The organism is Methylobacterium sp. WL69, from assembly GCF_008039485.1.
Classification (GTDB): Bacteria; Pseudomonadota; Alphaproteobacteria; order Rhizobiales; family Beijerinckiaceae; genus Methylobacterium.
The window spans coordinates 1-111,165 of record NZ_VRUZ01000004.1; the positions used below are offsets into that span (position 1 = coordinate 1).

Sequence of the window (111,165 nt, forward strand, 5' to 3'; positions counted from 1 at the left end):
CCCTTGGGCCCCTTCCGCCCGTCAGGCCGGCTCGGCCCCGACCTCGTCGCGGTGATTGTGCGGCAGGTAGGCGATGAGCATCTCGCGCACGAGGGACGAGCTCTTCGAGTCGCGGATGAGCAGGATGCCGTCGATGATGAGCGAGCGCGACACGTCCTCCTCCTCCAGCTTGACGTGGAGTTTGTCGGCGAGCGGCAGGGCGACCATGTTGGCGATGAGCGCGCCGTAGAGGGTGGCGAGCAGCGCGGTTGCCATGGCGGGCCCGAGCTTCGACGGGTCGGACATGTTGGCGAACATGGTTACCATGCCGAGAATCGTGCCGATCATGCCCCAGGCCGGCGCGCAATCCCCGAAGGCGCGGTAGATCTTCGAGCCCTCGTCGAGGTGCATGAGGAAATTGTCGCGGTCGCGTTCCATGGTGTCGCGGATGAAGTCACGGTCGTAGCCGTCGGCGATGTAGCGTGCGCCCTGCGCCAGGAACGGATCGGAGATCTCCATGCTCTCGAGGGCCATCGGGCCGGATTTCCGCACCACGTCGGCGATCCGGGTGATCTCCTCGATGAGTTCGCGCGGCTTGATCGCCCGCATGGAGAACGCGTAGCGCAGACCCATGGGCAGGCCGTGCAGCATGGTCGAGAATGGGAAGCGCATCGTCGTCGCCGCGGTGGCGCCGCCGAAGATCACGATGACCGCATGCTTGTCGAAATAGGCGGCGAAGTTGCCACCGTCGATCATGATCAGGGTGAAGACGACACCCATGCCGCCGACGAGCCCGATACCGGTTGCGAGGTCCATGATCACCGAGCCTGGGTGGCCGCCGGAGGCCGCGAAAGCGCCACAGGACGAGGCGCCGTCCCCATGTTGGCGGATTCAGCGTGAACGAACCGTAAAAGCCCTCGCACAGCGTGGCCGATCGTGTCATTCGCCGTTCAGGGAGCGAACGCCATAAGCGCGTCACGTCAAGGATTTGGCCGACCCCGCACGATGCGGGAAGGAGGCCGAACCGGCGACGCGTCACGGCGCATCCGCCCCATGCGGGGCCGCGCCAGGATCGGCACTCGGAGCGAACGGTATCATGTCGTTGATTCGTCTCTATGCCCGGGTCATGGGTCTGCTCGGGGCGGACAAGCGCCTCGCGATGGTCCTGGCCACGGCGAATGTCGCGCTCGCCGTCGCGGCCTTCGCCGAGCCCCTGTTGATGGGCCGGATCATCGACCAGCTCACGCACCTGAACGCGAAATCCAACGCCTTCACGACTCTGGCGCCCCTCATCGGCGCATGGGTGGCCTTCGGTCTGTTCACCATTGCGGCGGGCGTCACCATCGCGCTTCACGCCGAGCGCCTGTCCCATCGCAGCCGCCTCTCCTCCATGGCGAAGTACTTCGAGCACGTCCTCGAACTGCCGCTCGCCTTCCATTCCACGAACCATTCCGGCCGCGTCCTCAAGGCGATGCTGGAGGGTTCGAACGGCATGTTCTGGCTGTGGCTCGGCTTCTTCCGCGACCATTTCGTCGCCTTCGTTTCGCTTGCCGTCCTCCTGCCCATGACCCTGTTCGTGAATTGGCAGCTCGGCTCGATCCTGGTCGTCCTGGTGCTCGCCTTCACGGTGCTCACCACCCTGGTCATGCGCCGCACGGAGACTCTGCAGGGTCGGGTCGAGGAATATCAGTCGGGCTTGGCCGAGCACGCCTCGGACGCGCTGGGCAACGTCGCCGTCATCCAGTCCTTCACCCGCGCCAAGGCGGAGAAGGACGCCATGCACGGCATCATCCGCAACCTGCTCGCCGCGCAGATCCCGGTCCTGTCGTGGTGGGCGCTCGCCAACGTCGCCACCCGCGCCTCGGCGACGCTCACCATGACCGCCATCTTCATCACCGGCATCTTCCTGCACCAGCACGGCCAGGCCACCGTCGGCGAGGTTGTGGCGTTCATGAGTCTCGCCACCATGCTGGTCTCGCGCCTCGAGCAGGTGTCGAGCTGCATCAACGGCCTGTTTCAGCAGATGCCCAAGATCGCCGAGTATTTCGAGATTCTCGACACCACGCCGGCGGTGCACGACCGTCCCGGCGCGGCGCAGGTCGCCCGCTTCGACGGCGCGGTCTCGTTCGATGGCGTCGGCTTCTCATACAATTCCCGCCGCAAGGCCCTGGAGGACGTGTCCTTCACGGCCGAGGCCGGCGAGACCATCGCGCTGGTCGGTACCACCGGTTCCGGCAAGTCGACGACGCTGGGCCTGCTGCACCGCGCCTTCGATCCCGACCACGGCGCCATCCGCATCGACGGCACCGACATCCGCGACATCGGCCTGTCCAGCCTCCGCCACAACATCGGCGTGGTGTTCCAGGAGCCGATGCTGTTCGCCCGTTCCATCCGCGAGAACCTCCTCGTCGGCCGTCCGGACGCGACGGATGCCGAGATGATCGACGCCCTGGATCGGGCCCAGGCCACGGAGTTCATGGCACGCCAGGCCGACGGCCTCGATACGGTCATCGGCGAGCGTGGACGCTCCCTGTCGGGTGGTGAGCGCCAGCGCCTGTCCATCGCCCGGGCGCTCCTCAAGAATCCGCCCGTTCTCATCCTCGACGAGGCGACCTCGGCCCTCGATGCCACCACCGAGCGCAAGCTCCAGGGTGCCCTGGAAGCCGTGATGGAAGGCCGCACCACCTTCGTCATCGCCCATCGTCTCGCGACGATCCGCAACGCCGACCGCATCCTCGTCTTCCACGAGGGCCGGATCGTCGAATCGGGCAGCTTCGACAGCCTCGTGGCCCAGAACGGCCGCTTCGCGGATCTGGCCCGGGCTCAGTTCATGGCGGCGGAAGAGCCGGTGGAAATGCAGCTCGCGGCGTGAGGTTTCGTATCCTCCCCCCTCTGCGGGGAAGGGCGATCGCGAATGGCGTTCGGGGACCGTTGGACGTCCCACAACCCCGTGTCATCCCGGGGCCGCGCAGCGGAACCCGGGCCCCAGAAACACCGGTTTCGCAGAGTTTTGCACTGTCAGCGGCTCCGGATTGCACGCCTCCGGCGCGGCCCTCCGGGTCCGGGTTCGCCTGCGGCGCCCCGGAATGACATCGGTGGTCTTATGCGATCGCCCTGCCTAAAAGGAGAGGGGCCCCAGCAGCGCGCACGATGTGCGAATATGGCAGCCAGAACGGGCGGGAAGGGATCGTAAAATCGATCCGATCAATCCCGATGCGGCAGCGCCGCGTCCTCCGCCCAGACCCGGAACTTCGTCAGCCGGTTTCCCCCGAACGTATGTGTCAGCGGCACGTCCGCCGCGTCCCGCCCCCGGGCGACGAGAATGCGGCCCCGGCGCGGGGCGTTGTTGCGCGGATCGAAGACGTGCCAGCTGCCGCCGAGGTAGCATTCCGTCCAGGCGGCGAAGTCCCCCGGTCCGTGCGGTTCGGGTTCGCCGATGAAGCTGAGATAGCCGGTGCAGTAGCGCGTCGGGATATTGAGGGCCCGGCACAACGCCACGAACAGGTGGGCGTAGTCCCGACACACGCCGCGCCCACCCGCCAGGGCATCGGTTGCCGTGCGGTCGACATGGGAGTAGGCGTAGCCGAAGGTGATGTGGTGGTGGACGAAGTCGCACACAGCCTGCGCCCGCGACCAACCCGATCCCAGATGCCCGAACCGGTCCCAGGCTTCGTCCGAAAGGAGGTCGGATTCGCAGTAGCGGCTCGCCACGAGGAAGGGCAGGGCCTCTTCCGGAAGATCCTCGACGGGGTGTTCGATGGCGTCCGCCGCGATCGGATCGAGGCCCCCGTCATCGGGTATTTCGGCATGAACGCTCAAGGTCACGGCACCGGCGGGCGCGAGGAAGCGCACGGTCCGGTTGCCGAAGACATCGCGAAAGGTCTTGACCGGCACCGGCGGGTCGACCTGCAGCACATCGGGCGGAACGGCGGCGAGGCCCTTGACCGGGTAGCTGTTGAGGCGGGCGATCAGCGGGGTCGGATGGGGAAAGTCGTAGCCCATCTCGCAACCGAACCTGATCCGCATCGAAGTCCCCCCGGGCCGGCCGGCGCGCCGACCCTGGCCCTATGCCCGGCCCCGGTTGGGACGAATAGGCCGCCGAGGTCACACGCCCACGTCAATGCACACCCTGTGCGCAGATGAATCGGCCGGGTCAGGCACCAGGGTCCTACACACCATGGGCCCTGGCCTGTTTCTCCCGCATCCGCGCCTGGAGGCGCACCCGTCGCGCTGCAATGACGGTGCCATTGATCTCGCCGCCGAACAGGAACATCGCCGCGAGCCAGTACAGGAACACCAGGGCCACCATGGCGGTGGCGAGACTGCCGTAGGTCGAGACGTAGGCGTTGGAGAACCGGTCGAGATAGTAGCCGAAGCCGAGGCCGGCGAGGAACCACAGCAGCAGGGTCACCGCGACGCCCGGGATCACCGCGAGGAACGAGCGCCGCCCGGTGGCGACGAATTTGTGGGCGATGACGAGGACGCCCACCAGTAGGAAGGCCGTGATGCCGATGCGCCCGATGGCCACCGTCAGGCTCAAGGGCTCCAGACCGGGGGCGACGTTGAGGACGTTGCGCCAGATCAGCGGCCCGAGCACCACCAGGAGGGCGAAGGCCAGCATCGCGAGGGCGCCGCAGATCACGTAGGCGATGGATTCCAGCCGCGTGAGCCACCACGGCCGCTGCTCGCGCAGGCCATAGGCGCGGTTGAGCCCGACCCGCAGGCTCTCGACGCCGGCCGAGGAGAAGTACAGGGCCAGCACAGCGCCGACGGTGAGCACCCCACCGCGCTGCTCGGTCAGCACCCTGTGCATCTCGTTGACCACGGGCTTCGCGATCTCGCGCGGCCACGCATCGAAAATCAGCACGCCGGCCTCATCGGCGAGCGACTTGGTACCGAAAAGGCCGGCGAGCGCGGCCAGGAGGATGAGAAACGGGAACAGCGCGATGAGGATCGAGAGCGCGATGTGGCTGGCGATGGCCCAGCCGTCATGGGCGATGAAGCGCCGGGCTGCGACGTTCGCAATCTCGATGGGCTTGCTGAGGCGGCTCACGGGGGCAGGCTTTTCCTCGCGCGATGGATCGGCTGCCTTCTAAACGCGAGGGCGGGTTCCGGCGCAACGCGGAAGGGTGCCCGCGCGGAGGCCTCCCCCGATGTGGGTTGTGTTCCGTGCCGCACTGTGGTGCCTGCGCCACCAGCATGACCACCCCATCCCCCACCGCGCCGACCGCCGCCGTGCCGGCCATCTTCGTGCTCATCTGGGCGACGGGCTTCGTCGCGGCGCGCTTCGTGGCGCCGCACGCCGACGCGGTGACCTTCGTGGCCCTGCGCGTCGTCTGCGTCGCCGGAGTGCTGGCGGCGCTGGCCTGGGCGCTCGGTGCGCGCTGGCCGCGCGGCGGCCGGGAATGGACCGATGCCCTCGTCGCCGGCATCCTGATGCAGGGCATCTACGTCATCGGCGTGTTCTGGTCGGTCCAGCACGGCTTACCCGCCGGCATCGCCGCCCTCGTCGGCAGCTTGCAGCCCCTGCTCACGGCTCTGCTTGCCGGCCCGGTGCTGGGCGAGCGGGTCAGCCCACGCCGCTGGGCCGGGATCGGCCTCGGATTCGCCGGAGCCGGCCTCGTGCTCGCCCCCAAGGTCGGGGCGAGCGACGCCTCGGGCATCCCTCTGGCGGCGCTGGCCGCGTGCCTCGCCGCCATGGTCGCCATGACCACCGGGACCCTGTGGCAGAAAAGCCGGGGCGGTGCGGCCGACCTCCTGTCCAACGCCACGATCCAGTTCGTCGGGGCCGCCGCCCTGGCGATCCCGGTGGCCCTGCTCATCGGCACCGGCCGGTTCGACGCCAGCCTCCCGGCCTGGTTCGGCCTCGCCTGGTCGGTCCTCGTCAATTCCGTGGCGGGAATCCTGCTGCTCTTGGTCCTCATCAGGCGCGGAGCGGTGGCAGGGGTCGCGTCACTGCTGTTCCTCGTACCGCCGGTTTCGGCCCTGATGGCCTACGGCCTGTTCGGCGAGGCCCTGGCGCCGGTACAGCTCGCCGGCATGGCGCTCGCGGCCGCCGGGGTCGCGTTGGCGAGCCGGGGCTGATGTTTTTCTTTTCAGGGGTCTGCAATTAAATTAGTGACCGCGTCCTTCATCAGGGACAACGGGGGATTTTCTCTCGAAGAATAATGAATTCAGGCGGGAAAGTGCCACTCTGCGGCGAGACGCCTCTACAGGCCAGACGAACCTGTCTATAATGAGCGGCAACCCATTCTCTTTTTTGGAAAGAGTTGCCGCATGTCCGCTTCTCCCGTCGCGACCATCGAACCGCAGGATCTCCTGACCCTCGCCCGTGACGCCGGCGAAGCCGCCAAGAGCCTGGTTGCCGAAGCCACACGCCGGGTCCGCACCCGCGTGCTCTCGCCCGAGGGCAAGATTTCGGCGGAGAAGATGGAGCTCGAGCAGCACGCCACCCACGGGCTCGCCTGGATCGCCACCTACGCGGAGGGCGTGCGCGAGCTCGGCGCTTACGCCGCCCGGCTCACGGAAACGGGTGAGTTCGGCGAGACCGAAGCGCTCCTGGTGAAGATCGGTCTCGGCGAATACCTCGACCAGATGTTCTCGGGAATCCCCATGAGCCAGGGCGAGATGGTCCGCCCGACGGGCTCGCTCGGCCTCGGCGCCCGCGAGGTCGCGCAGTTCCGCAACGATGCCGTCGAGACGCTGATCGCCGAGGGCAACACGGCGGAGAACCGCGCGGCTTTGGTCGCCCGCATCCGCGACAACGGCGGCTCGGCCACCATCGGCAAGTCCGGCCTCGACGAGGACATGGAGGCGATCCGCTCCGAGATGCGCCGCTTCGGCCTCGCCGAGGTGGTTCCGCACGCCCACGAGTGGCACAGCCAGAACGCCTACATCCCCATGGAGATCGTGACGAAGATGGCCGAGCTCGGCGTCTTCGGCCTGACCATCCCGGAGGAGTACGGCGGCATGGGCCTGCCGAAGATCTCCATGTGCGTGGTCTCCGAGGAGCTGTCGCGCGCCTATATCGGCGTCGGTTCGCTCGGCACCCGCTCGGAGATCGCCGCCGAACTCATCCTGTGCGGCGGCACCGAGGAGCAGAAGCACCGCTTCCTGCCGGGCATCGCGTCGGGCGACACGCTCCCCACCGCCGTCTTCACCGAGCCGAACACCGGCTCGGATCTGGCCTCGCTCCGCACCAAGGCGGTCAAGGACGGCGACACCTGGAAGATCTCGGGCAACAAGACCTGGATCACCCACCCCGTGCGCGCCGACATCATGACCTGCCTCGTGCGCACCAAGCCCGAGGAGAAGGGTCACAAGGGCCTGTCGCTGCTCATCGCCGAGAAGCCGCGCGGCACCGACGCCGACCCGTTCCCCGTCGCCGGCCTGTCCGGCGGCGAGATCCACGTGCTCGGCTATCGCGGAATGAAGGAATACGAGCTCGCCTTCGACGGGTTCGAGGTTCCGGCCGCGAATCTCCTCGGTGAGGTCGAGGGCAAGGGCTTCACCCAGCTCATGCAGACCTTCGAATCCGCGCGCATCCAGACCGCCGCCCGCGCCATCGGCGTGGCGCAGAACGCCCTCGACCTCGGCCTGCGCTACGCCGAGGATCGGGTGCAGTTCGGCAAGGCGCTGATCAACTTCCCCCGCGTGGCCGACAAAATCGCCATGATGGCGGTGGAGATCAACATTGCCCGCCAGCTCACCTACTTCTCGGCCCGCGAGAAGGACGAGGGCAAGCGCTGCGACCTCGAAGCCGGCATGGCCAAGCTGCTCGGCGCCCGCGTCGCCTGGGCGGCGGCCGACAACGCCCTGCAGATCCACGGCGGCAACGGCTTCGCCCTCGAATACGCCGTGAGCCGCGTCCTGTGCGACGCGCGCATCCTCTCGATCTTCGAGGGCGCGGCCGAGATCCAGGCCCAGGTCATCGCCCGCCGCCTGCTCGAAGCCGCCTGAACACCGTGCGTGTCGCTCCCCCACGGGAGCGGTATCGCCTGAAACGAACAACGCCGGGGCCATGGGCTCCGGCGTTGTTCGTTTCAGGCCGGCAAAAGCGCTACTTGGTGATCTTCACCGAGACCGGATCGCTCGACGGAAAGGTCTCTTCCAAGGCCTCGTCGAGGCGCTCGCTGAGTTCGCCTTGGCTGTTCTCGGGTCGGCTCTTGTCGGACCCCTTCGGTGCGGGTTGGCCCGTGGTGGAGATCGTGTCGGCGTCCGACGTCTTGGTATCCTCGGCCATGGCGGCGTTGCTCCGATTTCCGTCGCCCGCCGCGTCGGGCGAGCCTCGCGGGATCAACGCGGGTGACCCGCCCCCGTATCCACCGTCGCGCGGCCACGGGGCAGGGCAGCGACGGTTGGCCGTCCGGCCGCGCGGCCGGGAACCGGCACCTTGGACGCGGCCTCGCGCAGAACCGTTTCATAGACCTGCGTCACCCGGTCGAGATGCGCATCGAGAGTGAGGGGGGCGGCCCAGTAGCGTGCGTGCGCCGCCTGGCTCATCCTGGCTGCGAGACCGTCATCCTTGAGCCGGACGAGGTGCGCGGCCAGGGCCTCGGGATCGCCCGAGCGGAACCAGAACCCGGTCTCGCCGTCCTCCACCGCCTCGCGACCCGCACAGGCGTCGCTGACGATGACGGGCGCGCCGCAGGCAAGGGCCTCGTAGACCGTCAGGGGCTGACCCTCGTACCAGACGCTCGGGAACACAAGGGCGCGCGCGTCGCGCATGAGGGCGTGGACGGCGGCCTCGTCCTTCCAGCCGAGCATCAGCGCCTCGGGGTAGCGCGCGGCGAGATCCGCGGCGGCGGGACCGTCGCCGACGAAGACCGGCCGCACCCCGGCCCGGCGCGCGGCCTCGGCGAAGACCGGCGCACCCTTCTCGGTGGAGATGCGCCCAACGAACAGGAACTCCCCCGGCGGGCCGGAGCGCGGCGGCGCCTTCGTCACGGCGATGGGGTTGTCGACCCGGTGGAACACGGTCGAGGCCGGCAGGTGCGGCCTGATCACCGTCTCCTGCAGGGCGCTGATGGTGACGATGTGGGGAAACAGGCGGCGCATCCCGGCGACATGATCGAGGGCGGCATGGCGCACCACCCGCAGGAGCTTGCGGGGGTAGCTCCGCGCGTCGCAATTCGTCGTCAGGCAATCCCGCGACATCGGCGTGCGATGGCAGATGCTCTGCGCCGGGTACTCGTAGAAGCCGCCGTTGGGACAGACGAGGAAGAACTCATGCATGGTGTAGAGCAGGGGCAGACCCGAGGCCCGCAGGCTCACGCCGATGGACGGCGACAGGGCCTTGGCGAAGGCGTGGACGTGGACCACCGTGTGGTGCGGGTCGAGCCCAGACAATTCCTCGGCGAGGCGCCGGGCGGCCTTCGCGTTCCAGATCGCCTGGACCGCGAAGGCGAGCTTGTTCGTGGTCGAGGCGATGTCATCCTGACCGAGGCAGACCACGCGGATACCGGCGGCTTCCAGGCGCGGATCGGCCGGACCGACTGCGGCGAACACGGTGACGTCGTGGCCCCGCGCCCGCAGACCCAAGGCGGAATCCAGCGCCACCTTGGCCTGTCCGCCGTTGATGAAGGCGTGATCGACGACGAGAACGACGTGCATGGCGGGCGCTTTCGTCGAGGGCGATGAGCAGTCCACGTTTACCGCTCGTGCGTTGATCGCCGGTAAATTGATCCCGCTTCGGATCTCCGCTCGGGAGGTGGCGCGGGGGACCGGCATGAACATCGTCATCCTCGCCGAATTCGCCGTGGCGAGCGGAGGGGCCGAGAAGGTGGCGGTGGAATCCGCCCGTGGCCTCGCCGAGGCCGGACATGCCGTCACCTACATCCAGGCCATCGACGGGCCGGCCGACCCCCTACTCGATCATCCGAGCATCGCCCGGATCGGCCTTCACAACGCCGATATCTGGAACCGGCCGGCGCACCGTGCCGCGATCTCGGGCGTCTGGGACGGGCCGTCCGCCGCCCGCCTCGGCGCCGCCCTCGACGGCCTGCCGGCGCGGCCGGACCTCGTCCACATCCACCAATGGACGCGCAGCCTGTCGCCGAGCGTGTTCCCCGCCCTGTTTTCCCGTGACCTGCCCGTGGTCGTGACCCTGCACGACTACTTCATGGCCTGCCCGAACGGGGTCTACTACCGCTTCGACACAGAGGCGCCCTGCACCCTCACGCCCCTGTCGCCGAGTTGTCTCGCCGCGCCCTGCGATGGGAAGAGCCGCCTGCACAAGCTCGTCCGGGTCGGGCGCAACGCGGTCCTGCGCACGACCCTGCGTCGCCACCCCCTCGACGTGATCCACGTCTGCGACGCCAGCGTCGCGCGGATGGGGGACCTGCTGGGCCACCTCGACCTCACCCATCACCGGGTCGACAACCCCGTGCGTGCGGCGCGCGCCGAGCCCGGCGATCCGGCGCGCGCCGATTCCGTGGCGTTTGTCGGCCGGCTCACCCGGGAGAAGGGCGCCGACCTCGTCGCGGCCGCCGCCGCCCGCGCCGGCCTGCCGGCCCTGTTCATCGGCGCCGGTCCCTTGGAGGCGGAACTGCGCGCCTATCCCAACGTCGAGATCCTGGGCTGGCAAAGTCCCGAAATGGTCTGGGAGTCGATCCGCACCCGGGCCCGCGCCCTCATCGCCCCGTCGCGCTGGTACGAGACCGGTCCGCTCACGGTCTACGAGGCCCTGGCGCATGGCGTGCCGGTCATCACCTCGACCCGGGCGGGTGCCGGCGAAAAGGTCGTCGATGGCGTGAACGGGTTCGTCGTGGAGCCGAACGTCGAGGCTTTGGCGGGGGCCATGCGCCGTCTCTTCGACGATTCGAGCCTGTGCGCCCTCGGCCAGGCCGCGAGCGCCCGATACTGGGCGGCGCCGATGACCCTCGCCGCCCACGCCACCGCCCTCGGGGCGGTCTACGCACGCATCCTCGCGGGCCGGACCGGCCGGAACCGGGCGGCTTGAGGGCGACGGAGGATCGATGCGGAATGCCCCGCCGGACCGGAATTTTCTTTCTTCTCCAGGCTTGACGTTCATGTTGCACCGCAACATAAAGCTCTCGCGGCGCGACGATTCGTAGCGCTCCCTCAGATAGAGAGATACATCATGAGCGGCCAGACCTTCGAGATCCCGACCGAGATGCGCGCCTTCGCCGAGAAGAGCGTCGATCAGGCCCGCAGCGCCGTCGGCAACCTGATCGGGACCGCGATGAAGACCGCCGAGCAGATGCAGACCTCGTCGAAGACCGTGCAGGATTCGATGCAGACGGCCATCGCCAAGAGTTTCGACCACGCCCAGGAGAACGCCAGCGCCACGTTCGACTTCGCTCAGAAGCTCGTCCGTACCCGCGACCTGCGCGAGGCCTTCGAGCTCCAGTCCGAGTTCGTGCGCAGCCAGATCGCCAGCCTGCAGACCCAGGCCAAGGATCTCGGCGCCCTCGCCCAGAACACCCTGCGCCCGTCGGCCTGAGTCCGACCCGGCGATTCGCCCGCCAGGACGGATCGCTTCGCCCTTCGGCGCACCCCCGCGACACCGGCCGGAGGCCGGATTTCGGCAGGGGGCGCCGGTTCGGGTAGGATGCATCCGAACGGATCGAGGAGAAGATGGCCATGGTGAAACGGCGTAAGGGGCCGCCCGCGCGATCGAGCGCGGTGCGGCGCAATCCGGAGAGGGCTGAGATGGTCACCGAGTCCCGCCCTCCTGAGAACGTCTCCGAGCCGGAGAATGACGTGCCGGCCCTGGAGACGGAGGTCCACACGGCGTCGGTTCACGATGTCCTCCTGGAGACGGTGTCGACCGAAGCCCTCGAGGCTGGCACAGGGCTGCACGCCACCGAGGACTCGCCTCCGCAGGGTGCCCCCGCGCAGGACGCTGCCGTACACGAGCCGGTCGAAGCGGCCGAGACCGTGGAAGTCATCACCGATGAGGCCGAGCCGGCAGCCGTGATGCAGCCGCCCGAAGCCCTGGACGCCACGCCGGACGCGATCGCGATCCCGGACGTCACGCCCGAGCCCGAAGCCGTTCCGGCGGCCGGGACGATTCCCGAGGCGGTCGCCGTCGCGGCGATCGAGACCATTCCGGCCTCCGTCGCCCTGCCCGTCGCCGTGACCCCGGACGCGGTCCTGCGTCCGACCACGGCGTCCTTCGATGTGATCGGCGAGATCACCGAGGTGAACGCCACGATCCTCGCGTTCCTGCGCAACGAAGGCAGCGCCGCCATGGCGCATTGGCAGAGCCTGTCGGGCGCCAAGACGCCGGCCGACGCCATCCGCATCCAGGTCGACGAGATGCAGCGGGCGGCCGATGCGTCGCTGACCTGCTTCAACGTGCTGGCCCGCCGCGCCGGGCGCCTGGCTGCGGGGATGGGCCGGGCCTGACACGGCCCTCGCGCGGAACCCCATGGGCGTCTAGATAACCCGATATCCCCGCATCGCCCCCACCACCCTCTGCCGGTGGGGGCAATGCGGTTTGCACTTTCGGGAGTCCTCGATGCCGCGCTCGCCCCTGATGATCGTCCCCCTCGCGGTGGCCTGGCTCGCCGCCGGGCCGGCCGTCGCGCAGATGGCGCAGACGCCGGACAAAGCCGCCTCGGACAAGGCCACCCCCGACAAGGCGCCGGACATCGTCGAAAAGACGGTGCCGCAGGCCAAGGGTCAGGTGCAGCTTTCCTTCGCCCCCGTGGTGAAGCGGGCGGCCCCCTCCGTGGTCAACGTCTACGCCTCCCACGTCGAGACGCGGGGAGCGAGCCGCAGCGCCATGGACGAGTTCATGCGCCGTTTCTTCGGTGAGAACGGCAGCGGTCGCGGCCGAGGCGGCGCACCGGGCGAACGGGCGCAGAAATCCCTGGGTTCGGGCGTGATCCTCGACGAATCCGGCCTCGTCATCACCAACAACCACGTCATCGAGAACATGAACGAGGTCCGCATCGCGCTGGCCGACCGGCGCGAGTTCGAGGCGACCATCGTGTTGCGCGATCCCCGAACCGATCTGGCCGTGGTCAAGATCAAGAGCCCGACGGGGGGCCTCGTGGCGATGCCGTTCGGCGATTCCGAAGCCCTGGAAGTCGGCGACTTCGTCATGGCCATCGGCAATCCGTTCGGCGTCGGCCAGACGGTGACGCAGGGCATCGTCTCGGCCCTGGCCCGCACCCAGGTCGGCTCCTCGGACTATCAGTTCTTCATCCAGACCGACGCGGCGATCAATCCGGGCAATTCGGGCGGGGCGCTCGTCGACCTCAAGGGGCACCTCGTCGGGATCAACACCGCCATCTACTCGCAGTCGGGCGGCAGCCACGGCATCGGCTTCGCGATTCCGGCCAGCATGGTCCGCGCCGTGGTGGAGACCGCCAAGGGCGGTGCGACTTCCGTGCGCCGGCCCTGGCTCGGTGCCCGGGTCCAGAGCGTGACGCCGGACATCGCCGAGAGCATGGGCCTCGACCACCCCACCGGCGTCCTCGTGGCGAGCCTGCAGCCCAAGAGCCCCGCCGAGGAGGCCGGGCTGAAGCGCGGCGACCTCATCCTCACCGTCGACGGCAAGACCGTCGACGATCCGGAGGCCTTCGGCTACCGCTTCGCCCTGAAGGGGCTCACCGGCACCACCAAGTTCGGCATCCTGCGCGGCACCAGCCGCACCACCGTGGCGGTGAAGCTCAACCCCGCGCCGGAGACGCGCCCACGCGACACCCTCAAGGTCCGCACCCGCTCGCCGTTCATGGGCGCCACCCTGGTCAACACTTCGCCGGCCGTGGCCGAGGAGATCCAGCTCGATCTCCCCGCCGAGGGCGTGGCGGTGGCGGGCGTCGACGAGAATTCCATCGCGGCCCGGGCCGGCCTGCAGAAGGGCGACATCATCGTCGCCATCAACGGCGCGCCGATCTCCACCACCAAGGACCTGGAGCGGATCACCCGCAACAGCCTCAACATGTGGGAGGTCTCCATCAACCGCGGCGGCGAGGTGCTGACCTCGGTGTTCGGGGGATAAGGGTCAGCGCGAATCCCCGGTTCGGGGTTCGCGCGCGGTTCCGGGTTGCGAAGCCGCGTGCCCCGCGTCTTGATGCGCCCATGTCCGACCTCTTCGCCTCCGCCGGCCTCCAGAACGCCGCGCCGCGCCCCCTCGCCGACCGGCTCCGGCCCCAGACCCTGGCCGAGGTGGTGGGGCAGGAGCACCTCACCGGGCCGGACGGGGCGCTGACCCGGCTGCTCGCCGGAAAATCCTTCGGCTCCCTCGTCTTCTGGGGGCCGCCCGGGACCGGCAAGACCACCGTCGCGCGGCTTCTGGCCCACGAGACCGATCTGCACTTCGAGCAGATCTCGGCGATCTTCTCCGGCATCGCCGACCTGAAGAAGGTGTTCGAGGCCGCCCGCCAGCGCCGGACCCTGGGGCAGGGGACCCTGCTGTTCGTGGACGAGATCCACCGCTTCAACCGCTCGCAGCTCGACGCTTTCCTCCCGGTGATGGAGGACGGTACCGTGACGCTGGTCGGCGCCACCACGGAAAACCCGTCCTTCGAGCTCAATGCCGCGCTCCTGTCGCGCGCCCGCGTCCTGCTGTTCCGGGCCCTCGACGACGCGGCCATCGCCAAGCTGATGGTTCGCGCGGAGGCCCTGACCGGGCGGCCCCTGCCCCTCGACGAAGAGGCGCGCGGCGTCCTCGTCCGCATGGCGGATGGCGACGGACGCGCTTCCCTGACCCTGGCGGAGGAGGTCTGGCGCTCGGCGAAAGCCGGCGAAGTCTTCGATGCCGAGGACCTGCAAAGGATCATCCAGCGCCGGGCGCCGATCTACGACAAGTCCCAGGAGGGCCACTACAATCTCATCAGCGCGCTGCACAAGACCGTGCGCGGCTCCGACCCGGACGCGGCCCTGTACTACCTCTGCCGGATGCTTGACGGGGGCGAGGACCGACTGTTCATCGCCCGCCGCCTCGTGCGCATGGCGGTGGAGGATATCGGCCTCGCCGACCCGCAGGCCCTGGTGGTCGCCACCGCCGCCAAGGACGCCTTCGATTTCCTCGGTTCGCCGGAGGGCGAACTCGCGCTCGCCCAGGTCACGGTCTATCTCGCCTGCGCACCGAAATCGAACGCGGTCTACAGCGCCTACAAGGCCGCGACCCGCGTCGCCAAGGAGCACGGCTCCCTGCCGCCGCCGCGCACGATCCTCAACGGCTCCACCAAGCTCATGCGCAAGATCGGCTACGGCGAGGGCTATCGCTACGACCACGACGAGCCGGATGCGTTCTCGGGCCAGGACTATTGGCCGGAAAAGCTCGGCCGGCAGCATTTCTACACGCCGACCGACCGGGGCATGGAGCAGCGCTACGCGGACCGCCTCGCGCACTGGGAGGCGTTGCGCCGGCAGCGGCAGGATGAAGGGTAGGACGACCCCTCGACATGCCGTCCCGTTGTGAGGCGCCGGCGGTCGCTCAGGCGGCCATCACCCTGCGGGATGCGGCGGCACGATTGAGTTCGTCGATGATCGGAACGTCGCGGGCCGACGGGGCCGGGCGGCCGAGGAGGTAGCCCTGGACCTCCGTGCAGCCCTCGGCCTTGACCAGATCGAGATGCGCCTGCGTTTCGACGCCCTCCGCCACCGTCGTCACCCCGAGCCGCCTGCCGAGATCGGCCACGACCCCGACGATGGCCGCGCAATCCGCCCGCCGCACGGCGTCCTGCACGAACGACCCGTCGATCTTGATCTTATCGAAGGGAAACGAGCGCACGTGCGCCAGCGACGAGAATCCGGTCCCGAAATCGTCCAGCGCCACGCGCACCCCGAGGTCGCGGACGCGCCGCAGATCGGCGAGGCAATCGAGTTCGTCGGCCAACAGGGCGCTCTCGGTGATCTCGATCTCCAGACGGCTCGGCTCGAGCCCGGCGCTGACCAGCGCATGAAGGACGTTCGTCGCGAGCGTCCCCTTCCCGAGTTGCTTGGCGGAGACGTTGACGGCGACTCGGGCATCGTCGTCCCAGGACGCGGCATCCTGGCAGGCGCGATTCAGGACCCAGATGCCGAGTTCGTCGATCAGGCCGCTATCCTCGGCGACGCCGATGAACTCGCCGGGCGGAATCCACCCCCGGATATGGTGGTGCCAGCGGATCAGCCCTTCGCGGGCCGTGACGCGGCCGGTCGCGAGGTCGATGATCGGCTGGTAGAACAGGAACAGGCTGTCCTTGTTGCCGAGCGCCTGGCGCAGCTTGAGCTCGAGGCGCACGCGCTCGTGCAGCCGTGTCTCCAGTTCGGGCGTGAAGACCCGGAACGTCTTCTTGCCGGCGGCCTTGGCGGCATAGAGCGCCATGTCGGCACGCGACAGCAGCAGTTCCGAGTCGCTCCCATGCTCCGGCGCCGCCACGACTCCGATGGAAGCACCGATCTCGAGGCGACGCTCGGCCTCGATCTGGTAGGGGGCGACGATTTCGAGGACCAGCGCTTCGGCGAGCTCGGTCGCCTCGGTGATGCCCGCGTTCGTGATCAGGATGGCGAACTCATCCCCGCCGAGGCGGGCGACCATGATGTCGGGATGGGCGCAGCGTGTCCGCAACCGATCCGCCACCCGGGTGAGAAGCAAGTCACCGACGAGGTGGCCATTCGAGTCATTGATGAACTTGAAACCGTCGAGATCGATGAACAGCAATCCCAGTCGGGGATCCGGACGCGACAGGCTGGCTTTGAGGTGTTCGCGGAAGGTATTGCGGTTGGCGAGGGTCGTCAGCGTGTCGTAATGTGCGAGCTGCTGGATTCGTGCTTCGGCCGCGACCTGCTTGGTGATCACCGACCAGGTCAGCATTGGACCGAGATAAGTTCCGTCGGTGCCCGTCACCGCCGAGACCTGAAGGTCCAGGACCTCGGCACCGAGCTTGATCCGTGCGTGGTGCGGAAGATTGGCCGGATCGGACAGAAGTCGGCGCTGGTGTTCCGGGTGGCGATGGAACACGTCGATGGAGGCGCCGAGGAGTTCGGATGGCTTGATGGGCAGGAGATCCTTGATCTCGCCGAGGGTCTGCTTCGAAGTCTCGTTGAGATAGGTGATGTTGAAGGTGACGGGGTCGACCGTCATCACCGCAACCGGCATGTCGTCGATCATGCGCAGCAGGCGATACTCTTCCTGTTCCTTGGCCACCTCCGCGGTGGCGATGGCCCAGACCAGGAGGGCGCGGCTGATCCGGCCCGTGGAATCCGGCAGGGGGTGAATGTGCAGATCGAGCCATTCCTTCCCGAAGCAGATGCGGGCCTTGTGCGGCAGCCGGGCACGGTCCGACAGCAGGGTGCGCTGATGGAGCGGGTCCTTATGAAAGACGTCGATGGACGTGCCGACGATCTCGTTCGGGTCGAAGCCGAGTGTTTCACGGATCGACTGCAACAGCTCGATCGAGCACGGATTGGCATAGTCGATCACGAACGTATCGAGACTGCAGGTCATCGCCCCGACCGGAAGCGCATCGAACATGCGTTCGAAGGACAGTGGCTCGATCGGGCCGAAAGAGCCGGGCGGTGCCTTCCTGAGCGACGGACAACCCGACATCGACTTCCATCCTGTCCAGAGCGATATGCCCGATCACCGACCAATCGGGCTGCCGGCAGCTGTCGCTCCACAAGGCGAGCGACCTCGTCCGGGCGAACGCCGTATGAACCCGCGACACCGATCTACATATGGGCCGAGAAAACTAAATTTAAGTGAAAATCAGAATCGAGGACCAGAAGCAGAGGGTTAGGTTCTTGCTTAGACTGACTTATGACAAAATATTCTATTTTGAAATTTGCCATTGATTGAATAGTATTACCCTTTGTCTATTGGAAAATTTCTGGCTTTTGACGAGAAACGTCCTGGATGCGATTTCAGCAAACCGTAGTAATGTCGATCCTCGACCACAAGATTCATGCGTCGGCGTTTTGGCGAAGATCTGATGTGGCGTTTCGCTTTCTCATCGACCGGATGCTTCGATCCATTGGGTGGGCGCCATCGAGACGCGATTCACCTGGGACGCGTATGGCAATCATGGCGCAACTGAAGTTTGCAGCTGCGAGCCGTTCCGTTTCAAGGAGCACGACCGCACCGCACAAAAGCCGGTGGACCTCGCGGAAGCGAGCCTGTAGGTGAGCCGGCCCAATCATCCAGCGCTGATGCCGGAGACCCATCATGGCGGCCTGCGGCCTCGACTTCGGCACGTCGAACACCACCCTCGGCCTCGTCACGGAGCATGCGCCGGCCCTGGTCCCCCTGGAGGGCCGCCACGTCACGATTCCGAGCGCGATCTTCTTCCCGCCGGGGCAGGCCGCCTATGTCGGCCGGGCCGCCATGATGGAATACGTCGAAGGCACGCCGGGGCGGCTGATGCGCAGCCTCAAGTCGGTGCTCGGCTCCTCGCTGCTCGAGGAAACCACCCCCGTCGGCCGCGAGCGCATCAAATTCCGCGATGTCATCGGACGCTACCTCTCCGCCGTGAAGGCCCGCGCGGAGGCGGAGACGGGTGCGAGCCTCGACACGGTGGTGCATGGCCGCCCGGTGCACTTCGTCGACGGCGACCCCGAGGGTGATGCCCGGGCCGAGGACGCCCTGCGGGAAATCGCGAACAGCATCGGCTTCCGGCACGTCTCCTTCCAGTTCGAGCCCATCGCGGCCGCCCTCGACTACGAGCAACAGGTGCGCTCGGAAGAAATCGCCCTCATCGCCGATATCGGCGGCGGCACCTCGGACTTTTCCATCGTGCGCCTGTCGCCCGAGCGCCATGCCAAGGCGGATCGGGCCGAGGACATCCTGGCCAATGACGGCGTGCGCATCGGCGGTACCGATTTCGACCGGCGCCTCAGCCTCGGCACGGTGATGCCGCTGCTCGGCCTCGGCAGCCCGATGAACCGCGGCGACATCGACGTGCCCAACGCCTACTTCCACGACCTCGCCACGTGGTCGAGCATCAACCGCCTCTACAATGCCCGGACCCTCCGGGAGATCGAGGAGGTCCGCCGCGACGCCCGCCGCCCCGAACTGATCGACCGGCTCTACAAGGTGGTGGAGGCCGAGCGCGGACATTCCCTCGCCATGGAGGTCGAAGGCGCCAAGATCGCCACCTCGGATGCGGGCCGCGGCAGCGTCGGTCTCGACTGGGTCGAGCGCGGGCTCTCGGCCGAGATCGACCGGACCGGCCTCGTCACCCACACGGACGAGCTCGCCCGGCGCATCGCCGACCGGATCGGCCGCTGCCTCGCCCAGGCCGGTCTGACCGCCGACCGCATCGACGCCCTGTTCCTCACGGGCGGATCCACCGGCCTGCCGCATGTCCGCGCGGCGCTGACGGCGGCCGTGCCCGGGGCGCGGACCGTCGATGGCGACACCTTCGGCTCCGTCGGCACCGGCTTGACCATCGAGGCGGCCCGGCGGGCGGCCTGATTGCCTGTTGGCAGGCAAGGCCCTGCGCCCGGCACGCTATGCCGCGACGGGTGCGGGTGGTACGAGCGCAGCATGACCACACGACCACCTTCACGCGGCGGCGCCGGACGCAAGGGCTCCGGCGTCGGGGCGAGCAAGCGACCCGGGCGCGGCCCCGGTCCCGCCGGCAAGAGCCCGTTCGGTGCCAAGAGCCCGTTTGGTGCCAAGAGCCCGTTCGGTGCCAAGCGGCCGTTCCGCAACGCCAAGGACCCCGAGCGCGAGCGCACGGGTCCGCGGACCAGCGCCCTCGACGCGGCCCAGCGGGCGGCGTCCATGCGCGGCGAAGCCGACAAGCGGGCACCCTGGCGCCCCGGTGACGCGCCGGATGCAGAGGCCGAACATCGCGATCAGCAGGACCTGCCGACGCGCGTCCGCAGCCCGCGGCCGCCGGCGTCCGAGGAGAGGTCCGAGGAATCCCCGCGCCGCGCCCGCGCGCCCCGTCCCGAGGCGGCCGCGGCGCCCGTGGAGGGCCCGACCCGGCGCGAGCAGCGCGCTGCCGCATCCGCCACCCTGGCGTCCGGCGTCCAGACCCTTGTCGTCGAGGAGGACGAGGCCGAGATGCGCATCGACCGCTTCCTGACCACGCGGTTTCCGCAGCTGCCGTTCACCCGCGTCCAGAGCATCGTCCGCAAGGGTGAATTGCGCGTCGATGGCAAGCGCGCCAAGCCCAACGACCGGCTTCTGCCCGGCATGAGCGTGCGCGTGCCGCCGCTCAAGCTCGACGCCGTCGGCGAGCGTCCGCGCAGTGCCCAGCGCGACGCCACCGATGCCGACTTCATCCGCTCGCTGATCCTCTACGAGGATGCCGAGATGATGGTTCTGAACAAGCCCTTCGGCCTCGCGGTCCAGGGCGGTTCGGGCACCGTGCGGCACGTCGATGGATTGCTGGAAGCGCTGGCCGGTCCGGACGGGCAGAAGCCGCGCCTCGTCCACCGCCTCGACAAGGACACCGCCGGCTGCCTCATCGTGGCGAAGACCCGGCTCGCCGCCGCGACGCTGGCCAAAAGCTTCCGCTCGCGCTCGGCCCGCAAGGTCTATTGGGCGCTCACCGCCGGGGTGCCCCGCGTGCATCAGGGCAGAATCTCGACCTATCTGGCCAAGGAGGAGCCCACGGATGCCGACGCGCGCATGCGGGTGGCTCAGCACGGTGACGACGGCGCGGCGCACGCGCTGACCTACTACGCCATGGTGGACAACGCGGCCCAGAAGCTGTCCTGGCTCTCCCTGAAGCCGGTGACGGGCCGTACGCACCAGCTGCGCGCGCACGCCGCCCATATCGGCCACCCCATCGTCGGCGATCCGAAGTATTTCAGCATCGAGAACTGGGAATTGCCCGGCGGCATCCAGAACCGCCTGCACCTCCTCGCCCGCCGCATCGTGATTCCGCATCCGCGCACGGGCAAGCCCGTGGATGTCACGGCTCCGCTTCCGCCGCACATGGCACAGAGCTGGAACCTCCTCGGGTTCGACGCCGCGCGCTACGATCCCATCGTCGAGGCCCCTGAAGCCTAAAGCCCTCGGAGAGCCGAGACCTCCCGCGGGACGGGCGAGCGGAGAATGCGACGGTGTCGCACGCCGTGACCTTGGCAATCCCTCGACATGCCTTATCCTCGTGAACAACCTTGGGTGCGCGCCGCGTCTCGGCGAGACCGCATCGCGCCAAGCCGTCTCGAAGGTCACGCCCATGAACCCCGCGACTGTCGCCTGTAGCGCACTCCTGGCCCTGTCCGTCCTGGCTTTCGCGCCCGGGTCGATGGCGCAGACTGCGCCTTCGTCCGCTCCGCAGACACGCCCGACGCCGGCCGCGACGCCCCCGGCCGCTCCGGGGGCCCGTCAGGCGAATTCCCCCCAACCGGGCCAGACGCAGGCGACGCCGCCTTCCGCGCAACGCCCGGCCAGTCCGGCGCAACCCACCCCGGCACAGGCGGCGCCGACGCCCGGCGGACGCGGCGCCGGGGCTGCGCGGCGGCCCCGATCATCCTATGCGAGCTGCAATCGGCTCGCCCATGCGCGCGGCCTGCGCGGGGGGGCGCGGCGCCGTTTTCTCATCCGGTGCAAGCTCGGCTACGAGCGTCCGCGCCCGCCGCAGGCCGCTCCGGCCCGCCAGCCGTGACGGGCGCGCGCCCGTGACGCTCATCGTCTTCGACGTCGATGGCACCCTCATCGACAGCCAGCACCTCATCGTGGCGGCCCAGGGTCTCGCCTTCGCCGAGCACGGCCTCGCGGCGCCGAGCCGGACCGAATCCCTCTCCGTCGTCGGGCTGTCCCTGCCTCAGGCGTTCCGGCGCCTCGTCGGCGATCACGGTCCGGTGGAGGGCCTGTCGGAGAGCTACCGGCGCGCCTTCAACCTCCTGCGCCTCGATCCGAACTACGAGGAGCCGCTGTTTCCCGGCATGGAGGCCCTGCTCCAGCGCCTGCACGCCCGTGACGACATCCAGCTCGGCATCGCCACCGGCAAAGCGCGGCGCGGAGTCGACCGCCTCATCGAGACCCATGGCTGGCAGGATTGGTTCGCCACCACCCAATCGGCCGACGATGCACCGTCGAAACCCGACCCGACCATGCTGCGCCAGGCCATGGCGGAGGCCGGTGCCACGCCCGAGACCACGGTGATGATCGGCGACACCACCTACGACATGGAAATGGCGGTCAGCGCAGGCGCCGTCGCCATCGGGGTCGGCTGGGGCTACCATCCGGCCGGTGCCCTGTTCGGGTCCGGCGCGGCCACGGTGGTGGAGAGCGCGAGCGCCCTCGGCGAGCTTTTCCCGGGTGCCGGTCCCGTGTTTCCCTGATCCTATGATCCAGGACGGCGGCGGGTCTCGCGAGCGCTGCGCCGATAGGCTATTGCGGCACCCATGAGCGACGATCCCAAATCCGACTGGCTCGGCGGCGCCGATGCCGCGAAACCGAAGCCGGCGGCCGATCCGACCGCCTCCGCCCGAGGCCCCGGCAAGCCGGCCCTGCCGAAGCGGTTCTACGCCGCGGCGGGCCTCGCCGAAGCGGAAGGTGGCCTGCGCCTGACCCTCGACGGTCGCCACGCCCACACGCCCGCGCGCAACCCGCTCGTCCTGCCGACCCGGGGCCTCGCCGAGGCCGTGGCGGCGGAATGGGAGGCGCAGGTGACGGTCATCGACCCGGCGACCATGCCGCTGACGCGCCTCGCCAACACCGCCATCGACGGCGTCGCCCCCCGGCGTGACGCGGTGATCGACGATCTCTCGGCCTATGCGGGCACCGATCTCCTGGCCTACCGGGCGGGCGACCCCGAGCGCCTCGTGGCTGCGCAATCCGCCGCCTGGGACCCCGTCCTCGACTGGGCCCGCGGGGCTCACGGCGCCCGCTTCATCCTCGGCGAGGGGGTGATGCACGTCGCCCAGCCGGACGACACCATTGCCGCCTTGCGCCGGGCCATCGCGGCGACGGACGGTCCGTTCCGGCTGGCGGCCCTGCACACCTTGACGACCCTCACGGGCTCCCTCGTCCTGGCACTCGCCGTGCTGGACGGGCACCTCAAGCCGGCGCAGGCCTGGGCCGCCGCCCACGTCGACGAGACCTATCAGGCGAGCGTGTGGGGCACGGATGCCGAGGCGGCGGCGCGCCATGCCCTGCGCACGGCCGAATTCGAGGCCGCCGCCCGCCTCGCCGCCCTGGCGCGCTGAAAGATCCGGGCGCGTTCCGAGGATGACTTGAAATCCATTTTCGCTGAAAGCGCCGCATGCTAAGGGCGCTTCAAACCGTGGCCGTCACGATTTCGTCGGCGCGGGTCCCGTCATCTCTCCAAGGCAAGGCGTTCCCCGCATGAAGGACATTCTCGAACGGCTCGAGGAGCGGCGCGCCCAGGCCCGCCTCGGCGGCGGTGAGAACCGCGTCGTGGCACAGCACAAGCGCGGCAAGCTGACCGCGCGCGAGCGCATCGAGCTCCTCCTCGACCATGGGTCGTTCGAGGAATTCGATATGTTCGTGCAGCACCGCTCGACCGATTTCGGGATGGAGAAGCAGAAGATCCCCGGCGACGGCGTCGTCACCGGCTGGGGCACCATCAACGGCCGGACGGTGTTCCTGTTCTCGAAGGATTTCACCGTGTTCGGCGGCTCGCTCTCGGAGACGCACGCGGCCAAGATCGTCAAGGTCCAGGACATGGCGCTGAAGATGCGCGCCCCGATCATCGGCATCTTCGATGCCGGCGGCGCCCGCATTCAGGAAGGCGTCGCGGCGCTCGGCGGCTACGGTGAAGTCTTTCGCCGCAACGTCGCAGCCTCCGGCGTCATTCCGCAGATCTCGGTGATCATGGGACCGTGCGCCGGCGGCGACGTCTACTCGCCGGCCATGACCGATTTCATCTTCATGGTCCGCGATACGAGCTACATGTTCGTCACCGGCCCCGACGTGGTGAAGACCGTCACCAACGAGGTCGTGACCGCCGAGGAACTGGGTGGGGCCAAGGTCCACACCACGAAGTCCTCCATCGCCGACGGCTCGTTCGAGAACGACGTCGAGGCGCTCCTGCAGATCCGCCGCCTCGTCGACTTCCTGCCCGCCAACAACATCGACGGCGTGCCCGAACTCGAGAGCTTCGACGATCCCCTGCGCCTCGACATGAGCCTCGACACGCTCATCCCCGACAATCCGAACAAGCCCTACGACATGGGCGAGCTGATCCGGCGGGTGGCCGACGAGGGCGATTTCTTCGAGATCCAGGCGACCTACGCCCGCAACATCATGACGGGGTTCGGCCGCATCGAGGGCCGCACCGTCGGCTTCGTCGCCAACCAGCCCATGGTGCTGGCCGGCGTGCTCGATTCGGATGCCTCGCGCAAGGCGGCCCGCTTCGTGCGCTTCTGCGACGCGTTCTCGATCCCGATCGTGACCTTCGTCGACGTTCCGGGCTTCCTGCCCGGCACCGCCCAGGAATACGGCGGCCTGATCAAGCACGGCGCCAAGCTGCTGTTCGCCTACAGCCAGGCGACGGTCCCGCTCGTGACCATCATCACGCGGAAAGCCTTCGGCGGCGCCTACGACGTGATGGCTTCCAAGCACGTCGGTGCCGACCTCAACTACGCCTGGCCGACGGCCCAGATCGCCGTGATGGGCGCCAAGGGCGCGGTGGAGATCATTTTTCGGAGTGAGATCGGCGACAGCGACAAGATCGCGGCGCGGACGGCTGAGTACGAGGACCGCTTCCTGTCGCCGTTCGTGGCCGCCGAGCGCGGCTACATCGACGAGGTGATCATGCCCCACTCCACCCGCAAGCGCATCGCCCGGGCGCTCGGGATGCTGCGCACCAAGGAGATGGAGCAGCCCTGGAAGAAGCACGACAACATTCCGCTCTGAACCGGGGATGCAACCGCTACCATGCCGACCCGGAATCCTCGGGTCGGCATGGCTCCGATCCACGCTGAGCTATCCGTGATCGCCGGTTCGGCTCGCCGCGAGAACCGGCTTGTCGGCGACGAGGCGTCGTTTGAGACGCACCAGCGCCTCGCGCTGCAACTCACTCGGCGCCGAGTGGGCGGAGGCGACCGACCGCACCATCTCGACGAACTGAAGGCGCTCGGCCTCCGTCAGGCGCGCCTTCAGCAGCGGCACGAGCGGATCGGCGATCTGCGAGAAAGGGTAGCGCGGCCGGGTGTAGGCCCAGGCCCGCTCGAACGTCTGGGAGATCCTCTCGATCTCCAGGGGTGTCTCCATCAGTTCGAGGATGCGGGTCTTCTCGGCGGCGGTGATCGGACTGCCGGTGCGCACGATCTGGATCAGCAGGATCACGGCGGCCAACCGCACGTCGCTGACCCGTTGGAGGGCTGATCCGAAAAAATCGTCGAAGGCCGCGCGGGCGCGCCGTTGCAGACCTTTGGTATCCCGGTCGACTTCACGAAGCCGTGTGACCGTGCCATGCGCTCGCAGGACCCAGAACACGACGCCGGTCAGCACGGCTGCGGCGAGGATGAGGATCGGCACTCGACAGGCTCCGCGAACGACGAATCAAATCGAGCAGGAATGCAACATAGACCGAGATCGGGGTCAAATTGGCCGCGGGCGCGAATGACTTAGCCGCGACTTCCCCTCGATTCGACGACATTCGTATTCGCGCGCCGCAGGGGACCCGTCACTTTCCATGCCGCCATTCCGGAAAGTCGTGCGATGATCGGTCCTCGACGGAACGAGGAGACACCCATGGCGACCGAAAACAAACGCGGCAGTCGCGAAGCCAAGAAGCCGAAGAAGCCTGTGGTCAAGACCATCGCTGCGGCGGCCTCAACGAAGGACATGGTCAGCGCAGCGGTGAAGAACGCCAAGAAATAGGGTTCGCGGCCCTCGCGCCTCAACCGGGCCGGTGTCCGTCATCCGGGACGGTGCGGCCGGGTCCAAGGTCAACCGATGCGGCCGGATGCCCGAGTTCGAGCAGCACGATCTCCGGGGGTACGCCGAGGCGCACCGGTACCCGGCTGACGCCGAATCCGCCCGACACGATCATGTGGCGGTTCTTCAGGACCACGTGGCCGTAGGCGAAGTCGTTGCCCCGTTGCGACGGGATCACCGGCGAGTAGCCGAACAGGCGGATCTGCCCGCCATGGGTATGGCCGGCGAGCGTCAGGGACACCCGGTCTGGCACGTCGAGGAAGATATCGGGCTCGTGCACCATGAGAAGCACGGGCGCGGAATCGGTGATCCGCGCCAGGGTGCCGGACAGGTCGTCGCGGCCCTCGTAGTTGCCGACCTTCACGAACGGTTCCTGATCCCCGAGGCCGGCGATCCAGAACGGGTGACCGTCCTTCTCGAGGCGGAGCACCGTATTCTCCATCACCGGAATGCCGCGGGCCTCGAGCACGCGTTGCGCCTCGGTGACGTCACTGAGCCCCGCCTGTGCCTCGGCGTCGTCCCACCAATCGTGGTTGCCCAGGATGGCATGGACGCCGAGGGGCGCACGCAGGCCCTCGACAACCCGCGCGAATTCCGGGAGCGGCACCTTGCGGAAGGTGACGCTCGGACCGGCCGGATAATCGCCGAGCATCAGGATAAGATCGGGCGCCAGGGCATTGGTGGCATCGACGATCTCGGCGATGCGGTCGAGGGGCATGAATGGCTCCCCGACGTGGAAATCCGCCAGGACGGCGACACGCAGACGCAGGCCCGGTGTCCAGCGTGGCAGCACCGGCGCATAGCGCGTCACGACCAAGCGGTAGCGCGGCTCGAACAGCGCGTAGGCACCCGTGGACAGACCAAGCGCGGCGCCTGCACCGATGCCGCCCAGAACTTGCCGCCGGCTTGGCAGGATCAACATCGGTGCCAGCCCTCGGGTCGCAGGTCGATCCCGTCTCCCTCGCCGCCAATGGTGACGAATTGACGACGCGGTTCGGCCGATGCCCGGCACCACCCGCCGAGGGACGTCCCGCGAGGACTCGGTGGGGATCAGACCAGCGGTGCGTCCTCGTGCTCGAAGCGCGCCGCGATCCGCGCGGCCTTCGCCCGGGCGGCCACCGCCTTGCCCGCCACCGCCGAAACGAGAACCGCGGCGGCGAGCGCCGGCAGGGCCACGGGCCGGAAGCCCTCGGTCAAACGGCCGGACGCGGTGGAGCGACGGTCCAGGGCAGGGGCGGCGCTCTGGTTCTGATCGGGGGCGTACATGAAACGGGTGTCCTGCTTAAGGCTCTCTCGAAGGCCGGCGGGTTGTCCTGACCCGATCGGCCGACCCACGCGGCACGGGCACCTTTCGGTTCGACCCGGACGCGCATCGAGCATCACAGCAACCATAAAGGTGGTCGCAATATGAATGGAGGATTAAGACTACGCGGGTGCCTCAAATGGCGGCAGCCTTGTTTCTCATCACGGACGCGCGAGCCAACATCTCGATGATCGACGTTGCGGCATTGCAATAACTGCTATCGCAATGCGGCCTTTGCTTGAATGCGGGTGGCGTGTGGCCGGTCAGCCACGAGCCGCGGGAAGGGCTTCGAGGCCTTCCGAGGCGATCCAGGCCTGGGTTCGGTCGAGCGCCCGGATGAGGCGGTCGAACAGGGTATCGATCTCGTCGGGTGCGATGACGAGGGGCGGGCACACGGCCACGCGGTCTCCAGCGAGGAACCGGACGATCAATCCCTCGGCCTGCGCGAAGGCGACGCAGCGGGCCGCAACACCGGCCCTGGGGTCGTACTGGCGCTTGCTCGCCTTGTCGGCGACGATCTCGAGGCCGCCGATGAGGCCCAAGCCCCGCGCCTCGCCGACGATGGGGTGGTCGGCGAGCGCGGACAGGCGAGCCTGGAAGTGAGGGGCCTTGCGGGCGACGCCTTCGATGATGCCGTCGCGGCGGTAGATGGCGATGGTCTTGAGGGCCACCGCGCAGGCGACGGGATGCCCGGAATAGGTGGTGCCGTGGCCGAAGGTGCCGAGCTTGGCGCTCTGCGAGACCATGTGGCGATACAGCGGCTCGTCGATGGAGATGCCGCCGAGCGGCATGTAGCCCGATGTCACCGCCTTGGCGAAGGATACACTGTCGGGCCGCATTCCCATGGCCTCGGAGCCGAACCAGGTGCCCAGGCGCCCGAAACCGCAGATCACCTCGTCGGCGATGAAGCGCACGTCGTGGCGGTCGAGCACCGCCTGGATCTTGGTGTAGTAGCCGACCGGCGGCACGATGGCCCCACCGGCGCCCAGCACCGGCTCGGCGACGAAGGCCGCGACGGTGTCCGGGCCCTCGCGCTGGATCAGGGCTTCGAGTTCATGGGCCAGACGCGTGGAGAACGCCTCCTCGGTCTCGCCCGTCTCGCCATACCGGTAATGGTGCGGGCAGCCCGTATGGAGGAAGCCCGGCAGGGGCAGATCCCAGTCGGCGTGGTTGGCCGGCAGCCCGGTCATGGAGGCGGTGGCCACCGTGACGCCGTGATAGCCCTTCACGTGGGAGATGATCTTCTTTTTCTTCGGCCGGCCGAGGGCGTTGTTCAGGTACCAGGTCAGCTTGACCTGGGTGTCGTTCGCTTCCGAGCCCGACGAGGTGAAGAAGATCTTCGAGGTCGGGACCGGCATCAGCTCCTTGAGGGTTTCGGCGAGCTCGATGGCCGGGTCGTGGCTGCGGCCCGAGAACAAGTGGGTGAACGGCAGGCGCGACATCTGCTCCTTGGCCGCGTCGACCAGCTCCTCGTTGGAATAGCCGAGTGCCGTACACCAGAGGCCCGCCATGCCCTCCAGGTAGGGCCGGCCGTCGCTGTCGTAGACCCAGACACCGTGGCCGCGCTCGAGTACGAGCCCCCCGGTCTCGCGGAACGTCGCAAGGTTGGTGTAGGGGTGGATCAGGGTCTCGACGTCGCGGGCCGCCAGGTTCGAGAGCATCGGGTATCCGTTCGTTGAGATGGGCCGGGCAGGCCCTCGCAGGGCAGCCACACTAACGGCCCGATGCCCGGGCACAAACCCGTTCACCGTCGCACCGGACGCTCCCCCTCATGCTCGTCCCAGCCACCCTTGATCCCGCGAGCGTCATCGCGACGCCGGCTCCCGGCCGTGCCTGCGGTCCCTGCACCCTGTGCTGCAAGGTCTATGACGTGCCCGCCGTCGAGAGCGTCGCCGGGCAATGGTGCCGGCACACCAAGCAGGGCCGGGGCTGCGCCATCCACGCCACCCGGCCCGACCATTGCCGGGCCTTCCACTGCCTGTGGATGACGGAGGCGTGGCTCGGCCCGGAATGGAAACCGGACCGCGCCAAGATGGTGCTCAGTCTCGACCCCGTGTCACGGCACATGAACGTGCAGGTCGATCCCGGCCAGCCCAACGCCTGGCGGCGCGAGCCGTACTACGGCCAGCTCAAGCGCTGGGCCGCGTCCTCCCTGCCCCAGAAGCGCCACGTCCTCGTCCACCTCAACAAGGTGACCACCGTGGTGCTCCCCGACCGCGACGTGAACCTCGGTGTCTTCGAGCCCGGCGACCGGATGGTGGCGCGCGAGCGCATGACACCCGCCGGCCCCGTCATCGAGGTCGAGAAGATCTCCCATGCGGCGTGAGGGGACTCGGCTGCACGGCATCCTGTTCGACAAGGACGGGACGCTCATCGACTTCGACCGGACCTGGGGGCCCGCCGCCCATGCCGTCATGGCGACGCTCGCGGGTGGCGACCGCGCACGCTTCGAGGCCCTGATGCGGGTGAGCCACTACGTCGAGGACGAGCGGCGCTTCCTCGCGACTTCGCCGCTCCTGGCCGGCGCCTCGTCCATCTACGGACCACTTTGGGCCCAGGTACTCGACCGGCCTGCGGGGCCGTACCTCTACGCCGAGATGGACGGGCTGTTTCGCGAGGCGGCCCTGCGCTCGCTCCATCCCATCGGCGCACCGGCGGACCTCGCCGCGCAACTGGTCGGAGCGGGCTATGCTCTCGGCATCGCCACCAACGATGCGGAAGCCTCGGCGCGGGCCCAGGCGGAGGTGCTGGGCTTGACCCAACATCTCGGGTTCATCGCCGGCTACGATTCCGGCCACGGCGCCAAGCCCGAGCCCGGGATGGTGCTGGCCTTCGCCGCGCATCTCGGCGTCGCACCGTCCCGCGTCGCCCTGGTGGGTGACACCCTCGCCGATACCAGCGCGGCGCGGGCGGCGGGGGCCGTCGCCATCGCGGTCCTCAGCGGCCCCGCGGGGGAGGTCGCCCGCGAGGCCATGGCGGCACACGCCGATCACGTCATCGGCTCGATCCACGACCTGCCTGCGCTCCTGGCCGAGATCGACGCTTAGGGATCGATCAGGCGCGCAGCTGAATCCTCCCGCGCGACATCGCGCCAGCGCAGGACAAGACGCTCGAACCCTGCGATGTCCTCGGGCGGCAGGCGACCGAGGGTGCGGGCGACGTAGGCCTTCTGAGCCGCGATGCCGCGGGCGGCGAGATCCGCGCCGATCCGCGTCAAATGGAGGGCATGCGAGCGCCGGTCCCCGGGGATCGCGCGGCGCTCGACCCAGCCGGCCTCGACGAGGCGATCGACGAGTCCCGAAACGTTGCCCTTGGTGACATAGAGCCGCGCCGCCAAATCCTGCTGGGTCAGGCCCTCGCGCTCGGTCAAGGTCGAGAGCGCATCGAATTGCGGGATCGAGAGCCCGAGCCCGCGCAGTTCGGCACCCATGGCGGCGGTGACGCGACGGTTGAGGCGGATGAATCGGAACCAGACCCGGAGCGGGTCCGGGCCGTCGGCGTCCGGCAAGGCCTCGGGTCGGTCTTGGGCGGTGACACTCATGGTGAGGCCGCTATAGCAGAACCGTCCGGCGGCGGAAGCGCGGGGGTACCGGGTGGCGTGCCGTCCCCGTGCCCGGTAAAGCTCGACCGCGCGCTCGCCGGCCTGAGCGACCTCGCGTGCCGGACAGGGATCGTTTGTAGGCTCATGCGTCGTCTGCCCTTCGAGGAGCCCGTCACCCGCGCCGGCCCGCTCGCCCGCTCGGTGGCGGTCCTCGCCCTCCTCGTTAACCTGTTCGCCCTGGTCCTGGTGCGCGATCCGCGCGCGGAGGCCGGCCCGGCCCTCGTGACCCTCGGTGCTGGGCTCGTCCTGGCGGCGGCGGCCGTAGCGCTTGCGGCGTTCGCTTTCGTGCGGGTGTGGCGGGAGGGCGCGCGCGGCCTCGGCGCGGCCGTGGCCGGCCTGTTCACGGCCCTCCTGATTCTGGCCTATCCGGCCTTCGCGGGCCTGCGGGCCGTGCGTCTTCCGGCTTTGACGGATGTCACAACCGACATCGACAACCCCCCCGCCTTTTCGCGCTCGCGGGCTGCCTTCGCGGCCCGGGATGGACGCTATCCGCCCGAACCCGGCCCGGCGGCGCGGGCGAGCCAGCGCGCGGCTTACCCGCAGATCGCTCCCCTGACCCTCGACCTCGACGCCGACGTCGCATTCGAACTCGCGCGCAAGGCGGCGCTGAACCGGCGCTGGCAGATCGTCGAGGCGATCCGCCCGGGCGGTCGGGTCGGCAACGGCCGGATCGAGGCGGTCTCACGCGGCCTCGTCCTCAACCTCGCAGACGATGTCACCGTGCGGGTGCATCCCCGGGCGGATGGAGCGCGCATCGACGTGCGGTCGGCCTCACGCCTCGGTGGCCACGATCTCGGTGGCAATGCCGACCGCATCCGTGCCTATCTCGACGAAGTCGCCAACCTCGCCATCGCGGTGAAGTAGGGAATCAGGCGGGTCCGTAGCGTCCCTCGAGGCGCGGCGGTCCGTCGGTCACGACGACGCCGCGCTCCACCAGATCCTCCAGATGGGCGAAGACCGACAGGGCGGCGGCCCCGTGTAGCACCGGATTCAAACCCTGGTAGATCGCCGCCACGATGGCGCGGATATCGCGATCGCCGGCGTCGATGCGGGCGCGGATCGTGGTCTCGCGCTGGCGGCGGTGGGCGGCGAGTCCCCGCACGAACCGGCGCGGGTCGCGCACCGGCCCGCCATGGCCTGGCCAATACACCGTCTCGCTGCGCGCCCGCAGCTTGTCGAGGGAGGCCATGTAGGCGCGCATGGAGCCGTCGGGCGGTGCCACGATGCTCGTCGACCACGCCATGACGTGGTCGCCGGAAAACAGGGCCGCCTCCTGCGGCAGGGCGAAGGCGAGGTGATTCATGGTGTGGCCCGGCGTCTCCACCGCCTCGAGGGTCCAGCCGTCGCCCGTCACCGTATCGCCCTCGCGCAGGACGCGATCCGGTTCGTGGACGCGGTCGGCACTGGCGTCGAGGTGAGGGAATTCGCCTTCGGCGAGGTCACGGGCGGCCCGGTGCGGGCCGCAGCCGACGATGGGGGCTCCCGTGCGGGCCTGGAGCAGGCGCGCGCCCGGCGAGTGGTCGCGATGGGTGTGGGTCACCACGATGGCGGACACCCGCTCGCCCGGGATCGAGGCGAGCAGCGCAGAGACATGATCGGCATCCTCCGGACCTGGGTCGATGACCGCTACGTCACCCATCCCGACGATGTAGGTGCAGGTCCCGCTGGCCGTGAATGGGCTGGCGTTGGGGCAGATGCGGCGCCGGATCAAGGATGAGAGCCGTTGCGTCACGCCGCTGATCGGGGCGCCCGTGTCGAAGACCGGATCGTCTTGCGTTTCGCTCATGCCGGCTCCGCCGAGTCGTGGGTTGCTTCGGCCCCTACGCCATCGCCAAGCCCCCGACAACGCCAACCGAATTAAGCCTTTTATTTTCAATATAGCAGATGCTATATCGCACGGGACGAGGCGGAAGCGCTGCCCTGCCGGCCGGCGCACGAGGATATCTGGTACGATGGGGCATCACGAACCCGCTTGGCGGTTCCATCGCGACACGCAGGAGCAGCCGAGCCTCGGCGCCTTGAACGGCAGCGTGCCGGTGTTGCAGACCGGCTCATGGCTGCGCCGGCTGCTCGGCTTCATCGGGCCGGGATACATGATCTCGGTCGGCTACATGGACCCGGGCAACTGGGCCACCGACATCGCCGGGGGCGCCCAGTTCGGCTATACTCTGCTGTCGGTCATCCTGCTCTCGAACCTCATGGCGATCGTCCTGCAGGCGCTTTCCGCGCGGCTCGGCATCTCCACGGGCCGCGACCTCGCCCAAGCCTGCCGCGATCACTATTCGCGCCCGGTGGGCTTTGTCCTGTGGGTCGCCTGCGAGGCGGCGATCATCGCCTGCGATCTCGCCGAGGTGATCGGCACCGCCATCGCCCTCAAGCTCCTGTTCGGCATCCCTCTCATCGTCGGGGCGACGATCACGGCCCTCGACGTCTTCCTGATCCTGCTGCTGATGCGCCGGGGTTTCCGTGCCCTCGAAGCCTTCGTCATCGCCCTGCTCGGGGTGATCTTCGTCTGTTTCGGGGTGCAGATCGCACTCGCACACCCGCCGCTCCAGGCGGTGCTCGGCGGCTTCCTGCCGACGGCGGAGATCGTGACCAATCCGGCCGCCCTCTACATTGCCATCGGCATCATCGGCGCCACGGTGATGCCGCACAACCTCTACCTCCACTCCTCCATCGTCCAGACCCGGGCCTACCCGCGCACCGACGCGGGCAAGCGCGCGGCGGTGCGCTTCGCCGTCACGGATTCGACGATCGCGCTGATGCTGGCGCTGTTCGTCAACGCCGCGATCCTGATCCTGGCCGCCTCGGTCTTCCACGCCAACGGACGCACGGACGTGCAGGAGATCGAGCAAGCCTACGAGCTGCTGTCGCCGCTGCTGGGAGCCGGCATCGCCTCGACCCTGTTCGCCGTCGCCCTCCTCGCCTCCGGCCTGAATTCCACCGTGACGGCGACGCTCGCGGGCCAGATCGTGATGGAGGGCTTCCTGCGGCTGCGCATCCCCGACTGGGCACGTCGCCTCATCACCCGGGGCATCGCCATCGTGCCCGTCGTGGTGGTGACCGCGCTCTACGGCGAACAGGGCACCGCCCGGCTCCTCGTCCTGAGCCAGGTGGTGCTGTCCATGCAATTGCCCTTCGCGGTGATCCCCCTGGTCCGGTTCGTCTCCGACCGGGGAAAAATGGGTGCCCTCGTCATTCCCGGATGGCTCAAGCTCCTGTCCTGGACGATCGCGGGGCTCATCGTCGCCCTCAACGTAAAACTCCTCGTCGACACGGTGACCGGCGCCTGACCTGGCGGCGCTCTGCCTGACCGGGCCGCGCGCCGCCGCCACCGATCTTCGACCCGAGGCAACCGAACGGACCTGGCCAACAGCCGGGCGCCGGTGGGCCGACACGTGCCTTGATTATAGCCATGGCTTACTTTTTCAGCGGGTGCTCCATGTCGTCTGCGAAACCAAAAGTCCGATGCGTCTTGAGCGGTCTTCTTGCGATGATCGGGGGCCTGTCGAGTGCGGGTGCGCAGACTCCAGGGGATGTTCCCGAACGCCCGTCGCAGTCGGCCGCCGCTGAACCCCAGGGCGATTTCCCGGTATCGATCCGGTCATCACTGGGAGAGTTCGGCGATCCCGGCGGCGTACGGGCTGCCCTGGGCGCGCGCGGGATCAACCTCACGTTCCTCTCCACCAACGAGGTGCTGGGCAATCCCTCCGGCGGCGTCCGCAACGGCCCGATCTATGCCGGCAAGCTCGAGGGAATCCTGACCGTCGATCTCGGCAGGCTCGCCGGCCTCGACGGCGTCACCGCCTTCGCCAACGCCTTCCAGATCCACGACACCGGCGGTCTGCGCGACCGGAGCTTCGAGCGACTCATCACCGTCAGCAACATCGAGGCCTATCCCACCACGCGGCTGTCGGAGCTGTGGTTGGAACGGCGTTGGGCCTCGGGCTTCGCCGTCAGGATCGGGCAAATCGCCGCCGACGGCGAATTCTTCGCCTCGGAGACGGGCAAGCCGTTCCTCAGCAACGATTGGCCGACCATCACCGGGGCCAACCTGCCGAGCGGCGGCCCGGCCTATCCCCTCGCCACCCCGGGGGTGCGCCTGCGCTATGATCCGAACGCCGATCTGTCCGCCCTGGTCGCCGTCTTCAACGGCGATCCCGGCGACCAGCGCGTGGTCAACCGTCACGGCATCAATTTTCGCACCGGCGATCCACCCCTGGTGATGGCCGAGATCCAGCGGCGGTGGAATCAGGAGCCGGACTCACGCGACCTTGCAGCGAGCTTGAAGTTCGGGGGGTACCGCCATTTCAGCCGCTTCGATCACTTGCGCTTCAGCGCGGACGGGCGACGCCTCGCCGATCCGTCCAGCGACGGCACCGCACGACGCCTGCGCGGCACCGGCGGTCTCTACGTGGTCGCCGATCGGCAACTCTATCGCCCCGAGGGGGGCGGGCCCTCGAGCGGAATTTCGGCCTACGCCAGACTGTCGGGGAGCCCATCCGACCGCAATCTCATCGACCTGTGGGCGGATGGCGGCGTCGTCGTCGCCGGGCTGGTGCCGGGACGCCCGGACGATCTCTTCGGTGCGAGTTTCATCTACGCGCGGATCAGCGACACCGCCCGGGCATTCGACCGTGACCGCTCACTCCTCGATCGATCCCATCCGATTCGGACCGCCGAAGCGACGATCGAACTGTCGTATCAGATGCAAATCGTTCCGGGCTGGACCGTGCAGCCGGACATTCAATATGTCTTCAACCCGGCCGGTGGAGCCGAACACCCATCGCGACCGGAAACGCTCATCAATGGGGGGTTTGTCTTTGGACTCCGTTCGACCGCGGTCTACTAAATCCACCGATCAGGATCTGCGGCGGTTGGCACGCACCCGCACGGGAACGAGTTGAGGCGCAGGCGCCGAACCTTCGACCAGGGCGTCGAGACCACGGGATGCAGCATCTCCTGCCGACGCCATGATCTTCACGAGGCGCCGCACGATCGAGCCGACGAACGATTCCCGCATGACGGACTCCTTGACCAGCGATGGACGACGAACGCTGCCGGCCTCACGCCGGTTCCAGCAACGGTTAAAGCGAAGATAACGACGCGATTCCCCTCTGCGAAGGACCGGATGTCATTCAGCCGCACCGGGACGCCGTCCCACCTTCACAGTCGCTGCCAACCACCAAATGAGTGGGAACTCTGCCACGCTGATCGCACCGCTTTCAAGAGGCTCCATCGAGAACGGAAACCTGCCTGCGAACATCGGTGCGGAACCCGTCAGCCGCCTCCCTGACGGCGCAGCGAATCGAGCGCAAAAGTGCCGGAACCGCGGCGAAACCTTGACGTTATTGATGCAATGAGGTCGCAGCCGACGCTGCACCAGATCTTTCGGAAGGGTAGAGTCAGATGCTCGGTTGGGCCGTAACATTTCTCGTCGTCGCCCTCGTGGCGGCCCTCCTCGGGTTCGGTGGAATCGCCGGGACCGCGATGGAAGCCGCGAAGCTCGTGTTCTTCGTCGCGATCGTCCTGTTCGCCATCTCCGCCGTCATTGGCCTGATGCGCGGACGTTCGCCGACACTCTAGATGAGACCTTGAACGGAGAGGCGAGCCGACGACGCTCCCTTGAACGAAGAAGAGGGTCGCCAGCATCAGCCGGCGGCCCTCTCCGATTTGGACAGCCCATCGAACGAAAAAACGAAACTCACAGTGTGGTTTCGTCGGGCGGCAAGGCTTCGAGGCGGGCGATCAGATCACGAAACCTGTCGGGAACAGGCTGCTGTACAACGGCATCGTACATCGTTCGAAGATGAACACCGATCCGTTTTTGGGTGTGATCGCTCAGACCCTGCCCCCGGATGTTCTGCTCGGCACGCACGGCACGATCCCCGGATATGGGACCGCCCTGGTCGTGTTCGGTCATGCGTCGATTCCCCTTGATGCCGCGTACCGGCACCACCGCGATTGTTTTGCGGCTTGACATAGGTCATGGCTGCGACTGCAACGCTGAAATACACCGGCGGTTCCCGCCCGGCGGAACGGAGCCCGTCAAACCGCGTTGTGGCGGGAGCGGCCAAGCACGGCAAAGCCAAGGGGATAGTATGTCGACAGCCCAACTCGTGGTGCAGCACCTGCCGTATCTGCGCCGCTACGCACGGGCGCTGACGGGCAGTCAGGTCGCCGGTGACGCTTACGTCGCGGCCACACTCGAGACCCTCGTGAACGAGCCCGAAACACTCGGCCGCAGCGCCAATGTCAAAGCCGATCTCTTCCGCGTCTTCACGCGCATTTGGAACTCCCTTTCGGTGAACGGCCAGAGCGATCAGGTGCAGCACGATCTGCCGGCCGAGGTCAGGCTCGGCCAGATCACGCCGCTGCCGCGCCAGGCCTTCCTCCTCTCGTGCCTCGAAGGCTTCTCCGAGGAGGACGCGGCCATCATCCTCGACGTCGATGTCAGCCAGGTGCGCGACCTCGTCGATGAGGCAGGCCGTGAACTGGCTGCCGACATGGCCACCGAAATCCTCATCATCGAGGACGAGCCGCTGATCGCCATGGATCTCGAGGCGTTGGTCGAAGGGCTCGGCCACAACGTCATCGGCGTGGCGAGGACCCGCACGGAAGCGATCAAGATCGCGTCCGAAGGCACCCGTCCGGGCCTCATCCTCGCCGATATTCAGCTCGCCGACGGCAGCTCGGGCTTGGATGCGGTGAACGACCTGCTGAAGACGTTCGAGGTTCCGGTGATCTTCATCACCGCCTATCCGGAGCGCTTCCTCACGGGCGAGCGTCCGGAACCGGCCTTCCTCATCGCGAAGCCGTTCCAGCCCGCCAATGTCTCGGCGGTGATCAGTCAGGCGCTGTTCTTCCAGCAGAGTGCCCGTCGGCGTGAGATCAAATCGGCCTGAGGCCGCGGACCGGATCGGCCTGCACCCCGAACGGAACGAGGAGCCCCGGCAGCGCCGGGGCTTTTTTGCGCGCTATCGGTCGAGACCCACCCACGAAAAAACGGGCCGGAGATCACTCTCCAGCCCGTCGAAAAGGTTCCGGCCTATGCACAAGGGGATGCGGGGGGAGGACCAGGCGGCCGGGGTATCCAAGAAACGATCGGACGCCTATCCCGTTCCAAACGTGCAACCTTGGCCGTGAGTTTTTCTTAGCGGGATGGCTTTTTCGTCACAGTCCCCCACGGGCAACCCTTCTAATTTTCGTCAAATGCGAATGATCCCTAACAGTCAAACTACCAGCTCCGGATCAATTCGGAACAGTGGAGGAACCGACAACTCCGATCCGCGTTTGACCAATATCCTGTCAAGCTCCTTTCGGAGATTACGACGATGTTTCGGTCAGGCTTCCTTCTCAGTGTCAGCGGACCTGCGGCGCTCCTGACCGTCCTGATCCAGCCGACCGTGCAGCAGGTAGCCGACTCCTGGTCGCCCTCCCTCCCTCACGCGGTCTCATTGGCCAAAGTGCAGGACCTGCCCGGGCAACGCGCTGCCTCCCTCGCCATAAGCCCGGTCCATTTCGCGTCGGTAACGCGTCCCGACGTGCGGCCGAATCCCTCCATGGCGCAGCAGGGCGGTCGGACGGCGAGTGAGAAAGATCAGCCCAAAGTACGACGCTTGATGCGGGAAGGTTGTGAAGGGGCAATCAGCTCCCTGGCCGGGCCCGAGGCTCGGCGCATGCTTCCTGGCCGCTGCATCTCTTGATGCATCACAGGTATCTGCTCGTTACATCTCTATAGTACACTTCGTATGAAAAAGGGCTCCATCCGAATAGGAAGGAGCCCGATTGTTCGTTTTGATTGTCGTGAAAAAGCGGGGCTCCGTGCGGAGCCCCGGGGGTATGGGTCTTAGTCGTCGCCTGGACGACCGGTACCGGTGGATTGCCCGCCTTTACGACCGGCCGACGAAGCGAGTTCTCGGTCCTGGGAGAACGAACGCTTTTCCGCCGGCACGCTCCGCCCGCCCTTGCTCGCGATCTCGCGCTGCCGTTCCAGATCCATTGAGGCAAAGCCCCGCTTCGAGGTGGAATTTCCTGATGGCACCAGCGCCTCCTCAACATTGCTCTCGCTACCGGGACAACCTTTGCCAATATCGATTGTTCCTCCGCCAAGATCGGCAGCCAAGTTCAGCGGGTTTCACCATCGCCCCGAACTAAGCGTGGCCGTACAAGCGTGGCTGTAGAGGTGGGCGTCGGAATCGATCGGGTGCCCGGTCCGTAGTCACGTAGGGGCGTCATCCCGCCCCGAACCGGCGCCGGGGCTGGACAATCCCCACGCAAATCGCGTGGATAGGAAGCGCCCATCGATCGCCCGCGCGAGGGGGAGAGCGCTGAAAGATCTTCCGATGCCGATCAGCACGTTGCGCCGCCGATGACTCTCGACACCGAGGTCTCCTCCTTACGTCAGGTCCCGCTGTTTCGTGGCGTCGAGCCGTCGCGTCTGAAGCTCCTCGCCTTCACCAGTGAGCGGGTTCATTTCGAGGCCGGACAGGGGCTGTTCGCGCGCGGGGATGCGGCCGATGCCGCCTACCTAATCCTGGAGGGCGAGGCCGAGGTTTCCATCGACGGGCCGCAGGGCCCGTTTCGTCTGGCACTGCTCGGCGCCAATGCCTTGCTGGGCGAGATGGGAATTCTTGCCGATCAGCCGCGCTCGGCCACGGTGGCAGCGCTCAGCCCGATTACCGCCCTGCGGATCGACCGCACCGTCTTCCTCGAGCTGCTGGCGCAGTTCCCCCAGATCGGGATCGCCGTCATGCGAGAACTCGCCCTTCGCCTGGAGCAGACCAACCAGCAGCTCGCCCAGAGTCGGGGCTGATCACGCTTCCGGGTAGGTGATGAACTCCATCAGCGAGCCGTCGGGATCCCGGAAATAGACGCTGATGCCCGCGCCCGCCGCGCCGCTGCGCTCCACCGGCCCGAGTTCCACCGGCACGCCATGGGCGGCCAGGTGCGCGATCGCCCCCTCGATGGGGCCGGACCAGCGAAAGCACAGGTCGCTGTTGCCCGGCATCACCGGCCTGTCCGCCAGCGGCATCGCTTCGACGCCGGGGCCGTGGACATTGAGCTGCACCCCGCCGAAGCGATAGGCGGCTCCGACGGGACGGGCCAGGACCTCGGCCCCGAGCACGTCACGGTAGAAGGCCGTCGAACGCGACCAGTCCGAGACGTGGATCACGCAATGGTCGAGATGGATCGCAGGGCCGAGTTCCTGAATCACCTCCTCGATATCCGAAACCGGGAGAGTTTGGGTGGCGGCCATGGGGCTATCCTCGCTGTACGAACCGGACGATGTGGCCGGGATCGGCGCCGGATCAACGCCCTCAACGATCGGTGGTCGCCCTCGGGCGGGGTGCGAAACCACTGCGACAGGGCAAAACCCTCAGCGCGATCGTCCTGAGGGTTGCGACGGCGTCCCTGCTGCTTCCCGATACCTGCGGCTGGAAAGATACACCCTCCATGGCCGGGGACGGCTAGTCAGGACATCAGACTTCGACGCCGCCCATCATGGAGCCCGCCATGTCCACCCGCCGCCTCATCCTCGGCCTGCTCCTCATCGCCCCCTTGGCCGCCTGCAACGCGCGCGGGCCGGTCAACGTCGCCGCCGACGACGATGCGGCCTGGTACACGGGCACCATGCCGGACAAGCCGTTCGACGTGCCCATCGTCGACAAGTCGCGCCTCGATCCGAAGTACCGCCGCCAGATCGTGCGCTACACCGGTCCCGAGAAGCCCGGGACCATCGTGGTCGATATCGACAACCGGCAGATCGCCCTGGTGCAGGAGGATGGCACGGCGGTGCAGTACGGCGTCGGCGTCGGCAAGGCCGGGTTCTCGTGGAAGGGCGAAGCTCGCATCGCCCGCAAGGGAGTGTGGCCGGATTGGAGCCCCACCACCACCATGGTCTCCCTCAACCCGGACCTGCCGCGCACCCGCAAGGGCGGTCTCGACAATCCCCTCGGTGCCCGAGCGCTCTACCTCTACCAGGGCAACCGCGACACGCTCTTCCGCATCCACGGCACCAACGAGCCCTGGAGCATCGGCGAGCAGCTCTCGTCCGGTTGCGTGCGGATGCTGAACGAGGACATCGTCGACCTCTACGAGCGTGTTCCGGTCGGGACCCAGGTGCTGGTGAAGCGCAACGGCAAGTACCGGGTCTGAGCCAAGGACGGATTCTGAGCCATGACCATCACCATCGCGCATCTGCAGCCCCTCGTCGCCCTCGCGGCGGGGGTGCTCATCCTGCTGATCCCCCGGCTGCTGAATTTCATCGTCGCGGCCTACCTCATCCTCGTCGGGCTGATTGGCCTCGGGGTGTTTCGGGCGCTCTCCTGAGCCGGCGCGACGACCGACGGTGACAGACCGGGGAAACCGTCATGCGGGCCTGCGCTCCATGCCGCGTTCATCTTGCGTTGCAGCAGGAGATGGTCCAACCCGCCCGGTACGGTAGGCGCGTGGTTCGCGTTTCAATCTGCAACCGGATGGGTGACGATGGGCAAGTGGGTCTATTCCTTCGGGGACGGCAAGGCCGAGGGCCAGTCGTCCATGCGCAACCTCCTCGGAGGCAAGGGCGCGAACCTCGCCGAGATGTCGAATCTCGGTCTGCCGGTGCCGCCGGGCTTCACCATCACGACCGAGGTCTGCACGGCCTACTACGACAACGCTCAGACCTATCCGGCCGAGCTGAAGGCCGAAGTCGCAGCGGCCCTCGACGCCGTCGGTAAACTCACCGGCCGCGGTTTCGGCGATCCGAAGAATCCGCTCCTCGTCTCCGTGCGCTCGGGCGCCCGCGCTTCGATGCCCGGCATGATGGACACGGTGCTCAATCTCGGCCTCAACGACGTCACCGTCGAGGCGTTGGCCGAGGGTGCCGGCGACCCGCGCTTCGCCTACGATTCCTACCGTCGCTTCATCACCATGTATTCCAACGTGGTGCTGGGCGTGGAGCACCACGCCTTCGAGGAAGCCTTGGAGCATTACAAGGACGAGAAGGGCGTCAGCCTCGACACCGAACTCGGGGCCGAGGACTGGAAGCAACTCGTGACCAAGTACAAGGCCATCGTGAAGGCCGAGCACGGTTCGGACTTCCCGCAAGGGGCCGAAGATCAGCTCTGGGGCGCCATCGGCGCCGTGTTCGATTCATGGATGATCCCCCGTGCCAAAAAGTATCGTGAGCTGAACAACATCCCGGAGAGCTGGGGCACGGCCGTCAACGTCCAGGCCATGGTGTTCGGCAACATGGGCGACACCTCGGCCACCGGAGTCGCCTTCACCCGCAACCCGTCCACCGGCGAACGCGCCCTCTACGGTGAGTTCCTGATCAACGCCCAGGGCGAGGACGTGGTGGCGGGCATTCGCACGCCGCAGGACATCACCGAGAAGGCTCGGCTCGAGGCCAAGTCGGAAAAGCCGTCCATGGAGCGGGCGATGCCCGAATCCTACGCCGAGCTCGTGCGGATCTACGGTCTCCTCGAGACCCACTACCGCGACATGCAGGACATGGAATTCACCATCGAGAGCGGAAAGCTCTGGATGCTCCAGACCCGCAACGGCAAGCGCACGGCCAAAGCCGCGCTCCGCATCGCCGTCGATCTCGCGGCGGAAGGCCTGATCACCCAGGAGGAGGCCATCGGCCGGATCGAGCCGGCGGCCCTCGACCAGCTTCTCCACCCGACCATCGACCCCAAGGCCGAGCGCAAGGTCATCGCCTCGGGCCTTCCCGCCTCGCCGGGTGCCGCCACGGGCGAGATCGTGTTCAATTCCGAGGATGCCGAGGCCGCCCGCAAGGCCGAGCGCAAGTGCATTCTCGTGCGGATCGAGACGAGCCCTGAGGACATCCACGGCATGCACGCGTCGGAGGGCATCCTGACGACGCGCGGCGGCATGACCTCCCACGCCGCGGTGGTGGCACGGGGCATGGGCAAACCCTGCGTCTCGGGCTGCGGCACCGTCCGGGTCGATTACAAGGCCGGCACCCTGTCGGTGGCCGGCACGGTGCTGAAGGCGGGCGACAGGATCACCATCGACGGCTCCACCGGTCAGGTGCTGCTCGGCGAGGTGGCGATGCTGGAGCCGTCCCTGTCGGGCGAGTTCGCCACCCTGATGGGGTGGGCCGACGCGGTTCGCACCATGAAGGTCCGGACCAACGCAGACACCCCCACCGACGCCCGCGCCGCGCGCAATTTCGGCGCCGAGGGCATCGGCCTGTGCCGCACGGAGCACATGTTCTTTGAAGGCGACCGCATCGTCGCCGTCCGCGAGATGATCCTGGCCGACGACGCCGAAGGGCGCCGCTCGGCGCTCGCCAAGATCCTGCCCTACCAGCGCCAGGACTTCGCGGAGCTGTTTACGATCATGTCGGGCCTTCCCGTCACGATCCGCCTGCTCGATCCGCCGCTGCACGAGTTTCTCCCGCACACGGACGAAGAGGTGCGGGATGTGGCGACCAGCATGGGCGTGTCGGAGGACAAGCTGCGCCGCCGGATGACGGAGCTGCACGAGTTCAACCCGATGCTGGGCTTCCGTGGCTGCCGCCTCGCCATCGCCTTCCCGGAAATCGCCGAGATGCAGGCCCGCGCCATCTTCGAGGCCGCCGTCCAGGCCGCCAAGGAGACCGGCGCCCCGGTGACGTCGGAGGTCATGGTGCCGCTGGTCTTCACCAAGATGGAGTTCGACATCGTCAAGGCACGTATCGACGCCATGGCGAAGGCCGTTTCCGAGGAGACCGGCAGCGCCGTCGTCTATCAGGTCGGTACGATGATCGAGTTGCCCCGCGCGGCCCTGCGGGCGGGCGACATCGCCGAAACGGCGGAGTTCTTCTCCTTCGGCACCAATGACCTGACCCAGACGGCCCTCGGCATTTCCCGCGACGATGCGGCGACCTTCCTCGGAGCCTACACCCAGAAGGGAATCCTGGCGGCCGACCCGTTCATCTCCATCGATCAGGAGGGGGTGGGTGAACTCGTGCGTATCGGCGTCGAGCGCGGCCGAGCCGTCCGTCCGGACATCAAGCTCGGCATCTGCGGCGAGCATGGCGGCGACCCCGCCTCCATCGCCTTCTGCCAGGAGGTCGGCCTCGACTACGTGTCGTGCTCGCCCTATCGCGTGCCGATCGCCCGTCTGGCCGCCGCGCAGGCGGCCCTGGCCGCCCGCGATAAGGCCAAGAAGGCCTGACGCAAAGGCTTGATCTCGCCCCTCCCGGGTGGCTCCACGCCGCTCAGGAGGGGCATGGCAAATTCCGTTCAACAAATTGTCGAAAACGCGGCGAACCGATTTCGTGCCGGCACGTTCAGTGCTAGTGCCGAACCGTTGCGCGGGGATTCCAGCTCATTGGGGCGGCTGCCATCGCGTGGGAACGCCGGCCATGATCGATACGACGCCCACTCCCTTGTTTCTCAACGAAAATCCCGCCGCCGTCCCGATTCCGAGGGTGGTCCAGCAGGTCTATCTCTGGGGATTTGGCGGCCTTGCGACGCTCGCGCTTCTGGTGTTCGCCGTGGCTACCCAGAGCGGTGCCGATGCCGAGCGGATCGCCGGTATGCGGAACGGTGGCGACACTGCTCCAGCCGCCCTGGTGAAGGCTTTCGCCGTGATGCATGGGCGACCCGGAACATTTTGAACCAAGCGTTGCGAAGCGAGCTTAACCGCTCCGCAACCATGCCACGCGATCATGCCGGAACCGGATGCCGCACACGGAAGCCTTTCGCAGGTGACGTGAACGCCAGGCCGGACCAGTGTTGCGGTGCGTGGAACGGTTGGCGTGGGCACGAAACGGGTTAGACGGGATTCGAGCCTGCGCTGGCTCAGCGCCGCCATGGCGCCCTGGGCCGCCGGCATCGGCTTCCTGGTGTCATTCACGGCAACCGCCGGTACGGAGGGCACGACACGGCTGATCGTGCGGGACGCACGCATCGCGCCGGTTCTGCCGCCGGGCACACCGTTGTTCGGCCGCGGCGGGAAGCTGCATGCCGATGGGGTGAGGGCAGCTCTCTACGCCGATCCGGAGATACAGGGCGCGGCTTCGGTCCTGACCGCGACTCTCCCCGGTTCGGTCAGCGGCGTGCTCTCGCCCGGCCCGGCCATCTGGAACCCCGATCTCGAACCGGATCTCGGCTTCGTCCCGCCGCGGGCGGACGGGGAGGGGGCCATCGAGACCGGTGACGGATCGACGCCGGCGATTCCGCGCGCCGTCGCCCTGTCTTCGACCACCCCGGCCCCGGCCGACGCGACGCCCATCGAAGTCGCGGCCGCGAACCTCGCCATTCCGGGCTTCTCGCCGCGCCGCGATGCCACCGAACTCGCCATGCCCGACAGCGCCCGCCATCGCTACGCCGACCTCATCGGCCCCGACGCCCTCGACCGTGAGCAGCGCTGCCTCGCCGAGGCAGTGTATTTCGAGGCCCGCAGCGAGCCCGAGGACGGCCAGGCGGCCGTCGCGCAGGTGGTCCTCAACCGGGTGAAAAGCGGGCTCTATCCGAGCAATGTCTGTGGCGTCGTCTATCAGAATCGCCACCGCTACATGGGATGCCAGTTCTCCTTCGCCTGCGAGGGAAAATCGCTCCGCATCACCGACGGTCCGTCATGGCAGTCGGCCACCCGCATCGCCAGCGCGGTGATCGAGGGGCGGACCTACCTGAGTGAGGTGGGAGGCGCGACGCATTACCATGCGGATTACGTGAAACCCGGCTGGTCCCGACGCCTGCGCAAGATGGATGTCATCGGGCGGCACATCTTCTACCAGCTCAAGCGCGGGCAGACTTGAACCCGCTCTGGTTCCTTCGATTTTTACCTAAGTAGCGCAAACCCTAAGTAGTCCTAAGCTTAGGTTAACTTTACCCTGAATCTCAATTCGGCTTGCTCCGAGGGCAACTTGGCTGCCTCAGATACGTCGAGATGCGCGCACCCGAATGGCGCCATTTCGCCCGTATCCGCCTTTCAGCCCGAGGAAACCCGCATGACCGCGCCGGTCACCCGACTCATTCCGCTCGCCACCGCCATCGCCGGCGCCGTCCTGCTCGCTTCCTCCGCCCAGGCGGGGGGCTGCGGGGGGGCCGAGTGCTACCGCCACGTCTCGACGCCCCCGGTCTACGGCGCCGTATCCGAGCGCGTTCTCGTTCGCCCGGCCGAGACGGTCTACCGGACGGTGCCCCCCATCTACGAAACCGTGTCGGAACGCGTCGTCGTCAGCCCCGGCGGCCGGGTCTGGCAGACCAGCCGTGACGCCTACGGCGAGCTTGTCGGCTGCTGGGTGAACGTGCCGCCGCAGTATTCCGTGCGTCACCGCCGGGTGCTGGTTCAGCCCGCCCAGTCGATCCCGGAGACGATTCCGGCCGAGTACGCGAGCGTGCGCCGCCGCGTCCTCGTCCAGCCCGCCCGCGCGGGCTGGGTGCCGGCGAATGACGGCACCGGCGGCGGTTATCCCGGCGTCTATGGCCCCCGGATCGGATCGATTCCGGATGCCGTCGGCATCGCCGGCGCCAGCTCGGCCGACATCGGTGTCGGCCTCGGCTTCTCATCGGGCAGCATCTACGACGGCTATTGAGATGGACGGCGCCCCGGCGGGCCTTTCCGGCCGGGGCGCTTGATTCGAGGCGGGTTCGCCACACCTCCCTGATGGAACGGGAGGCGCGCATGGACCGATTCAAGGCGTGGGTGGTCGAGAAGACCGAGACGGGACAAGCCCTGACGTTCCGCGATTTCGACGCGGCCGACCTCATGGACGGCGACGTCACCGTCCGGGTCACCCATTCGACGGTGAACTACAAGGACGGACTCGCCATGACCGGGCGCTCGCCCGTGGTGCGCCGCTTCCCCATGATCCCGGGCATCGATTTCTCAGGGATCGTCGAGACCTCGTCTCACCCCGACTACACCTCCGGCGACGCCGTGATCCTGACGGGTTGGGGCGTTGGCGAGAGCCACCTCGGGGCCTATGCCGAGCGGGCGCGGGTGAAGGGCGACTGGCTCGTACCCCTACCGGGTGGTTTGGGCGCCAACGAGGCCATGGCCATCGGCACGGCCGGCTACACGGCCATGCTCTCCCTCATGGTTCTGGAGCACCACGGCGCGAGACCCGGCGATGGACCCGCTCTGGTCACCGGTGCGTCGGGTGGCGTCGGCTCCGTCGCGGTGGCGCTGCTCGCCCGAGCGGGATGGCACGTCATCGCGTCCACGGGCCGGACCGACGAGGCGGACTACCTGCGCGGCCTCGGCGCCGCCGAGATCCTCGACCGCACCGAACTCTCCGCTCCGGGCAAGCCGCTCGCCAAGGAGCGCTGGGCCGTCGCCATAGACGCCGTCGGCTCGGTCACCCTCGCCAACGTGCTCGCCGGCACGAAATCCGATGGCGCCGTGGCCGCCTGCGGCTTGGCTCAGGGCATGGATCTGCCGACTTCCGTGGCGCCGTTCATCCTGCGCGGCGTGTCGCTCCTCGGCATCAACAGCGTGACGACGCCCCTGCCGAAGCGCCGCGAGGCCTGGACGCGCCTCGCCCGAGATCTCGACCGCGCGGCCCTCGCCGCCATGACCACGACAGTGCCCTTGGCCGAGGTCGATCGCCTTGCCGAGCGGATTCTGGCCGGCGCGGTGCGCGGCCGGACCGTGGTGACGGTCCCTTGAGCGGAACTTAGCCGTGCCGGGATGCATTGCTGGTTTCATGAGCAGTGCATTTGTCAAAGAGACCGAGGGCGGCGAAGCCTTCGAGGATCTCCCCGATCGCCCCATCTCCGAGCATCCGAATTTCGTCACCCCCGAGGGAATGGCGCAGATCGAGGGCGAGGTCGCACGCCTGCGCGATGCGTTCTCGGCCCTGACGCCCGATGCCAAGGCGGAAGAGTCCCGCGTGACCCGCGACCTGCATTACTGGACGGCGCGGCTGGGTTCGGCCCAGCTCGTCGAAGTCGAGCCCGGCGACGTGGTGCGGTTCGGCTCCACGGTGACCATCGCCCGTGAGGACGACAGCCGCCAGACCTTCCGTATCGTCGGCGAGGACGAGGCCGATCCGACCAAGGGCAGCCTGTCCTACGTTTCCCCCATGGCGCGCGCTTTGACGGGCAAGGGCGTGAGCGACACCGTCACGGTAAATGGTCAGGATATCGAGATCATTGAGACGAAGTAGATCTCCCCTCGATCCGGGGGCGTAGGGCGACGATTTCCTCCGTCATGAAATCCATGAAGGCCCGGACCCGCGCGGCGTGGCGCAGGTCCGGATGGGTCAGGAGCCATAGGCCGGCGGAAAGCTCCGGCATGTGGTCCGACAGCCGAACCAGGTCCGGCCGTCCGTGGGCCGACCAACAGGGCAGGGGGCCGATGCCGATGCCCGCTTCCACCGCCTCGCGCAAACCCAAGACCGTATTCAGGGTGAGGACCACCCGCTCGGCGGGCGCACGCCCTTCGAGAAAATGTGCGAAACGTCCGCCCGCCACACCGTCGCCCGGCACGACCCACGGGCACCCATCCATCGGTTTGCCGGTGAAGTCCGACCGTCCATAGACCGCCCAGGCGATGGTCGCGAGGCGACGCCCCACCAGGGACGCGGACGGCGCGTCGCTGGCGCGCAGGGCCACGTCGGCGTCGTGGCGGGATAGGTTGAGGGTTTCCTCCGCCACGAGGAGGTGCAGGCGAATGCGCGGATGGCGTGCGGAGAAGCGCGCCAGGATCGGCATCAGCATGTCGGCGACGAGGCCCGCCGGGGTCGTGATCCGAAGGTCACCGGCGGGGCTGCGATCCTGCCCGGCGAGTTCGCGCGTAAAGCGCGCGACTTCGGCCTCCATGCGGACGGCGGCCTCCACCATGACGACGCCCGGCGCCGTCGGCACGTAGCCGGCGCGGTGGCGGTCGAACAGGATGATACCGAGGACTGCCTCGATCCCGGCGAGGCGGCGGAACGCCGTCGAGGGGTTGATACCGAGATGCTCGGCCGCCCGCGTCAGGCCGCCATGTTCGGCGACGCTGCGTACGAGGCGGAAGTCGTCCCAGTCCATTAGGCGTACTCAACTCGTGCATTTTTGCAAAGACCGCTTTGCAGAACGGGGCGTTTTCGCAAGGGTGCTTCTAGGCGATAAGGCCTGGTGAAACGTAAGCCGGCCCCGATGGGGTCGGACCATGCCAACCGTCGGGAGACGACACGATGACCAAAGTTCTGGTGCTGTACTATTCGTCGTGGGGCCACGTGGAAAAGATGGCAGAGGCCGTTGCCGAGGGTGTCCGCGAGGCCGGCGCCGAGGTGACGATCAAGCGCGTGCCGGAATTGGTGCCCGAAGAGGTCGCCCGCCAATCGCACTACAAGCTGGATCAGGCCGCCCCCATCGCCACCGTGGACGAGTTGCCGGACTACGATGCCATCATCTTCGGCACTCCGACCCGCTACGGCAACATGGCCGCACAGATGAAACAGTTCATCGACCAGACCGGCGGCCTGTGGGCCAAGGGCGCCCTTGTCGGGAAAGTCGGCTCGGCCTTCACCTCGACGGCGAGCCAGCACGGCGGTCAGGAAACGACACTGACGAGCTTCCATACGGTACTCTTGCACCACGGCATGGTGGTGGTCGGCTTGCCCTACGCCTTCCAGGGCCAAATGGGGGTCGACGAGGTGAAGGGCGGCTCGCCCTACGGCGCCACCACCCTCGCGGACGGCGACGGCTCGCGTCAGCCGAGCGCCGCGGACTTGGCCGGTGCCCGCTATCAGGGCCGCCATGTCGCCGGCATCGCCGCCAAGCTCGCCGGCTGAGCGTCCAAGAAAAAAGGCTCGGATCACTCCGAGCCTTGTAAGGGAAAAGGCCATTTGGGGGCTGAACTGGCCTTCGTAATCAGCGAACGGGCCATCACTGCGATAAGTTCCGGTCCGGTGAAAAAATTTATCGCGGCGCAGCGGCCCTGCGCAGACGGTCGTTGATCGCCTCGCCGAGGCCCGTCTCCGGGATCGACGCCACGGCGATGGAGGCGGCTCCCGACGCATCGAGGGAGCGCAGGGCCGAAAATAGGTTCGCAGCGGCCTCGGCGAGATCGCCCGCCGGGCTGAGATCGAGCCGAGCCAGAACCTCTACGGTCTCGGGGATTCCACCGAACGCCAGTACCGCTTCGTCCGGCGCGGCACTCACGGCGTGAAGTCGGACGCGGGCACGGGGCGCGTAGTGAGAGGCGAGGAGCCCCGGTCCGATGGGAACCGGGGCGGTGCCCGGGTCCGCGTCGGCAAGATGGTATCCCAGCACCCGTTCCAGCGCGGCCCGCGTCACGCCACCCGGCCTCAGCAGGCGTGGGGGGCCTCCAAGACACGCAACCACCGTCGATTCCACCCCCACCGGCGCCGTCCCGCCATCGAGGACGGCGGAAATCCGCCCGTCGAGGTCGGCCAGCACGTGCGCCGCGCAGGTAGGACTCACCCGGCCGGACCGGTTGGCGGACGGCGCCGCCACCGGGCGGCCAACTCGAGCGAGGAGATCGCGGGCGACGGCATTACCGGGCACCCGGAGCGCAACGCTTGCAAGGCCGGCACGGGCGAGGTCGCAAACGGTGCAATTGGGCCCCGCCGGGACCACGAGGGTGAGGGGACCGGGCCAGAACGCTTTGGCCAGGGCCAGGGCAGCATCATCGAACACGCCCTGCGCCTGCGCGGAAGCGAACTCCGCCACGTGCGCGATGAGAGGATTGAAGCGCGGTCGCTCCTTAGCGGCGTAGATGCGGGCCACGGCCACCGGATCGGAGGCGTCGGCGCCGAGCCCGTAGACGGTCTCCGTCGGGAAAGCGACGGTGCACCCGGAGCCGAGGAACCGCGCGGCCTCCGCGATCCCAGCCGCGTCAGCCAGGAGGCGAAGGCTTGACCCGAGATCGTTCATATCTAAACTATCCCTGGAAACCGACCGGGCGCTCCGCGTCCCACGTCTACGGAGCGAACGTAAGTCGTTGCGTGTTCGAGGCTTACCCGCGCGTGGGGCTGCGTCGACGCCAGGGGGTGCTCTAGCGCCGGGCCGGCCGTTGCGTCAAACCGGGTCCCGAACGAGACGCCAAGCGCGCAAAGCGCAACACAAGAAGACGGTTCGAGGGAGCCCCATGACCTACCGCGCCCCGGTTTCCGAGATGCTGTTCGCCCTGCGCCACGTCGCCGGGCTCGATACGGTACTGGGGGACGACCTCACCCCCGACGACGCCCGGACGATTCTCGACGAGGCGGCCCGCATCGCCGACGAAGTCATTGCTCCGTTGAACCGGTCCGGCGACCGCCACGGCACGCCGTTCGTGGACGGGGCGATCACGACGGCGCCGGGCTGGCGCGACGCCTACCGGACCTGGACGCAGGGCGGCTGGAACGGTCTCTCGGCCGATCCGGACCACGGCGGCCAGGGCCTGCCGCTGCTGCTCAACGCCGCCTGCACCGAAATGTGGAATGCGGCCAGCATCGCGTTCGGCCTGTGCCCTCTGCTCACCGCCGGCGGTATCGAGGCCCTGGCGCAGCACGGCTCCGAGGAGCTGAAGGCGCGCTACCTCGGCAGGCTCGTCTCGGGCGAGTGGACCGCGACCATGAACCTGACGGAGCCGCAGGCCGGCTCGGATCTGGCCCTTCTGCGCAGCCACGCGGAGCCCGTCGGCGACGGCCGCTACCGCATCTTCGGCTCGAAGATCTACATCACCTATGGCGAGCACGATCTCACCGACAACATCGTCCACCTCGTGCTCGCCCGGCTCAAGGACGCGCCGGCCGGCACGCGCGGGATCTCGCTGTTCCTCGTGCCGAAGATCCTGCCCGACGGCAACGGCAACGACCTGCGCTGCTCCGGCATCGAGCACAAGCTCGGCATCCACGGCTCGCCGACCTGCTCCATGGCCTTCGGCGACCAGGGGGGCGCCATCGGCTGGCTCATCGGCGAGGAGAACCGCGGGCTCGCCTGCATGTTCACGATGATGAACTCGGCCCGGCTCAACGTCGGCCTCCAGGGCGTCGGCATCGCCGAGCGGGCAACGCAGGGCGCCCTGGCCTATGCCCGCGAGCGCCGCCAAGGAAGAGCGCCGGGCGCGCAGGGTCCGAGCGTCATCGTCGAGCATGCCGACGTCCAGCGCATGCTGCTCACCATGAGGGCCTACACGGCGGCCGCGCGCGGAATCTGCTATCTCACGGCCGCGGCCCTCGACGGGGCGAAAGGGCCGGAGGGGCAGGCCGCCCACGACCGCGCCTCCCTCCTGACCCCCGTCGCCAAGGCGTTCTCCACGGACATCGCCAACGAGGTCACGTCGCTCGGGGTGCAGGTCCATGGCGGCATGGGCTTCGTCGAGGAGACGGGCGCGGCCCAGCACATGCGCGACGCGCGCATCCTCGGGATCTACGAGGGCACGAACGGCATCCAGGCCATCGACCTCGTCACCCGCAAACTGCCGCTCAAGGGCGGCGCCACGGTCCGCGCCCAGATCGCGTCCCTGCGCCGGGTGGCGGAGGGGCTCATGAAGGATGCCGACCCGGCCTACGGCCATCTGGGTGCGCGCCTGCGCGCCGGCATCGAAAGCCTCGACCGGGCGACGAGCTTCCAGCTGGCGGCGCTGGCCTCAAACCGGCCGGAAACGGCGCTGGCCGGGGCGACGCCGTACCTGCGCCTGTTCGGCCTCGTCCAGGGTGGAGCCTGCCTGGCACTGGAAGCCCGCGCCGCGCGGGCCGCCCTCCAGGCCGGTGAGACCGACCCGGCCCATGCCGGGCGCATCGCCCTGGCGCGGTTCTTCGCCGAGAACGAACTGACGGCGGCGGCCGGCCTCGCCGACAGCGTCATCGACGGCGGTGCCTTCACCGAGGCGGCGGCCCTGGCCCTGGCGGGTTAGCGCGAAACCCCTTTCCCTCTGCGGGAGGGGCACGCAGCGGACGGCGAGACCAGCAAGGAACCATCATGACCGAGCACGTCGTCATCGAGGATACCGGCAGTGTCCGCCTCATCCGCCTCGACCGGCCCGACAAGCTGAACGCGCTGACCAGCGCCATGTACGATGCCCTGCGTGAGGCCCTGGCGGAGGCCGACGGGTCGGAGGCCATCGGCGCCGTTGTGTTTTCGGGGGCGCCCGGGGCGTTCAGCTCCGGCAACGACCTGTCCGATTTCGTCGAGGCCTCCCGGCATCCGTTCGAGAACTCGCCCGCCCTGCACTTCATCCGCCAACTCGCCCGGACCCGGACGCCCATGGTGGCGGCCGTGGACGGGGTCGCGGTGGGCATCGGCGCGACGCTGACCCTGCATTGCGACCTCGTCTACGCCAGCCCGGCGGCGCGCTTCCGCATGCCGTTCGTGGAACTCGGCCTCGTGCCGGAGGCCGGTTCGAGCTACCTGCTGCCGCGCCGCATTGGCTTGCAGCGGGCGACGGAGGTCCTGCTGTTCTCCGAACCCTACGATGCCGACGAGGCCGTGCGCCTCGGTCTCGTCAACGCCGTCATCCCGGCCGATCTGCTCCTCGACCACGCCCTCACCAAGGCCGGCCGCCTCGCCGCACTGCCGAAGGGGCCGATGCACGCCACCCGCGCGCTCATCCGCGGCGATCAGGCCGCCCTGGAGGCGGCGGTCGAAACCGAGGCCGTGGCATTCGAGACGCGCCTGCGCTCGCCCGAGGCTCAAGCCGCTTTCGCGGCTTTCCTCAACCGCTCCCGCAAGACGTGACCCTGGCCCCCGACCTCCGGACTAAGATCTGCCTCGTCGCCGGGGCCTCGCGGGGCGTCGGGCGCGGGATCGCGCAGGCGCTCGGCGAGGCCGGCGCCACGGTGATCGTCACCGGGCGCTCCAGCGAGACCGGGCCGCGCACGGACGGACGGCCCGAGACCATCGAGGACACCGCCCGGATCGTCGACGCCGCCGGTGGCACCGGCCACCATTACCTCTGCGACCACACCAGCGAACGGGCCGTCGACACCCTGGTCCACTGGGCCCTGCGCCGCTTCGGCCGGATCGATGTTACGGTCTCCAGCGTCTGGGGCGGTGCCGAGGGCTACGATGGCGAGCGCTACCCCGATGGCGCCGCCTGGGGCACGCCGTTCTGGCGCCGCTCGGCCGAACCGCTTTCGGAGTTCTTCGGCAGTGGGCCTTACCCTGGCCTCCTCCTCGCCCGCGCCGTGGCACCCGCCATGGTGGCGGCGAAGGCCGGCCTCGTCGCCTTCGTGTCGTTCGACACCGGCCCCGGCTACCTCGGCGACGTGTTCTACGATCTCGCCAAGGCGACCACCAACCGTCTCGCCTTCGCCTGCGCCCAGGAACTGGCGCCCCACGGCGTCACGGCGCTGGCCCTGTCGCCGGGCTTCGTCCGCACGGAGCGGGTGGTCGATCTCGGGCACGCCGATCGGGCCACGGAGACCCCGCTTTATGCGGGTCGGGCGCTCGCGGCACTCGCCGCCGACCCGGACATCGCGGCCCAGGCCGGACGCATCCTGCATGCGGGCGATCTCGCCGCCCATTACGGCTTCACCGACGCCGACGGCACCCGGCCGACGCGCTTCCAGATCGGCCCTTGAGAGGACGTCCGCCATGACAGGATCATTGAAGGGCAAGACGCTGTTCATCACCGGCGCCTCGCGCGGCATCGGCCTCGCCATCGGCCTGCGAGCGGCCCGGGACGGCGCCAACGTCGCCATCGCGGCCAAGACCGACACGCCGCACCCCAAGCTCGAAGGCACCATCCACACGGCCGCCGCCGCCATCGAGGCGGCCGGGGGGAGGGCGCTACCCCTGCTGGTGGATGTCCGCGACGAGGTCAGCGTCGCCGCCGCCATCGAGAGAACCGCGAAAACCTTCGGCGGGATCGACATCGTCGTGAACAACGCCAGCGCCATCTCGCTGACCCGCACACCCGAGACCGAGATGAAGCGCTTCGACCTGATGCATCAGATCAACACGCGCGGAACCTACATGGTCTCGAAATACGCGATCCCGCATCTGGAAAAATCCGAGAACCCCCACATCCTGATGCTGTCGCCGCCCCTCGACATGGCGGAGAAGTGGTTCGCGCCGCATCTCGCCTACACCGTGGCGAAGTTCGGCATGTCGCTCTGCGTCCTGGGACTCGCCGGCGAACTCCGGCGCCAGGGCATCGCGGTGAACGCCCTGTGGCCGCGCACCACCATCGCGACGGCGGCCGTGCAAAATCTTCTCGGCGGCGAGGCCCTGATGCAGGCGAGCCGCACGCCGGAGATCATCGCCGATGCGGCCCACGCCCTTTTCAGTCTCCCCGCCCGCACAAACTCCGGCCGTTTCCTCATCGACGACAGTTTCCTGGCGGAGCAGGGTGTCACGGACTTTACAAAATACCGCGTCACACCCGACATCCCCCTTGCTCCGGACTTCTTCGTGCCGGATGCGAGTCCACCGCCTCCCGGGGCCTTCGCCTGAGACGTAACGCGTGATCTTCATTCACCAGCCGGTCGCCGGCGCCGGGCAGACCCTGCTCGAGCGCCGTTCCCTCGAACTGCAGGACCCGATCCCCGACGACACCGTGTGGCTCGACATGATCCGCCCGACCCGGGAGGAGGATCTCAAGGTCGAAGCGTTCATGGGCATCTCCGTGCCGACCCGCGAGGAAATGAAGGACATCGAGCCCTCCGAGCTCCTCTACGTCGAGGACGGCGCGCGTTACATGACCGGCCGGGTGCTGAGCAAGGTCAGCGACGGCGACGAGCCGGGGCTTGCCGGCATCACCTTCATCCTGCGCGGCAACCGCCTCGTCACCGTGCGCTACGAGGAGCCGCAGGCGTTCCGGATGTACACCCAGCGCGCCGGGCGCTCCACGGGCAACGGCCCCTCCGCCGTGCCGTCGGGCGAGACCATCCTGGCCGGTCTCATCGAGACGGTCATCGACCGGGCCGCAGACGTGCTCCAGCTCCAGGGCGAGCGCATCGATCGCCTCTCGGGCAAGATCTTCGAGGAGAAAGCCGACCCGTCGGCCCGCAACACGGCCCTGCAGGACACCTTGCGCGCGCTCGGGCGCCACGGCGACCTCATCTCGAAGCAGCGCGAAAGCCTCGTTTCCATGGAGCGCATCCTGCTCTCGCTCTCGGCCACCTACCGCACCGCCAAGGCGCCGCGCGAGCTGCGCGAGGACGTGCGTTCGACCCTGCGCGACCTTCAGTCGCTCGAGGAGCACGCCACCTTCCTGTCCTCGAAGATCCAGTTCCTCCTCGACGCGACCTTGGGCCTCGTGAATCTCGAGCAGAACAACATCATCAAGCTGTTCTCCGTCATGGCGGTGGTGTTCATGCCACCCACCCTCATCGCCTCGATCTACGGCATGAACTTCAAGGCGATGCCGGAACTCGATTGGAGCTTCGGCTATCCGATGGCCGTGGTGATGATGGTCGTCGCCGCCGTTCTGCCGTACGTGTTCTTCCGCTGGAAGAAATGGCTTTAGGCGATCTGGCGTCGTATCTGTCCGTTAACCGCGATCGGGCTACGCCGGACACGCCGTCAGCTTGACCACACCGGTGGATTCACGGCTGCCTTCGGAGAGCCGAGCATGCCGTTCAGGTCCACGACCATCCGCACGAAGCTGGTTGCGACGTTTGCCGTCGTCACGCTCTTCATCCTGGCCATCGGCATGCTAGGCCTTTCCGGCGTCGACCGGATCAACGGCCTGCTCACCGCCGTGCAGACCAATTGGCTGCCGAGCGTCCGGACGAGCGGGGAGATCGACGTCTCCATGGCCCGCTACACCACGAGCCTGCTGCGGGCGACGCAGACGACGGATGCCGGCGACCTTGCGAAGATCGAGGCGGATCTCGCCAAGCGACGTCAGCAGGTCTCCGAACGGTCCGACGCCTACGAGCCGCTGATCAGTTCGCCCGAGGAACGGGCGTTCTACGATACGTTCCGACGTGAGGCTAAAAGCTTTTTCGAGGCGGCCGACCGCATCGTGGGCGCGGCACGCGGTGCCGAACAGGGCAAGGCTTACGGGCTGTACACCTCCACCGCCGTCGAACCCCGTCGCCGGGCTTCCCTTGCCCTCGAGCAGATCATCGCCCTGAACAACATCGGTGCCGCCCAGGCGGAGTCCGAGGGCGCGGCCATCGCCGCCCGGACCCGGACCATTGCCATCGCGGCGGTCGCGGCGGCCGTCGTCATGGCCATCGGATTGGCGGCCCTCATCATCCGGGGCATCGCGAGCGGTATCGAGTCCGTGGTCCGCCCGATGACGGCCCTCGCACACGGCGACCTCGGGGTCACCATCCCGCATCAGGGCACCGGCACCGAGATCGGTCGCATCGCCGACGCCGTACAGCTGTTCAAGGACGGGCTCGTTCGGATGAAGGCGCTTGAAGGGGAAACGGCACTGGCCCGTGCCGGAGCGGAAGCCCAGCGGCGGCAGGGCATGCGCGATATGGCGGACGCCTTCGAGCGCTCGGTGGGCGGAATCGTCGGCTCGGTCGGTGCCGCTGCGACGGAATTGCAGGCCACCGCTCAGGCCATGACCGCGACGGCGACGCAGACCGGCGGTCAATCCGTCTCGGTCGCGGCCGCCGCCGAGGAAGCCGCCATCAACGTCCAGACCGTGGCGGCGGCGGCCGAGGAACTCGGTTCGTCCGTCCATGAGATCGGCCGGCAGGTTCAGGGCTCCGCAAGTCTCGCGGAGGCTGCCGTCCGCGAAGCCGGTGCCACCGCCGCCCTGGTTCAGGACCTCAGCAGTGCCACGGCGCGCATCGGCGACGTAGTCAAGCTCATCGCCGACATCGCCTCGCAGACCAACCTCCTGGCCCTCAACGCCACCATCGAGGCGGCACGGGCCGGCGAGGCCGGACGGGGCTTCGCCGTGGTCGCGGCCGAGGTCAAGGAACTCGCGAGTCAGACTGCGCGCGCAACCGAAGAAATCGGCAGCCAGATCGCACGCATCCAGGGCGCGACGGGTGAGAGTGTCACCGCCATCGCAGCCATCCGCGGCCGCATCGGTGAGATCAGCACCGTCGCCACGTCACTCGCGGCCGCCGTGGAGCAGCAGGGGGCGGCAACCCAGGAGATCGTCCGCAACGTGTCCCAGGCCGCGGCGGGAACGAGCGAAGTGACGATCAACATCAACGGCGTCGCGGCGGCAGCCGAGGAGACGGGGGCGGCGGCGTCCCAGGTGCTCGCCTCGGCTTCCGAACTGTCGCGCCAGTCGGAATTTCTCGGCGCCGAGATGAGCCGCTTCCTCGCCACCGTCCGCGCCGCCTGACCGACGTTCACGGGAAAGCTCGCAGAACGGGGAGTCCTGCTGGGAGACCGGAGTTGCTCCCGAACAGGATCAGCTCCCGAGCAGGACTTGCCCCATCGGCGCGGATTGCCGATGGTTCGCGCCATGTGCGGTCGCTACTTCACCCTCCAGGCGCCGGAAATCCATCGACTGTTCTACGGGTATGCCGAGGTGCCGAACTTCCCGGCCCGGTACAACATCGCGCCGACGCAGCCGGTGCCGATCGTGATCTCCGAGCGCGGGCGCCGGCATTTCCGCCTCGTGCGCTGGGGCCTGTGGCCGAGCTGGCTCAAGGACCCGAAGGGTTTTCCCCTCGTCATCAATGCCCGTGTCGAGACGATCCAGGAGAAACCGACCTTCCGCGGGGCGCTCCGTCACCGCCGCTGCGTTTTCCTTGCCGACGGCTTCTACGAATGGCGCCGCGAGGGTACCGGCAAGACCGCGACGAAGACGCCGTTCATGATCCGCCGCGCCGACGGCGCCCCCATGGCGCTTGCCGGCCTGTGGGAGAACTGGCTCGGGGCCGACGGGTCCGAGATCGACACGGCGGCCATCGTCACCACCGGTGCCAACGGGATGATGGCGGCGGTTCACGATCGGATGCCGGCGATCCTGTCACCCGATGAGATCGAGCCCTGGCTCGACACGCGGGGCGTAGAACCGGGCCCGGCCGCCGCCCTGTGCCGGCCCTGCCCCGACGACTGGCTGACGCTCGACCCCGTGAGTTCGCGGGTGAACGACGCCCGCAACGACGGGCCTGACCTCATCGTACCCGTTGCCAAGCCGAAGGGGACGCCGGAGCTTCCCGAAACCCCGGCAGCGGATCGACCGCGATCCAGCGACGAGGACGCGCAGGGCGCTCTATTCTGACGGGACCCGCGAGATAGCCGTCGGGCGAAAGCCCGCCCGTCATTCGGACGTTGCGTCGGTGGCTCAAAGGCGGCATCGCTCATGCGCCGCGTGGCGCGCCGAGCGGTCCATCGGCCGGTCCGGCCCCGTGCGAGCCTTTGAGGGAAGACGAGACCATGACGCCCGAGGAAATCACCGACCTGAACCGGGCGCGTGCCAGTCTGGCCCGGCAGCGCAGCGCCCTGTCGAAGCGCATCGGCGCCAGCGAACTCGCCGCCGCCTCGGCGGCGGAGGATCTAATGCGTATCCTGCTGGCCATCGAGGCCGTGGACCGGGCGCTGACCGATGCCGGCCAGCCCTACACACCGCCTATGGCCTGAGGTGAGACGCCAATGGACGACACGAAGGATTCCAACGGCACCAAGCTGGCCGATGGCGATTCGGTGACCCTGATCAAGGATCTCAAGGTGAAAGGCACCTCGACGACCTTGAAGCGCGGGACGCTGATCAAGAACATCCGCCTAACCGGTGATTCCGACGAGATCGAATGCAACGCCGAGAAGGTCAAAGGACTGGTGCTGAAGACGCAGTTCCTGAAGAAGGCCTGACGGCATCTTCCATGAATCCGCCGGACGATTCGCCCGGCGGGTGACGGATATCAGTCGCCCGTCACCGCGCTAGGCACACGGATGGGCGAGCGGGTCAGGCTGCGGATGGGCTTCAGGGGCCGGCCGGACTTCTCTGCGATGGCCCGGTCCTGCTCCTCGATGATCTCCCGAGCCGGCGCATCGCCGTCGAGGCCACCGAGGATCTCCATGGGGACGCGCCGGTTCGAGGCGCGGGACTCGTCCTCGTAGAGGACGTCGAACAGGACGGAGCCACGCTCCTGCGGTTTCGACTTCGTGCGCTTGGCCATGACGGAACGATGCTCGGACGATGGGAAGGGGATGGGCAAAAGCCAACGGCCACGGAGAGGCCGGAGGTGCGCGTACATCCGGCGTCACCCCAAACCGTCATCGTGGCCGTCTCCGGTCGAGCGACAGGAGTCGCGACCGGCATGACCCTCAAATGGGATCGCGGGAGGCGATTGGCAACCCGTCCGATCTCCGGCGCCACTTGGCACGCCGCATGCCGAGCGTCAGGATCACGCGCCGTGACAAGGGCGCGACTTCCGGGAGCCGGTATGACCGACAGACGACCATTGACCCGTTTCTCCGTCGCGCCCCTGAGTACCATGACCCGGCACCTCGCGGCGGTGGCCTCCGGGCGAGCCGAGCCCGACCGTGTCCTCACCGGTGCGCGCCTGCTCTCGACCTATTCCGAGCGCGTCCTGCTCGACCGCGAGGTGTGGATCGCTGGCGGGCGGATCGCGGCCGTGATGCCGGCGGGCACCTACCGGGGCGCGGCCGAGCGCGTCGACCTCGGCGGCGGCCTGCTGGCACCGGGCCTCGTCGATCCGCACCTGCACATCGAGAGCAGCATGGTGACGGCCTGCGCCTACGCGGAGGCGGCGCTTCTCAACGGGACCACCACCATCGTGTGCGACAGCCACGAGATCGGCAACGTGCTCGACGTGGACGGCATCGCGTGGATGCTGGAGGACGCCCGCCAGGCTCCGCTCAACATCTACCTCACGGTGCCCAGCACCGTGCCGGCGACGTCGCCCGCGCTCGAGACGGCCGGTGGTGACCTAACGGCGCAGAAGATTTCAGGCCTTTTCGACACTTGGCCGGAAGCGATCGGCTTGGGCGAAAAGATGGATTTCGTCGCCGTGTGCGAGGGCGATCCGCGCGCCCATGCCATCATCGCGGCATCCCTTGAGCGTGGACGCCCGGTCTCCGGCCACATCTACGGACGCGGCTTCGTCGCCGCTTACGCCGCCAGCGGCGTGACCGATACCCACGAAGCCATCGACCGGGACATCGCCGACGATCTTCTCGAGGCCGGCGTATGGATCTACCTGCGCGGCGGTCCGCCGACGACGCCGTGGCACAGCCTGCCAAAAGCCATCGGCACAGTGCTCGACTACGGCGCATCGGCCAAGCGCGTCTGCGTCTGTACCGACGACCGCGATGCACAGGACCTCCTGGCGTTCGGCCTCGATTGGGTCGTCCGCGAGGCCGTGCGCCTCGGCATCCCCAAAGCCCAAGCCTGGGCGATGGGGTCGCTTCATCCGGCGACCCGTTATGGCCTCGACGGCGAGATCGGCGGGCTCGGAGGCGGGCGGCGCGCCGACCTCGTGCTCCTCGACGACGATCTCGTTCCGCAAGCGACCTGGTACGGCGGGGAATGCGTGGTGAAGGACCGGGCGATCACCCAGCTCCTCGACGCGGCCCTTTCGGCCCCCTACCGCTATCCGGTCCCCGCCTACGCCACGGTGCACCTGCCCGATCCGCTGCCGGCCCTGACCCCCGCGCTCCCAACGGGCCCCGTCCGGGTCAACGCCATCCGTACCACGCTGCCGGGCATCGAACTCACCCACGAAGTGTTCGACCTCGCACCCGGCGCCGACTGGCCCGCGACGCTCGCCGACAACGATCTCACCTTCGTCACCGTGATCGAGCGTCACGGCCGGGCGGGCAACGTCGCGCACGGGCTCCTACGGGCGTTCGGGTTGAGGCGCGGCGCCGTGGCGAGCAGCGTCGGACACGATTCCCACAACATCATCGTCGCCGGCCTCGATCCGGTCGACATGCACGTGGCGCTCGATGCGATCCGCGGCATTCAGGGTGGGGTCTGCGTCGTTGAGGACGGCAGGGTCGTCGCCCTGGTACCCCTTCCGGTGGCCGGCCTCCTCTCCGACAAGCGCGTCACGGCGGTGGCCGAGGAGGTGCGTATCCTCAAGGAAGCCTGGATACGGGCGGGCTGCACCATCACGTACATGGGCTTCAACTTGATCCCACTTTCCGTAATTCCGGAAATCCGCATCACCGACAAGGGCCTCGTCCTCGTGCCCGGCATGCGGATCGTACCCCTGTTCGAGCCTGCCTGACCCGCGGGGCGCTTTTTTGCCGGCTCGGAAGGAACCGGGCTCGCGTATCAAAAGTTGTGAAAGCGGGTCTCAACAGCCTCGCTTCCTCCCAAGCCTCTCAACAGCCTGTTCGCCCCTCGCGGTGACGGGCTGCTTCTTTTTGGGCACTCATGCGTTGGGAGGCGGGGCCCGGTGATCGCCAGCCTCACGTCGATCGACGGCCCGTCCTCGGAGCGAACTCATGCGTAGCCTTCTCACCCTCGTCATCGTCGGCGCCATCGCGTTCATCCTCGTCGGCATGTACGTGGCGCCGTCGCAGCCCGAACTGCGAACCTGGTACCTGCGCAACGCCTGCGAGCATCTCGACAAGATGAGCCCGAAGATCTGCGCACCCATCCGTGACGGCGCCGGAACCGAACGCACCTGAGCGCTTTCATTCGCGCCCGCGACTGGCTGCTGCGCAACCGACGCACCGGCGCCCTTACCATCGGGCAATGGCCGAACGCCCCGCTCTCGATCTTCGCGATTTGTGCAAGCGCCGACTGGGCCCTGGCCCCGGAGGGACCGGCCGGGACGATCCTTCGCGGCGTCGGCACGGTGGCACTGGTCGTCTGGGCAGCGGATGAGCTGGCGCGCGGCGTCAATCCCTTGCGCCGCATCCTGGGAGCCGGAGTGCTCACCGTCCTCGCGGCGCGCTGGATCGTTGGCGCGGTAGGATAGGACGCGTTCCGTGCGCAGGCTGCGTTTGCCCGCTTGCGGTGCGACGCAGGGCGCCTATCATCGGACTCCTGGATGCGAAACGAGGCGATACGGATGGCCTTCTTCATCGGAATAGCCTGCCCCTGGCTGGTGGTCGCCTTCCTCGATCTCATGGCGCTCAATCGAAGCCGGGACTTGGCTGCCGCCGCAGAGTAGGCGGCCTTCGCGAAAGGCCGCTGCGTCGCCGGGGGGCGTTGCCCTTCCGCTGAGCCCCGTTTACCTCCCCGGTCACAGGTGACAGCCGCCGGGTGGCGGGGCGGGATCGCGCGATGACGAGCAAGACTACAACCGGCCGCGAGAACGAACAACGCGCCGTGCGCGCCTGGCTCTACGTGCTGGCCGCCCTGGTGGTCTGTATGGTGGCCGTCGGCGGCACGACGCGTCTGACCGGCTCCGGACTGTCCATCACCGAGTGGCGCCCCGTCACCGGCGCCGTTCCCCCACTCTCGGCCGAGGCCTGGACGGCGGAGTTCGAGAAGTACAAGGACACCCCGCAATACCGCATCCTCAACCAGGGGATGGGCCTGTCCGATTTCAAGACGATCTACGCCTGGGAATGGGGGCACCGGCTCCTCGGACGCTTCGTGGGTCTTGCGTTCTTCCTACCGCTGCTGTGGTTCTGGTGGCGCGGCGCCCTGAGCCGTCGCCTCAGTCTCGGGCTCCTCGGGCTTGGCATCCTCGGCGGCCTGCAGGGCGCCATCGGCTGGATCATGGTCGCCTCCGGCCTGCAGCCCGGCATGACGGCGGTGGCACCGCTCAAGCTCGCCCTGCACCTCACCACCGCGAGCCTGATCCTCGCAGGCCTCGTCTGGCTCGCCGCGGGCCTGCGCACCGTGCCCGCTTCCCCGGTTCCGGTCCGGCTCGCCCGCACGGCTGTCGCCATCATGGTCCTGGTCCTGGCGCAGATCTTCCTCGGCGGTCTCGTGGCCGGCTCGAAAGCCGGGCTCGTCTACAACACCTGGCCGGGCATGGATGGCGCCTTCGCACCACCCCTGGCCGACCTGTTCGCCGTCCGGCCGTGGATCGAGAACTTCGTCGACAACCATGCCCTGGTGCAGCTCAATCACCGCCTCGTCGCCTACCTGCTCTTCGCGGCGGCGGTGATCCATGCGTTCGACGCCCGTCGGACGCTGCCGGGCAGCGGCACGGCACGGCGCGCCACGGGTGTGGCCGGCCTCGTCCTGGCGCAGGCCGTCCTTGGGGTGACGACCCTGCTCCTGGCCGTACCGCTCTGGGCGGGCCTCGCCCATCAGGTCTTCGCCATGGTGGTGCTGATGATGGCCACGGTGCATGCGCGCCTCAGCCCCGGCGCGACGGTGCAGCCAACCTGTTCGGATGCGACACCGGCGTTCGGTTTCGAAACCTTGTCCGGCCGCACGGCCTGAATCGGCGCACCGGATTTCAATCCTGGCCGGCGCGCGCTTCGTGACGCCGCACACGCGCGCCGACGGATGTCCCTTTTCATCGAGGTCCGCAGGCCGCATCTCTGGGACGAGCGAGTTTATTGCATCGCAGCGAACTCAGTCGGCACCTGGACGTTGTTCACGGTGCAGCGCCTGAGATCACGCGTTTCGCCCCACACGACCATAAAGGATCAAGACGGCATGACGCTTGGTACACCCGTGTCGAACCGGACCGACGTGAGCAGGACTGCAGAGACCGGATCGCCTCGGCCCCAGGAAACCGTCACTCGGCGCCGACCGCGCGATCGACATACCCGCCGCATCGTCTTCGGTCTTGCCAGCATGCTTGGAGTCGCCTGGGCCCTCGTGATCGCGAGCCGCTATCCCGACATCCTGCCAGGTCTCCTTCCGGGCTGATCCGGCGTCCGGATCTGCCGCAATCGTGCGCAATCCTGTGGAGGACACACGCTCGGTAGTTTTCCGCGGGAACGCTTCGAGCGGTCCAAGCGTAGCTTTCCCATGAACAGACGGAGCGGAACACTTCGGAGTCGGCAATGTTCCTGGCAGAGGACGGGCGCCCCGCGGGGCTGATCTGGAACTACACCCGGCGGGAGATTCTGGCCGACGGGCTCGTCCACCTCCTCGGCGTCGCCCTCGGTCTCGCCGGGGCCATCGCGATCGTGATTCTCGCCGCACTGGCACCGTTAGCGGCGGTCGATCAGGCAGCCGTCGTCGTCTACGCCGCCGCTCTCGTCTCGATGCTCGGTGTCTCGGCCACCTACAACATGTGGCCCGTCGGTCGCCGCAAATGGCTCCTGCGCCGCGCCGACCACGCGCTGATCTATCTCATGATCGCCGGAACCTACACGCCCCTCGTGGCCTTGGTCGGCGCTGGCGGGACCGCGTGGAGCCTTCTTGCGGGCGTGTGGCTGGTGGCCGGCCTCGGCATCGCCCTCAAACTGACGATGCCCGGCCGGTTCGACCGCGCCGCCATCGGGCTCTACCTGCTTCTTGGTTGGAGCGGGCTCGCGGCGTATGACTCGGTGATTGCGCAGCTCCAGCCGGATGCCCTGTGGCTCCTGGCCGCCGGGGGGCTGCTCTATTCCTTCGGCGTCGTATTCCACGTCTGGCGCAGCCTGCCTTACCAGAACGCCATCTGGCACGCCTTCGTTCTGGCGGCCACGGCCTGCCACTACGGCACGGTCCTGACCACCGTGCTCAACGCAGGCGCCTGATCGAACGCTAAGTGAGCACGATCTACTTGCCGGCGCAGAGGCCACGATCGGCAAGGGACGAGTGGTCCCGCGGATCGCAGTCCGTGGCAAGGAACGACGCCCATTCGGCCGTGGTGCCGTAGAAGGCGTTGCGATCGACGTCCCCGCGCACCCCCGGCACCCGGCCGGTGGAGGTGAACTGCCACAGCATCCATTTGCGCTTGGCGAAGCGGTGTTCGGGCTCGGCCGCCGTGGAGCGGACCCAGTGCGGGTAATCCGGCAGTTCGTCCTCGAGGACATCCTTGTGGAAGGTGATGTCCGTGTAGATGATCGGTCGCTTGCCCGTGTAACGCTCCATCTCGTCGAGCATGTAGCGGATCATCGCCAGGGCCTGCGCCTTGGGCAGCTTCTTCGGGCAGAGCTGAGAATGGCCGTTCCACTCGACGTCGAGGACCGGGGGGAGGGCGGTGGGATCGGACGGGACGTTTTTCTTGAACCACGCCATCTGATCCTGGGCTGAGCGGCACCAGAACACGAAGTGGTAGGCGCCGCGCGGCACGCCGGCGCGGGCCGCCCCGTCCCAGTTGGCGCGGAACCGCTCATCGACATGATCGCCGCCCTCGGTCGCCTTGATGAAGGCGAACTGGGTGCCGGCGGCGCGCACGGAGGTCCAGTCGATGGGCCCCTGCCACTTCGAGATGTCGATGCCCTGGATAGGATGCTGCTTGGCTCGGGCGACACCCGGATGGGGCTTCACATCGCCCTTGGTCGGGTAGAAATCCGTCGACGTCCCGGAGCAGGCGGCGAGGGCCGCGACGAGCGCGGCGCCGGCTACGCGGGCCGTCCAGCCGCCGAGGCCCACTTTGCCGTTGCGGTTGCGAAAGAGGGTCGGGGCAGTCCCGTTCGTCAGCGACATCGATGCCCGGCCCATCACTTTCCACGCACGCAACATTGGCTAGGGATGCCGGTGCGCGGTTAACAGAGCTTTGACGGCAATGCGGCGGTTTTCGGGAAGCCGTGGCGGCGTAGACACATACGCCGCAGGCGAGGTGATTGGCAGCACTGGCGCCCGCAGCATAAGTCTCGGTTGCAGTTCGCCTTTTATCCAGGAGTCCGGATGCGCAAGACTGTGTTCACCATCGGCTACGAAGGCCTCGATCCGGAGCGCTTCACCATGGCGCTAACGGATGCGGGCGTCGGTACACTGGCCGACGTGCGCGCCGTCGCAAATTCCCGCAAGCGCGGTTTCTCCAAGAACGCGCTCAACGCGGGTTTGCACGCGGCGGGCTTGGCCTACGATCACGCCCGAACCCTCGGCACCCCGAAAGCCGGGCGGCAGGCGGCACGGGCGGACGATGCCGCGCTCATGCGGAAGATCTACTGCGAAGAGGTCCTCGACACCGCCGATGGCAGCCTCGCCCTCGACGCCTTGTGCGACCTCGCCGTCCGCAGCCCGACCTGCCTCATGTGCTTCGAGCGCGACCCGGCGCGCTGCCACCGTCGGGTCCTCGCCGAGCGCATGGAGGCTCGGGGTTTCATCACCGTCGACCTGTTCGGTGCCGAGATCTGAAAGGAGATCAGACGATGCCGCCATCCGGCGACGGCCAGGATTTGCCGAGATGCGCCGCGACGGCGCCGGGGTCCTGACCGACGGTCGCGACGGCAGTCTCGATCTCTTCGACCGGTACCTCGAAGTACCGGGCCCAATAGGCTCGCGTCCATGGCTCGGTGACGTTCACCGTCCTGGGGGCGTACGGATCAGGCGTCTGGTTGCCGGTCATCGGTGGTCCCTGGTCATGAACGTCGAGCGGTCCGGGACCAACGCTTGGCGCGACGTCACGGTTCGCAGAAGAGCAGGACTCATGCGCTCGAACGCAGTGAGCTTTGACATCCAGCGCGAGGGGGCCGGATATCGACCCACTTCTCCGGCTCGGTTCCTCACGCGCGCCACCAAGGACCCACTCGAACGGCGATTCTCAAAGAGGACAACAAGCGGGGGCATGTATTTCTGCCGTCCGCGAACCAATACGAGTTCCGGTGCGTTTACCGCCCAACGCAAACATAGGGACGAAACGCATCATGCGCACGAAGACATTCGCTATCGCCACGTCGATGATCCTGTCGCTGACGGGAGCCGCCTTCGCCCAGACTGCGGCAGGAGGCGGAAGCGCCACCGGCAACATGAACAACCCCGGTAGCGTGAAGAGCAATGGGGAGAAGACGGACGAGCGCATGACTGGCTCCGCCACCGGCGGCACCACGGGCACCGTCGGCAGCCCCCCCGGCCGCGAAGGCGGTGCGGGCAACATGGGCGGCGGCACTGGCACCAGCTCCAACACCGGCGTCGGTATGGGTGCGGCTGGCAATTCGCAGGGTCCGCGCCAGTAGGAAGGCTTTCGCGGAACGCCCGGTCACAGCCGGTCCTTCCGTGAGTTCGATGGGTGCGCCTGCAGTTTTGCACGACTCATCATAGAGGCCCGATCCCCGGGTCGGACATCCAAGGTCGGAGCTCTGCTCCGGCCTTTTTCGTTTTGGACCGTATCGCCAGGACATTCGTCCAAGCGGGAATCGGCAAAGGCATTTACGACCTGGACGTCATCGCTATCACGACGCTGTCCGAACCCGGCGCTGCTCGGACGCACGAGCTACTGCGGGTGATCACCTGGGCTCGGCCAATGAGATCGGGGCGCGAGATTGACTCAGACGTCCGGCAGGCCCCGCGCGAAGCACGGTCATCGAGCACAATGTCTGCCGATCAGAAACAGAACTTCGTTCTGCAAGCCGAGGTTGGCGGATGAACCGTCGCCAAACCTCCGAAGTCTCATGCACCAACACAAATGTGTTGGTGCGGCCAAGAGGACTCGAACCTCCACCCCTTGCAGGACTAGCACCTCAAGCTAGCGCGTCTACCAATTCCGCCATGGCCGCATCGTCGTCACCATCGTCTCGGAGCCGGCCGGTTAAGGCGTGGCGTCCGTTTCGTCTGGCGCGGCGCAGCAACTAGCAGATGGATCTGGAGCCGACAAGCGGGTTCGGAGGAAATTGCGGGTTCAGAGGAAAATGCGGGTTCAGAGGAAATCGACGCCGTCGAGCACCGGAACTGCGCCTTCGCCGATGGTGACGCCGGGCAGGCGCACGACTTCGGCCTTCCGGATCAGCTCGGTGACCTCGACGGAGATGCGGTTTCCCGTCACCACGATCTGTCCGCGCGCGATCGGGTGGTCGTTGGCCAGAATCTCGACCATATCGGTTTCGGTGGATTCGAGTTCGATCACCGCGCCGCGTCCCATGCGCAGCAGGAGGTGCAGGGGCATGTGCCGCCGCCCGAGCACCACCGTGAGATCGACCTTGAGGTCTTCGAGAACCGCCACGCGACCCGTTCCTTGCCCGTGGGACCGGCCGCGACACCCGCACCCATCCCCGGAGCCGACTGTCCATGCGTGATGGTGAAGTCTTGGTAAACGAAACCCGACCCATCCCGCGCCTCGCCGTCCCATCGGGGGACTTTTTCGCGACGCCGGGCTCACCGCCCATCGAATGGCGAGTCAGCGACGGGCTCGTCCCGTATACGCAGGCGGTGGCCATCATGGAGACGCGGGCCGCCGACATCGCCGCCGGGCGAGCGCCGGAGTGCGTGTGGCTCCTCGAGCATCCACCGCTCTACACGGCCGGCACGTCGGCGCGGGCGGCCGACCTCGTCGATCCGGGACGGTTCCCCGTCCATCGCAGCGGCCGGGGCGGGCAATACACCTATCATGGCCCCGGCCAGCGGGTGGCTTACGTGATGCTCGACCTCAACCGGCGGCGCGCGGACCTGCGCGCCTACGTGGCCGCCCTGGAGGCCTGGATCATCGCCACGCTGGAGGCCTTCAACGTGCGCGGCGAGCGTCGCGAAGACCGCGTCGGCGTCTGGGTGCGCCGACCCGAGAAGGGGCAAGGGAACGGCGACGGGGTCGAGGACAAGATCGCCGCCATCGGCATCCGCGTCCGACGCTGGGTCAGCTTCCACGGCATCAGCCTTAACGTGGAACCGGACCTCAGCCATTTTTCCGGCATCGTGCCGTGCGGCATCACCGGTCACGGCGTCACCAGCCTCGTCGATCTCGGCAGCCTCGTGACCCTGCCGGAGGTGGACATGCAGCTGCGCGCGCAGTTCGAGGCAATCTTCGGGACCACGGAAATGAAGGATTAGACCACCGGCACGCCGCGCCCCTTGGCCTGCTCACCGGGCTCCACGTGGATGACCACGACAGCCCCCTCGATGGCGCCCTCGATCGCCGCTTCCAGGCGGTCGCAGATCTGGTGGGAGTCCCGCACGGTCATCTCGCCCGGCACCACGAGGTGAAAGTCGATGAAGGTGGCCTGGCCCGCGTGGCGGGTGCGCACGTCATGGGCCTCCAGGGCGCCCTCCCCGTGGATCGAGATCAGCTCACGAATCTGGGTGACCATCTCCGCCGGGGCCGCACGATCGAGGAGGCCGCTCACGGAGTCGCGCACCATGGTCCAGCCCGACCAAAGGATGTTGAGGGCGACGAGCCCGGCGATGACGGGATCGAGTACCACCGCTCCGGTCAGGAGGACGAGGCCGAGGCCGATGAGGACGCCGAGCGAGGTGACCACGTCGGCCATGACATGCCGCGCATCGGCTACGAGGGCGGGAGAGCGCCAGGCCTTGCCGCGCCCGAGCAGGTAGACGGCCCACACGCCGTTGATCGCCGTCGCCACCCCGTTCACGGCCAAACCCAGGAATGGGGCGTCGAGGGGCTTCGGGTCGAGGATGCCGTGGAAGGACTCACGCAGGATCAGCATCGCCGCCGCAATGATGAGCGCCCCCTCGATGACGGCGGAAAAGTACTCGGCCTTGTGGTGGCCGTACGGGTGGTCGTCATCGGCGGGGCGCGCGGCCACCCGCAGGGCCACGAAGGCGAAGGCCGCAGCCACCACGTTGATGATGCTCTCGAGGGCATCCGAGTAGAGCGCGAGGCTGCCCGTCAGGGCGAAGGCCGCAAACTTGAGGCCCGTGACGAGGGTGCCGATGCCGGCACTCGCCAATGCGGCTTTCTGGGTGCGGTCCATAAAGCGAGTCCCGAGGTCCGATGACCTCGCCTTTAGCGGCCCTGGGCTGCGCAAGGCCACGGCAAAGGTTGAACCCGCCGCTGAACGATTGAGGCCCGGCTATGCCGCTCCGCCCTCACGCGCTCGGCGCGCGATCCTCGTTCGCGGCCTCGGGCGGAGCGGTCACGATAGGCTGGTCGCGTGCGGCTTCACGTCCGGCGCTGCGGGCGGCCTGTGCACGGGCACGCTCGGCCTTGCGTGCGTAGCCCCGGGCGATCCAGCCCCAGCGCGCCGCAGCTGACAGGGCATCCAGGCGCCGCGCCTCACGCTCCCAGTAGGTCAGCAACTGGTGGTCCAAGGTGACGCGCCGGCGTGGTGCGCCGGACTTTGCGGAGGGCGTTGGCATCACGTTGACTCCCAGGGCGGCCGAAGGGCCGGATCGATCGCCAGAATCAGGCGGGCGGTGGGCTCGGGGGCTCCGAGGCAGCCTCGACGAGAAGCGCGTCGGGTTCGTCACGGAATCCGGAGCCGCCGGCATCGGCCACGGGAGAACCCGGTGTCCCGAACGGGCGACTCGGATAGGCCGCGCTGAATTTATCTCGGGCGGCTTGCGGATCGTCGGCCTTCAGGGTGATGCTGGGGCTGTCGGGAAGGGGCCAGCGCGGATCGGCGGGATCGCGGGGGCGCAATGCGTACCAGGCCATTCGGGGATCAGCTCCTGTCGGCACCCGCCCCGTTCACGCGCGGGTTGCAGGAATGAACCGGTGCGCTGCCTAGCGGTTCCCGCTCCGCGAAGCCGGAGGCCATTGATCCGGCGGGGTAAACCGTGCTGTTGGCGCGCCATGCGCGTCGATCTGTTTGATTTCGAGTTGCCGGAGGCGAACATCGCCCTGCGGCCCCCGACTCCACGCGACGCGGGCCGCCTTCTCCTGGTGCGACCGGGCGAAGCGTTGGCCGATCGGGCGGTGCGCGACCTTCCCGGCCTCCTGCGGGCCGGCGACGCCCTGGTGTTCAACGACACCCGCGTGATTCCGGCCCGGCTCCACGGCATCCGCCACCGCCCGGGGGCCCCGGGCCTGCGGATGGAGGCGATGCTCCATCTGCGTGAAGCGGCCGATACCTGGCGCGCCTTCGCCCGGCCCGCCAAGCGCCTCACCCCCGGCGACCGGGTGGTGTTCGGCAGGCATGGGATGAGCGACCCATGCAACCTCGGCGGCCTCGACGCGACCATCGCGCGGAAAGGCGACGCCGGTGAGATCACCCTGCGCTTCGACCTCTCCGGTCCGGCCCTGGACGCGGCCATCGCCGCAACGGGTGATCTGCCGCTGCCGCCCTACATCGCCGGCAAGCGCCCCACCGATGCGCAGGACGCCACCGACTATCAGACCGTCTACGCCGATCAGCCCGGCGCGGTGGCCGCCCCGACGGCCGGGCTGCATTTCTCGGAGGCGCTTCTTGGCGCCCTCGACGCCGCCGGTATCCGCCGCCACACGGTGACCCTGCATGTGGGGGCGGGCACCTTTCTGCCCGTGAAGGCCGACGACACCGACGACCACCGCATGCATGCGGAGATCGGCATTCTCTCGGCGGACACGGCGGAGGCCCTCAACCGGACCCGCGCGTCCGGCGGGCGCATCGTGGCGGTGGGCACCACGGCCCTGCGCCTCCTCGAGAGCGCCGCCGACGCCGAGGGACGCCTCCACCCGTTCTCAGGCCCCACGGAAATCTTTATCACTCCGGGCAAACCCATCCGATCCGTCGACGCCCTCATGACGAACTTTCACCTGCCGCGCTCGACTCTGTTCATGCTGGTCTCGGCGTTCTCGGGGCTCGAGACCATGCGGGCGGCCTACGCGCACGCGATCGCCCGCGGGTACCGGTTCTACTCGTACGGGGATTCGAGCCTGCTGTTTCCGGCCGGGCGTTAGGGCGTCACCCGCGGCGGCGGCGCGCCGCCTGCCCATCCGGCCGATCCGGTGCTAAAGGGCGCCGATGTCCGATCCGTCACCGTCCACCCTCCCGCAAGACTTCACCTTCCGGGTGGATGCCACCGACGGGTCCGCGCGCACCGGCGCCATCAGCATGCCGCGCGGAACCATCCGGACACCGGCCTTCATGCCCGTCGGTACGGCCGCCACCGTGAAGGCGATGTATCCCGGCCAGGTCCGCGACCTTGGGGCCGATGTGGTACTCGGCAACACCTATCACCTCATGCTGCGCCCCGGCCCCGAGCGCATGGCGCGGCTGGGCGGCCTTCATCACTTTATGAACTGGCCCCACCCCATCCTCACGGATTCCGGCGGGTTCCAGGTGATGTCGCTCTCGGCCCTGCGGAAGCTCGACGAGGAGGGCGTCACCTTCCGCTCGCACGTCGATGGATCGACCCACCACATGAGCCCCGAGCGGTCCATCGAGATCCAGGGTCTGCTCGGCTCCGACATCCAGATGCAGCTCGACGAGTGCGTGCGCCTGCCCGCCGACCACACGACCATCGAGAAGGCCATGCATCTGTCCCTGCGCTGGGCCGAGCGCTGCCGAATCCAGTTCGGCGAGCAGCCCGGTAAGGCGATGTTCGGGATCGTCCAGGGCGGCGATGTTCCGGCGCTACGCACGGAGAGCGCCCGTGCCTTGGTGGAACTCGACCTCAAGGGCTACGCCATCGGCGGCCTCGCGGTCGGGGAGCCGCAAGAGGTCATGCTGGCGATGATCGAGACGGTGGCGCCACACCTGCCGGACGCCAAGCCCCGATACCTCATGGGTGTCGGCACTCCCGACGACCTCATGCGATCGGTCTCGCGCGGCATCGACATGTTCGACTGCGTAATGCCGACGCGGGCCGGACGCCACGGCCTCGCCTATACCCGCCACGGCCGGATCAACCTGCGCAACGCCCGCCACGGCGAGGACAACCGTCCGCTGGACGAGACCTCGTCCTGCCCTGCGGCACGGGACTACAGCCGCGCCTACCTTCACCATCTCGTCCGCACGGACGAGATTCTGGGGATGATGCTGCTGACCTGGAACAATCTGTCCTACTATCAGGACCTCATGGCCGGGATGCGCGCCGCCATCGCGCACGGGCGCCTGGCGGAGTTCTGCGACGAGACCCGGCAGGCCTGGGCGAGGGCCGAGGCCGAGCGCGCGGCATGAACCGCCCTCAGGGGCGAGACAGCACACGGTAGAACCCGTCCGGATCGTCCGCACCCGTCGCGACGGCAGTCCCCAGGGCGGTGACGATGCGTGCCGCGATGGACAGCCGGTAGTGCAAGGCATCCCAGTAATTCGTGTCCCGCGTCGTCACCGGCGAGGAAATGCGAAAGTCCACGACGCTGGTTCCGCGCCGGGCGCCGATCTCGGCCACACGCGCCTTGCAGGCGGCCTCGCGCGCCCCCTTGGACGTGCCGGGCAATCCCTGCGCTGCGACGTGAACCGGCATGAAGGCGACGACCTTGCGTGTCTCCGGCGGCATCCCGCCCAAAAGATCGTCGAGCCAAGCGAGGGCCGGCATGGGCGCCTCGACGGGATCGAGGGGCGGATCCGCCGGGGCCGCCTCGGGCATTGCCGCGCCGCCGCCGTGAATGTGGGTAGCGGCGCGCTTGGCGTCGTAGGTCGCTTCGGGCGGGGTGAAGACGGCGTAGCCGTCCGCCCGAAGGCGCGCCGGCAGGCCCGCCCAGCGGTGCAACGCCACCCGGGCGGCGGTGGCGAGACTCTGCCCATTGACCTGCCGCAGGAATCCCCACGGGGTCCCCTCGGCATAGAGCCAGGCCGGGAACGGCCGGAAGGTGAGGCGCTTCGTGTCCGCGTCGGCCGCGCACCAGTTGGCGTCGAGGCCGAACACCACAGATTTCGGACTCACGCGGCGCAGGAACACCCGGGCGATGGCCGCCTGCTCGAACGGGGTCGCGGCGTTCATGGCGAAATTGGCGAAACGCCCGCCGAGCACCGGCTCGAGTTGCTCGGGATCGAGGAGCCGTGACGTTGAGGAGCCGAACACCGCCGCGTCATAGAGGCCACTGCGGGCGATCTGCGGATACATGAAACGCTGGTTGCCATCCATCAATGGCCCCGGTGCCCGACCCGGCGCGACGCGCAGGCCGTAGGGATCGAACACCGCGACGAGCCCGATCACCCCGAGCCCGAACGCTGCCACGGACAGCCCGAACCCACGCACGAACCCGCGCCATTGCCCCGCCGTCCAATCCCTCGCCACCTCGCCCATCACATCCCGGCCGCTTGTCCCACGCGAAGCCGGTTTGACGCGGTTGACCCCCACCCGTCGAGCCCCTATTGCGGGCGTCGCTTCCCGACGGTTTCAGGCTCGAGAGCCACCGCCATGGACGCGAGCGCGTAGCTCAGCTGGTAGAGCAACGGACTTTTAATCTGTAGGTCTTGGGTTCGAACCCCAACGCGCTCACCACACATTCCATTTGCGATACATCTTTTGAGCCGCCGGCCATCGGCGTGGAACGGGCGTCGCCGCTCGTCGAACCCTCAATGGCATGAACACTTGGACGTTCACGCCACCCGGCTTGGCAGGCAACTGTCGCTGTCGCCGCTCCCGTTCGGCGGCCGGCCGTGATGCGGATGAGGGGCTGGAAGCGACCCCGCGTAGCCTGGCTTTCAGCGCGATACGGCGCCGACCATCGGCCCCAATGGCCGACTGAGATCGGAGCGGTTCATGGACGGCGCGTAGAGGCTCGACACGCTGCCGTCGAGGAACAGGGCGTTGCGGCAGCTCAAGTCATCCTTGAACAGGCGCGCGAACGCACCGAAGCTCACGGGGCGTTCCGAAATGGCGAAGACCGCCGTGCGGCCCTCGTCGCGCACACCGACGCCGTTGCGGATTTTCTGGCTCGGCCCGTCGCTGGAGATCTTGGGGTGGATATGCCCGTCCACCACCAGCATCGGCCCCGACTGCGTTGCGAAATCCGGCTTCGGGTTCACCCGGAGGTAACGGGTGGTGTCGAGGACACCGGCCCGGTCGCCCTTCACGTAGAAGACCCCGTTGGGTTTGAGGTGGAAGTTGCCCGGGCCGCTAGCGGTTGAAACGCCCTTCAGTTCGCGCCCCTCCTCCACATAGAGCCCCACGGGCGCCTGGTCCTTATCGTACATGCCGGCATTCATGGCGAAGCGTAAGGACGGTCCCTGCTTGTCGCCGAGGGTCGAGAGCGACGAGTAGGGCTGTCCGTCCGCCCCGCGCCAGAACAATCGCACCTTGTCCCGGCGCAGATCGACGGTGCAGACCGTGTAGGTCTCGCCTTCCGCCTGGACCGGACGGCACGGCGCCGGCGCCGGAGCGGCGAGGACCGGCCCGACGAAGGTCAGGCATGCGGCGAGGGCGGGTGCGATCCACCACGGCATCCTGACGGCGGCATCCTGAGTTTCGAGACCGTACATCGCGATGGCCTTGCGGAGGGATGGGGGCAGAACGCGCTTCCTCGCCCGAAAGCGGATCGGTTTTCAAGCGTGCCGTCGTCGACGGGCATCGTCCTGCCGGTCCTTCACGTTTGCGGCAAGACCGGTCGATCCCTGAACCGTTGCGTGCATCGCTGCGTTTATGTGCCGTTGGGGGACGTTCGAATATCTCTCGGAGAGTGTGAGATGAAACGAGTGGTTCTGGCCTCGGCGGCCATGATCGGCGCGCTCGCGATGCTTCCCGCCACGGCGGAGGCCCGTGGCGGCTTCGGAGGTGGTGGGTTCCGCGGTGGTGGTTTCCATGGCGGCGGCTTCGGCGGTGGCGGATTCCGGGGCGGCTTCGGTGGAGGCGGTTTCCGGGGTGGATTCGGCGGCTATCGCGGCGTGGGCTTCGGCGGCTACCGGGGCGGTTTCGGGGGCTATCGCGGTGGCTTCTACGGCCACCGGGGCGGTTTCTACGGCGGTCGCGGCTTCGGTCGCGGCTACGGCTACGGGCTCGGAGGCCTCGGACTCGGGGTGGGTCTCGGCCTCGCGGCGGGCGGACTCTACGGCGGGTACGGCCCGGGCTATGGTTACGGCTATGGCGGCGGCTACGCACCCGTGGGGTACGGCGGGTACGATTACGGCTACGGCGGCGGATGCTACACTGTCCCGCGCGTGCGCTGGACGCCTTACGGTTACCGCCGGGTGTTGGTGGAGCGTTGCTTCTGAACGACCGTCATCATGGATGAACACCGGGGGCCGCCTTGCGCGGCCCCTTTTTCGTCTCAGCGCCCGATCTCACCCCGGCGCTTCGCCTCGTCTCGACGCATGGGCATGGCGTCGATGGTGGAGAACAACGCCTCGACCGGCAGCGGCTCAGCCGCAATACGCTTGGCTTCGCCGTCCTTGCCGACGAGGACCACCCGGAACGTGTCCGGCGGAAGCTTCAGGGATTCGCGCAGGCGCCGGGCCGGGGCTTCCGCACCCACGGCTTCCAGCACCACGAGGTCCCGTGCCCGCAGCGCGTCGGGCAGGGCCGCCAGGGCGGCTCGCTGGGCCAGCAGGCGGGAATCATCAGTGGCGGGCGCCGAAATCACAACGACCCGATGCGCCCAACGATGGGCCCCCAGGGGATCGTCCGCGGCGCGCGCGCCGGTGCCCGCCAGGAATACCGCCATCGTCAGCAAGAATCCGCGTATCATCGTGCCCTCCCAGGATACGGGTCAACGCACGGGAACGGCCCACGAACTCTATCCGAAATTGCTTTTCGGACGCGCGTACCAATCTGCGACCCATACCCGATCCGTAGGAGCCCGACCATGACCACCGCGAGTCCCATGAACCGCCGTATCGTCCTGGCCGCCCGCCCTCACGGCGAGCCCAACGAGAACCATTTCCGCCTGGAGGAAGGCCGGGTGCCGACGCCGCGTGATGGCGAAGTGCTGCTCGCCAACCGCTTCCTCTCCCTCGACCCTTACATGCGCGGGCGGATGAGCGCGGCGAAGTCCTACGCCGAGCCCGTGGCCATCGGCGACACCATGGTGGGTGCGACGGTGGCCGACGTCATCGCTTCGAACCATCCCGGGTTCGAGGTCGGCGAGACCGTGGTGGGCTTCGGCGGTTGGCAGGAGTTCTACACTTCCGACGGCGAGGGCCTGCGCAAGCTCGACCCCGCCGTGGCGCCCGTCAGCACGGCACTCGGCGTCCTCGGCATGCCGGGCATGACCGCCTATACGGGGCTTCTGAACATCGGTGCCCCGAAGCCCGGCGAGACCGTGGTGGTGGCCGCGGCCACCGGCCCGGTCGGCTCCCTCGTCGGGCAGATCGCCAAGCGGAAGGGCGCTCGTGCCGTCGGTGTCGCCGGGGGACCCGAGAAGTGTACCTACCTCATCGACACCCTCGGGTTCGACGCGGCCATCGACCACCGCGCCGACGACTTTCCCGACGCCCTCGCGGCCGCCTGTCCGGATGGCATCGACGTGTATTTCGAGAATGTCGGCGGTGCGGTCTTCGACGCCGTGCTGCCGCTCCTGAACACGTTCGCGCGCATCCCGGTCTGTGGCCTCGTATCGGGCTACAGCGCCACCGACCTGCCGCCCGGCCCCGACCGCATCCCGCTCCTCATGCGCGCGGTGCTGTCGAAGCGTCTCCGCCTGCAGGGCTTCATCGTCTGGGATTTCGCCGCCCAGGAGGCCGAGTTCCTGCGCGAAGTCGGCGGCTGGCTGAACCAGGGCGCCATCGTTCACCGCGAAGACATCGTGGAAGGCCTGGAAAACGCGCCGACCGCCTTTGCCGGGCTGCTCAAGGGCCGCAACTTCGGCAAGCTGCTCGTGAAGATCGCTTGATCGGACCAGGCGGCTCCTTGTCGACGAATTCGGACAAAGATAGAACATTCGTGGCGCGCGAGACGACGCGTGAGTCTCGGGGACAACCCGTCTGCCGACGATTGCCGGCGCTCCCAACTGGGCCCATGACAGGCGACGCCGACGCGTGCGGCCCGTCACCGGGCCGGGCTTCGCCCGGCGCGCGGTGAGATCGATCGAGAGGAGAGAGCGGCATGGCCGGCAGCGTGAACAAGGTGATTCTGGTGGGCAACCTCGGGCGCGATCCCGAGACGCGGCGCCTCGCCTCCGGCGATCCCGTCGTCAACCTGCGTATCGCCACATCGGAGTCCTGGAAGGACAAGATGTCGGGCGAGCGTAAGGAGAAGACCGAGTGGCACGCGGTGGTGATCTACAACGAGAACCTCGCCCGGGTCGCCGAGCAGTACCTGCGCAAGGGCTCGAAGGTCTACATCGAGGGCCAACTCCAGACTCGCAAATGGGCCGACCAGTCCGGCGTTGAGAAGTACACCACCGAGGTGGTGCTTCAGCGCTTCCGTGGTGAACTCACGTTGCTGGACGGCCGCTCAGGCGGCGGCGCCGGCGGCGAGATGGGCGCCGACGAGGAGGGCGGCGGCCAGATCAGCCGTGGCGGCGATTTCGGTGGCGGTGGCGGCGAGTACGGCGGAGGTGGCGGCGGTCGGTCCTCCGGCGGCGGGCGTCCTTCGGGCGGCGGCGACCGGCGGCCGGCCCCCTCGAGCGGCGGCGGTGGCGGTTCGAAGCCGAACTACGACCTCGACGACGACATCCCGTTCTAGCTTTCACAGGATAGGGCGCGGCACCGAAGGGTGTCGCGCCCTTCTCGATTCCTCCGAAGCGTCGCCCGTTTCAACGAGCGCCGGCAGAGTGGGACGGTACGGGCTCGGGCGAAACGCGGGTGACGCGCACGAATTCCGGTGCGTCCGGTACAAGCCGTTGCCGATCCACGGCTTTCCCGCGGCGGGATGTGGCGATCTGTGGCGGGTCGCTTCCTAATCGTTTATAGGAAGCGATAGGGGCAGGCGCGGCCCGGTTCGCCCGTGCGAACCAGGGCGATTGCCCCCGCAGAATCAAACACCCCGCGAGGAGCCGTCGTCGTCCGACGCCCCGCGCTTCGGGCGCCCACCAGGCAGAGATCCAGAACCTTGGCAGAGAACGACATTCCCGGCGCCGGAGCGCCCCCCGCCTCCGACATCAAGCCGGTTTCCATCGTCGACGAGATGCGTCGCTCCTATCTCGATTACGCCATGAGCGTCATCGTGAGCCGGGCCCTGCCCGATGCCCGCGACGGCCTCAAGCCGGTGCACCGGCGCATCCTGTACTCGGCCTACGAGAGCGGGCATCTGCCCGAGCGCAAATACGTCAAGTCGGCCCGCATCGTCGGCGACGTCATCGGTCTCTACCATCCGCACGGCGACCAATCGATTTACGACGCCTTGGTCCGCATGGCGCAGGACTTCTCGATGCGGCTCATGCTCATCGACGGGCAGGGCAATTTCGGCTCCGTCGACGGCGATCCACCGGCGGCCATGCGCTACACCGAATCGCGCCTCGCCAAGCCGGCCAACGCGCTCTTAGCCGACATCGACAAGAACACCGTCGATTTCCAGCCGAACTACGACGAGTCGCGGGAAGAGCCGACCGTCCTGCCCGCCCGGTTCCCGAATCTGCTGGCCAACGGCGCCGGCGGCATCGCGGTGGGCATGGCCACCAACATCCCGCCGCACAACCTCGGCGAGCTCATCGACGCCTGCATCGCCCTCATCGACGATCCCGGCCTGTCCATCGAGGGGCTGACCGAGATCGTGCCCGGCCCCGACTTTCCCACGGGCGGCTCGATCCTGGGCCGGGCCGGCACGCGCCAGGCCTACGCCACGGGGCGCGGCTCCATCATCATGCGGGCGAAATCCCACGTGGAGGAGCTGCGCAAGGAGCGCGAGGCTCTGATCTTCACCGAGATCCCGTATCAGGTGAACAAGGCAACGCTCATGGAGAAGATCGCCGAGCTGGTGAAGGAGAAGCGCGTCGAGGGCATCTCCGATCTTCGCGACGAATCCGACCGCGACGGCATGCGCATCGTCGTCGAGATCAAGCGCGATGCCATGGCGGACGTGGTGCTGAACCAGCTCTACCGGTTCACGCCCCTGCAATCGTCGTTCGGCTGCAACATGGTGGCGCTCAACGGCGGCCGCCCCGAACTAATGAACCTGAAGGACCTGCTCCAGGCCTTCGTCGACTTTCGCGAGGAAGTCGTCTCTCGGCGGACCAAGTTCCTCCTCAACAAGGCCCGCGAGCGCGCCCATGTCCTGTGCGGCCTCGCCATCGCGGTGGCCAACATCGACGAGGTGATCCGTCTCATCCGGACCTCGCCCGATCCGAACTCCGCCCGCGAGGCCCTGATGGGTCGCGACTGGCCGGCGAAGGACATCGCGCCCCTCATCGCCCTGGTGGACGACCCACGCCACCGCATCAACGACGATGAGACCTACCGCCTCTCGGACGTGCAGGCGCGCGCCATCCTCGATCTGCGCCTGCAGCGCCTCACGGCGCTGGGCCGAGATGAGATCGGCGACGAGTTGCAGAAGCTCGCCGACGAGATCGCCGATTACCTCGACATCCTGCGTTCGCGCGTGCGCATCATGGGCATCGTCAAGGACGAACTGGCGGAAGTCCGCGAGTCCTTCGCCACGCCGCGCCGCACGATGATCCTCGATTGGGATTCCAACGTCGAGGACGAGGACCTGATCCAGCGCGAGGACATGGTGGTGACCGTGTCCCATGCCGGATACGTCAAGCGCGTGCCGCTCTCGACCTACCGGGCCCAGCGCCGAGGCGGCAAGGGCCGCTCGGGCATGGCGACCCGCGACGAGGATTTCGTCACCCGCCTGTTCGTCGCCAACACCCATACGCCGATCCTGTTCTTCTCGAACCAGGGTCAGGTCTACAAGGAGAAGGTCTGGCGCCTGCCCATGGCCGCTCCGAACGCGCGCGGCAAGGCGCTGGTCAACATCCTCGCCATGGATGCCGGCACCGAGCGCATCACCACCATCATGCCCCTGCCCGAGGACGAGGCGTCCTGGGAGACCCTCGACGTGATGTTCGCCACGGCGAGCGGGGGGGTCCGGCGCAACAAGCTCTCGGACTTCGTGCAGGTGAACCGCGCCGGCAAGATCGCCATGAAGCTCGATGCGGGCGACCACATCGTCCACGTGGAAATCTGCCGGGCCGATCAGAACGTGCTCCTCACCTCCAAGGAGGGGCAGTGCATCCGCTTCCCCGTCGAGGATGTGCGCGTGTTCAAGGGCCGTGACTCCACCGGCGTGCGCGGTATCAGCCTCGCCAAGGACGACCGCGTCATCTCGATGACGATCCTCAACTCGTTCGAGGCGACGCCGGAGGAGCGCGGCGCGTTCCTGAAGATGCAACGGGCCGTGATCGGCGACACGGAAGGTGGCGATGCCGATTCCGAAGAGGTGGCGACCGACGCGCCGCTGCTTTCGCAGGAGCGGTACGCCGAAATGGGGGCCGCGCAGCAATTCGTACTGACCCTGTCGGAGCGCGGCTTCGGCAAGCGCAGCTCGTCCTACGAGTACCGCACGTCCGGGCGCGGTGGGAAAGGCATCACCGCGATGCGGGTCAACGCACGAAACGGCACCCTGGTGGCGTCCTTCCCGGTGCAGCCCTCCGACCAGATCATGCTGGTGACGGATGCGGGCCAGCTCATCCGCGTGCCCGTGGACGACATCCGCATCGTCGGACGCGCCTCCCAGGGCGTCACGGTGTTCAACACCGAGAAGACCGAGCGCGTGGTCTCGGTGGAGCATATCGAGGGCGAGGACGAATCCGGTGAAGGCGCCGGCGAGGTCATCGGCGAGGAAGCCCTTTAAAACCAACCCCGCTCGCGTCTCCCCATGAGCCGATCACGAAGACGCGAGCGACGGATTAAAAGTCTTCCTGAGTAGTAGCAGTGTCTTCGAGAACGCCGATGATTGGTTGTTAAGACCTGTTGCAGTAAAGTCATAGCGGTCCGACAGGAGCCGTAATACCCCTGGGTCCAACGCAAGACTTGAACTGCGAGGGCCCATCCCGTGCTGAAGACCTTCCTCCTGGCCAGTGCCGCCACCGCGCTCCTCGCCGGCGCCGCCTCCGCCGCCGATCTCCCGCGCCGGGCCGCTCCCCCGGTGTTCGTGCCGGTTCCGGTCTTCACTTGGACGGGTTTCTACGCGGGCTTCAACGCCGGTTACGCCTTCAACGAGCGCGACACGGTGCGCACCACGGGCATCGGCGCCCTACAGAACAACGTCAACGCCGGCCTGCGCCGCGGTGATGTCCGTCTCTCGCAGGAAGGCTTCACCGGCGGCGGCCAGGTCGGCTACAACTTCCAGTTCACCCCGGGCTCCGGTATCGTCGTCGGCGTCGAGGCCGATGCGCAGTACACCGACCTGCAGCGCACCCAGGTCGACAACATCTTCCTGCCGGTGTTCAACCCGAACCGTCTGACCAACACCTACCGCTCGGAGCTCGGCTTCCTCGGTACCGTGCGCGGCCGCATCGGCTACGCCTTCGATCGCGTCCTCGTGTACGGCACCGGCGGCTTCGCCTACGGCGACGTGTCCCAGAACATCAGCTTCACCACCGGTATCCCGCAGACCTATGCCGGTTCGCGTTCGCAGATCGAGACCGGCTACGCCTACGGCGGCGGCATCGAGTACGCCCTGCCCACCGAGTCGTTCCTGAACTTCTTCCGCTCCAGCGCCGTCACCATCAAGGCCGAATACCTGCGCTACGACCTCGGCACCAAGAACCTGCTCGTCGGCACCACGGGCGGCCCCGGCATCGGCTACAATTCTCGCTTCACCACCGAGGGCAGCCTCGTTCGCGCCGGCGTGAACTACAAGTTCGGCTCCTACTAGGATCTCGTACGCGTATCTCCCCGGTCGATTCGGGTTCAGCGAGGCGGTCGTCCCCCCGGGACGGCCGCCTTTTTCGTTGGCTCGATCTGGAGAGGGGAATCGACCCCGGCGGGCCCATCCACCCGGCCCCGGTTCCGTTCGTGCCGAAAATGCTCTACCTCGGGCCGCGATGATCCGCACCGCGCTCTACGCCGGCTCCTTCGACCCGGTCACCAACGGACACCTCGACGTGATTCGTCAGGCGTGCCGGCTCGTGCAGCACCTCGTGATCGCCATTGGGGTGCATCCGGGGAAAGCGCCGATGTTCACCGCAGGGGAGCGGGCCGAACTCCTGCGCGTCACCTGCACGCCCCTCGCCGAGGCTGAGGATGCACGCCTGGAAATCGTTGCCTTCGACGATCTCGCCGTCACCGCCGCACGGCGCCACGGCGCCACCCTGTTCATCCGGGGCCTACGCGATGGCACCGACCTCGACTACGAAATGCAGCTCGCCGGCATGAACGGCGCCATGGCGCCCGAGGTCCAGACGGTGTTTCTGCCCGCCTCTACGGGAGTCCGGCCCATCACCGCGACCCTGGTCCGCCAGATCGCCGCCATGGGTGGCGACGTCTCGCCCTTCGTGCCGGCCCTGGTGGCCGAACGCCTGTCCACCCGCTTCGGCCGCGCCTGAGCGCGCCGTCCCCGTTCGCCAAGAGAGAGACCGCCTACCCATGCAGTTCGGACTCAACCGTCGCCTCGCCCTCCTCAGCCTAACGGCCTTCATCGCCCTGACGCCCGCCGCCCAGGCGGCGGACGAGAACACCGTGTTCCTCGACACCAAGGACGGCCGGGTCACCATCGAGTTGCGCCCGGATCTCGCCCCCAAGCACGTCACGCAGATCAAGACCTTGATCAAGCAGGGCTTCTACAACGGCCTCAAGTTCCATCGCGTCATGGACGGCTTCATGGCCCAGACCGGCGACCCGAAGGGCAACGGCACCGGTGGCTCCAGCCTGCCCAACATCCCGGCCGAGTTCTCGCAGACGCCGTTCCGGCGTGGCACCCTCGGCATGGCCCGCTCGTCCGAGCCGAACTCGGCGAACTCGCAGTTCTTCATCTGCCTCGGCGACGCGCCGTTCCTCAACGGCCAGTACACGGTCGTCGGCCTGGTCTCCTCGGGCATGGAAGCCGTGGACAAGATCAAGAAAGCGTCTCCCGGTGCGGCCGGCGGCGCCGTGCAGGACCCCGACAAAATCGTGAAAATGCAGATGGCTCAAGGCGCGAAGTAGCATGATGGGCGCCGCCGCCAGGATGGCGCGCGCCGCCCTGGTGCTGGCGCCGCTGCTCGCGTGCGAGCGAACCGAGGCTGCGCCATCGGTGGGAGCGCCCGCTCCGCCGTTCGCACTCCGCGAGTGGGTTCAGGCCCCGGCCAACGGGATGGCGCAGGCGCCGGCCAGCCCCATCGACACCCTCACGGCCCTTTACCCTGCGCTCGCTGCATGCTGGATCGTGCCGGAAGGCCTCGCCCGCTTCGAGCGCACGGAAATCACCGCCCGCTTCGCCCTTCGGCGGGACGGGTCGGTCATCGGAATCCCGCGCATCACCTTCGCGACGGAAGGTGGCGACGGGCGGGCGCGTGCCCTGCTGGCGGAGGCCGCCGTTTCGGCGATCCGGCGCTGCACGCCCGCGCGGGTCACGGCCGCCCTGGGCGCGGCCATTGCGGGGCGCCCCATCGCGCTCCGCTTCATCCATCACGGACCCAGAGGACAAGGAATCTAGAGCCATGGCAGACACCGAGACCCTCACCCTCGAGACCACCAAGGGCCGCGTCGTGATCGGCCTCCGCCCCGATCTCGCCCCGAACCATGTCGAGCGCCTGAAGACCTTGGCGGCGCAGGGCTTCTACGACAGCGTGCCGTTCCACCGCGTCATCGACGGCTTCATGGCCCAGACCGGCGACCCCACCGGCACGGGTTCGGGCGGCTCCGACCTCCCCGACCTCAACGCCGAGTTCAACGCCGAACCGCACGTGCGCGGCACCTGCTCCATGGCCCGCACCAACTTCCCGCACTCGGCCAATTCGCAGTTCTTCATCTGCTTCGGCGACGCGCGCTTCCTCGACAAGCAGTACACCGTCTGGGGCAAGGTGACGGAGGGCATGGACATCGTCGACACCCTCAACAAGGGCGAGCCGCCGCGCTCGCCCGACAAGATCGTCAAGGTAACCGTCGGCACCGCCTGAACGGCGGACGACGACCGTTGGGGAAGGGCCCGCACGTCACGCGTGCGGGCCCTTCCGTCGTTTCGGGCGCGAGAGCATGCCGGCAGCGAGTTGACCCATGAATGCCGCAACGCTCCCCCCACGCGACCTGTTCCTGGCGTTCGCCGTCGTCGCGGTCTGGGGCACCAACTTCGTGGTCATCCGCATGGGCCTCGACCACCTGCCACCCCTGCTGTTCGCGGGCCTGCGCTTCGTCCTTGCGGCTCTGCCGGGCGTGTTCCTCGTGGCCCGGCCCGCAGCCTCCTGGCGGAATCTCGCCGCCTACGGCCTTCTCATCGGCGCCGGTCAGTTCGGCCTCCTGTTCGTCGCCCTGCGCGGCGACATCGCGCCGGGCCTCGCCTCCCTGGTGGTGCAGGTTCAGGTGTTCTTCACCATCGGATTATCCATTTGGCTCACCGGCGAGCGGGTGCGGGGCTACCAATGGGCCGCCATGGCGCTCGCCGTCGCCGGCATCCTGGTGATCGCCGTCCACACCGATGCGGCCACCACGCCGCTCGGCCTCGGCCTCGTGATCCTGGCCGGCCTGAGCTGGGCCGGCGGCAATATGGTCGCGCGCGCGAGCGGCGTGCGCGATATGCTGGCCTACGTGATCTGGGGCAGCCTGTTCTCGGCGCCGCCGCTGCTCGCCCTGTCGCTCGCCCTCGAAGGCTGGGACGCCATGCGCGAGGGGGTGATGCGGGCCGATGCCGCCACTTGGGGCGCCGTCGTGTGGCAGGCGGTGGGCAACGCCCTGTTCGGCTACGCCGCCTGGGGCTGGCTGCTGGCGCGCCACCCCGCAGCCCTCGTCACGCCAATGGCGCTGCTCGTCCCGGTCTTCGGCATGGGCGCCTCCGCCCTCTGGCTCGGCGAGCCCTTGCCGGCCTGGAAGCTCGGCGCGGCCTCCCTCGTCATGGCGGGGCTCGCCCTCGGCGTCCTCTATCCGCGCTGGCGTCGCGTGTGAGGGGAGAGCGGGTCCGAAAGGCAAGCCTCGGCCCCGGCGAGATCCTCCGGCGTGTTGACGTTCCAGAACGGATCGAGGGGCTCTGACGGCCACGACACCCGGACCGCGCCGTGCGTGCGCAGGAAGGTGCCGACCCGCCGCTCTTCGCGAACCACGAGGGCGTCGTGGAGCGCCGCGCGCAGGGCGACGGACCACAGGGCCACGGTGAAGTGCTCGCGTCCGTTGGAGGCCGCCATGGCGATGGCTGCGTCGCCCACCGCCCCCGACAGGCGGGCGACGAGATCGGCGGGTAGGAACGGCGCGTCGCCGGTGACGCTCGCTATGTGGCGAACGTGCGGATGCTGACGGGCTGCGTGATCGAGGGCCGCCAGGATGCCGGCGAGGGGTCCGGCATGGCCGGGGACATCGTCGGGCACGATCGCGCCGGGAAAGTCCGAAAACCGGGCGGGGTCGCCGTTGGCGTTGAGGATCAGCCCGGCGCCGCATTGGGGCGCGAACCGCTCCACCACCCGATCGAGGAGGGTTCGGCCGTCGAGGGTGCGCAGGGCCTTGTCGCCCCCGCCCATGCGCCGCGACAGGCCGCCGGCCAGGACGACACCGAGAACTTCGCCGGGCCCGGACACTATTCGATGACGATGCGCGGCGCCGCGCGAGGCGCCGGACCGCCGGTCAGGTTCCCCCAGAGCTTGGCCGCGATATCCCGATAGACCTTGGCGTGCGGCCCATCGGGATCGACGGCCACCACCGGGCGGCCCGCATCCGAGCTCTCGCGGATGGTCATGTTCAAGGGCACCTCGCCGAGGAACGGCACGTCGAGGCGGGTCGCCTCGTCGCGGGCGCCGCCATGCCCGAAGATGTGCGAGGCGTGGCCGCAATTCGGGCAAACGAACGTTGCCATGTTCTCGATCACGCCGAGGATCGGCACCGAGACCTTGCGGAACATGGTCACGCCGCGCCGGGCATCGATGAGGGCGAGATCCTGCGGGGTCGAGACGATGACGGCGCCGGAGAGCGGCGTCGCCTGCGCCATGGTGAGTTGGGCGTCGCCGGTGCCGGGCGGCATGTCGACCACGAGGATGTCGAGCTCACCCCAAGCCACCTCGCGCAGCATCTGGGTGATGGCGGACTGGACCATGGGGCCGCGCCAGATCATCGCCGTCTCGGGTTCGATGAGGAAGCCGATGGACATGACCTTGATGCCGTAGCCCTCCATGGGGGCGAGCAGACGTTCCTCGATGACCTTGGGCTTGCCCGACAGGCCGAAGAGCTTCGGCACGGACGGTCCGTAGATGTCGGCGTCGAGCAGCCCGACCTTCAGGCCCTGCGCCGAGAGCGCCAGGGCGAGGTTGCAGGCGGTGGTGGATTTTCCGACCCCGCCCTTGCCCGACGCCACGGCGACGATATGGCGAACGCCCGGCAGGGCCGGGCCGGTGCGCGGCGGCGGTGGGGCCGCCGGCCGGCCCGGGGCGGGCGGCTGAGGCGGCGTCGGAGCCTGCGCCGGGTGGTTCGGGCCGCGCTCGGAGGTCAGGCTTGCGAACACCCCCGAGACACCCGGAGTGGCAAGGATCGCACCCTCGGCCCGGCGGCGTATCGGCTCGAAGCGCTCGGCTTCGCTTGGGTCGATGAGGATCGAGAACATCACCCGGCCGGTGGGATCGACGACCACCTGCGACAGGCGGCCGGACGCCGGCAGGGTGGTGCCTCCGGCATCGACGGTGACGGCCGACAGAATTCTCAGGACATCGTCGCGGGTGATCGCCAAGGGTCGGGCTCCTTGCGCAACGGACGGGCTGAACCGGGCCGGACGCGAGATCGGGGGCGCTGTCCGCGCCGGTCGGGGCACTTCGCGCGCGCATGTCGGCTTAAGGGGACAGCATGGGCGCGCGGCCAGCGCAACCCCGAGCCGCGCGGCCCATCATCGCGACCACGGGGTGCTTCCCGATCCCGCCTTCGAAACCAATACGATACTCGCCCGTTGAGCCCACGAACCGGTGGCGGCTCCATCGTGAGTGATGCCGCAACCCGGATGCGTCGAGATCGAGTCGGAGAATCCACCCCCATGCACCAGGGCAACCACCGCGATCACGAGGGCGCCAAGAAGCTCTTCGCCCTCATCAAGGACATCAAGGTCGCGATGATGACCACCGCGGACCCGGACGGAAAGCTCTACAGCCGTCCCATGTGGTGCCAGGACGCGGACGAGAATGGCGACCTGTGGTTCTTCTCCAAGCTGCACTCGCCAAAGACCGCCGAGATCAGCAAAGACAACCAGATCAACCTCGCCTATTCCGACCCGTCGAGCCAGACCTACGTTTCCATTGCCGGCAAGGCCGAGATCGTCACCGACCAGTCGGTCATCGACGACAAGTGGACCGAGAGCCTGAAAACCTGGTTCCCCAACGGCAAGGACGACCCGGAAGTGGCGCTGATCCGCATTCACCCGGAGAAGGGTGAGTACTGGGACAGCCCCAACGCCACGGCGCTCCACATCTACGGCTACGTGAAGGCGGCCCTCACGGGCGAGTCGCCGAAGACCGAGACCAAGAAGGTCGACTTGGCCTGATCGCTCATTAAAATCAGATAGCCTGAAGGGGCGGTCCATCGGATGGTGGGCCGCCCTTTCACGTTCCGGCACAGCATGCGCGATTGACTCAAGGCCGCCGCCCATGCGCCTCTCGCCACCGAGCGGGCGCGGGGTCCCGCGCCGGACCGGTCCGACCATGCTCGACCTCGCGACGCGGGTGTACAACCACAGCTTCAAGATCGACCCCATCGTCCGGTCGCTCCTCGACACCGATTTCTACAAGCTCCTGATGGCGCAGACGATCTTTCGCCGCCGTCGCGATACGCGCGTGACCTTCGGCATCCAGAACCGCTCGAAGAGCGTGCGGCTCGCCGATTTCGTCGATGCCGGCGAGCTCCGCGAACAGCTCGATCACGCCCGCACCCTGACCCTGAGCCGGGGAGAATCGACATGGCTGCGCGGCAACACCTTCTACGGCCAGCGCCAGATGTTCGCGCCCGACTTCATGGACTGGCTCGAGACGTTCCGCCTGCCGGAGTACGAGCTCGAGGCGCGCGACGGCCAGTACGTGCTCACCTTCCACGGGCCGTGGATCGAGACGACCATGTGGGAGGTGCCGGCCCTCGCCATCCTCAACGAGTTGCGGGCGCGGGGCGTCGTACGCCACATGGGCAAGCTCGAACTTCAGGTGCTGTATGCCCGCGCCATGACCCGGGTGTGGGAGAAGATCGAGCGCTTGGCGCGCCTGCCCGACCTGTCCATCGCGGATTTCGGCACGCGTCGGCGCCATGGGTTCCTGTGGCAGGACTGGTGCGTCGAGGCCATGCGCGCGGGCCTCGGCGACCGGTTCCTCGGGACCTCGAACTGCCTCATCGCGCTGCGCCGCGAGGTCGAGGCGGTGGGCACCAACGCCCACGAACTGCCGATGGTCTATTCGGCCCTGGCCGACGGCGACGCCGCCCTGGCGCGGGCGCCCTACGACGTGCTCGCCGACTGGCAGCAGGACTACGCCGGCAACCTCCTCGTCATGCTGCCCGACACCTACGGCACGAGCGGCTTCCTCGCGCATGCCCCCGACTGGATGAACGCCTGGACCGGCATCCGCATCGATTCGAAGGAGCCCATCGCGGGCGGCGAGGAAGCGATCGCGTGGTGGCGCTCGCGGGGCTGCGATCCCCGCGAGAAGCTGGCGATTTTTTCAGATGGGCTCGACGTTGACACCATCGAGGCCATCCACGCGCATTTCCATGGGCGCATGCGCATCGGCTACGGCTGGGGCACCCTGCTCACCAACGACTTTCGCGGCTTGGTGCCGGAGGAACGCCTCGATCCCATCTCCATCGTCTGCAAGGTCATCGCGGCCGATGGCCGTCCAACAGTGAAAATCTCCGACAACGCGTCGAAGGCCATCGGACCGGATGCCGAGATCGCACGCTATCGCCGGGTGTTCGGCGTCGAGGACGCCCCGGCGATGCCGGTCCTCGTGTGAGGTCCGCTCAGACCTCGGCTCCCTGGACGATGACGCCGTACCAGCCGAGTCCCGCATAAGTCTCGTAGCCGGGGGTGCGGTGAAAGGCGGTGACGGCCCCCGTAAGGGGATCGCGCTCCGCGCCACTGGTCCGGCCGGCCGGCTGGAGGCTCAGGGTTTCCTCCAGGACGCCCCGCCCGTCGGACGCCGCCAGCACGCGGCGGTGCGCATCGACGAGGAGCACGCGTGTCCGGCCCCGGTCCTCCGGCGACACCCGGACGCCGTCGACGATGGTACGGGCCTGTGCCTCCCAATCGAAATGGATCGCCAGCACGCCAACCGGCCGCGCCCTGCTCTCACCGCCCGCGCGGATACTGGCACAGTAGGTCGCCACCTGGGCGTTCCCGAGACGGACCTGCCGCGACACATCGGCGGCGACGTAGGCGTCGCCATCGGCCAAGCTGGCGGCCCGACGGAACCAAGGCTCGGACGAGACGTCACGGCCGATGACGTCGCGGAAGCGCCCGGGCCGACCATGAGCCAGGACGATGCCGTCCGGCGAGCACAGCCACAGGTCGAGATAGACCGTGTAGGCGTCGAGAATCACCCCGAGGCGTGCGGCGGCGTGGGCTGCCCGTTCGGGGGATGGCGTGGTGGCGCAGTCCACGATGGCCGCGTCGGTCGCCCACCAGCGTACGTCGCAGGTCCGCTCGTAGAGGTTGCGATCGATGAGTTCGACGGCGTTCAGGGCGAGGTCGATGAGCCGGTCGTCGCGGGTGTGGCTCGACAGATCCTCGACCTGAGCCTGGAGCCCGGCGATCCGGTCGGACAACTCGGCCTCCAGCGCCCTTGCGATCCCCTCGACCTCTCCGCCGATGGCGCGCACCTCCTGGGCGACAACGGCGAAGCCGCGTCCCATCTCGCCGGCGCGTGCCGCTTCGATGAGGGCGTTGAGGGCCAGGATCTTGACCTGGCCGGTGATGCCCTGGATGCGGCGGCTCTTCTCGGACGAGATGCGCTTCAGTTCGGCGATCTCCGCCGCCACGCCTCGTAGGCCGGTCCCGGGAGCGCTCGGCGGCGCTGGTGAAACCACTGCCCCCTGCTTGAGGCTCAAAGCCGACATCCGTCCCTCGTTCGTCCTGACACTCCAACATAAAAATGATCGAGATCAGCTAAGCTCCTATTAAAATTCTCACAATCGCATTGCCGTATTGTATTTTTCCAGTGCTATCCGCTCAGAAATAGAATTTTCGAGTGTTGATTTTTGTCGACGATCCTCCCAAGCATGATCTCGGTCAGATCTCATACGCAAAGGCGGCGGGCCGGCATCCGATTGTGATGGTTGCGTCGAAGTACGAAGCTAGCTGGCAACGAAGCAGCTTGGAAGGTGCTGGACAGAGGTCCGATGAACCCGATGGATATGCTGACCCGGATCGTCGGACGCGTCCGATCGGCAGCGCGGGCGGTCCGTTCCGCTCCCCGGCAACGCGGCGTCGATGAGACGACCGATGGCGCCTTGTGCCGGCGGATGTCAGGCGACAAGGACAGTGGGGCGCGAAAACACGCGGGGAAGCCCAGCATGCGGATCGATCTCAACGCCGATCTCGGCGAGGGCTACGGCCCCTACAGGATGGGCGACGACGCCGCCCTGCTCGACATCGTCACGTCGGCCAACGTCGCCTGCGGCTTCCATGCCGGCGATCCGGGCATCATGGTCGCGACCGCCCGAGCGGCGAAGGCGCGCGGCGTGGCGCTCGGCGCGCATCCGGGCTTCGACGACCGGCGCGGATTCGGCCGCCGGGTGATCCGCGCCACGCCCGGTGAGATCGAAGCCGATGTCGCCTATCAGATCGGGGCGCTCCAGGCCTGTGCGGCCTTGGCCGGTCACCGCGTCACCCATGTGAAGGCGCACGGGGCATTGGCCAACCTCTCGAATGCCGAGGACGACGTGGCGCGAGCCATCGCCAGGGCCGTGCGCGCCGTCGACGACACCCTCGTCGTTCTCGTGATGCCGGGCCTCGCCGCCGAGCGGGCGGCGGAGGCGGAGGGCCTGCGGGTGGTACGCGAGATCTACGCCGACCGCGCCTACGCGGAGGATGGGCAGCTCGCGCCGCGCGGCGAGCCGGGCTCGGTGATCACCGACCCCGAAGCCGTCGCCGCGCGGACCCGGCGCATGGTGGAGGAGGGCGCGCTCCTCACCCTGACCGGCCGCCGCATTCCGGTCTCCATCGATACGGTCTGCGTCCACGGCGACGACCCGCATGCGGTGGACACCGCCCGCGCCCTGCGCCGGACCCTGGAAGAAGCCGGCTTCACCCTGGCGCCATTCGCGGACTGATCACGCCTCCGCGATCAGAGCCCGCCCGGCAAGGGATCGTTTTGCGGCGCTGCACCGTTCCCCCGGCGCGGCGCTCCATCCGAGGGCGGCCGGCGTAGGCGTCGAGACGGAACCGGCATGGCGACGAGACCCAGTGCGAAACCTTCGCTGATGCCACCGCGCCCGACGCGGATCGCCGCCGCCGAGACGCCAGCCCCGACCATGACCTCGCCCCTCATCGTCGCGGCGCTCATCGTCACCGGACTCTATCTCGGCCGCGACGTGCTCATCCCCATCGCCATCGCGATCCTGCTCTCCTTCGTCCTCGGCCCACTGGTGAACTTCCTGAGGCGCTGGCATTTCGGGCGCTTCCTGTCCGTCGCCACCGCCGTGCTGATGACTCTGAGCGTGGTCGGGGCGCTCGGCACCCTCATCGGGGTGCAGCTCGCCGACATCGCAGGCGACGTCCCGCGCTACCGAACTACCATCGAGGGCAAGGTCGAGGGTCTCAAGGACACCCCCGCCGGACGCATGGCCGACTATGTCGCCAGCATCGGGCGGACCATGCACCAGGACGGTCCGAAGCCAGAGCCCAAACCCGAACCCAAATCGGATGCCGTCCCCGCCGCTCCGCCGCCCGAGAAGGCGATCCTCGTCGAGGTGAAGGACCGCGCGCCCGACGCCCTCACCATGGCGGGCGCCCTGCTCTCGCCGATCCTGCATCCACTGGCCACCATCGGCATCGTCTTCGTGGTGCTGCTGTTCCTGCTGATGCAGCGCGAGGATCTTCGCGATCGCATGATCCGCTTGGCCGGATCGAGCGACCTGCACCGGACCACGGTCGCCATGGACGACGCGGCCAAGCGCCTGAGCCGCTACTTCCTCGTCCAACTCGCCCTCAACGCGTCCTTCGGCATCGTAGTCGGCATCGGCCTCTACCTCATCGGCGTGCCGAGCCCGGTCCTGTGGGGCATCTTCTCGGCCCTCATGCGGTTCGTGCCGTATATCGGCGCCTTCGTGTCGGCGGTGTTTCCCCTGGCGCTGGCGGCGGCCGTCGATCCCGGCTGGTCCATGGTCGTCGAGACCCTGATCCTGTTCCTCATCCTGGAGCCCCTGGTCGGCCATTTCATCGAGCCGATGCTCTATGGCCACTCCACCGGCATGTCGCCCTTCGCCGTCCTCGTCTCGGCCCTGTTCTGGACCTGGCTCTGGGGACCCGTCGGGCTGTTGCTTTCGACGCCGCTCACCGTCTGCCTCGTGGTCCTGGGGCGCCACGTCGACAAGCTCGAGTTCCTCGACGTGCTGTTCGGCGACCGGCCGGCCCTCACGCCCGTGGAGAATTTCTATCAGCGTGTCCTGGCCGGCGACCCGGACGAGGTGCAAGAACACGCCGAACTGATCCTCAAAAGCCGCCCTCTGGCGGCGTATTACGACGAGGTGGTGATCAAGGGCCTCGAACTCGCGGCTCGCGACGCAGCCCGCGGTGTGCTCACACCCGAGCAGAAGAACGATATCCGTCAGAGTCTCGCCGGCCTCGTCGAGGACCTGGCCGAGCGAGACGATGACGCGGGCGCGGACACGTCCGAGACGAAGGCCGTTGGCAGCGACTGGCGCGCCGACGGAACGGTCCTGTGTGTCTCCGGACGCAGCTTCGTGGACGAGTCCGCCTGCGCCATCCTGGCTCAGCTCCTGCGCAACCGCGGGATCGGCGTGCGCGTCGTGCCGTTCTCGGAGGTGGCGCGCGCGCGGATCGACACATTCGAGGTCGGCCCGGCGCGACTCGTCTGCATCGTCTCCACCGCCATCAGCGGGGAGCCGACCCACCTTCGGCGCTTGGCCGAACGCCTGAAGCGCAAGCTGCCCCAGGCGTACACCGTCGTTGGCCTGTGGCAGGCCGACGAGGGCGACCGCGACGAGGCCGCCCAGGGCCGGGCGATCCCGGCCGATACCCACGTCACATCCCTGCGTGGCGCCGTCGAGGCCATCGTTGCTGCCGCCGACCCCTCCGCCCCCGATCCCGTGGACGTGGATCAGCCGACGCCACACCCCGTCGGCACCCCCATTCCCGCCTGAACGCGACGCATCCGCCCTTCGGGTCTTGACGGCAGGCCGTGGCGGCCGCTTCGTTGCCGCCCCGGTCCCTGAGAGGAAGCCCCGATGAGCGTCGTCGATCTCGCGCGGTTCATGGACGACCTCGCAACGGAGTCGGGTCAGGCGATCCTGCCGTTCTTCCGGGCCGCCTTCGGCATGGACGACAAGGGCCACGGCAGCGGCACCTTCGATCCCGTGACCGAGGCCGACCGCGCGGCAGAGGTGATCCTGCGCGGACTGATTCGCCGCACCTTCCCGACCCATGGCATCCTCGGCGAAGAGTTCGGCCCCGAGAACCTGGAGGCCGAATGCGTTTGGGTTCTCGATCCCATCGACGGAACCCGCGCGTTCATCGCCGGACTGCCGACCTGGGGCACCCTCATCGGCCTCACGCACAACGGCGCACCCGTGCGGGGCCTCATGCACCAGCCCTTTCTCGGCGAACGTTTCTCGGGCGACGGCGCCACGGCGCGGATGCGCTCGGCAAAGGGCGAGCGTGTCCTGCGAAGCCGACGCGGCACGAGCCTGAAGCACGCCCTCCTGGCCACCACCGACCCGCGCCTGTTCGCCGACGGACCCGAGCGCGATGGATTCACCGCCATCGAAGCCGCCGTGCGGATGTCGCGCTACGGCACGGATTGCTACGCCTACTGCATGCTGGCCGCCGGACAGATCGACCTCGTGGTCGAGGCCGGGCTCAAGCCCTACGACATCGTCGCGCTCATCCCCATCGTCGAGGGCGCCGGCGGCGTCATCACTGCTTGGGACGGAGGCCCCGCCGCCCCCGGCGGGCGCGTCGTGGCGGCGGGCGACCGTGCGCTCCACACCGAGGCGTTGCGACTCCTGAACCCATAAGTCAGGCCTTCGAAATCAACCTTTGGCATGCGCTTCGGCCGGGATCGCTTCGGCGACGTTGCCGGGTACGAAGGCGTCGAAGGCCGCCCAGAAATCCTCGCGGATGGCGTCGCGCTCCGATAGAATCTCGTGCCGGGCACCGGGCAGCACGAGAATGTGCGCGCCGCGCACCAAGCGTGCGAACCGCTCCGTCGCCCGCGTCTCGCAGACCGGGTCGGCACCTGCCGCAACGATGAGGCTCGGGATGGCGATGGTGGCGGCCACCCGCCTGTCGCGCAGGCGCGCCATGGCGCGGAACGCCCCGGCCAGCCACGCGATGGTGGGGTCCCCCACCGCACCCGCCCCGACGGCGCGCGCGGCCTCGGCGTTGCGAGCGTAACGCACCGGGTCCGTCGACAGCCGGTTTCCCGAAAACGGCTTGGTGGCGATGGAGGTCGCCTTGCCGAACGGAATGTACCGGCGTCCGAAGCCGAAGCGGTGAAGGAAGCGGGCCAGCACCGAGGCACCGGCGGGCCAGCGCACCATGCGGATGGCGAGCATCGGCGCCACGGTGACGATGCGCCCGAACGGCAGCCAGCCCTCGTGGGCACCGGTGAAGGCGACGGCGCCCCCCATGGAATGGGCGAGGCACACGTGGGGCCGCGGCATCAGCGGCCTGAGGACCACCTCCGCGACGGCCTCAAGATCGCGACGGTAATCATCGAAGCGGGCGACATGGCCCTTGTGGGCGTCGGCGACCTGACGCTGCGATTCACCCTGGCCGCGCCAGTCGAACGCCACGACGGCGAAGCCCCGCCCGCGCAGATCACCGATCGTCTCGTAGTACTTCTCGATGAACTCGGCCCGGCCCTGGAGCAGGCAGACGGTGCCTTTCACGAGGCGTGTCGTGGGACGCCAATGCGCCACACGCAGTTCGAGGCCGTCGCCGGTACGGACCGCCTTGAGCGCGCCACCGGGTGGGACCGGATTGTCCGGCGTCGAGCGCAACGTCAGCATCGACCAATCCTCATGGGGTCCCGTCTCCTCCCGGCAGTCTCACGTACGACGAAAATTCGAAAAATCCCGTTCGATCCGGCGATCCAGGCTCTTGTGGGGACAAAACCCGGCGCCAATATCATGGGGGCACCGGCCATTACGGCGGTGCGACCGGTCCGGCCCTTGGGCGGACCAGACTTCAGCATGTTGCTTCTTATGGAGAATATGTCATGCGTCAGTTCGATCTTGCACCCCTTTACCGTTCCACCGTCGGGTTTGACCGCCTGTTCTCGGCCCTGGATCAGTACGTTGCTGCCGATCCGGCTCCGAGCTACCCGCCCTACAACATCGAACGCACCGGCGAGAACGCTTACCGGATCACCGTGGCAGTCGCCGGATTTACCGAGACCGACCTATCCATCGAGGTCAAGGAAAACGCGCTGACCCTCAAAGGTGAGCGGACGCCCGACGCGAACAATCCGGTGACGTTCCTGCATCAGGGCATCGCCGCCCGCGCCTTCGAGCGGCGCTTCCAGCTCGCCGACTATGTTCAGGTCACGGGCGCAGCGCTGGAGAACGGACTCCTTCACATCGATCTCGTCCGCGAGATCCCGGAGGCGAAGAAGCCGCGCCACATCCAGATCGCGACCGGACGGGGTTCGGCCGCGCCGGCCATCGAGGGTAAGGTCAAACAGGCCGCCTAAGTCCGCCATCGACACCGCTTGCATGAGCGCCCCGGCCGTTTCGCCGGGGCGCTTTGGCGTGGGGATCATCCCCGCTGTCAGGATTCGTCGTCGAAGCGGTCGCCACGGCCCGGCTCCTTGCAGCGATAGCCGACGAAGCAGCGCGGCGTGTAGCGCGCGGGCACGAAGGCCGGAATCGTGACCTCGGTGATCTCGCAGAAGCCGCGATCGCGCACGAAGCGGTCGTAGGTCGCGCCGCCGGTCCCCAGCACCACGCCACCCTGGCGAGAGACGGTGTCTTTCGCCTGCGCGCAACTCATGTCCGTGGTGGATGCCCGCTGTGCCTCGGCGGGGCCGATCACGCCAAAACAGATCAGGGCGAGGAGAAAGCGGGTCATGCGGTCCGTCCCGTTCGCCGCGCGCAACGGAGCGCGGCCACGGAGAGAACGCCCCGCGGTGATCCGCGATCCCGGGACGCGCCGTCGCGTACGGTCTACAAGTCGCCGAAGATGAGTTGGCCCTGCGGACTCGGCCGCCGCGCCGGCGTCCCGGTCCGGGGCGCGGGTTTGGCCGCGCGCCGGACGGGTGGGCGCTTGGCCGACGGCTCCGCCCGCAGGCGCGCCTTGGCGCGATCGCGGGCGATGGCTTCCGGGGCATTGGGATCGTCGTCGAGCCACTTGCCGCGCTTGATCACCTCGTTGACCCGCCCCTGGTTCACGCCGACCTTGAAGGCGATCTCCTGCTGGGTCATGCCCGTGGAGGCATGGAGATCGAGGATCGCGCGGGCGAGTTCGGGCGTCATCTTCTGTCCGGTCAGGCGCCGGGCCGGCTTGACGGTGCGGGTGGCGCGGTCGCGCTCGCGCAGGCGTTCCAAGAGGGCCAGCGCCATGAGCATCCCGTGCTCGCGGAGCGACTCCTCGAATTCCTTCAACGTTGCCATGCTTGGCATCCTTGCCGGCGCCGGTATCCATGCTCGGAACCGGGACCGTCGTACAAACGTGCCGCACGCCTTGGAGTTGCGCGCGACGGGAACGGGATGGTTGGGCCCGCAGCCCCAGTCTTACAACCGGCCCGGCCCGTCATCCACCGGTATTCACGCGAGTCATGGCTCGCTTGGTTCCGGGGGCAACCTTCGGATAAACGGCATGTCCGCCCGCTGAAACCAGGATGCTTCGCGCGATGATCAGTCCGATCGTTTCCGTCTCCCGCGAGGGGCCGCCCCCCGGCGTGCCCTCGCTGGTCGATGCCCTGGAGGGTGGGGCGATCCTGATGTTCCCCGACCTCGATTTTCCGTTCAGCGCATTCGAGGAACGCTTCGTCGAGCGGCCCTTCGCCGACGGCAAGGCCAAGAACGTCAACATCCGGGGGTTGAACGCCGAACTGCGGGGGGCGGCCGGCACGCCGGAGGAACGGGAGGCGCTTCGCCAGCTCCTCATTCGCTATCGCGCCTTCGCGGAAGGGCTGATCGCCCGGCATCTGCCAGCCTATGTCGGGAAGGTTTCGTTGGCGGGGACTTCCTACCGGCCGTTCGAAGTCGATCAGCGCAAGCTGAGCTGGCGGCGCGACGACACCCGCCTGCACGTCGATGCCTTCCCGTCGAACCCCATCGGCGAGAAGCGCATTCTTCGGATTTTCCGCAACATCAACCCGGAGGGCCAGCCGCGCCTGTGGCGGGTGGGCGAGGACTTCGCCTCCATGGCGGAAAAGTTCGTTCCGACGCTGCCCGGCTACTCGCCGCTCTCGGCGCGCCTCCTTGCGGCCCTGAAAATCACCAAGGCCCGGCGCTCCGAATACGACCACCTGATGCTGCATCTGCACGACGCCCTGAAGCGGGACATGGATTACCAGACCGACGCCCCCCAGGCCGAGGTCCGCTTCACCCCCGGCCAGACCTGGGTGACGTTCTCGGACCTCGTGATGCACGGCGCCATGGGCGGCCGCTACATGCTGGAGCAGACCGCCTATCTCAGGGTCGCCGACCAGGCCGACCCCGAGCGCAGCCCTCAGCGCATCCTGGCCCGCACCCTCGGCCGGCCCCTGCGCTGACGTTTTCTCAACCCGGACAAGGACCCGCCATGATCCTCGAAATCGCCCAGATCGACATCAAGCCCGGCTCGGAATCCGACTTCGAGGCCGGCATCGCCAAGGCTTCGGAAATCTTCCGGGCCGCCAAGGGCTGCCGGAGCTTCGCCGTCCGCCGCTCCATCGAGAAGCCGCAGCGCTACCGCCTGCTCATCGAGTGGGACACCCTGGAGGCCCACACCAAGGACTTCACCGGGTCTCAGCCCTGGCAGGATTACCGGGCCATGGTCTCTCCATTCTTCGAAGCTCCGCCGAGCGTCGAGCATACGGAACTGGCGCTCAAGGCGTTCTAACGATCCGAGCCGCGGCACGGTGTTGCGGATGCAACCCCGTTGTTCCATCCCGGCCCGCGCACGGCGCGGGTTCGGATGCCCGGTGACAGGGACACGCGGACTGCGTACCACGGTGTCCGGAAATCCACTTCGAGCGATCCTCGCCCATGCTTCAGCGCCCCCTCCGCATCGGCACCCGCGGCAGCCCGATGGCGCTCGCTCAGACCGGTATGGTGCGTGACCGGATCGTCGCCGCCAATCCCGGACTCACGACCGAGATGGTGGTGGTCAACACCGTGGCCGACCGCATCCTCGACCGGCCGCTTTCGGAGATCGGCGGCAAGGGTCTGTTCACCAAGGAACTCGAACAGGCGCTGTTCGCCGACGTGGTCGATGTCGCCGTCCATTCCATGAAGGACGTGGAGACCTGGCTGCCCGAAGGCCTTGTCATCGCCTGCATCCTCGAACGCGACGATCCGCGCGACGCGTTCCTGTCGCCCCGTGCCGCCGGCTTCGCCGACCTTCCCGCGGGCTCCCGCGTCGGCACCTCGTCGCTTCGCCGGGCCGCGCAGGTGCTCATGCGCCGCCCCGATCTGCGCATCGTCCCCTTACGCGGCAACGCCAACACCCGAATGCGCAAGCTGGAGGAGGGGACCTGCGACGCCACCCTCCTGGCGCTCTGCGGCCTGGAGCGCCTCGGCATGGCCGAGATGGCCCGCAGCGTGCTGGCCGTCGACGAGATGCTGCCGGCGGTGGCGCAAGGCGCCCTCGGTATAGAGTGCCGCGAGGGGGATGCCGACGTGCGGGCACTGCTCGCCCCCCTGGTCAGCCCACGGGCGACGGCCGAACTCGCCGCCGAGCGCGGCTTGCTCGCGGAACTCGACGGCTCGTGCCGTACGCCCATCGCGGCCCTCGCCCGCATCGACGGCGACACCCTGTCCCTCGACGGCCTGCTATTCCTGCCGGACGGCAGCGCCCATTGGGCGGTCCAGCGCTCCGGCTCAGTCTCCGATGCCGCCCGCATCGGCGCCGAGGCCGGCGCGGAGCTGAAGCGCGCGGCGGGCGACACCTACTTCAAGCATCTCCAATAGCCGTCAGATCAGACTGCGCTCGATGGCCTCCTCGTCGCAGACGACACCGGCCGCGCGGGCATATTCGAGGCCGAGCGGGTGGGGCACCCGCGTGACGGGCGCCGCATCGGTGAACGCCCCGAGGAACACCCGCATGACGTGGGCGACGGCCTCGGGCGTCACCGAGCGCAGATCGTCGGCGTAGTAGCGACCGGCATTGGCCGTGCTGGTGACGATCTCGTAGGCGGGGAAATACACCGCGCGTGGCTCGGCCTCGACCACCTCCTCGGCCGCCACCCGCAGGGCCGCCTTACTGTAGGCGTTGGACACCAGGACGTGCCGATCCGCGTAGGACGCGATGAGCGGCACCGGCGACACCGTGAGGATCACGCGCGCCTTCGCGTTCACGGAGAACAGTCGGTCGAGGAAAGCGAGCAGGTCGTCGCGCACGCCTCCGGCGCGCGCGTTGACGAAGGCGTAGCGTTCCGGATCGAAGCCGTCGCCGATCACCCCCGGCGCCACGGGCAGGGCAGCCCCATCGGCGCGGTGCTCCCAGCCCTCCGTGAGCCCGAGGGTGAACACGAACACGTCGAGCTCTTCGAACATCTTTCGGACCGCCGCGAGGTGGGTTTCACGCGACGCGAGCAAGGCGGCCTCGTCCGAGAATCCCTCGGGCTCGATGGCCGGACGGAACGGATCGACGAGGCGACCGTCCGGCCGGGTCCAGACCGCGAGGTCCGGCACGTAGGTGCCGTAGGCCCGGTCGAACAGCTGGAGCAGTTGGCGCGCGGTGTAGACGTTGCCGTAGCGGGCGCAATAGGTGCCGTACTGGCGCGCCTCCGCCGCCCCCGGTGACAGGCCGGCGGGCGCCGCCTCGGCGAGGTAGCGGCCGAACCCGGCCTCCGTCAGGGCGCGCGCGACGTGCTGGGCGAAGCAGCTCCCGGCGGTGGCAACGCGCACGCCCGGCGGAATGAGAAAGGCGCCGCTCGGCCCCGGCGCCAGGGCGAACGGGGGCACGCCCGCCACGACCTTGCGCCAGAATCGCTCGGCCGGTAGATCGGCGTAAGGGTTCATCACCACGGCGGCACCTCTCATCCGATCGCTCACAGGCTGGCCGCACCGGGCCTTCGCACGGGTCGAAACCCTCGCGCGATCCGTCTCATCACCGGGTTCTTGGTCGCCATCCTGGGCGGGACCGTGGCGCCGGTCGTCTGCCGAGGCGGACCCGAAGCGCAACGGCCCCCGCATTGCTGTGCTGGGCAATTGTCAGGCCGACGGCATCGCGCGCGCCCTCGCCCTGCTTCTGCCCGACGCCCGGGTCACCCTGGTGCCCCTGGCGACCCTGCGCCGCGACCACGCCACCCTGGCGCGCCTGCATCACCACCTCGCCCCGTTCGACCACGTCTTCTCCCAGTTCTTCCCCCAAGGCTTCATCGCGGGCGGCAACGTCCACGCCCTGGCGCGGAACGACGGGCGGGTGCGCCTGTACCCGACGATCCTGTTTCCCGCCTTCCACCCCGACATGGTCCATGTCGGCGATGTCAGTGCGCTCTCGGCCGCCCGCCTCGTGCACTCGCCCATGGGACCGTATCATTCGGCCATCGGGCTCTGCGCTTATCTCGAGGGCCGCACGGTGGACGAGACCCTCGCCCTGTTCCGGGACGACGTGTTCGCGCGCCTCGGCTACTACGACGCCTGGATCGACGCGAGCGCCTACCTCCTCGGCAGCGCCCGCGACATCGATTTCCCCCTCGACGCGGAGTTGGCGCGCTGGGCGCGCCGAGGCTGCTTCATGCACGTCCTCAATCACCCGAAATTCTTCGTGCTCGCCGACCTCGCCCGACGCCTCGCGCGGGAAGCCGGCCTGGCGCCGCTGGACCTGGCTGCGGAGGACTACCTCGCCGACGATCTCGTGGCGGATGCCGTCTGGCCGCTCTACCCTGAGATCGCGCAGCGATATGGGCTGGCCGGGACCGTCCATTTCAAGCCGAAGGAGCGGGACGGCGCGGCGCCCGTCCTCCTCGACCGCGACGCCTACATCGCCGGCAGTTTCACGGCCTACGCCCGGTATCCGGTGGAGTCCCTCGCCTGTCCGCGCGTGGCGGCCTGGCGTGGGGACCCGGCGGTGCGGGCGATGTTCTCCTGAGATCGGTCAGCCGGTGGCGTGCGAACCCTTCGCGACGGCGATGCCGCGGGCGAGTTCGGCGATGGGCTGCATTCGGAACGGCTTGGCGACGAACAGGCTGTCGCTGACGGCCCGCCCCCGGGGATGCGTGCCGCTGGAAGCGTAGACCACGGGCCGGCCGGGATGCAGGGCCCGGAACGCGTCGGCGACACTCCAACCGTCGACGAGGCCGGGCAGGTTGATGTCCGTGAACAACCAGTCGATGGCGCCCCCCGCCTCGCGAATGGTCGTGAGGGCCGCCTCGCCGCTGGAGGCGGCGGTCACGGACGATCCGCCCTGCTCGCAGACGCGGGTGAGCATGTCGAGGAGCAGGTAGTTATCCTCGACGATCAGAACCCGGCAGCGGGAATCCATCACATCTCCCAACACTTTGCACGGACGCGTGTATCCTGTAATGGTTAAGCCTGCATCAACGTCAGCGACGGTTCGCTCGTGCCGATATTCGCGCCATCCCTCCATGAGATCCCGACCCTCGCCGACCCGTTCGACACAGATGTCGTCTCGCGATGCGCCGGTGGAGTGCCGGTCTACGATCCGGCGACTCTCGCCGAACTCGAAGGCGTGTTCGGGCACGCGCGGCTGATGGACCTTCTGGCTCACCTCAAGCTCGAGATCTCGCAGCGGCTCGGCTGGCCCGAAACCGAGCGTCTGGCCCTACGGCACGATGCTCACACCCTGTTGTCGGTCAGCGGGTCCCTCGGCTTCTTCGATCTGTCACGGCGCTGCCTGGAGATGGAGCAGGCCTGCCTCCTCGGCGCCGATCTGGTGGCTCCCCTGAGCGCGGCCCGGGCAGCGGCCGAGGGGGCGATCGCGGCCATCTGCGACATGGAAGCCCTGGCGGCCTGACGGAGTACGCGCCGCAGAGAGTCGGACCGTTGCCTCGATGCGACAGGGTGGACCGGAAAGTCGGGTTCGGTCCCGCCGGTCCCCATGCCGCCATCTTGTCGGAGGAAGTTCGTCGCATCGAAGACACGGTGCGGGGGCACACGGCGCCTGCCACGAATCGGTGGTGGAAACGCACCGTCAAGGTTGACGGAACCTTCGCTTAACCTGACCGGCTTAGACAGACGAGCCTGAAGACGCCGTGCGAGCCACCCTTCGGGACGCACCGGCCGCAGGCACCGTCCGAGGAGAACAGGACCATGACCACGATCGCGCGCTCCCGCGTGTTCAGCCTCGCGGCGGCGCTCTGCGCCGCCCTCAGCGTCGCAGCCTGCAGCAACGACAAGGATCTCGCCGACGCCTCCGGCTTCGGCGCCGGCGCGGGCGGCGCCTACGGGGCCGGGGCGGGCACGCCCGGCAGCGCCCAGGACTTCGTGGTCAACATCGGCGACCGGGTGTTCTTCGAATCCGACTCGACGGATCTGACGTCCACGGCCACGGCGACCCTCGACAAGCAGGCGAGCTGGCTCCAGCGCTATCCGCGCTACACCTTCCTCATCGAGGGGCATGCCGACGAGCGCGGCACCCGCGAGTACAACTTCTCCCTCGGTGCCCGCCGCGCTCAGGCGGTGAACGACTACCTCGCTTCACGCGGCATTGCCTCCGGTCGCATCCGTACCGTCTCCTACGGCAAGGAACGGCCCGTGGCCGTGTGTAACGACATTTCGTGTTGGTCCCAGAACCGCCGCGCCGTCACAGTCCTCGACCGGGGCGCCGGCTCCTGATCCGCCGGCCGGGTCCGGCACGACGGCCGGGCCCACTGGGCGAGCCTGCCTTTTGCCGCGATGCGGGACACCTGTTATGGGGCGGAAGGCCGCTGCGGCGGCCTTCGCGGGATACTTCACCGGTGCCGATCGCCATGCTCCGTCGCCTCCTCCTGACAAGCTGTCTCACCCTCCTGGCCCTGTCTCCGGCGACCGCCCAGGACGGGTCCGATTTCGTCGTGCGGCTGAACCGGCTCGAGAATCAGTCGCGCCAGCAGGCGGGGCAGATCGAGACGCTCCAGTACGAGAATCGTCAGCTCAAGGAGCAGTTGCGCAAGTTCCAGGAGGATGTCGAGTTCCGCCTGCAGGAGGCCAAGGGCGGCCGCGGCGCGGCCTCCCCGAGCGGCGCGCCGCAGAAGCCGGCCAAGCGCAGTGACGCCTTCGATCCTGAGCAAAATCCCGGCCGGCCGGGCGCACCGATGCAGCTCGGCGCCACGACTCCGACCGCACCGGTGGCCGAGCCCCCCCGTGCCCGCACTGTGCCGCCGACGGTGGTCGAGGCCGACGACGAAGAGCCGGGCCTGTCGGCTCCCGGCTTCGGCGGCCCCGTCGATCTGACGCCGCCGTCGCGGGTACCGACCACTGGCGCCATCGCGCAGCCGGCCCGCCCCGGAATCGCGGCCACCGCCACGGGCGACGCCCGGGCCGACTACGAATCGGCCTACGCCTACATCCTCCAGCGCCAGTACGAGCAGGCCGAAATGGGCCTGCGCCAGTTCATTCAGTCCCATCCGCGCGACGGGCTCGTGCCGGCGGCGACCTACTGGCTCGGCGAGAGCTACCTTCAGCGCAATCGCAACCGGGAGGCGGCCGAGCAGTTCCTGAAGGTCTCCACCGACTACGCCCGTTCGCCCCAGGCGCCGGATGCGATGCTGAAGCTCGGCACCTCTCTGAACGCGCTGGGCGCCCGCGAGCAGGCCTGCGCGACGCTCGCCGAGCTCGAGCGCAAGTTCCCCGGCGCCGCTCCCTCCGTGCGCCAGGGCGTGACCCGCGAACAGAAACGCGCCCGCTGCGCGGCGTGACCGTAACGGCGTTCGACCCCGCCGCCATCGAGGCGGAACTCGCTCCCTTCGTCGCCCCTGCGATCCCGCATGGCGGCGTGCTCCTCGCCGTCTCGGGCGGCCCCGATTCGACGGCTCTGATGCGGGCCGCCCTCCGGGCCGGACCGACGGTCTCCCTCCACGTCGCCACCGTGGATCACGGGTTGCGAGCCGCCTCGGCCTCGGAGGCCGAGGGCGTCGCGGCGATGGCCCGGAACCTCGGCCTGCCGCACCGCACCCTCGTCTGGACCAGTCCGAAGCCCGCCAACGGCCTTCAGGCGGCGGCTCGTTCGGCCCGGTACGGGCTGCTGGGCGATCACGCGAACGATCTCGGGGTCGGGTGGGTGCTGACCGGGCACACCCGCGACGATCAGGCCGAAACCGTCCTCATGCGGCTCCTGGCCGGGAGCGGCCCGGCGGGTCTCGCCGGCATGCGGGCCGTACGCCTCCTCGTCGGCGTGGTCCGCCTCGGGCGGCCGTTCCTCCACCGACCGAAGGCCGACCTCGTCGCCTATTGCGCGGCGGATGGACTTGTCCCCGTCCAGGATGAGTCGAACGCCGATCCGCGCTTCGCCCGGGCTCGGCTGCGTCGCCTCCTGCCGGACCTCGCCCGCGAGGGCTTGAGCGACACGCGTCTGACGCGTCTCGCCGCACGCTGTGCCCGCGACGACGAAGCCCTGACGGAGACCGCGCGCACCGCGTATCTGGCGGCGCGCCGTCCGGCCGACGGTCCCAGCCTCGTCCGCCTCGACGCGTCGAGCCTGGCCGCCCTGCCGGACACCATCCTGATCCGTGTCCTCATCCAGGCCCTCGCAGAGGCCGGGGCGGGGCGGCCGCGCCTGGAGCGGATCGAATCCCTCGTGCTCGAAGCCCTGCGCCCCGCCCTCCGGGATCGGACGCCCCTGCGCCGGACCCTGGCGGGGATGCTGGTTTCCCTGACGCGGGGCAGGGGACTCACCCTCGCGGCCGCGCCCGCACGGACCGGTCGCGATGGGGCTGGGGACGGCCTTGCCGCAGGCGCGCGCGATTTACTTGGCAAGGGAGACGGGGCTGCCTACATTGGCCTGGAGTGTCCGGACTGATAACCGCCCATTCGCGCCGCGGGCCCGGATGCCCCCCCAGGGATTGATCGATGAACCCGAACTTCCGCAATTTCGCCTTGTGGGTCGTCATCTTCCTGCTCGTGCTCGCCCTTGTGACCCTGTTCCAGAATCCGGGACATCGCGGCGGCGGCGCCGAGATCGCCTACAGCCAACTCCTGAACGATGCCGATGCCGGTAAGATTCAGACGGTGGTGATCTCCGGGCAGGACGTGAGCGGCACCTATGTCGGCGGCGGCAACTTCTCGTCCTATGCGCCGAACGATCCCGGTCTTGTCTCCAAGCTCCAGAGCAAGGGCGTCCAGATCACCGCGCGTCCGCCCTCGGACAACACGCCGTGGTTCATCCAGCTCCTCGTCAGCTGGCTGCCGATCCTCGTGTTCATCGGCGCCTGGATTTTCCTCAGCCGGCAGATGCAGTCCGGTGCCGGGCGCGCCATGGGCTTCGGCAAGTCGAAGGCCAAGCTCCTCACCGAGGCTTCGGGCCGGGTGAGCTTCGATGACGTGGCCGGTGTCGAGGAAGCCAAGGAAGATCTTCAGGAGATCGTCGAGTTCCTGCGCGACCCGCAGAAGTTCCAGCGACTCGGCGGCCGCATTCCGCGCGGCGTGCTCCTCGTCGGCCCCCCCGGCACGGGTAAGACCCTCATCGCCCGGGCCGTGGCCGGTGAGGCCAACGTGCCGTTCTTCACCATTTCCGGTTCGGACTTCGTCGAGATGTTCGTCGGCGTCGGCGCCAGCCGCGTCCGTGACATGTTCGAGCAGGCGAAGAAGAACGCCCCCTGCATCATCTTCATCGACGAGATCGACGCGGTGGGTCGCCATCGCGGCGCCGGCCTGGGCGGCGGCAACGACGAGCGCGAGCAGACCCTCAACCAGCTCCTCGTCGAGATGGACGGGTTCGAAGCCAACGAGGGCGTGATCATCATCGCGGCCACCAACCGGCCCGACGTGCTCGATCCCGCCCTGCTGCGTCCGGGCCGGTTCGACCGCCAGATCATGGTGCCGAACCCCGATGTCGTCGGCCGCGAGCGCATCCTGCGCGTCCACGTCCGCAAGGTGCCCCTGGCGCCGGACGTCGACCTGAAGGTCATCGCGCGCGGCACCCCGGGCTTCTCGGGCGCCGATCTCATGAACCTGGTGAACGAATCCGCCCTGCTCGCCGCTCGTCGTGGAAAACGCATCGTCACGATGCACGAGTTCGAGGACGCCAAGGACAAGGTGATGATGGGCGCCGAGCGCCGCACCCTGGTCATGACCGAGGACGAGAAGCGGCTGACCGCCTACCACGAGGGCGGCCACGCCATCGTCGCCTTCAACGTGCCGGCCACCGATCCCGTCCACAAGGCGACGATCATCCCACGCGGCCGGGCCCTCGGCATGGTCATGCAGCTGCCCGAGCGCGACAAGCTGTCGATGTCCTTCGAGCAGATGACTTCGCGCCTGGCCATCATGATGGGCGGCCGCATCGCCGAGGAAATGACCTTCGGCGCCGACAAGGTGACCTCCGGCGCCCAGTCCGACATCGAGCAGGCGACCCGCCTCGCCCGCATGATGGTGACCCGCTGGGGCTTCAGCCCCGAGCTCGGTACCGTCGCCTACGGCGAGAACAACGACGAGGTGTTCCTCGGCATGTCCATGGGCCGTCAGCAGACGGTGTCGGAGGCCACCGCCCAGAAGATCGACGCCGAGGTCCGCCGTCTCGTGGAGACCGGCCTGCAGGAGGCGCGCCGCATCCTCGGCGAGCACAAGGACGACCTCGAAGCCCTGGCCCAGGGGCTCCTCGAGTACGAGACCCTGTCGGGGGACGAAATCCGCAATCTCATCGCCGGCAGGCCGCCGGTGCGGGATTCCGGTGACGGCCCGTCGAATACGGTGCGCGGCTCCTCGGTCCCGTCCGCCGGGCGCGGGCGACCGCGCGAGACCGATGGCGGCCTGGAGCCGCAACCGCAGGCCTGATCTTCCATCGGTACCCAGCCGACGATCCCGTGAGCCCGCCCCCCGGCGGGCTCACGTATATCCGGGGGCCGTCGACCGCATCGGACTTGTCCACCGCCGCGGATCGGGCCGTCATCTTTCTCGACCGGACCTTCGGGCTCAAGGCAGTAAGCTCTGCTCGACCGACGTTCAGGAGGGCGGCTTGGTGGGACGGACCGGGACCGCCCCATATCCGACAAGCGCCATCGCAGCCAACAAAAGACGGATCGCGAAAACCATGTCGCGCAAGTATTTCGGAACCGACGGCATCCGGGGCCGCGCCAACGGCGTCATCACGCCGGAACTCGCCCTGAAGGTCGGGCAGGCGGCCGGCATCATCTTCCAGCGCGGCGACCACCGCCACCGTGTGGTCATCGGCAAGGACACCCGCCTGTCCGGCTACATGATCGAGACCGCCCTGATTGCGGGCTTCACCTCCGTCGGCATGGACGTGCTCCAGCTCGGGCCGATGCCGACGCCGGCGGTGGCGATGCTGACCCGCTCCATGCGCGCCGATATCGGCGTGATGATCTCGGCCTCGCACAACCCGTTCGAGGACAACGGTATCAAGCTGTTCGGGCCCGATGGGTTCAAGCTCAGCGACGAGGTCGAGCGCGAGATCGAGGCCCTCATCGACGGCGAGCTTCACAAGCGCCTGTCCGGCTCGCGCGACCTCGGCCGGGCCAAGCGCATCGAGAGCGTGCATGCCCGCTACATCGAGTTCGCCAAGCGTTCGCTCCCGCGCAACGTCACCCTCGACGGCCTGCGCATCGTGGTCGATTGCGCCAACGGCGCGGCCTACCGCGTCGCGCCCGAGACCCTGTGGGAGCTCGGCGCCGAGGTGATCGCCATCGGCGTCGAGCCGGACGGCTTCAACATCAACCAGGATGTCGGTTCGACGGCACCGGCGGCCCTCGCCGCCAAGGTCCGCGAATTGCGCGCCGACATCGGCATCGCCCTCGACGGCGATGCCGACCGCGTCCTCATCGTCGACGAGAAGGGCCAGTCCGTCGACGGCGACCAACTCATGGCCGTCGTCGCCCGCTCGTGGCAGGAGGACGACCGCCTGACCCAGCCGGGGCTTGTGGCGACGATCATGTCCAACCTCGGCCTCGAGCGCTATCTCGGCGGCATCGGCTTGTCCCTGGCGCGCACGGCGGTGGGCGATCGCTACGTCCTCGAGCACATGCGCGAGCACGGCTACAACCTCGGCGGCGAGCAATCCGGCCACATCATCATGTCGGACTACGCCACCACCGGCGACGGCCTCGTCGCCGCCCTCCAGCTCCTCAGCGTGGTCAAGCGCTCGGACCGGCCCGTGAGCGAGGTCTGCCACTGCTTCGACCCGTTGCCGCAGATCCTGCGCAACGTTCGCTACCGCGCGGGCGAGCCCCTTCGGGCGGACGCCGTCGTCACCGCCATCGCCCAGGCCCGCGAGCGCCTCGGCAACACCGGACGCCTCGTGATCCGCGCATCGGGCACCGAACCGGTGATCCGCGTGATGGCCGAGGGCGACGACCGCACCCTGGTGTCGGATGTCGTCGACACGGTGGTGGACGCCGTGGCGAAGGCCGCCGCCTGATCGGCTACGGATCGTCTTCGGGGACCCGATGGTTTTCGGTGCCGCACGGGACGCCCTGTTTCCTCTGGCTCGGCGCTCTTCGATGACGTTGGCGTTCCCATCCCGACATGTCTGGACCGGGTCGCGGCGAGGGGGGTGCGACTGGGGCGCCTATTTTCCGTCTGCCGACTGATGACCCCGGTTCGGACCGGAGAAGACCCCGAGCGCGCAATCAGACAGTCTCAGCCGCCGGTCATCGGCGGGAAGAACGCGATTTCCGAGGCACCGGCCAGGGGCGCAGTCGATTTCGCGTGGATGCGGTCGATGGCCACCCGCACCACACCGTCGCCCTCGAACGCGTAGGCGTATTCCTCGCCCCGGCCGCGCAGCCACCGGAGGAGATCCGCGACGGTGTCGAGGCCGGCGGGCAGATCCACCACCTCCTCGGCCTTGCCGACGCGCTCGCGCACCCAGGCGAAATAGACGAGCTTCATGGCGAGCCTCTCAGCGTGGGTCGTCGATGACGTGCTTGATCCCCGCCCGCATGTAGTCCCACCCGGTGTAGAGCGTCAGGGCTGCGGCGATCCACAGCAGGTAGGTTCCGGTCTGGATCGTACCCGGCAGGATCGTTTCGCCGGCGGGACCCGCCACGAGGAAACCGATGGCGATGAGTTGCAGGGTGGTCTTCCACTTGGCGACACGGCTCACCGGCACGCCGACTTTCAGCTCGGCCAGATACTCCCGCAGGCCCGAGACCAGGATCTCCCGGCACAGGATCACGATGGCCGCCCACAGGGTCCAACCGTGGATGGTGGTGTCGGCGGCGAGCATGAGGAGGCAGGCGGCCACCAGCAGCTTGTCGGCGATGGGGTCGAGCATCCGCCCCAGGGCCGAGCTCTGGTCGTAGGTCCGCGCCACGTAGCCGTCGAGGTAGTCGGTGATGGCGGCCAGGATGTAGACGCCGAGGGCTGCGAAGCGGGCGGTGTTCTCCACCGGCCAGTACAGCAGGGCGACGACGACGGGCACCGCCACGAGCCGCCCGTAGGTCAGACAGTTCGCGAGCGTCCAGGCCGGTGAACGGCGACGGGTTGGGGTCGGCTCCATCGGCGCGGTGAAACCATGGGGTGGGGTGGGGGTCAACCGCTATGCCTCTCTCATGAGGGGACGGCCCGCTCAGGCCTGGATGTATCAGGATTGGGCGTGGAAGAAGTCGTAAACGGCGCGCGCCGTGGCCGCGTTGACGCCGGGCGTCTTCGCCAAATCCTCGAAAGCCGCCCGCTGGATCGCCTTCACGGTGCCGAAATGGTGCAGGAGCGCGCGCTTGCG

General features: G+C 68.2%; 114 protein-coding genes and 2 tRNA genes (1 of these 116 only partly in view). 76 read left to right on the top strand and 40 right to left on the bottom strand.

Features of this window, described 5'->3' with window-relative positions; translation table 11 throughout:
* Positions 1–21: 21 nt before the first annotated feature.
* Positions 22–795, bottom strand: coding sequence for a MotA/TolQ/ExbB proton channel family protein (locus FV218_RS02145; RefSeq protein ID WP_056086226.1), 774 nt, complete (start codon positions 793–795; stop codon positions 22–24).
* Between the two features lie 280 nt (positions 796–1,075).
* On the opposite strand from FV218_RS02145, the gene FV218_RS02150 reads away from it, so the two are divergent.
* Complete coding sequence (locus FV218_RS02150; RefSeq protein WP_147708536.1) at positions 1,076–2,851, top strand: glucan ABC transporter ATP-binding protein/ permease; 1,776 nt, start codon at positions 1,076–1,078, stop codon at positions 2,849–2,851.
* 332 nt (positions 2,852–3,183) lie between these two features.
* Here FV218_RS02150 and FV218_RS02155 read toward each other — a convergent pair whose 3' ends face one another.
* Both FV218_RS02155 and FV218_RS02160 read right to left on the bottom strand, forming a co-directional pair.
* Positions 3,184–4,005, bottom strand: coding sequence for a transglutaminase family protein (locus tag FV218_RS02155; protein WP_147708537.1), 822 nt, complete (start codon positions 4,003–4,005; stop codon positions 3,184–3,186).
* A gap of 142 nt (positions 4,006–4,147) precedes the next feature.
* The gene (locus FV218_RS02160) at positions 4,148–5,032 is read right to left on the bottom strand and encodes a YihY/virulence factor BrkB family protein (RefSeq protein ID WP_056086218.1); all 885 of its coding nucleotides are present in this window, start codon (positions 5,030–5,032) and stop codon (positions 4,148–4,150) included.
* 146 nt (positions 5,033–5,178) lie between these two features.
* Between FV218_RS02160 and FV218_RS02165 the strand changes: the two genes are divergently transcribed.
* Both FV218_RS02165 and FV218_RS02170 read left to right on the top strand, forming a co-directional pair.
* A complete protein-coding gene (locus FV218_RS02165) occupies positions 5,179–6,063 on the top strand; it encodes a DMT family transporter (RefSeq protein ID WP_147708538.1) in 885 nt (294 codons plus the stop codon).
* A 192-nt stretch (positions 6,064–6,255) separates the two neighbouring features.
* Complete coding sequence (locus tag FV218_RS02170) at positions 6,256–7,938, top strand: acyl-CoA dehydrogenase family protein (protein ID WP_056086212.1); 1,683 nt, start codon at positions 6,256–6,258, stop codon at positions 7,936–7,938.
* A gap of 100 nt (positions 7,939–8,038) precedes the next feature.
* Here the strand turns inward: FV218_RS02170 and FV218_RS02175 are convergent, their stop codons facing one another.
* Both FV218_RS02175 and FV218_RS02180 read right to left on the bottom strand, forming a co-directional pair.
* A complete protein-coding gene (locus tag FV218_RS02175; RefSeq protein WP_056090985.1) occupies positions 8,039–8,221 on the bottom strand; it encodes a hypothetical protein in 183 nt (60 codons plus the stop codon).
* A 53-nt stretch (positions 8,222–8,274) separates the two neighbouring features.
* Positions 8,275–9,591, bottom strand: coding sequence for a glycosyltransferase family 4 protein (locus FV218_RS02180; RefSeq protein ID WP_147708539.1), 1,317 nt, complete (start codon positions 9,589–9,591; stop codon positions 8,275–8,277).
* Positions 9,592–9,706: 115 nt separating this feature from the next.
* On the opposite strand from FV218_RS02180, the gene FV218_RS02185 reads away from it, so the two are divergent.
* The 5 genes from FV218_RS02185 (at position 9,707) to FV218_RS02205 (ending at position 15,348) form a co-directional block, all read left to right on the top strand.
* A complete protein-coding gene (locus FV218_RS02185; protein ID WP_147708540.1) occupies positions 9,707–10,939 on the top strand; it encodes a glycosyltransferase in 1,233 nt (410 codons plus the stop codon).
* 141 nt (positions 10,940–11,080) lie between these two features.
* On the top strand, positions 11,081–11,443 hold the full coding sequence (locus FV218_RS02190) for a phasin (protein WP_056086204.1): 363 nt from the start codon (positions 11,081–11,083) through the stop codon (positions 11,441–11,443).
* 209 nt (positions 11,444–11,652) lie between these two features.
* Positions 11,653–12,351: a hypothetical protein gene (locus FV218_RS02195; RefSeq protein ID WP_147708541.1), complete on the top strand. Its 699-nt coding sequence runs from the start codon at positions 11,653–11,655 to the stop codon at positions 12,349–12,351.
* Positions 12,352–12,463: 112 nt separating this feature from the next.
* Complete coding sequence (locus FV218_RS02200; RefSeq protein WP_147708542.1) at positions 12,464–13,954, top strand: DegQ family serine endoprotease; 1,491 nt, start codon at positions 12,464–12,466, stop codon at positions 13,952–13,954.
* Between the two features lie 80 nt (positions 13,955–14,034).
* A complete protein-coding gene (locus tag FV218_RS02205; RefSeq protein ID WP_147708543.1) occupies positions 14,035–15,348 on the top strand; it encodes a replication-associated recombination protein A in 1,314 nt (437 codons plus the stop codon).
* Positions 15,349–15,394: 46 nt separating this feature from the next.
* On the opposite strand, the gene FV218_RS02210 is transcribed toward FV218_RS02205, so the two are convergent.
* Positions 15,395–17,389 carry an EAL domain-containing protein gene (locus FV218_RS02210; RefSeq protein WP_246684955.1) on the bottom strand — a complete coding sequence of 665 codons (1,995 nt, stop codon included), beginning with the start codon at positions 17,387–17,389 and terminating at the stop codon, positions 15,395–15,397.
* Between the two features lie 717 nt (positions 17,390–18,106).
* Here FV218_RS02210 and FV218_RS02215 point away from each other — a divergent pair.
* From FV218_RS02215 to FV218_RS02240, 5 genes are all read left to right on the top strand, one after another.
* Positions 18,107–19,354 carry an Hsp70 family protein gene (locus tag FV218_RS02215; RefSeq protein WP_147708545.1) on the top strand — a complete coding sequence of 416 codons (1,248 nt, stop codon included), beginning with the start codon at positions 18,107–18,109 and terminating at the stop codon, positions 19,352–19,354.
* A 72-nt stretch (positions 19,355–19,426) separates the two neighbouring features.
* Positions 19,427–20,905: an RluA family pseudouridine synthase gene (locus FV218_RS02220; RefSeq protein WP_147708546.1), complete on the top strand. Its 1,479-nt coding sequence runs from the start codon at positions 19,427–19,429 to the stop codon at positions 20,903–20,905.
* 614 nt (positions 20,906–21,519) lie between these two features.
* Positions 21,520–22,185, top strand: a complete 666-nt coding sequence (locus FV218_RS02230; protein ID WP_246684956.1) for an HAD-IA family hydrolase — start codon at positions 21,520–21,522, stop codon at positions 22,183–22,185.
* A 63-nt stretch (positions 22,186–22,248) separates the two neighbouring features.
* A complete protein-coding gene (locus FV218_RS02235; protein WP_147708548.1) occupies positions 22,249–23,052 on the top strand; it encodes an ATP12 family protein in 804 nt (267 codons plus the stop codon).
* 139 nt (positions 23,053–23,191) lie between these two features.
* The gene (locus FV218_RS02240) at positions 23,192–24,724 is read left to right on the top strand and encodes an acyl-CoA carboxylase subunit beta (RefSeq protein ID WP_056086179.1); all 1,533 of its coding nucleotides are present in this window, start codon (positions 23,192–23,194) and stop codon (positions 24,722–24,724) included.
* Between the two features lie 69 nt (positions 24,725–24,793).
* On the opposite strand, the gene FV218_RS02245 is transcribed toward FV218_RS02240, so the two are convergent.
* On the bottom strand, positions 24,794–25,348 hold the full coding sequence (locus FV218_RS02245; protein WP_147708549.1) for a TerB family tellurite resistance protein: 555 nt from the start codon (positions 25,346–25,348) through the stop codon (positions 24,794–24,796).
* 216 nt (positions 25,349–25,564) lie between these two features.
* Between FV218_RS02245 and FV218_RS23370 the strand changes: the two genes are divergently transcribed.
* A complete protein-coding gene (locus FV218_RS23370) occupies positions 25,565–25,693 on the top strand; it encodes a hypothetical protein (RefSeq protein WP_274533103.1) in 129 nt (42 codons plus the stop codon).
* 19 nt (positions 25,694–25,712) lie between these two features.
* Here the strand turns inward: FV218_RS23370 and FV218_RS02250 are convergent, their stop codons facing one another.
* The 3 genes from FV218_RS02250 to FV218_RS02260 all read right to left on the bottom strand — a co-directional run bounded on the left by FV218_RS02250 (position 25,713) and on the right by FV218_RS02260 (position 28,714).
* A complete protein-coding gene (locus FV218_RS02250; protein WP_147708550.1) occupies positions 25,713–26,672 on the bottom strand; it encodes a metallophosphoesterase in 960 nt (319 codons plus the stop codon).
* Between the two features lie 128 nt (positions 26,673–26,800).
* A complete protein-coding gene (locus FV218_RS02255) occupies positions 26,801–27,016 on the bottom strand; it encodes a hypothetical protein (protein ID WP_056086170.1) in 216 nt (71 codons plus the stop codon).
* 300 nt (positions 27,017–27,316) lie between these two features.
* Positions 27,317–28,714: an aminotransferase gene (locus FV218_RS02260; RefSeq protein ID WP_147708551.1), complete on the bottom strand. Its 1,398-nt coding sequence runs from the start codon at positions 28,712–28,714 to the stop codon at positions 27,317–27,319.
* A gap of 110 nt (positions 28,715–28,824) precedes the next feature.
* On the opposite strand from FV218_RS02260, the gene FV218_RS02265 reads away from it, so the two are divergent.
* On the top strand, positions 28,825–29,379 hold the full coding sequence (locus FV218_RS02265; RefSeq protein WP_056086164.1) for a hypothetical protein: 555 nt from the start codon (positions 28,825–28,827) through the stop codon (positions 29,377–29,379).
* Entirely contained in the window at positions 29,369–30,100 is a 732-nt protein-coding gene (locus FV218_RS02270; RefSeq protein ID WP_147708552.1) for an HAD-IA family hydrolase, read from the top strand. The genes FV218_RS02265 and FV218_RS02270 overlap by 11 nt, the downstream gene beginning before the upstream one ends.
* Here the strand turns inward: FV218_RS02270 and FV218_RS02275 are convergent.
* A complete protein-coding gene (locus tag FV218_RS02275) occupies positions 30,097–30,594 on the bottom strand; it encodes a MarR family transcriptional regulator (protein WP_147708553.1) in 498 nt (165 codons plus the stop codon). The genes FV218_RS02270 and FV218_RS02275 overlap by 4 nt on opposite strands.
* A 144-nt stretch (positions 30,595–30,738) precedes the next feature.
* On the opposite strand from FV218_RS02275, the gene FV218_RS02280 reads away from it, so the two are divergent.
* On the top strand, positions 30,739–31,518 hold the full coding sequence (locus FV218_RS02280; protein WP_147708554.1) for a DUF1499 domain-containing protein: 780 nt from the start codon (positions 30,739–30,741) through the stop codon (positions 31,516–31,518).
* A 4-nt stretch (positions 31,519–31,522) separates the two neighbouring features.
* Here FV218_RS02280 and FV218_RS02285 read toward each other — a convergent pair whose 3' ends face one another.
* Complete coding sequence (locus FV218_RS02285) at positions 31,523–32,440, bottom strand: MBL fold metallo-hydrolase (protein WP_056086151.1); 918 nt, start codon at positions 32,438–32,440, stop codon at positions 31,523–31,525.
* Between the two features lie 166 nt (positions 32,441–32,606).
* Between FV218_RS02285 and FV218_RS02290 the strand changes: the two genes are divergently transcribed.
* On the top strand, positions 32,607–33,947 hold the full coding sequence (locus FV218_RS02290) for an Nramp family divalent metal transporter (protein ID WP_056086148.1): 1,341 nt from the start codon (positions 32,607–32,609) through the stop codon (positions 33,945–33,947).
* Positions 33,948–34,129: 182 nt separating this feature from the next.
* Positions 34,130–35,506 (top strand): carbohydrate porin, encoded by a 1,377-nt coding sequence (locus FV218_RS02295; protein ID WP_246684957.1) that lies wholly within the window; start codon positions 34,130–34,132, stop codon positions 35,504–35,506.
* Between the two features lie 9 nt (positions 35,507–35,515).
* On the opposite strand, the gene FV218_RS22605 is transcribed toward FV218_RS02295, so the two are convergent.
* Entirely contained in the window at positions 35,516–35,677 is a 162-nt protein-coding gene (locus FV218_RS22605; protein WP_187272945.1) for a hypothetical protein, read from the bottom strand.
* A gap of 386 nt (positions 35,678–36,063) precedes the next feature.
* On the opposite strand from FV218_RS22605, the gene FV218_RS02300 reads away from it, so the two are divergent.
* Positions 36,064–36,240, top strand: a complete 177-nt coding sequence (locus FV218_RS02300; RefSeq protein ID WP_003599466.1) for a DUF1328 domain-containing protein — start codon at positions 36,064–36,066, stop codon at positions 36,238–36,240.
* Between the two features lie 118 nt (positions 36,241–36,358).
* Here the strand turns inward: FV218_RS02300 and FV218_RS02305 are convergent, their stop codons facing one another.
* Entirely contained in the window at positions 36,359–36,577 is a 219-nt protein-coding gene (locus FV218_RS02305; protein ID WP_082475926.1) for a NepR family anti-sigma factor, read from the bottom strand.
* A 178-nt stretch (positions 36,578–36,755) separates the two neighbouring features.
* Between FV218_RS02305 and FV218_RS02310 the strand changes: the two genes are divergently transcribed.
* Positions 36,756–37,559, top strand: coding sequence for a response regulator (locus FV218_RS02310; protein ID WP_056086145.1), 804 nt, complete (start codon positions 36,756–36,758; stop codon positions 37,557–37,559).
* Positions 37,560–38,503: 944 nt separating this feature from the next.
* On the opposite strand, the gene FV218_RS02320 is transcribed toward FV218_RS02310, so the two are convergent.
* A complete protein-coding gene (locus tag FV218_RS02320) occupies positions 38,504–38,698 on the bottom strand; it encodes a general stress protein (RefSeq protein ID WP_082475924.1) in 195 nt (64 codons plus the stop codon).
* Between the two features lie 327 nt (positions 38,699–39,025).
* On the opposite strand from FV218_RS02320, the gene FV218_RS02325 reads away from it, so the two are divergent.
* Positions 39,026–39,469, top strand: coding sequence for a Crp/Fnr family transcriptional regulator (locus tag FV218_RS02325; protein WP_056086141.1), 444 nt, complete (start codon positions 39,026–39,028; stop codon positions 39,467–39,469).
* Here the strand turns inward: FV218_RS02325 and FV218_RS02330 are convergent, their stop codons facing one another.
* Positions 39,470–39,913, bottom strand: a complete 444-nt coding sequence (locus tag FV218_RS02330; protein WP_147708556.1) for a VOC family protein — start codon at positions 39,911–39,913, stop codon at positions 39,470–39,472.
* 257 nt (positions 39,914–40,170) lie between these two features.
* Here FV218_RS02330 and FV218_RS02335 point away from each other — a divergent pair, with 257 nt between their 5' ends.
* From FV218_RS02335 to greA, 8 genes are all read left to right on the top strand, one after another.
* Positions 40,171–40,812, top strand: coding sequence for a L,D-transpeptidase (locus FV218_RS02335; RefSeq protein WP_187272946.1), 642 nt, complete (start codon positions 40,171–40,173; stop codon positions 40,810–40,812).
* A gap of 21 nt (positions 40,813–40,833) precedes the next feature.
* A complete protein-coding gene (locus FV218_RS02340) occupies positions 40,834–40,986 on the top strand; it encodes a DUF3096 domain-containing protein (RefSeq protein WP_082475923.1) in 153 nt (50 codons plus the stop codon).
* 156 nt (positions 40,987–41,142) lie between these two features.
* On the top strand, positions 41,143–43,824 hold the full coding sequence (gene ppdK, locus FV218_RS02345; protein WP_056086133.1) for a pyruvate, phosphate dikinase: 2,682 nt from the start codon (positions 41,143–41,145) through the stop codon (positions 43,822–43,824).
* A gap of 190 nt (positions 43,825–44,014) precedes the next feature.
* A complete protein-coding gene (locus FV218_RS02350; protein ID WP_147708557.1) occupies positions 44,015–44,269 on the top strand; it encodes a hypothetical protein in 255 nt (84 codons plus the stop codon).
* A 195-nt stretch (positions 44,270–44,464) separates the two neighbouring features.
* Complete coding sequence (locus FV218_RS02355; protein ID WP_147708609.1) at positions 44,465–45,412, top strand: cell wall hydrolase; 948 nt, start codon at positions 44,465–44,467, stop codon at positions 45,410–45,412.
* A gap of 192 nt (positions 45,413–45,604) precedes the next feature.
* The gene (locus tag FV218_RS02360; protein ID WP_147708558.1) at positions 45,605–46,192 is read left to right on the top strand and encodes a hypothetical protein; all 588 of its coding nucleotides are present in this window, start codon (positions 45,605–45,607) and stop codon (positions 46,190–46,192) included.
* Positions 46,193–46,281: 89 nt separating this feature from the next.
* The gene (locus tag FV218_RS02365) at positions 46,282–47,268 is read left to right on the top strand and encodes an MDR family oxidoreductase (RefSeq protein WP_147708559.1); all 987 of its coding nucleotides are present in this window, start codon (positions 46,282–46,284) and stop codon (positions 47,266–47,268) included.
* 37 nt (positions 47,269–47,305) lie between these two features.
* The gene (gene greA, locus FV218_RS02370; RefSeq protein WP_147708560.1) at positions 47,306–47,767 is read left to right on the top strand and encodes a transcription elongation factor GreA; all 462 of its coding nucleotides are present in this window, start codon (positions 47,306–47,308) and stop codon (positions 47,765–47,767) included.
* Here the strand turns inward: greA and FV218_RS02375 are convergent.
* Entirely contained in the window at positions 47,751–48,632 is an 882-nt protein-coding gene (locus FV218_RS02375; RefSeq protein ID WP_147708561.1) for a LysR family transcriptional regulator, read from the bottom strand. The two genes, greA and FV218_RS02375, sit on opposite strands and share 17 nt — an antisense overlap.
* Positions 48,633–48,778: 146 nt before the next feature.
* On the opposite strand from FV218_RS02375, the gene wrbA reads away from it, so the two are divergent.
* Complete coding sequence (wrbA, locus tag FV218_RS02380) at positions 48,779–49,378, top strand: NAD(P)H:quinone oxidoreductase (protein WP_147708562.1); 600 nt, start codon at positions 48,779–48,781, stop codon at positions 49,376–49,378.
* Between the two features lie 127 nt (positions 49,379–49,505).
* On the opposite strand, the gene FV218_RS02385 is transcribed toward wrbA, so the two are convergent.
* Positions 49,506–50,483, bottom strand: coding sequence for an L-threonylcarbamoyladenylate synthase (locus FV218_RS02385; RefSeq protein ID WP_147708563.1), 978 nt, complete (start codon positions 50,481–50,483; stop codon positions 49,506–49,508).
* 214 nt (positions 50,484–50,697) lie between these two features.
* Here FV218_RS02385 and FV218_RS02390 point away from each other — a divergent pair, with 214 nt between their 5' ends.
* The 9 genes from FV218_RS02390 (at position 50,698) to FV218_RS02430 (ending at position 59,273) form a co-directional block, all read left to right on the top strand.
* The gene (locus FV218_RS02390) at positions 50,698–52,449 is read left to right on the top strand and encodes an acyl-CoA dehydrogenase (RefSeq protein WP_147708564.1); all 1,752 of its coding nucleotides are present in this window, start codon (positions 50,698–50,700) and stop codon (positions 52,447–52,449) included.
* Positions 52,450–52,514: 65 nt separating this feature from the next.
* Entirely contained in the window at positions 52,515–53,270 is a 756-nt protein-coding gene (locus FV218_RS02395; RefSeq protein WP_147708565.1) for an enoyl-CoA hydratase-related protein, read from the top strand.
* 2 nt (positions 53,271–53,272) lie between these two features.
* Positions 53,273–54,115, top strand: a complete 843-nt coding sequence (locus FV218_RS02400) for an SDR family NAD(P)-dependent oxidoreductase (RefSeq protein WP_147708610.1) — start codon at positions 53,273–53,275, stop codon at positions 54,113–54,115.
* 13 nt (positions 54,116–54,128) lie between these two features.
* Positions 54,129–54,989 carry an NAD(P)-dependent oxidoreductase gene (locus tag FV218_RS02405; RefSeq protein ID WP_147708566.1) on the top strand — a complete coding sequence of 287 codons (861 nt, stop codon included), beginning with the start codon at positions 54,129–54,131 and terminating at the stop codon, positions 54,987–54,989.
* 10 nt (positions 54,990–54,999) lie between these two features.
* Entirely contained in the window at positions 55,000–56,004 is a 1,005-nt protein-coding gene (locus FV218_RS02410; RefSeq protein WP_056086097.1) for a magnesium transporter CorA family protein, read from the top strand.
* 105 nt (positions 56,005–56,109) lie between these two features.
* A complete protein-coding gene (locus tag FV218_RS02415; RefSeq protein ID WP_147708567.1) occupies positions 56,110–57,798 on the top strand; it encodes a methyl-accepting chemotaxis protein in 1,689 nt (562 codons plus the stop codon).
* Between the two features lie 123 nt (positions 57,799–57,921).
* Positions 57,922–58,686 (top strand): SOS response-associated peptidase, encoded by a 765-nt coding sequence (locus tag FV218_RS02420; RefSeq protein WP_147708611.1) that lies wholly within the window; start codon positions 57,922–57,924, stop codon positions 58,684–58,686.
* Positions 58,687–58,841: 155 nt separating this feature from the next.
* The gene (locus FV218_RS02425; protein WP_147708568.1) at positions 58,842–59,045 is read left to right on the top strand and encodes a hypothetical protein; all 204 of its coding nucleotides are present in this window, start codon (positions 58,842–58,844) and stop codon (positions 59,043–59,045) included.
* 12 nt (positions 59,046–59,057) lie between these two features.
* On the top strand, positions 59,058–59,273 hold the full coding sequence (locus tag FV218_RS02430; RefSeq protein ID WP_147708569.1) for an alkylphosphonate utilization protein: 216 nt from the start codon (positions 59,058–59,060) through the stop codon (positions 59,271–59,273).
* A 50-nt stretch (positions 59,274–59,323) separates the two neighbouring features.
* Here the strand turns inward: FV218_RS02430 and FV218_RS02435 are convergent, their stop codons facing one another.
* The gene (locus FV218_RS02435) at positions 59,324–59,581 is read right to left on the bottom strand and encodes a hypothetical protein (RefSeq protein ID WP_056086082.1); all 258 of its coding nucleotides are present in this window, start codon (positions 59,579–59,581) and stop codon (positions 59,324–59,326) included.
* A gap of 267 nt (positions 59,582–59,848) precedes the next feature.
* Between FV218_RS02435 and FV218_RS02440 the strand changes: the two genes are divergently transcribed.
* From FV218_RS02440 to FV218_RS02465, 4 genes are all read left to right on the top strand, one after another.
* Positions 59,849–61,657 (top strand): adenine deaminase C-terminal domain-containing protein, encoded by a 1,809-nt coding sequence (locus FV218_RS02440; RefSeq protein ID WP_147708570.1) that lies wholly within the window; start codon positions 59,849–59,851, stop codon positions 61,655–61,657.
* Between the two features lie 220 nt (positions 61,658–61,877).
* Positions 61,878–62,063, top strand: a complete 186-nt coding sequence (locus FV218_RS02445; protein WP_056086077.1) for a hypothetical protein — start codon at positions 61,878–61,880, stop codon at positions 62,061–62,063.
* 601 nt (positions 62,064–62,664) lie between these two features.
* Entirely contained in the window at positions 62,665–63,780 is a 1,116-nt protein-coding gene (locus FV218_RS02455) for a COX15/CtaA family protein (RefSeq protein WP_147708571.1), read from the top strand.
* Between the two features lie 572 nt (positions 63,781–64,352).
* Entirely contained in the window at positions 64,353–65,033 is a 681-nt protein-coding gene (locus tag FV218_RS02465; protein WP_147708573.1) for a hemolysin III family protein, read from the top strand.
* A gap of 22 nt (positions 65,034–65,055) precedes the next feature.
* On the opposite strand, the gene FV218_RS02470 is transcribed toward FV218_RS02465, so the two are convergent.
* Positions 65,056–65,928 carry a GH25 family lysozyme gene (locus FV218_RS02470; protein ID WP_147708574.1) on the bottom strand — a complete coding sequence of 291 codons (873 nt, stop codon included), beginning with the start codon at positions 65,926–65,928 and terminating at the stop codon, positions 65,056–65,058.
* A gap of 201 nt (positions 65,929–66,129) precedes the next feature.
* Between FV218_RS02470 and FV218_RS02475 the strand changes: the two genes are divergently transcribed.
* Positions 66,130–66,582 carry a DUF488 domain-containing protein gene (locus FV218_RS02475; RefSeq protein WP_147708575.1) on the top strand — a complete coding sequence of 151 codons (453 nt, stop codon included), beginning with the start codon at positions 66,130–66,132 and terminating at the stop codon, positions 66,580–66,582.
* 7 nt (positions 66,583–66,589) lie between these two features.
* Here the strand turns inward: FV218_RS02475 and FV218_RS02480 are convergent, their stop codons facing one another.
* Positions 66,590–66,793 (bottom strand): DUF3606 domain-containing protein, encoded by a 204-nt coding sequence (locus tag FV218_RS02480; RefSeq protein ID WP_147708576.1) that lies wholly within the window; start codon positions 66,791–66,793, stop codon positions 66,590–66,592.
* Between the two features lie 298 nt (positions 66,794–67,091).
* Here FV218_RS02480 and FV218_RS02485 point away from each other — a divergent pair, with 298 nt between their 5' ends.
* Positions 67,092–67,400, top strand: a complete 309-nt coding sequence (locus tag FV218_RS02485; protein ID WP_147708577.1) for a hypothetical protein — start codon at positions 67,092–67,094, stop codon at positions 67,398–67,400.
* A gap of 455 nt (positions 67,401–67,855) precedes the next feature.
* Here FV218_RS02485 and FV218_RS02490 read toward each other — a convergent pair.
* Together FV218_RS02490 and FV218_RS02495 are read right to left on the bottom strand one after the other, a co-directional pair.
* Positions 67,856–67,940: transfer RNA gene (locus tag FV218_RS02490), tRNA-Leu, on the bottom strand.
* Between the two features lie 140 nt (positions 67,941–68,080).
* Entirely contained in the window at positions 68,081–68,383 is a 303-nt protein-coding gene (locus FV218_RS02495; RefSeq protein ID WP_056086060.1) for a FliM/FliN family flagellar motor switch protein, read from the bottom strand.
* Between the two features lie 83 nt (positions 68,384–68,466).
* Here FV218_RS02495 and lipB point away from each other — a divergent pair, with 83 nt between their 5' ends.
* Positions 68,467–69,204, top strand: coding sequence for a lipoyl(octanoyl) transferase LipB (gene lipB, locus FV218_RS02500; protein WP_246684959.1), 738 nt, complete (start codon positions 68,467–68,469; stop codon positions 69,202–69,204).
* Here the strand turns inward: lipB and FV218_RS02505 are convergent.
* The 3 genes from FV218_RS02505 to FV218_RS02515 all read right to left on the bottom strand — a co-directional run bounded on the left by FV218_RS02505 (position 69,201) and on the right by FV218_RS02515 (position 70,771).
* Complete coding sequence (locus FV218_RS02505) at positions 69,201–70,088, bottom strand: cation diffusion facilitator family transporter (protein WP_147708579.1); 888 nt, start codon at positions 70,086–70,088, stop codon at positions 69,201–69,203. The genes lipB and FV218_RS02505 overlap by 4 nt on opposite strands.
* A gap of 115 nt (positions 70,089–70,203) precedes the next feature.
* Positions 70,204–70,473 carry a hypothetical protein gene (locus FV218_RS02510; protein ID WP_147708580.1) on the bottom strand — a complete coding sequence of 90 codons (270 nt, stop codon included), beginning with the start codon at positions 70,471–70,473 and terminating at the stop codon, positions 70,204–70,206.
* A gap of 46 nt (positions 70,474–70,519) precedes the next feature.
* Positions 70,520–70,771, bottom strand: coding sequence for a hypothetical protein (locus FV218_RS02515; RefSeq protein WP_082475919.1), 252 nt, complete (start codon positions 70,769–70,771; stop codon positions 70,520–70,522).
* 138 nt (positions 70,772–70,909) lie between these two features.
* Between FV218_RS02515 and queA the strand changes: the two genes are divergently transcribed.
* A complete protein-coding gene (gene queA / locus FV218_RS02520; RefSeq protein WP_147708581.1) occupies positions 70,910–71,995 on the top strand; it encodes a tRNA preQ1(34) S-adenosylmethionine ribosyltransferase-isomerase QueA in 1,086 nt (361 codons plus the stop codon).
* Positions 71,996–72,059: 64 nt separating this feature from the next.
* On the top strand, positions 72,060–73,217 hold the full coding sequence (gene tgt, locus FV218_RS02525) for a tRNA guanosine(34) transglycosylase Tgt (RefSeq protein ID WP_056086049.1): 1,158 nt from the start codon (positions 72,060–72,062) through the stop codon (positions 73,215–73,217).
* Between the two features lie 7 nt (positions 73,218–73,224).
* Here the strand turns inward: tgt and FV218_RS02530 are convergent, their stop codons facing one another.
* The gene (locus FV218_RS02530; RefSeq protein WP_246684964.1) at positions 73,225–74,223 is read right to left on the bottom strand and encodes a hypothetical protein; all 999 of its coding nucleotides are present in this window, start codon (positions 74,221–74,223) and stop codon (positions 73,225–73,227) included.
* 185 nt (positions 74,224–74,408) lie between these two features.
* Between FV218_RS02530 and FV218_RS02535 the strand changes: the two genes are divergently transcribed.
* Positions 74,409–74,484: transfer RNA gene (locus FV218_RS02535), tRNA-Lys, on the top strand.
* A 203-nt stretch (positions 74,485–74,687) separates the two neighbouring features.
* Here the strand turns inward: FV218_RS02535 and FV218_RS02540 are convergent.
* Positions 74,688–75,428, bottom strand: a complete 741-nt coding sequence (locus FV218_RS02540; RefSeq protein WP_147708613.1) for a phosphodiester glycosidase family protein — start codon at positions 75,426–75,428, stop codon at positions 74,688–74,690.
* 240 nt (positions 75,429–75,668) lie between these two features.
* On the opposite strand from FV218_RS02540, the gene FV218_RS02545 reads away from it, so the two are divergent.
* Positions 75,669–76,193 (top strand): hypothetical protein, encoded by a 525-nt coding sequence (locus tag FV218_RS02545; RefSeq protein WP_147708583.1) that lies wholly within the window; start codon positions 75,669–75,671, stop codon positions 76,191–76,193.
* Between the two features lie 56 nt (positions 76,194–76,249).
* Here FV218_RS02545 and FV218_RS02550 read toward each other — a convergent pair whose 3' ends face one another.
* Positions 76,250–76,642, bottom strand: coding sequence for a DUF4174 domain-containing protein (locus FV218_RS02550; RefSeq protein WP_244474851.1), 393 nt, complete (start codon positions 76,640–76,642; stop codon positions 76,250–76,252).
* A 141-nt stretch (positions 76,643–76,783) separates the two neighbouring features.
* Here FV218_RS02550 and FV218_RS02555 point away from each other — a divergent pair, with 141 nt between their 5' ends.
* The 9 genes from FV218_RS02555 (at position 76,784) to FV218_RS02595 (ending at position 85,937) form a co-directional block, all read left to right on the top strand.
* A complete protein-coding gene (locus tag FV218_RS02555; RefSeq protein WP_147708584.1) occupies positions 76,784–77,809 on the top strand; it encodes an NADP-dependent oxidoreductase in 1,026 nt (341 codons plus the stop codon).
* 212 nt (positions 77,810–78,021) lie between these two features.
* Positions 78,022–78,603: a single-stranded DNA-binding protein gene (gene ssb / locus FV218_RS02560; protein ID WP_147708585.1), complete on the top strand. Its 582-nt coding sequence runs from the start codon at positions 78,022–78,024 to the stop codon at positions 78,601–78,603.
* Positions 78,604–78,969: 366 nt separating this feature from the next.
* Positions 78,970–81,711: a DNA gyrase subunit A gene (gene gyrA / locus FV218_RS02565; RefSeq protein WP_147708586.1), complete on the top strand. Its 2,742-nt coding sequence runs from the start codon at positions 78,970–78,972 to the stop codon at positions 81,709–81,711.
* Between the two features lie 201 nt (positions 81,712–81,912).
* Positions 81,913–82,737: an outer membrane beta-barrel protein gene (locus FV218_RS02570; RefSeq protein ID WP_056086025.1), complete on the top strand. Its 825-nt coding sequence runs from the start codon at positions 81,913–81,915 to the stop codon at positions 82,735–82,737.
* A 169-nt stretch (positions 82,738–82,906) separates the two neighbouring features.
* The gene (gene coaD, locus FV218_RS02575; RefSeq protein ID WP_147708587.1) at positions 82,907–83,407 is read left to right on the top strand and encodes a pantetheine-phosphate adenylyltransferase; all 501 of its coding nucleotides are present in this window, start codon (positions 82,907–82,909) and stop codon (positions 83,405–83,407) included.
* A gap of 40 nt (positions 83,408–83,447) precedes the next feature.
* Complete coding sequence (locus FV218_RS02580; RefSeq protein ID WP_056086019.1) at positions 83,448–84,005, top strand: peptidylprolyl isomerase; 558 nt, start codon at positions 83,448–83,450, stop codon at positions 84,003–84,005.
* A 1-nt stretch (position 84,006) separates the two neighbouring features.
* Positions 84,007–84,495: a hypothetical protein gene (locus FV218_RS02585; RefSeq protein WP_147708588.1), complete on the top strand. Its 489-nt coding sequence runs from the start codon at positions 84,007–84,009 to the stop codon at positions 84,493–84,495.
* A gap of 4 nt (positions 84,496–84,499) precedes the next feature.
* Complete coding sequence (locus FV218_RS02590; RefSeq protein WP_147708589.1) at positions 84,500–84,958, top strand: peptidylprolyl isomerase; 459 nt, start codon at positions 84,500–84,502, stop codon at positions 84,956–84,958.
* 97 nt (positions 84,959–85,055) lie between these two features.
* Positions 85,056–85,937 carry an EamA family transporter gene (locus tag FV218_RS02595; protein WP_147708590.1) on the top strand — a complete coding sequence of 294 codons (882 nt, stop codon included), beginning with the start codon at positions 85,056–85,058 and terminating at the stop codon, positions 85,935–85,937.
* Here FV218_RS02595 and mobA read toward each other — a convergent pair.
* Both mobA and FV218_RS02605 read right to left on the bottom strand, forming a co-directional pair.
* On the bottom strand, positions 85,913–86,560 hold the full coding sequence (mobA, locus tag FV218_RS02600) for a molybdenum cofactor guanylyltransferase MobA (RefSeq protein ID WP_281407794.1): 648 nt from the start codon (positions 86,558–86,560) through the stop codon (positions 85,913–85,915). The two genes, FV218_RS02595 and mobA, sit on opposite strands and share 25 nt — an antisense overlap.
* A complete protein-coding gene (locus tag FV218_RS02605) occupies positions 86,560–87,699 on the bottom strand; it encodes an Mrp/NBP35 family ATP-binding protein (protein WP_056086006.1) in 1,140 nt (379 codons plus the stop codon). The genes mobA and FV218_RS02605 overlap by 1 nt, the downstream gene beginning before the upstream one ends.
* A gap of 297 nt (positions 87,700–87,996) precedes the next feature.
* Between FV218_RS02605 and FV218_RS02610 the strand changes: the two genes are divergently transcribed.
* Positions 87,997–88,500, top strand: coding sequence for a pyridoxamine 5'-phosphate oxidase family protein (locus tag FV218_RS02610; protein ID WP_056086003.1), 504 nt, complete (start codon positions 87,997–87,999; stop codon positions 88,498–88,500).
* A 157-nt stretch (positions 88,501–88,657) separates the two neighbouring features.
* Positions 88,658–89,950 carry a nicotinate phosphoribosyltransferase gene (locus tag FV218_RS02615; RefSeq protein WP_056086001.1) on the top strand — a complete coding sequence of 431 codons (1,293 nt, stop codon included), beginning with the start codon at positions 88,658–88,660 and terminating at the stop codon, positions 89,948–89,950.
* Between the two features lie 7 nt (positions 89,951–89,957).
* On the opposite strand, the gene FV218_RS02620 is transcribed toward FV218_RS02615, so the two are convergent.
* Positions 89,958–90,974: a methyl-accepting chemotaxis protein gene (locus FV218_RS02620; RefSeq protein ID WP_348642011.1), complete on the bottom strand. Its 1,017-nt coding sequence runs from the start codon at positions 90,972–90,974 to the stop codon at positions 89,958–89,960.
* 534 nt (positions 90,975–91,508) lie between these two features.
* Here FV218_RS02620 and FV218_RS02625 point away from each other — a divergent pair.
* The 3 genes from FV218_RS02625 (at position 91,509) to hisN (ending at position 95,192) form a co-directional block, all read left to right on the top strand.
* Positions 91,509–92,267, top strand: coding sequence for a 5-oxoprolinase subunit PxpA (locus FV218_RS02625; RefSeq protein ID WP_147708592.1), 759 nt, complete (start codon positions 91,509–91,511; stop codon positions 92,265–92,267).
* A gap of 150 nt (positions 92,268–92,417) precedes the next feature.
* Positions 92,418–94,319 (top strand): AI-2E family transporter, encoded by a 1,902-nt coding sequence (locus FV218_RS02630; RefSeq protein WP_147708593.1) that lies wholly within the window; start codon positions 92,418–92,420, stop codon positions 94,317–94,319.
* 84 nt (positions 94,320–94,403) lie between these two features.
* Positions 94,404–95,192: a histidinol-phosphatase gene (hisN, locus tag FV218_RS02635; RefSeq protein ID WP_056085994.1), complete on the top strand. Its 789-nt coding sequence runs from the start codon at positions 94,404–94,406 to the stop codon at positions 95,190–95,192.
* A gap of 15 nt (positions 95,193–95,207) precedes the next feature.
* Here hisN and FV218_RS02640 read toward each other — a convergent pair whose 3' ends face one another.
* Entirely contained in the window at positions 95,208–96,188 is a 981-nt protein-coding gene (locus tag FV218_RS02640; RefSeq protein WP_147708594.1) for an alpha/beta hydrolase, read from the bottom strand.
* 209 nt (positions 96,189–96,397) lie between these two features.
* On the opposite strand from FV218_RS02640, the gene FV218_RS02645 reads away from it, so the two are divergent.
* Entirely contained in the window at positions 96,398–96,871 is a 474-nt protein-coding gene (locus FV218_RS02645; RefSeq protein ID WP_147708595.1) for an Hsp20 family protein, read from the top strand.
* A 77-nt stretch (positions 96,872–96,948) separates the two neighbouring features.
* Here the strand turns inward: FV218_RS02645 and FV218_RS02650 are convergent, their stop codons facing one another.
* Together FV218_RS02650 and FV218_RS02655 are read right to left on the bottom strand one after the other, a co-directional pair.
* Positions 96,949–97,248, bottom strand: a complete 300-nt coding sequence (locus FV218_RS02650) for a hypothetical protein (RefSeq protein ID WP_147708596.1) — start codon at positions 97,246–97,248, stop codon at positions 96,949–96,951.
* A gap of 95 nt (positions 97,249–97,343) precedes the next feature.
* The gene (locus FV218_RS02655) at positions 97,344–97,790 is read right to left on the bottom strand and encodes a hypothetical protein (RefSeq protein ID WP_056085987.1); all 447 of its coding nucleotides are present in this window, start codon (positions 97,788–97,790) and stop codon (positions 97,344–97,346) included.
* Positions 97,791–98,029: 239 nt separating this feature from the next.
* Between FV218_RS02655 and FV218_RS02660 the strand changes: the two genes are divergently transcribed.
* The 3 genes from FV218_RS02660 to hemC all read left to right on the top strand — a co-directional run bounded on the left by FV218_RS02660 (position 98,030) and on the right by hemC (position 100,295).
* The gene (locus tag FV218_RS02660; RefSeq protein WP_147708597.1) at positions 98,030–98,896 is read left to right on the top strand and encodes a Kdo hydroxylase family protein; all 867 of its coding nucleotides are present in this window, start codon (positions 98,030–98,032) and stop codon (positions 98,894–98,896) included.
* 29 nt (positions 98,897–98,925) lie between these two features.
* The gene (locus FV218_RS02665) at positions 98,926–99,225 is read left to right on the top strand and encodes an antibiotic biosynthesis monooxygenase family protein (RefSeq protein WP_056085985.1); all 300 of its coding nucleotides are present in this window, start codon (positions 98,926–98,928) and stop codon (positions 99,223–99,225) included.
* Positions 99,226–99,371: 146 nt separating this feature from the next.
* Positions 99,372–100,295: a hydroxymethylbilane synthase gene (gene hemC / locus FV218_RS02670; RefSeq protein ID WP_147708598.1), complete on the top strand. Its 924-nt coding sequence runs from the start codon at positions 99,372–99,374 to the stop codon at positions 100,293–100,295.
* A gap of 3 nt (positions 100,296–100,298) precedes the next feature.
* Here the strand turns inward: hemC and FV218_RS02675 are convergent, their stop codons facing one another.
* Entirely contained in the window at positions 100,299–101,348 is a 1,050-nt protein-coding gene (locus FV218_RS02675; RefSeq protein WP_147708615.1) for a GSCFA domain-containing protein, read from the bottom strand.
* A 178-nt stretch (positions 101,349–101,526) separates the two neighbouring features.
* On the opposite strand from FV218_RS02675, the gene FV218_RS02680 reads away from it, so the two are divergent.
* Positions 101,527–102,420: a WcbI family polysaccharide biosynthesis putative acetyltransferase gene (locus FV218_RS02680; RefSeq protein ID WP_246684960.1), complete on the top strand. Its 894-nt coding sequence runs from the start codon at positions 101,527–101,529 to the stop codon at positions 102,418–102,420.
* Positions 102,421–102,426: 6 nt separating this feature from the next.
* Here FV218_RS02680 and FV218_RS02685 read toward each other — a convergent pair whose 3' ends face one another.
* Positions 102,427–102,813, bottom strand: coding sequence for a response regulator (locus tag FV218_RS02685; protein ID WP_147708600.1), 387 nt, complete (start codon positions 102,811–102,813; stop codon positions 102,427–102,429).
* A 78-nt stretch (positions 102,814–102,891) separates the two neighbouring features.
* Here FV218_RS02685 and FV218_RS23070 point away from each other — a divergent pair, with 78 nt between their 5' ends.
* The 6 genes from FV218_RS23070 (at position 102,892) to glmM (ending at position 109,860) form a co-directional block, all read left to right on the top strand.
* Positions 102,892–103,305, top strand: coding sequence for an Hpt domain-containing protein (locus FV218_RS23070; protein WP_246684961.1), 414 nt, complete (start codon positions 102,892–102,894; stop codon positions 103,303–103,305).
* Between the two features lie 296 nt (positions 103,306–103,601).
* Complete coding sequence (pal, locus tag FV218_RS02695; protein WP_056085974.1) at positions 103,602–104,126, top strand: peptidoglycan-associated lipoprotein Pal; 525 nt, start codon at positions 103,602–103,604, stop codon at positions 104,124–104,126.
* Between the two features lie 134 nt (positions 104,127–104,260).
* Positions 104,261–105,187 carry a tol-pal system protein YbgF gene (gene ybgF, locus FV218_RS02700; protein WP_147708601.1) on the top strand — a complete coding sequence of 309 codons (927 nt, stop codon included), beginning with the start codon at positions 104,261–104,263 and terminating at the stop codon, positions 105,185–105,187.
* On the top strand, positions 105,184–106,287 hold the full coding sequence (gene tilS, locus FV218_RS02705) for a tRNA lysidine(34) synthetase TilS (RefSeq protein ID WP_246684962.1): 1,104 nt from the start codon (positions 105,184–105,186) through the stop codon (positions 106,285–106,287). The genes ybgF and tilS overlap by 4 nt, the downstream gene beginning before the upstream one ends.
* Before the next feature lie 50 nt (positions 106,288–106,337).
* Positions 106,338–108,260, top strand: a complete 1,923-nt coding sequence (gene ftsH / locus FV218_RS02710) for an ATP-dependent zinc metalloprotease FtsH (protein WP_056085972.1) — start codon at positions 106,338–106,340, stop codon at positions 108,258–108,260.
* Positions 108,261–108,516: 256 nt separating this feature from the next.
* Positions 108,517–109,860, top strand: a complete 1,344-nt coding sequence (gene glmM / locus FV218_RS02715) for a phosphoglucosamine mutase (protein WP_147708602.1) — start codon at positions 108,517–108,519, stop codon at positions 109,858–109,860.
* Positions 109,861–110,081: 221 nt separating this feature from the next.
* On the opposite strand, the gene moaD is transcribed toward glmM, so the two are convergent.
* The 3 genes from moaD to uvrC all read right to left on the bottom strand — a co-directional run.
* Positions 110,082–110,333, bottom strand: a complete 252-nt coding sequence (moaD, locus tag FV218_RS02720; protein ID WP_147708603.1) for a molybdopterin converting factor subunit 1 — start codon at positions 110,331–110,333, stop codon at positions 110,082–110,084.
* A gap of 10 nt (positions 110,334–110,343) precedes the next feature.
* The gene (gene pgsA / locus FV218_RS02725) at positions 110,344–110,943 is read right to left on the bottom strand and encodes a CDP-diacylglycerol--glycerol-3-phosphate 3-phosphatidyltransferase (RefSeq protein ID WP_056085967.1); all 600 of its coding nucleotides are present in this window, start codon (positions 110,941–110,943) and stop codon (positions 110,344–110,346) included.
* Positions 110,944–111,027: 84 nt separating this feature from the next.
* Positions 111,028–111,165: the final stretch of an excinuclease ABC subunit UvrC gene (gene uvrC / locus FV218_RS02730; RefSeq protein WP_147708604.1), read on the bottom strand. Its footprint extends 1,929 nt past the window's final position; 138 of the gene's 2,067 nt are visible here — the last part of the coding sequence; its start codon lies off the right edge, out of view; the stop codon is at positions 111,028–111,030.

What these genes read in the sequence shown, in the direction of transcription:
- FV218_RS02145 (WP_056086226.1), bottom strand. Translation starts at nt 795, where the DNA reads ATGGACCTCGCAACCGGTATCGGGCTCGTCGGCGGCATGGGTGTCGTC.
- FV218_RS02150 (WP_147708536.1), top strand. Translation starts at nt 1,076, where the DNA reads ATGTCGTTGATTCGTCTCTATGCCCGGGTCATGGGTCTGCTCGGGGCG.
- FV218_RS02155 (WP_147708537.1), bottom strand. Translation starts at nt 4,005, where the DNA reads ATGCGGATCAGGTTCGGTTGCGAGATGGGCTACGACTTTCCCCATCCG.
- FV218_RS02165 (WP_147708538.1), top strand. Translation starts at nt 5,179, where the DNA reads ATGACCACCCCATCCCCCACCGCGCCGACCGCCGCCGTGCCGGCCATC.
- FV218_RS02170 (WP_056086212.1), top strand. Translation starts at nt 6,256, where the DNA reads ATGTCCGCTTCTCCCGTCGCGACCATCGAACCGCAGGATCTCCTGACC.
- FV218_RS02175 (WP_056090985.1), bottom strand. Translation starts at nt 8,221, where the DNA reads ATGGCCGAGGATACCAAGACGTCGGACGCCGACACGATCTCCACCACG.
- FV218_RS02180 (WP_147708539.1), bottom strand. Translation starts at nt 9,591, where the DNA reads ATGCACGTCGTTCTCGTCGTCGATCACGCCTTCATCAACGGCGGACAG.
- FV218_RS02185 (WP_147708540.1), top strand. Translation starts at nt 9,707, where the DNA reads ATGAACATCGTCATCCTCGCCGAATTCGCCGTGGCGAGCGGAGGGGCC.
- FV218_RS02190 (WP_056086204.1), top strand. Translation starts at nt 11,081, where the DNA reads ATGAGCGGCCAGACCTTCGAGATCCCGACCGAGATGCGCGCCTTCGCC.
- FV218_RS02195 (WP_147708541.1), top strand. Translation starts at nt 11,653, where the DNA reads ATGGTCACCGAGTCCCGCCCTCCTGAGAACGTCTCCGAGCCGGAGAAT.
- FV218_RS02200 (WP_147708542.1), top strand. Translation starts at nt 12,464, where the DNA reads ATGCCGCGCTCGCCCCTGATGATCGTCCCCCTCGCGGTGGCCTGGCTC.
- FV218_RS02205 (WP_147708543.1), top strand. Translation starts at nt 14,035, where the DNA reads ATGTCCGACCTCTTCGCCTCCGCCGGCCTCCAGAACGCCGCGCCGCGC.
- FV218_RS02210 (WP_246684955.1), bottom strand. Translation starts at nt 17,389, where the DNA reads ATGACCTGCAGTCTCGATACGTTCGTGATCGACTATGCCAATCCGTGC.
- FV218_RS02215 (WP_147708545.1), top strand. Translation starts at nt 18,107, where the DNA reads ATGGCGGCCTGCGGCCTCGACTTCGGCACGTCGAACACCACCCTCGGC.
- FV218_RS02220 (WP_147708546.1), top strand. Translation starts at nt 19,427, where the DNA reads ATGACCACACGACCACCTTCACGCGGCGGCGCCGGACGCAAGGGCTCC.
- FV218_RS02235 (WP_147708548.1), top strand. Translation starts at nt 22,249, where the DNA reads ATGAGCGACGATCCCAAATCCGACTGGCTCGGCGGCGCCGATGCCGCG.
- FV218_RS02240 (WP_056086179.1), top strand. Translation starts at nt 23,192, where the DNA reads ATGAAGGACATTCTCGAACGGCTCGAGGAGCGGCGCGCCCAGGCCCGC.
- FV218_RS23370 (WP_274533103.1), top strand. Translation starts at nt 25,565, where the DNA reads ATGGCGACCGAAAACAAACGCGGCAGTCGCGAAGCCAAGAAGCCGAAG.
- FV218_RS02250 (WP_147708550.1), bottom strand. Translation starts at nt 26,672, where the DNA reads ATGTTGATCCTGCCAAGCCGGCGGCAAGTTCTGGGCGGCATCGGTGCA.
- FV218_RS02255 (WP_056086170.1), bottom strand. Translation starts at nt 27,016, where the DNA reads ATGTACGCCCCCGATCAGAACCAGAGCGCCGCCCCTGCCCTGGACCGT.
- FV218_RS02260 (WP_147708551.1), bottom strand. Translation starts at nt 28,714, where the DNA reads ATGCTCTCGAACCTGGCGGCCCGCGACGTCGAGACCCTGATCCACCCC.
- FV218_RS02265 (WP_056086164.1), top strand. Translation starts at nt 28,825, where the DNA reads ATGCTCGTCCCAGCCACCCTTGATCCCGCGAGCGTCATCGCGACGCCG.
- FV218_RS02270 (WP_147708552.1), top strand. Translation starts at nt 29,369, where the DNA reads ATGCGGCGTGAGGGGACTCGGCTGCACGGCATCCTGTTCGACAAGGAC.
- FV218_RS02275 (WP_147708553.1), bottom strand. Translation starts at nt 30,594, where the DNA reads ATGAGTGTCACCGCCCAAGACCGACCCGAGGCCTTGCCGGACGCCGAC.
- FV218_RS02280 (WP_147708554.1), top strand. Translation starts at nt 30,739, where the DNA reads ATGCGTCGTCTGCCCTTCGAGGAGCCCGTCACCCGCGCCGGCCCGCTC.
- FV218_RS02285 (WP_056086151.1), bottom strand. Translation starts at nt 32,440, where the DNA reads ATGAGCGAAACGCAAGACGATCCGGTCTTCGACACGGGCGCCCCGATC.
- FV218_RS02290 (WP_056086148.1), top strand. Translation starts at nt 32,607, where the DNA reads ATGGGGCATCACGAACCCGCTTGGCGGTTCCATCGCGACACGCAGGAG.
- FV218_RS22605 (WP_187272945.1), bottom strand. Translation starts at nt 35,677, where the DNA reads ATGCGGGAATCGTTCGTCGGCTCGATCGTGCGGCGCCTCGTGAAGATC.
- FV218_RS02300 (WP_003599466.1), top strand. Translation starts at nt 36,064, where the DNA reads ATGCTCGGTTGGGCCGTAACATTTCTCGTCGTCGCCCTCGTGGCGGCC.
- FV218_RS02305 (WP_082475926.1), bottom strand. Translation starts at nt 36,577, where the DNA reads ATGACCGAACACGACCAGGGCGGTCCCATATCCGGGGATCGTGCCGTG.
- FV218_RS02310 (WP_056086145.1), top strand. Translation starts at nt 36,756, where the DNA reads ATGTCGACAGCCCAACTCGTGGTGCAGCACCTGCCGTATCTGCGCCGC.
- FV218_RS02325 (WP_056086141.1), top strand. Translation starts at nt 39,026, where the DNA reads ATGACTCTCGACACCGAGGTCTCCTCCTTACGTCAGGTCCCGCTGTTT.
- FV218_RS02330 (WP_147708556.1), bottom strand. Translation starts at nt 39,913, where the DNA reads ATGGCCGCCACCCAAACTCTCCCGGTTTCGGATATCGAGGAGGTGATT.
- FV218_RS02335 (WP_187272946.1), top strand. Translation starts at nt 40,171, where the DNA reads ATGTCCACCCGCCGCCTCATCCTCGGCCTGCTCCTCATCGCCCCCTTG.
- FV218_RS02340 (WP_082475923.1), top strand. Translation starts at nt 40,834, where the DNA reads ATGACCATCACCATCGCGCATCTGCAGCCCCTCGTCGCCCTCGCGGCG.
- ppdK (WP_056086133.1), top strand. Translation starts at nt 41,143, where the DNA reads ATGGGCAAGTGGGTCTATTCCTTCGGGGACGGCAAGGCCGAGGGCCAG.
- FV218_RS02350 (WP_147708557.1), top strand. Translation starts at nt 44,015, where the DNA reads ATGATCGATACGACGCCCACTCCCTTGTTTCTCAACGAAAATCCCGCC.
- FV218_RS02355 (WP_147708609.1), top strand. Translation starts at nt 44,465, where the DNA reads ATGGCGCCCTGGGCCGCCGGCATCGGCTTCCTGGTGTCATTCACGGCA.
- FV218_RS02360 (WP_147708558.1), top strand. Translation starts at nt 45,605, where the DNA reads ATGACCGCGCCGGTCACCCGACTCATTCCGCTCGCCACCGCCATCGCC.
- FV218_RS02365 (WP_147708559.1), top strand. Translation starts at nt 46,282, where the DNA reads ATGGACCGATTCAAGGCGTGGGTGGTCGAGAAGACCGAGACGGGACAA.
- greA (WP_147708560.1), top strand. Translation starts at nt 47,306, where the DNA reads ATGAGCAGTGCATTTGTCAAAGAGACCGAGGGCGGCGAAGCCTTCGAG.
- FV218_RS02375 (WP_147708561.1), bottom strand. Translation starts at nt 48,632, where the DNA reads ATGGACTGGGACGACTTCCGCCTCGTACGCAGCGTCGCCGAACATGGC.
- wrbA (WP_147708562.1), top strand. Translation starts at nt 48,779, where the DNA reads ATGACCAAAGTTCTGGTGCTGTACTATTCGTCGTGGGGCCACGTGGAA.
- FV218_RS02385 (WP_147708563.1), bottom strand. Translation starts at nt 50,483, where the DNA reads ATGAACGATCTCGGGTCAAGCCTTCGCCTCCTGGCTGACGCGGCTGGG.
- FV218_RS02390 (WP_147708564.1), top strand. Translation starts at nt 50,698, where the DNA reads ATGACCTACCGCGCCCCGGTTTCCGAGATGCTGTTCGCCCTGCGCCAC.
- FV218_RS02395 (WP_147708565.1), top strand. Translation starts at nt 52,515, where the DNA reads ATGACCGAGCACGTCGTCATCGAGGATACCGGCAGTGTCCGCCTCATC.
- FV218_RS02405 (WP_147708566.1), top strand. Translation starts at nt 54,129, where the DNA reads ATGACAGGATCATTGAAGGGCAAGACGCTGTTCATCACCGGCGCCTCG.
- FV218_RS02415 (WP_147708567.1), top strand. Translation starts at nt 56,110, where the DNA reads ATGCCGTTCAGGTCCACGACCATCCGCACGAAGCTGGTTGCGACGTTT.
- FV218_RS02420 (WP_147708611.1), top strand. Translation starts at nt 57,922, where the DNA reads ATGTGCGGTCGCTACTTCACCCTCCAGGCGCCGGAAATCCATCGACTG.
- FV218_RS02425 (WP_147708568.1), top strand. Translation starts at nt 58,842, where the DNA reads ATGACGCCCGAGGAAATCACCGACCTGAACCGGGCGCGTGCCAGTCTG.
- FV218_RS02430 (WP_147708569.1), top strand. Translation starts at nt 59,058, where the DNA reads ATGGACGACACGAAGGATTCCAACGGCACCAAGCTGGCCGATGGCGAT.
- FV218_RS02435 (WP_056086082.1), bottom strand. Translation starts at nt 59,581, where the DNA reads ATGGCCAAGCGCACGAAGTCGAAACCGCAGGAGCGTGGCTCCGTCCTG.
- FV218_RS02440 (WP_147708570.1), top strand. Translation starts at nt 59,849, where the DNA reads ATGACCGACAGACGACCATTGACCCGTTTCTCCGTCGCGCCCCTGAGT.
- FV218_RS02445 (WP_056086077.1), top strand. Translation starts at nt 61,878, where the DNA reads ATGCGTAGCCTTCTCACCCTCGTCATCGTCGGCGCCATCGCGTTCATC.
- FV218_RS02455 (WP_147708571.1), top strand. Translation starts at nt 62,665, where the DNA reads ATGACGAGCAAGACTACAACCGGCCGCGAGAACGAACAACGCGCCGTG.
- FV218_RS02465 (WP_147708573.1), top strand. Translation starts at nt 64,353, where the DNA reads ATGTTCCTGGCAGAGGACGGGCGCCCCGCGGGGCTGATCTGGAACTAC.
- FV218_RS02470 (WP_147708574.1), bottom strand. Translation starts at nt 65,928, where the DNA reads ATGTCGCTGACGAACGGGACTGCCCCGACCCTCTTTCGCAACCGCAAC.
- FV218_RS02475 (WP_147708575.1), top strand. Translation starts at nt 66,130, where the DNA reads ATGCGCAAGACTGTGTTCACCATCGGCTACGAAGGCCTCGATCCGGAG.
- FV218_RS02480 (WP_147708576.1), bottom strand. Translation starts at nt 66,793, where the DNA reads ATGACCGGCAACCAGACGCCTGATCCGTACGCCCCCAGGACGGTGAAC.
- FV218_RS02485 (WP_147708577.1), top strand. Translation starts at nt 67,092, where the DNA reads ATGCGCACGAAGACATTCGCTATCGCCACGTCGATGATCCTGTCGCTG.
- FV218_RS02505 (WP_147708579.1), bottom strand. Translation starts at nt 70,088, where the DNA reads ATGGACCGCACCCAGAAAGCCGCATTGGCGAGTGCCGGCATCGGCACC.
- FV218_RS02510 (WP_147708580.1), bottom strand. Translation starts at nt 70,473, where the DNA reads ATGCCAACGCCCTCCGCAAAGTCCGGCGCACCACGCCGGCGCGTCACC.
- FV218_RS02515 (WP_082475919.1), bottom strand. Translation starts at nt 70,771, where the DNA reads ATGGCCTGGTACGCATTGCGCCCCCGCGATCCCGCCGATCCGCGCTGG.
- queA (WP_147708581.1), top strand. Translation starts at nt 70,910, where the DNA reads ATGCGCGTCGATCTGTTTGATTTCGAGTTGCCGGAGGCGAACATCGCC.
- tgt (WP_056086049.1), top strand. Translation starts at nt 72,060, where the DNA reads ATGTCCGATCCGTCACCGTCCACCCTCCCGCAAGACTTCACCTTCCGG.
- FV218_RS02540 (WP_147708613.1), bottom strand. Translation starts at nt 75,428, where the DNA reads ATGCCGTGGTGGATCGCACCCGCCCTCGCCGCATGCCTGACCTTCGTC.
- FV218_RS02545 (WP_147708583.1), top strand. Translation starts at nt 75,669, where the DNA reads ATGAAACGAGTGGTTCTGGCCTCGGCGGCCATGATCGGCGCGCTCGCG.
- FV218_RS02550 (WP_244474851.1), bottom strand. Translation starts at nt 76,642, where the DNA reads ATGGCGGTATTCCTGGCGGGCACCGGCGCGCGCGCCGCGGACGATCCC.
- FV218_RS02555 (WP_147708584.1), top strand. Translation starts at nt 76,784, where the DNA reads ATGACCACCGCGAGTCCCATGAACCGCCGTATCGTCCTGGCCGCCCGC.
- ssb (WP_147708585.1), top strand. Translation starts at nt 78,022, where the DNA reads ATGGCCGGCAGCGTGAACAAGGTGATTCTGGTGGGCAACCTCGGGCGC.
- coaD (WP_147708587.1), top strand. Translation starts at nt 82,907, where the DNA reads ATGATCCGCACCGCGCTCTACGCCGGCTCCTTCGACCCGGTCACCAAC.
- FV218_RS02580 (WP_056086019.1), top strand. Translation starts at nt 83,448, where the DNA reads ATGCAGTTCGGACTCAACCGTCGCCTCGCCCTCCTCAGCCTAACGGCC.
- FV218_RS02585 (WP_147708588.1), top strand. Translation starts at nt 84,007, where the DNA reads ATGATGGGCGCCGCCGCCAGGATGGCGCGCGCCGCCCTGGTGCTGGCG.
- FV218_RS02590 (WP_147708589.1), top strand. Translation starts at nt 84,500, where the DNA reads ATGGCAGACACCGAGACCCTCACCCTCGAGACCACCAAGGGCCGCGTC.
- FV218_RS02595 (WP_147708590.1), top strand. Translation starts at nt 85,056, where the DNA reads ATGAATGCCGCAACGCTCCCCCCACGCGACCTGTTCCTGGCGTTCGCC.
- FV218_RS02610 (WP_056086003.1), top strand. Translation starts at nt 87,997, where the DNA reads ATGCACCAGGGCAACCACCGCGATCACGAGGGCGCCAAGAAGCTCTTC.
- FV218_RS02615 (WP_056086001.1), top strand. Translation starts at nt 88,658, where the DNA reads ATGCTCGACCTCGCGACGCGGGTGTACAACCACAGCTTCAAGATCGAC.
- FV218_RS02625 (WP_147708592.1), top strand. Translation starts at nt 91,509, where the DNA reads ATGCGGATCGATCTCAACGCCGATCTCGGCGAGGGCTACGGCCCCTAC.
- FV218_RS02630 (WP_147708593.1), top strand. Translation starts at nt 92,418, where the DNA reads ATGCCACCGCGCCCGACGCGGATCGCCGCCGCCGAGACGCCAGCCCCG.
- hisN (WP_056085994.1), top strand. Translation starts at nt 94,404, where the DNA reads ATGAGCGTCGTCGATCTCGCGCGGTTCATGGACGACCTCGCAACGGAG.
- FV218_RS02640 (WP_147708594.1), bottom strand. Translation starts at nt 96,188, where the DNA reads ATGCTGACGTTGCGCTCGACGCCGGACAATCCGGTCCCACCCGGTGGC.
- FV218_RS02645 (WP_147708595.1), top strand. Translation starts at nt 96,398, where the DNA reads ATGCGTCAGTTCGATCTTGCACCCCTTTACCGTTCCACCGTCGGGTTT.
- FV218_RS02650 (WP_147708596.1), bottom strand. Translation starts at nt 97,248, where the DNA reads ATGACCCGCTTTCTCCTCGCCCTGATCTGTTTTGGCGTGATCGGCCCC.
- FV218_RS02655 (WP_056085987.1), bottom strand. Translation starts at nt 97,790, where the DNA reads ATGGCAACGTTGAAGGAATTCGAGGAGTCGCTCCGCGAGCACGGGATG.
- FV218_RS02660 (WP_147708597.1), top strand. Translation starts at nt 98,030, where the DNA reads ATGATCAGTCCGATCGTTTCCGTCTCCCGCGAGGGGCCGCCCCCCGGC.
- FV218_RS02665 (WP_056085985.1), top strand. Translation starts at nt 98,926, where the DNA reads ATGATCCTCGAAATCGCCCAGATCGACATCAAGCCCGGCTCGGAATCC.
- hemC (WP_147708598.1), top strand. Translation starts at nt 99,372, where the DNA reads ATGCTTCAGCGCCCCCTCCGCATCGGCACCCGCGGCAGCCCGATGGCG.
- FV218_RS02675 (WP_147708615.1), bottom strand. Translation starts at nt 101,348, where the DNA reads ATGAACCCTTACGCCGATCTACCGGCCGAGCGATTCTGGCGCAAGGTC.
- FV218_RS02685 (WP_147708600.1), bottom strand. Translation starts at nt 102,813, where the DNA reads ATGGATTCCCGCTGCCGGGTTCTGATCGTCGAGGATAACTACCTGCTC.
- pal (WP_056085974.1), top strand. Translation starts at nt 103,602, where the DNA reads ATGACCACGATCGCGCGCTCCCGCGTGTTCAGCCTCGCGGCGGCGCTC.
- ybgF (WP_147708601.1), top strand. Translation starts at nt 104,261, where the DNA reads ATGCTCCGTCGCCTCCTCCTGACAAGCTGTCTCACCCTCCTGGCCCTG.
- ftsH (WP_056085972.1), top strand. Translation starts at nt 106,338, where the DNA reads ATGAACCCGAACTTCCGCAATTTCGCCTTGTGGGTCGTCATCTTCCTG.
- glmM (WP_147708602.1), top strand. Translation starts at nt 108,517, where the DNA reads ATGTCGCGCAAGTATTTCGGAACCGACGGCATCCGGGGCCGCGCCAAC.
- moaD (WP_147708603.1), bottom strand. Translation starts at nt 110,333, where the DNA reads ATGAAGCTCGTCTATTTCGCCTGGGTGCGCGAGCGCGTCGGCAAGGCC.
- pgsA (WP_056085967.1), bottom strand. Translation starts at nt 110,943, where the DNA reads ATGGAGCCGACCCCAACCCGTCGCCGTTCACCGGCCTGGACGCTCGCG.